This window comes from Streptomyces sp. NPDC050732, assembly GCF_040654255.1.
Classification (GTDB): domain Bacteria; phylum Actinomycetota; class Actinomycetes; order Streptomycetales; family Streptomycetaceae; genus Streptomyces.
Genome location: NZ_JBFAHP010000020.1, coordinates 57,260 through 148,014, shown reverse-complemented (window position 1 = coordinate 148,014; position 90,755 = coordinate 57,260). Strand labels below are relative to the sequence as shown.

Sequence of the window (90,755 nt, the reverse complement as noted above, 5' to 3'; positions counted from 1 at the left end):
TGGCCCCGGCCGGGCCCCCCCCCCCCCCCCCCACCTTTGGGGGGGCCGGGCACCGCGCGCGAGGACGGACCACGACCCGCAGTCGGCGACGGCGAGCAACCCGGCAGACGCATCCCCGAAAAGGACTGAGGCCCGGCTCCCCGTAAGGGAAGCCGGGCCTCAGTCACCGTTCAAGCGAGCGCAGCGGTCAGTGGGAGTGACCGTGACCGTGGCTGTGGCCCGCGTCGGCCTCTTCCTCGGCCGGCTTCTCGACGACCAGGGTCTCGGTCGTGAGGAGCAGGGAGGCGATGGACGCGGCGTTCTCCAGGGCGGAGCGGGTGACCTTGACCGGGTCGATGACGCCGGCCTTGACCAGGTCGCCGTACTCGCCGGTCGCGGCGTTGAAGCCGAAGCCCTTTTCGAGCTCGGCGACCTTCGAGGTGATGACGTAGCCCTCAAGGCCGGCGTTCTCGGCGATCCAGCGCAGCGGCTCGACGGCGGCGCGGCGGACGACGGCGACACCGGTGGCCTCGTCGCCCTCCTTGCCGAGGTTGCCATCGAGGACCTTGACGGCGTGCACCAGGGCGGAGCCACCACCGGAGACGATGCCCTCCTCGACCGCGGCGCGGGTCGCGGAGATGGCGTCCTCCAGACGGTGCTTCTTCTCCTTCAGCTCCACCTCGGTGGCGGCGCCGACCTTGATGACGCACACGCCGCCGGCGAGCTTCGCGAGGCGCTCCTGGAGCTTCTCGCGGTCCCAGTCGGAGTCCGTGGCCTCGATCTCGGCCTTGATCTGGGCGACGCGGGCGTCGGCGTCGGCCTTGTTGCCGCCGCCGTCGACGATCGTGGTGTCGTCCTTGGTGATGGTGACGCGGCGGGCGGTGCCGAGCACGTCCAGGCCGACCTGGTCGAGCTTGAGGCCGACCTCCTCGGCGATGACGGTGGCACCGGTGAGGGTGGCCATGTCGCCGAGCATCGCCTTGCGGCGGTCGCCGAAGCCGGGGGCCTTCACCGCGACGGCGTTGAAGGTGCCGCGGATCTTGTTCACGACCAGGGTCGACAGGGCCTCGCCCTCGACGTCCTCGGCGATGATCAGGAGCGGCTTCGAGGAGTTGGCCTGGATGACCTTCTCAAGCAGCGGCAGGAGGTCCTGGATCGACGAGATCTTGCCCTGGTGGATCAGGATGTACGGGTCGTCGAGGACGGCCTCCATACGCTCCTGGTCGGACACCATGTACGGCGACAGGTAGCCCTTGTCGAAGGCCATGCCCTCGGTGAAGTCGAGCTCCAGGCCGAAGGTGTTGGACTCCTCGACGGTGATGACACCGTCCTTGCCGACCTTGTCCATCGCCTCGGCGATGAGCTCGCCGACCTGCGGGTCCTGGGCCGACAGACCGGCGACGGCCGCGATGTCGGCCTTGTCGTCGATCGGACGGGCGGTGGCGAGGAGCTCCTCGGAGACGGCCGCGACGGCGGCGTCGATGCCCTTCTTCAGGGCGGCCGGGGAGGCGCCGGCGGCGACGTTGCGCAGGCCTTCCTTGACCAGGGCCTGGGCGAGCACGGTGGCGGTGGTGGTGCCGTCACCCGCGATGTCGTTGGTCTTGGTCGCCACCTCCTTCACCAGCTGGGCGCCGAGGTTCTCGTACGGGTCGTCGACCTCTACCTCGCGGGCGATGGTCACGCCGTCGTTGGTGATGGTCGGGGCGCCGAACTTCTTGTCGATGACGACGTTGCGGCCGCGGGGGCCGATCGTCACCTTGACCGTGTCGGCAAGCTTGTTGACGCCGCGCTCAAGGGCGCGACGGGCGTCCTCGTCGAACTTCAGGATCTTCGCCATGGGAGCGATTCAGCCCTCTCGAAAACTCGGTTGTAACGAACTACGCCCCTCGCCGCCCGGCAATCAGCGGGGTGACCAGGGGCGCAGCTCAGAAAGCAAATCTGCTGGGTGAATTACTTCTCGACGATCGCGAGCACGTCGCGGGCCGAGAGGACGAGGTACTCGTCACCGTTGTACTTCACCTCGGTGCCGCCGTACTTGCTGTACAGCACGACATCGCCGACCTTCACGTCGAGCGGCAGGCGCTCGCCGTTCTCGAAGCGGCCCGGGCCCACGGCGAGGACGGCGCCCTCCTGGGGCTTCTCCTTCGCGGTGTCCGGAATGACCAGGCCGGAGGCCGTGGTCTGCTCGGCGTCGAGCGGCTGGACCACAATGCGGTCCTCAAGCGGCTTGATGGCAACCTTGGAGCTGGCGGTCGTCACGATCCGGTCTCCCCCTTCGGAGATCTCACGGGGTTAAGAGTCTGAGGTGTGGCGACCAGGTGGATCCGTCGTCGCGGGTGCCGGACCTGCCCGTCGCTGTTGGCACTCTCCAGTGGGGAGTGCCAGAAGCGAGACTAGGACGCGGGTTAGCACTCGGTCAAGCGGAGTGCCAATCGGCTGCGCCGGGCTTCAGCGGAGTGGGGGTTCGGGCACCCCTTCGGGGCAACGGGTTGCGGTTGTCCGGGGTTCCCCCTCGGCGACACGGGGACGCTTCGATTCCTGTGGACCGGCGACGGGGGCTGTGCCCACCCGTTCCTCCCCCAGTGCCTCAAAGGCCTGGGGGGACCCCCAGCGGAACGCCTGCCCACAGCGGTGGGCGTCCGGCCCTCCCGTGGCCGTGGGCTTGCGCGAGGGGAGCTTTTCCGCTGCCTTTCTGCCCAGGCGTTCGATCGGGTCCACCGATTCCGCGCAGCCCGTGAGCAGTGCGGGCGCGAGTGCTCCGCACAGGAGGGCCCCGGCGAGGAGGCGGCGGCGTGCTCGCGCCCGCGGGGTCACAGGTAGTCCTCCAGCCTGGCCACCGCGTACCCCTTGTTGGTGACGGTCTTCATGACCCGGCGGACCATGTCGGGCATGGTGCCCTTCCAGTCCTCACGGCCCCGGAAATGCGTGAGGATGATGTCGCCGGGGTGCAGGTCCTTGTCCCACTCGCGCCACTCCATGTGGTCGGCGAAGGCCTCCGACGCCCAGAGGGGCACCGCCTTGATGCCGCAGGACTTGGCGGCGCGCAGGGTGTCCACGTTGTAGTTGCCGTACGGCGGGCGGAAGAGTTCGGGGCGTTTGCCGTAGCGCTTCCGGATGGTGTCCTGCATGCCGCAGATCTCGCGGCGCTGCTCCTCGTACGAAAGTCCGGGCATGTAGGGGTGGTTGAGGGTGTGGTTGTTCAGGACGACGCCGCGGGACTGCATCTTCTTGAAGTAGGCGTAGTCCTCCTTGACGAGGTAGTCGCTGAGGAACGCGGTGTACGGGATCCGCAGGTCGCTCATCATCCTCAGCAGCGCGGGGTCCTTCTCGGCGCCGTCGTCGATGGTCAGGAAGACGACCTTCTGCTTGGTGGGGATGGTCGTGAAGACCGGCGGCAGGCTCTTCTGCCCCTCGACCTCGAAGCCCTTGCGGGTGGTGATCCGCGGCTTGGTCCTGGGCGGCGCGGGTGCCGGGAGCGGGGTCTTGGCCAGGCCCCAGCGCTTGGCCGCCGCGGCCCGTGCCAACTGGACGGTGGCGAGTTTCCTGGCGTAGGAGTCGAGGGCGCGGGCGGGCGGGGCCTTGAGCGGCTGCTGGCCGTGGGCGGGTCGCACGCCGTCGGAGCCGTCTCCGGAGACGCAGCCCGAGGCGATCGCCGCGACGGACAGGGCGGCCACCAGGGCACGCGCCTGATTCTTCCGTCTTCTGGCGGATTCTTCCTTTTGTCGTACTAGTTGCATGGCGCCGGATCCTCCCAGCTCACGGCCGTAGCGAGGGTTCGACACCGCCACCGGCCGCGCACCATCCACCGACTGGCCCACAATGGGGCGGGTGAACGACCCGAACACGCCGAGCGGCCACGAGACCGACCTCGGCGACCCCCTCGCCGCCTTCGCCGCCCTGCGCACCGATGAGGGCCTGGCCCTGCTCGACGAGGTGCGGGACGTCGAGCCCGCGCAGGAGCTCGCCGCCGCCACCCGGCTGCGCCGCACGCACCCGGCGCCCCTGGTCTCCGCCGCCATCGCGCAGGCACGGCTGCGCCGCCGGGCCGCGGCGAAGTTCGGCGCCGGGGACGCGGCCCGGATGTTCTTCACGCCGAACGGCGTCGAGCAGTCCACGCGCGCCTCCGTCGCCGCCCACCGCGCCACGAGCTTCCGGGCGCTCGGCGTCCGTTCACTCGCCGATCTCTGCTGCGGCATCGGCGGCGACGCCATCGCCCTCGCGCGGGCCGGGATCTCCGTGCTCGCCGTCGACCGGGACTCTCTGACCTGCGCGGTCGCCCGCGCCAACGCCGAGGCGCTCGGCCTCGCCGACCTCATCGAGGTCCGGGAGGCCGATGTCACCGAGGTGGACACGTCCGCGTACGACGCCGTGTTCGTGGACCCGGCACGGCGGGGCGGGCGCGGCCGGATCTTCGACCCCGAGGCCTACTCCCCGCCCCTGTCCTGGGCGGTCGGCGCCGCGCTCAAGGCGCCGCTCGCCGCGCTGAAGATCGCGCCCGGCATCCCGCACGACGCGATCCCGGCCGAGGCCGGCGCCGAGTGGATCTCGGACGGCGGCGACGTGAAGGAGGCCGTCCTGTGGTTCGGCACGGACACGCCCGCCTCGCACCGCGCGACGCTCCTGCCCGGCGGCGCCTCCCTGTGGAGCTCGCTCGCCGAGATGCTGCCGGACCCGGAGGTGCGCCCCGTCGGGCGTTACCTGTACGAGCCGGACGGCGCCGTCATCCGCGCGCACCTGGTCGCCGAGGTCGCCGCGCGGGTCGAGGGCGGCCTCATCGACGAGACCATCGCGTACGTCACCTCCGACGCCCTGCACGACACCCCGTACGCCACCGCGTACGAGATCACCGACCGGCTGCCCTTCAACGTGAAGAAGCTGAAGGCGCTGCTGCGGGAGCGCGGGGTCGGCATCCTCACCGTCAAGAAGCGCGGCTCAGCCGTCGAGCCGGAGGAACTGCGGCGCAAAGTGAAGCCGCAGGGGAAGAACGCGGCGACGGTCTTCCTGACGCGCGTCGCGGGCGCCCCGACCATGCTGATCGGCCACCCGGTCACCGGGTAACGCCCTAGCAGCCGGCCGCCCGCTCCAGCAGCAGTTCGCGTTCCCGCATGTTCCGTGCCAGTGACGCCGCCCGCTCGAACTCCGCGCGGGCCTCCGCCCTCCGGCCGAGCCGGGCGAGGAGGTCGCCGCGCACGCTGGGCAGCAGGTGGTAGTCGCGCAGCGCGGATTCGGCGGCGAGCGCGTCGACCAGGACCAGGCCGGCCTCCGTGCCCTGGGCCATCGCGACCGCGACCGCCCGGTTCAGTTCGACCACCGGGGACGGGGCGCGGGCGGCGAGCAGGCCGTAGAGGACGGCGATCTGCTGCCAGTCGGTGTCCTCGTACGTGTGCGCGTGCGCGTGGCAGGCGGCGATCGCGGCCTGGAGGGCGTACGGGCCGAGGCCTCCGGCGGGCGAGGCCGCCATGCTCTGCGCCCGGGCGAGCGCCGCGAAACCGCGCCGGATCAGCAGCTGGTTCCAGCGGGTGCGGTTCTGGTCCTTGAGCAGCACGGGCTCGCCCGACGGTCCCGTGCGCGCCGCCGTGCGCGAGGCCTGCAGCTCCAACAGCGCGGCCAGACCGTGGACTTCGGACTCCTCGGGCATCAGGGCGGCGAGCACCCGGGCGAGGCGCAGCGCGTCCTCGCACAGGGCGGGGCGCAGCAGGTCGTCCCCGGCCGTGGCGGCGTACCCCTCGTTGAAGATCAGGTAGATGACTTCGAGGACCGAGCCGAGGCGGGCGTCGCGGTCCGGGCCGCAGGGAACCTCGAAGTCGATGCCGCCGGCGGCGAGGGCGCGCTTGGCGCGCACGATCCGCTGCGCCACGGTCGACTCGGAGGCGAGCACGGCGCGGGCGATCTCCCCGGTGGTCAGGCCGCCGAGGAGGCGCAGCGTGAGCGCCACGCGGGACTCGGCGGAGAGCACCGGGTGGCAGGCCGTGAAGATGAGGCGCAGCAGGTCGTCGTCGATGGCGTCGGGGTCGGGCGGCTCGTCCACGTGGGGCGGGGCGGCCTCCAGGTCGCGGCCGACCTCCGCCAGCTTGCGGGCGTACCGCTCGCGGCGGCGCACCAGGTCGACGGCGCGGTGCTTGGCGGTGGCCATGAGCCAGGCGCCCGGGTTGTCGGGGACGCCCTGCTCGGGCCACTGTTCCAACGCCGCCACCAGGGCGTCCTGCGCCAGCTCCTCGGCGATGCCGACGTCCCGTACGATCCGCGCGACACCGGCGATGACGCGCGGCGACTCCATGCGGAAGACGGTCTCGATGACCTGGCGGGGGTGCTCCGGCGGATGGCTCACGGCCATCCATCAGAGCATCCCCGCACGAGACCCGCAAAGGCGCGCGCCGGTCCGGGCCGGCGGCTCACGGCCGTCGGCCCGCGGCTCTCAGCCCTCGATCTCCCGGACCTCCGCCGTGATCGTCCAGTGGTCCTCGTGGGTCTTGAGGAACCGCTTGGTCCATTCGACCGCCTCGGCCATGTCCTTGGCCTGGCAGACCGAGTAGCCGCCGATGACCTCCTTGGTCTCGGTGAAGGGGCCGTCGGTGGTGGACAGTTCACCCTTGTCCCAGGTCACCCGGGTGCCTTCCGAGGTCGGCCGGAGGCCCGCGGTGTCGAGCATGACCCCGGCCCTGGTGATCTCTTCGAGCAGCGCGCCCATCCGCTCCTGCAGCTCGGGGCTCGGGCCGCCCTCGGGCACGTTGTTCTCGTCGATGCGGATCAGCGTGAGGTAGCGCGGCATGGTGGTCTCCCATCGGGTGGTGGCGGGGCTTCTCCTCGCCTCTCACCCCTGCGTCGAACGGGAGGCGCCCGTTTCGACATCGTCGCCGAGGTTTTTCGGAGTTTCTTCCTGTGCGAGGCTCCCCCGCATGCCCTTCGACCACAACGACCACTACCACCGGCTGCTCCTGCGGCACCTGCCGCCGACGGGGTCGCGGAAGGGCTCGACGGGCGGCCGCACCGCTCTCGACATCGGCTGCGGCACCGGCCGCTTCGCCCGCGCCCTCGCGGCCCGCGGCTACGAGGTCGACGCGCTGGACCCGTCGGCGGAGGTCATCGCCGAGGCGAAGGCCACGGGCGGCGGCCCGCGCTTCCGCCGGGCCGACGTGACGAAGGAGGCCCTCCCCGCAGCCCACTACGACGCCGTCACCTGCCTGGCGAGCCTGCACCACATGCCGTTCGCCACGGTCACGCGCCTGCGCGACGCGCTCGCCCCGGGCGGCACCCTGCTCGTCCTCGGCTGCTACGCCGGGACGACCTGGTGGGACCTCGTGGCGTCCCCCGCCAACGCGGTGGCCCGGGTGACGGTGTACGCGGCCGAACGGCTGCGCGGCGCGTACGAGCCCCCGCTCAGGGCTCCCGTGCGGCAGCCGGACATGCGTCTCCCCGAGATCCGCGCCGAGGCGGCCCGCCTCCTGCCCGGCAGCAGCGTGCGCCGGCTGCTTTTCTGGCGCTACCTGCTGACGTACAGGAGGCCCACGGGGAACTGACTAGGCCCCGTCAGTGCAGACCGACTCGAAGCGCCACCGGTGCACCGCCCGCGTCACCAGGCCTTCGGCGGGCTCCGGCAGTTCGGGCAGGTCCGTGTCGAGCGTGGCGTCCCACCAGGTGATGACGAGCACCCGGTCCTGCGGCGCGCGGAAGGTCTCGCGGCGGAGCGGGGTGCCGTCGAGCTCCTGGGCCCGCGCCCACGCGAGCAGCTCCGCTCCGCGCCCCTCGACGGCCCGGGCCTCCCACATCAGGGCGACGCTCACGAGTACAGGTTCTCCTTGCTCACCTCGTGCACGTGGTCGTGCGAGTGCGTGTGCGTGTGGCCCGGCACGTGCGGCTCGGTCACCGGGAGCGACGAGTCCGCCGAGAGGTCCCAGGCCGAGGCGGCCCGGTTGCGGGCCACCATCTCGGCGCCGAGGGCAGCGACCATCGCGCCGTTGTCCGTGCACAGCTTGGGGCGCGGCACGCGCAGCCGGATCCCGGCCTTCTCGCACCGCTCCTGCGCCAGCGCCCGCAGCCGCGAGTTGGCCGCCACGCCGCCGCCGATCATGAGGTGGTCGACGCCCTCGTCCTTGCAGGCCCGCACGGCCTTGCGGGTCAGCACGTCGACGACGGCCTCCTGGAAGGACGCCGACACGTCCCGCACCGGCACCTCCTCGCCCGCGGCCCGCTTCGCCTCGATCCAGCGGGCGACGGACGTCTTCAGGCCGGAGAAGGAGAAGTCGTAGGCGGGGTCGCGCGGGCCGGTCAGACCGCGCGGGAAGGCGATCGCCTCGGGGTCGCCCTCGCGCGCGTACCGGTCGATGACGGGGCCGCCGGGGAAGCCGAGGTTCAGCACCCGCGCGATCTTGTCGAAGGCCTCGCCCGCCGCGTCGTCGATGGTCGACCCGAGCGGCCGCACGTCCGAGGTGATGTCGGCGGACAGCAGCAGCGACGAGTGGCCGCCGGACACCAGGAGCGCCATGGTGGGCTCGGGCAGCGGCCCGTGCTCCAGCTGGTCGACGCAGATGTGCGAGGCGAGGTGGTTGACGCCGTAGAGCGGCTTGCCGAGGGCGTACGCGTACGCCTTGGCGGCGGAGACGCCGACGAGCAGCGCGCCCGCCAGGCCGGGGCCCGCGGTGACCGCGATGCCGTCGAGGTCCTTCGCGCTCACCCCCGCTTCCTTCAGGGCGCGCTCGATGGTGGGCACCATCGCTTCGAGGTGGGCGCGGGAGGCCACCTCGGGCACGACACCGCCGAAGCGTGCGTGCTCGTCGACGCTGGAGGCGACGGCGTCCGCGAGCAGCGTGGTGCCGCGGACGATGCCGACGCCGGTCTCGTCGCAGGAGGTCTCGATGCCGAGGACGAGGGGTTCGTCGCGCGAGTCAGCCATGAATCTCGGTTCCTTGTACGCCTGATGCGGGGGTGGAGGGATCGGTGCGGCGCATGACCAGGGCGTCCACGTTGCCGGGCTGGTAGTAGCCGCGCCGGAAGCCGATGGGCTCGAAGCCGAAGCGCTCGTACAGCTTCTGCGCCCGGGTGTTGTCGACGCGCACTTCCAGCATCACTTCGGGGCACTCGAAGGCGGTCGCGGCCTGGAGCAGGTCGGTGAGGAGCCGGGCGCCGAGCCCGGTGCCCCAGTGGTCGCGGGCGACGGCGATGGTCTGGACGTCGGCGAGGTCGCCGGAGGCGGCGAGTCCCGCGTACCCGACGAGGCGGTCGCCGGCCACGGCCACCACGTAGCGGCGGGTGGCGAGCGGCCCGCGCGAGTGGGCGAGCTCGGACCAGAACATGCCGCGCGACCAGGCGTCGTCCGGAAAGAGCTCCTTCTCCAGGACGAACACCGCGTCGATGTCCCACCAGCGCATCTCACGCAGCACGGCGGGCTCGGTCACCTGCGTCGCCCGGGTCACTTGGGGGTGACCACCTTGTAGTTCTTGGGCACCTGCGCGTCGGGCCTGCGCAGGTACAGCGGCCGGGGCTCCATGAGCTCCTCGCCCGCCGCGAGCCTCTCGGCGGCCAGCGACGCGAGGGCGCCCGCCGACACGTGCTCGGGGGCGCGCGCGTCGGGGAACGTGTCGGGGTAGAGCAGCGCGCCCGCGCCGACGGCGGGCAGGCCCTCGACCTCGGCGGCGATGTCGGCGGGCCGGTCGACGGCGGCGTCACTCGCACGAGTGCGTACGTCGTCGTAGCGGGCCCAGTAGACCTCCTTGCGCCGGGCGTCGGTGGCCACCACGAAGGGGCCGCCTTCGATCCCGGAGGCGTAGGCGAGGCCGTCCAGCGTGCACACCCCGTGCACGGGGACGCCGAGCGCGAGGCCGAACGTGTCGGCGGTCATCAGGCCGACGCGGAGGCCGGTGTAGGGGCCGGGGCCCACGCCGACGACGATGGCGGTGACGGCGTCGAGCCCCAGGCCTGCGTCGGCGAGCACGCGGTCGACGGCCGGCAGGAGCAGTTCTCCATGGCGCCGGGCGTCGACCTGGCTCGACTCCGCGATGACGGAGGAGCCGTCGTGGAGGGCGACGGTGACGGCGGGCGTTGCGGTATCCAGAGCGAGCAAGAGCACGCGAACAGCCTACGGCTCCGGCGCCCGGCGCACGGCCGACCCGGGATGCGGGGTGCCTGCTGCTACCGTCACTCCGTAGCCGTACGCAGTACGAAGAGGTGGGTGGCGCAAGGTGTCAAGGAGCAGCTCGGGATTCGTGGCCGGGCTCACCGCCGCTGCGCTCGCCGCGGTCGGCTTCCTCGCCTATCAGGCCTCGGCCAGCGCCCCGGACGGCCTGGGGAAGCCCGACGCGTCCCCCTCCGTCTCGGCCTCACGGGCCCCCAAGGACAAGAAGAACCCCGCGGTGCTGCCCCCGCAGTCGGGCACCGGGGAGCGGGTCGTCTACTCCCTGGAGGACGACCGGGTCTGGCTCGTCGAGGCGTCCGGCAAGGTGAAGCTCACCTTCGAGGTGACCCCGGGCACGGTCGACCCGACCCCGGGGACGTACGCCGTCACGTCCCGCACGGGTCGTGTCACCGGTACGGACGGCGCGCCGATCGAGCACGTCGTGATCTTCACGAGCAGCCAGGGCGTCGCGGTCGGCTTCAGCGCGGCCGTCGACGGCTCGACGCCGAAGCCGGACCCGTCGAAGAAGACCGGCGGCATCCGACAGTCGCGTGCGCACGGCAACGCGATGTGGGAGTTCGCGCTGCGCGAGAAGAAGGTCGTCGTCGTTCCCTGATCAGCGGGGCCGACGCCGCCGCTCCACGGGGACGCCCCCGGCGGGTTCCGGGTCGCGCGGCGGCGTGGAGACGGCGCTCGCGGCGGCGCACGACGCGAGCAGGGCACTCATCGAGAAGTTCGAGACGTTCGTCGAGCAGCCCGAGGCGTTCGACGGGTTCACCGCGGCCGACGGTCCCGGCAGCCTCTTCGCGCGCGGCTGAGCGTGTGCGTCATGTTCTGAAGCCGACATGGATGCCTCCTGGGGGCTCCGGGGGCAGACGAAGTTAGGTAGACCTAACCAGCACCGGTATCCATGTGACCACGCCCGACGCACGCAGCGCAACATTTTCCCGACGTCTTGTCGGAACGTTCGGTCGAACGTACGAGAAAGCCCCGGGCGACCGGCCCGGGGCTGAGGGGTTCGTGGGGGGTCAGGCGCTCAGGGACGCCAGGTCCGCGTCCGCCCACCGCTCGCCGAGCCCGGTGAACGTCACCTCGCGCTCGTCGTCCGTCGTGTCGCCCACAGCGCGGTCGATCACGACGTGCAGCCGGTCCTCCGACAGCTCCTCCACCTTGCCGTCGCCCCACTCCACGACGATCACCGATTCGGGCAGGGAGACGTCGAGGTCCAGGTCCTCCATCTCGTCGAGCCCGCCGCCCAGGCGGTACGCGTCGACGTGCACCAGCGCGGGGCCTTCGCCGAGCGGCGGGTGCACGCGGGCGATGACGAAGGTCGGGGAGGTGACGGCGCCGCGCACGCCGAGGCCCTCACCGAGGCCGCGGGTCAGCGTGGTCTTGCCGGCACCGAGCTCGCCGGTGAGCATGACGAGGTCGCCGGGGCGCAGGAGTTTGGCCAGGCGGCGGCCCAACTCGCCCATCTGTTCGGGGGAGTTGACGTCGATCTTGAGGGTGGCGGCGGGGGCCTGGTGGTGCGGTGCTTCCATACCGCCCACGGTAGCGGCTGAAACCCACCACCCTCAGCCGCCGCCGACCGGGCGGTCCCCGGGACCGCCCCGCGCTCAGCCGCCGTCGGCCAGGCCGGCCTCCGGGACCGCCCCCGCCCGCACCAGCAGATCCGCGAGGCGGTCCATGAGCACCTCCGGGTGCTCCAGCATGACCAGGTGCCCGGCGTCCGGGACGAGGACCAGCTCGGCGTCCGGCAGCCGCTGCGCGATCGCCTCGCTGTGCTCGCTCGGCGTGACCAGGTCCTTGTCCCCGGCCAGCACGAGCACCGGCAGCTCGGCGAAGTGCTTGAGCGCCTCCGCCTTGTCGTGCTCGGCGAACGCCGGATAGAACTCCGCGACCACGTCGATCGGCGTCGACTCGATCATCCGCTCCGCGAACCGCGCGATGGCCGGGTCCACGTCCCTGCGCGAGAACGAGTAGCGCTTGATGACGCCCGCGAACAGGTCCGCGGTGGCCCGCCGCCCCCGCTCCACCAGCTCGGCCTGCGAACCCATCGCCCGAAGGAGACCGGGCAGCACCCGCCGCACCGCGTTCATCCCGGCCACCGGAAGCCCGAAGTTCACCTGCCCGAGCTGTCCCGACGACGTACCGACCAGGGCGACGCCCGCCACGCGCTCGCGGATCAGCTCCGGGAACTGGTCGGCGAGGGCCATGGTCGTCATGCCGCCCATGGAGTGCCCGACGAGGACGAGCGGCCCCTCGGGCGCGGCGGCGTCGATGACGGCCTTCAGGTCACGCCCGAGCTGGTCGATGGAGACCGGCACGCCGTGCTCCAGCTGGTCGACGCCGCGCCCCGACCTGGCGTGGCTGCGCTGGTCCCAGTAGACGGCGCGGACGACGCCGCGCAGGGCGGCCCGCTGGAAGTGCCAGGAGTCCTGGTTCAGGCAGTAGCCGTGACTGAAGACGACGGTGACGGGCGCGGGGGCCCGGCGGCCGAAGAGCCTGCGCCGCCGCGGGTCCTCGCCGCCGTCGTCCTCGACCTCCTCGACCTCGTACGAGAGCTCCGTGCCGTCGTCCGCGTACGCCGTGCCGGGCATGCCGCGCAGCGAGCCGTACGGCCCCGCCGCGTCGAGCGCGAGGCGTGCCTTCTTGCGCATGCCGCGGCCGACGGTCAGCCGCTCTATGGCGACACCGGCGGCCGCACCCGCGGCGATCACGCCTATCGCGGCGCCCGCCACCCCGGCCCGGCGCCAGTTACCGGCCGCGGCGGCGACCTCCGTCACCGCTTCCGCCGCGGCCGCCCCCGTGCTGCTCTCGCTCACGTGCCGCTCCTCGTCAGTTCCCGGTGTCGTCAGGCCGCTCGTTCAGGTGGACGCGCGGGACGCGCGATCCGATGCGGGTGACGATCTCGTACGCGATGGTGCCCGCGGCCTGCGCCCAGTCCTCGGCGGTCGGCTCGCCCCGGTCGCCGGGCCCGAACAGCACCGCTTCCGCGCCCACTTCGGGCTCGTCCCCGCCGAGGTCCACCACGAACTGGTCCATCGCGATCCGGCCCGCGGCCGTCCGCAGCTTGCCGTCGACGAGCACCGGGCCCGTGCCGGACGCGTGCCGCGGGATCCCGTCGCCGTACCCCGCGGGGACGAGGCCGAGGGTCGTCTCGCCGGGGGTGACGTAGTGATGGCCGTAGCTCACGCCGTGGCCGGCCGGGGCGTGCTTCACATGGGCGAGCGAGGCGGTGAGCGTCATGACGGGCCGCAGCCCGAAGTCCTCGGGGGCGCCGACCTCGGGGCTCGGCGAGACGCCGTACGTCGCGATGCCGGGCCGTACGAGATCGAAGTGCGACTCCGGAAGCGTCAGCATGCCCGGCGAGTTGGCGATGTGCCGCACCTCGGGCCGTACGCCCATGTCCTCGGCCTGCGCCACCATGTCGCGGAAGACCGTGAGCTGGCCGGCGATCGACGGGTGCCCCGGCTCGTCGGCGCACGCGAAGTGCGACCACAGCCCGGTGACCTTCACCAGCCCCTCGGCCTCGGCGCGCAGGGCCCGGCCGACGAGCTCGGGCCAGTCGGCCGGCATGCAGCCGTTCCGCCCGAGGCCGGTGTCGGCCTTCAGCTGGATACGCGCGGTCCGGCCCGCCGCGCGGGCGGCGGCCGTCACCTCGTCCAGCGCCCACAGGGCGCTCACCGACATGTCCAGATCGGCTTCGACGCCCTCGCGCCAGGGCCCGCCCGGCGTCCACAGCCAGCACATGATCCGCCCCGGCACGCCCGCGGCGCGCAGCGCCAGGGCCTCCTCGGGTGTCGCGGTGCCTATCCAGGTGGCGCCGGCCTGGCGGGCGGCCTTGGCACAGGGCACCATTCCGTGGCCGTACGCGTCGGCCTTCACCACGGCCATGAACGCGGCGCCCGGCGCGTGGGCGCGCAGCGCGCGCACATTGGCGCGGAGGGCGGCGAGGTCGATCTCGGCGCGGACGCGGAAAGGGGCTGTCTCGTTCATCGCGGACAAGTGTCTCAGAGCCCGCGGACAGCCCCCGCTCCCACCGGTTCGGAACGCCCCACAAGCAGCGCGCCCTTCCGCCCTGGACCGACGCGGCTCCCACCCGGGACCCGACGCGGCTACGCCCTCCCGACCTCCCGCCACACGGCGGGGATCGCCTCGGCCACGTCCTGCGCGGCCACGGGAGCGCCGTCCGCCGCGTGCCGCCCGGCGAGCCCGTGCAGATACGCGCCGACGGACCCCGCGTCCCGCGCCTCAAGGCCGGCCGCCAGCAGGGACCCGGCGAGCCCGGACAGCACATCGCCGCTGCCCGCGGTGGCGAGCCAGGCCGTCCCGGTCGGATTGACGCGCACGGCCCCGGTCTCCGAGGCCACCAGGGTCGTGGACCCCTTCAACAACACCGTCGCCCCGTACCGCCGCGCCAGCTCCCGTACGGCGGAGAGCCGCCCCGCCTCGACCTCCTCGCGGGCGACACCGAGCAGGGCGGCGGCCTCCCCCGCGTGCGGGGTGAGCAGCGTGGGAGCACGGCGCTCCCGCACCTCCCGCTCCCCGGCGAGCCGCAGCCCGTCGGCGTCGATCAGCACGGGCACATCGGCGGCGAGCACCTCGCCCAGCCGCTCCCCGTCGTCCCCGAGCCCGGGCCCCACGACCCACGCCTGCACGCGCCCGGCCTTCGACGGCGGCCCGGCGGACACCAGGGTCTCGGGGAACCGCGCGAGGACGGCGTCGGCAGCCGGCCCCACGTACCGCACGGCGCCCGCGCCCCCGCGCAAGGCCCCCGCCACGGCGAGCACCGCGGCGCCCGGATACCGGGCGGACCCGGCGACGACCCCCACGACTCCCCGCCGGTACTTGTCGCTCTCCCCACCGGGCACAGGCAGCAGCCGGGCGACGTCCGCGAACTGCAGAGCCTCCAACTCCGCCTCGTCCGCCCCCAGCCCGAGCCCGATGTCCACGAGCCGCACGGCACCGGCGTACTCCCGCCCGGGATCGACCAACAGCCCCGGCTTGTACGCCCCGAAGGTCACCGTCACATCGGCCCGCACCGCGTCCCCGCGCACCTCGCCGGTATCGGCATCGACCCCACTGGGCAGGTCGACGGCGACGACCAGCGCGTCCCGGGCCGCCGCGACGAGCGCCGCGGCACGCTCCCGGAGCCCTCCCCGCCCCCCGATCCCCACGACCCCATCGACCACGATCTTCGCCCCCCTCACCAGCCCCTCGGCCCGAGGATCATCAGCCCCTACAACGGAGCCACCGGCCCTCCGCAGAGCGGCGAGCCCACCGGCGTGAGCCCGCTCCGGGGCGAGCAGCACGGCACTGACCCCGGCCCCTCGCCGCGCCAGCCGGGCCCCGGCGTACAGGGCATCGCCCCCGTTGTCCCCGCTGCCCACCAGCAGCGTGATTCTCGACCCGTACACCCTGCCGAGCAGCTGCGCGCACTCGGCGGCGAGCCCCGCCGCCGCGCGCTGCATCAGCACACCTTCGGGCCCCCGCGCCATCACGGCACGCTCACCCGCCCGAACCCTCTCCACGCCATACGCACTACGCATCCCCCCAGTCTCCCCCGCCCCCACCCCCTCCTCACCTTTACCGTCCCCCCACCGGGGGGCAGGCCACCACCCCCACCGCTTCGCGACGGATACCTCCCACCCACCCACCCGTTCGCCCCGCACCGTCCTGTGGGGGTAGGGGCCGGGGGGGTGGGGTCACCCCCCGGCGCCCCGCGGGGGGGTAGAGGCGGGGGGTCTGCCCGCGACGCCCCGCGGAGGTAGGGGTGGGCGGGTGCGCCGCCCCTACGACGCCCGCGGGGTAGCGGCGGGGCGGGTGGGGGGTGCCCCCTGCGTCCCGCGGGAGTAAGGGCAGGGCGGGTGGGGGTGCTCCTGCGACGCCCTGCGGGAGCAGGACGAGCGGGCGGGTGGGGTCTGGCCCGCGACGCCCCGCAGGAGCAAGGGAGGGACGGACGGGCTCCGCCCCGCAGGAGCAAGGAAGGGGCGGACAGGGTCTGCCCCTGCGACGTACTGCCGGGCTCGCGCACCGCGCGCCCCGCCGGGCCGCAGCCGCAAGCGCGCCGGAGGGGACGTGGGGGTATGTGCGAACGGAGCACCGAGCACACCATGGCGCCTTTGGACTTGAGGCGCGACGCAGGGATAGCGAGTACGCACATACCCCCGCGGCCCCGCCCCACAGACGAACCCCAGGCGCAGACCCCGACCAACGACGACCCGCAGACGCAAACCCCAGCCCACGACAACCGGCAGGCGCAGACCCCCGCCCACAGCGCCCCGCACGCACAGACCCCCGCCCACGACACCCCGCAGACGCAAACCCCAGCCCACGACACCCGGCAGGCGCAGACCCCCGCCCACAGCGCCCCGCACGCACAGACCCCAGCCCACGACACCCCGCACGTACAGACCCCAGCCCACAGCGCCCCCAGGCGACCCCCCGCCCAAGGCGCCCCCGCCAGCCCTCCTACCCCTCAGCCACCACCACCGCAGAAGCAACCCCCGCATCATGGCTCAGCGACACATGCCAAGCCCGAACCCCCAGCGCAGAAGCCCGCTCAGCCACCGTCCCCCGCACCCGCACCCGCGGCTGCCCACTCTCCTCCACGTACACCTCCGCATCCGTCCACCGAAGCCCCGCCGGCGCCCCCAGCGCCTTGGCCAGCGCCTCCTTCGCCGCGAACCGCGCCGCCAGCGAAGCGATCCCCCGCCGCTCGCCGCCCGGCAGCAGCAACTCACTCTCCAAGAACAGCCGGTCCGCCATCCCGGGCGTCCGCTCCAGCGCCGCCCCGAACCGCTCGATCTCGGCCACGTCGATCCCAACCCCAATAATCACGAGAGCACCCTACGGAAGCCGCCCGAGCCCCGCAGGGTGACGCACCCCACCCCGCACCCGCCGCCCCATCCCGTTCAACCAGCCGTAACAATGGACCGTGATCTCTTCGGTCTCTGTGCCCCCGACGGCACCGCGGAGCGCCCACCGGCCCAAGCCGGAGGCGACTCCCTACCTCGACCTGACCCGCACGGAGTGGAGCGCGCTTCGCGAGAAGACGCCTCTCCCCCTCACCGCGGAGGAGGTGGAACGGCTCCGCGGCCTCGGCGACGTCATCGACCTGGACGAGGTCCGCGACATCTACCTCCCGCTCTCCCGCCTCCTGAACCTCTATGTGGGCGCGACGGACGGCCTGCGCGGCGCCCTCAACACGTTCCTGGGCGAGAAGGGGTCCCAGTCAGGCACCCCCTTCGTCATAGGAGTCGCCGGCTCCGTCGCGGTCGGCAAGTCGACCGTCGCCCGCCTCCTCCAGGCCCTGCTCTCCCGCTGGCCGGAACACCCCCGCGTGGAGCGGGTCACGACCGACGGCTTCCTGCTGCCCACCAAGGAGCTGGAGGCCCGCGGCCTGATGTCCCGCAAGGGCTTCCCGGAGTCGTACGACCGCCGCGCGCTCACCCGTTTCGTCGCGGACATCAAGGCAGGCAAGGACGAGGTGACGGCCCCCGTCTACTCGCACCTGATCTACGACATCGTGCCGGACCGGCGTCTCACGGTCCGCCGCCCGGACATCCTCATCGTCGAGGGCCTGAACGTCCTGCAGCCCGCGCTCCCCGGCAAGGACGGCCGCACCCGCGTGGGCCTCGCGGACTATTTCGACTTCAGCGTGTACGTCGACGCCCGCGCCGACGACATCGAGCGCTGGTACCTGAACCGCTTCAAGAAGCTGCGCCAGACGGCGTTCCAGGACCCGTCCTCGTACTTCCGCAAGTACACCCAGGTGTCGGAGGAGGAGGCGCTCGAATACGCCCGCACGACCTGGCGCACGATCAACAAGCTCAACCTCGTCGAGAACGTCGCCCCGACCCGCAGCCGCGCCACGCTCGTCGTCCGCAAGGGCCCTGACCACAAGGTCCAGCGCCTGAGCCTGCGCAAACTCTGAACAGCCGGGCCCCCGACAGCGATCCCCCGCTAACCTGCGCACATGCTGCACCTGCGCCTGATCACCCCGCCCGACAGCACCGACGCCGTGGTCCACCTGATCGAGCGAACGGTCGGCACCACCCACCTCGCGGTGCTCACGGGCGCCGCCCGCAATCCGGCGGGTGACGTCGTCATGTGCGACGTGGCCCGCGAGGCGGGCGACGAGCTGATCGGCGGCCTGCGCGCGCTCGGCATCGACGAGTCGGGGTCGATCGCCGTGGAGAACATCGACCTGTCGCTCTCCCGGCGCGCGGACAGGGCGGAGGACGACGCGCCGGGCGAGGCGGCCGACGCGGTTCTCTGGGAGCAGCTGGCCGACGCGACCCACGAGGAGTCGACGCTCTCGGCCACGTACGTCACGTTCATCACGCTCGCCACGATGATCGCGGCCTGCGGCGTGGTCCTGGACAACGCGATCCTGATCGTGGGCGCGATGGCGGTGGGCCCGGAGTTCGGTCCCTTGGCCGGTGTCTGCACGGCCGTGGCCCAGCGCACGCCCCGCCTCGCCCTGCGCTCACTGGTCGCCCTGCTGGTGGGCTTCGCGGCGGCGATGGTGGTGACGGTCGGGTTCAGCTACTTCATGGACGCGATGGACCTGTTCACGCACGACGCACTGGAGTCGGAGCGCCCGAACACGAACTTCATCTACCGCCCCGACTGGTTCTCGTTCGTGGTGGCGGTCCTCGCGGGCTCGGCGGGCATGCTCTCGCTCACCTCGGCGAAGTCGGGCGCCCTGGTCGGCGTGGCGATCTCCGTGACGACGGTCCCCGCGGCGGCGAACGCGGCGGTCGCCTTCAGCTACTCGGAGTACAAGCAGGCCTGGGGCTCCACCGAGCAGCTCCTCCTGAACCTGCTCGGCATCGTCCTCGCCGGCACGCTCACGCTGCTGATCCAGAAACTCCTCTGGTCCACACAGCGCGAGCGCACCACACAGCGCGAGCGCACCAAGAACGCGTCCCGCTCCTAGCCCAGCGCCGACTTCACCACATCGGCGAGCCGGCCGGCCACGGACCGGGCCTGCTCGATGTCGGCGGCCTCGACCATGACCCGCACCAGCGGCTCGGTCCCGGAGGGGCGCAGCAGCACGCGTCCCGTGGAGCCCAGCTCACGCTCGGCCTCGGTGACGGCGGCGGAGAGCTCCGCGGAGGTCTGCACGCGCGACTTGTCGACGTCGGGCACGTTGATCAGGACCTGCGGGAGCCGCTCCATGACGCTCGCGAGGTCCGCGAGGGACCGTCCCGTCTCGGCGACCCGGGCGGCGAGCAGCAGCCCGGTCAGCGTGCCGTCGCCGGTCGTGGCGTGGTCCAGGACGATGACGTGCCCGGACTGCTCGCCGCCGAGGGCGAAGCCGTGCTCCTTCATCGCCTCAAGGACGTACCGGTCGCCGACGGCGGTCTGGACGAGGGAGAGCCCCTGGCCCTCCATGGCGAGCTTGAAGCCGAGGTTGGACATGACCGTGGCGACAACGGTGTCGTGGCGCAGCGTGCCGTGCTCCCGCATGGCGAGGGCGAGCACGGCGAGGATCTGGTCGCCGTCGACCTCGGCACCCGTGTGGTCCACGGCGAGGCACCGGTCGGCGTCCCCGTCGTGCGCGACGCCGAAGTCGGCCTTGTGCTCGACGACGGCGGCCTTGAGCAGGTCGAGGTGGGTGGATCCGCACCCGTCGTTGATGTTCAGGCCGTCGGGCTGGGCGCCGATCGTGATGACCTCGGCACCGGCGCGGGCGAAGGCCTCGGGCGAGACGCGGGCGGCGGCGCCGTGCGCCTCGTCGAGGACGATCTTCAGTCCGTCGAGGCGGTTGGGGAGGACGCCGATGAGGTGGGCGACGTACTGGTCGAGTCCCTGGTCGTACGCCTTCACGCGGCCGACGGCCGCGCCGGTGGGCCGCTGCCGGGGGGTGCCGGTGCGGCTCACGAACTGCTGGTCGTACTCGGCCTCGATGCGGTCCTCCAGCTCGTCGGCGAGCTTGTGGCCGCCGCGGGCGAAGAACTTGATGCCGTTGTCGGGCATGGCGTTGTGGCTGGCGGAGAGCATCACGCCGAGGTCGGCGCCCAGCGCACCGGTGAGATGCGCCACCGCGGGGGTGGGCAGCACACCGACGCGCAGGACGTCCACACCCGCGCTCGCGAGGCCCGCGACCACCGCGGCCTCCAGGAACTCCCCGGACGCGCGCGGGTCACGCCCGACCACCGCCACCGGGCGATGGCCTTCAAAGGTGCCCGCCTCGGCCAGTACGTGCGCCGCCGCCACGGAGAGTCCGAGCGCGAGCTCGGCCGTCAGATCCGCGTTGGCGACACCGCGCACGCCGTCCGTGCCGAAGAGTCGTCCCACTGCTGTCCTCCGAACGTTCAAGAAAAACCGCGAACCCCTGGCAAGGGTGTCCCGGATCAGAGAGTCCCAGAGTCAAGAGGGCCCCCAAACCCCAAGGGTTCCTGAATAGACGAACGCCCCGGCAGCACGGTGAGTGCCGCCGGGGCGAACGAGAAGTACGAGCAGGCAGCGATTAGCGCTTGCTGTACTGCGGAGCCTTGCGGGCCTTCTTGAGACCGGCCTTCTTGCGCTCGACCGCACGGTCGTCACGCTTCAGGTAACCGGCCTTCTTGAGGGCGCCACGGTTGTTGTCGACGTCGGCCTCGTTCAGCGCGCGGGCGACACCGAGACGGAGCGCACCGGCCTGACCGGAGACGCCGCCACCCGAGATGCGGGCGATGACGTCGTAGCGGCCGTCGAGTTCGAGCACCTTGAAGGGCTCGTTGACTTCCTGCTGGTGGACCTTGTTCGGGAAGTAGTCCTCAAGCGTGCGCCCGTTGACCTTCCACTTGCCGGTGCCCGGGACGATCCGGACGCGGGCGATGGCGTTCTTGCGACGGCCCAGGCCGGCGGCCGGCTGCGGGTCGCCGAAGCGCGCGGCGTTCGACTCCGAGGTGTACTCGCCCTCGACGGGCGCCTCGGACTCGGTGGTGTACTGCTCTACGTCGACACCCTCGGTCTCTTCGACCGGCTGCTCAACGGTGGTCTCGGCCACGATTCTCCTCAGATTTCTTTTCGTCTTAGGGGGTGGCCGGAACTACTGCGCGACCTGGGTGATCTCGAACGGGACCGGCTGCTGAGCGCCGTGCGGGTGCTGGTCGCCCGCGTAGACCTTCAGCTTCGAGAGCATCTGACGGCCGAGGGTGTTCTTGGGGAGCATGCCCTTGACGGCCTTCTCGACAGCCTTCTCGGGGCTCTTTTCGAGCAGCTCGTCGTAACGGACGGAACGCAGACCACCCGGGTAGCCGGAGTGGCGGTACGCCATCTTCTGGGTCTTCTTGTTGCCGGAGAGGTGCACCTTCTCCGCGTTGATGATGATGACGAAGTCACCGGTGTCAACGTGGGGGGCGTAGATCGGCTTGTGCTTGCCACGCAGGAGGGTGGCAGCGGTGGTCGCCAGACGACCGAGGACGATGTCCCGGGCGTCGATGACGTGCCACTGGCGGGTCACATCGCCGGGCTTGGGGCTGTACGTACGCACTTAGTAGCCTTCGCTTCTTCAGTGGATGGGGTCCAGACACACGGCACCCAGGAAGCGATCATGCAGCTGGGGCTCACAATGCCGGGGACGCTGCCCGTATGCGAGCCACTGGTAACTGCTCCAGGGAACCTACGTAAGGGCCCTTTCGCGTGAGATCGAGGACACCAATACGTATCAATCCCCGAGAGTACCCGGGCTGCCCCGTACCGGTCAAAACGCGGCTCCGGAGACCGACCGCAGCCCGCCTCACCTGCTCCGCGCCGCCTCCCCCGCCACGGCCCACGGACCGCCCGGCAGCGCGGGCTCCCGGTGCTCCCCGAGCTCACCGGCGCGCGCACCCCGCACGCACGCCCACCCGACCGCGCCCGCGAGCAGGCACAACGTCACCGCGTCCTTGAAGGCCCGCCGCGTCCCCGGCTCCAGCCACGGCCACGCGAAGCCCGGCACCTGCGGCACCAGCGCCACCCAGAACCACGGCCCCCGCGCCGCCGCCCCCGGCGCCAGCGCCCCCGCGAGCAGCAGCGGAAGCACGACGAGCAGATAGTGATCGTACGACGGACGGGAGACGAGGAAGGCCGAGAGCATCAGCATCACGGCGCATTCCACCGTCCTCGCAGGCCCCTCGTCCCCCCGCCGCCACCGCTGCCGGGCACACCACACCCCGGCCGCCGCCGCACATACGGCGACCAGCGTGGCGCCCGTCTGTGGCACCCCGACCCGCGCGAGCACCGCGGACGGCGACGCCTCATAGAGACGTACGAAGGTGTCCTCCCCCCGCAGCAGGAAGGGCAGCGTCCGCGTGAAGAACCCGGCGGGGTCCGGCATGACGAGCGCCGCGGCCGCCGACACCAGGGCGGGCACGCCCACCGCGACCCCCAGCGCCCGCCACCTGCGCGCCAGGACGAAGAGCAGCACGACGGGCGCGAGCAGCGGCTTCACGGCGACGGCGGCGCCGACGACGAGCCCGGCCGCGACCCACCGGCCGCGGCACACGAGCAGCAGGGCGAGCGGCAGCGCGGCGGCGGAGCCCACCGTCCAGTTGCCGAGCTGCACGAGGTGCCCGAAGGGCGCGAAGCCGAGCGCGAGCCCGAGCAGGCCGTACGCCGCGAAGCGGCTGCGCCACGGCACCCCGTGGATCCGCAGGGCGCACGCCCACCCGATGACGAGCCCCGCGGTCACGCCCGCGGGCACGAGGAACCGCACGACGTCCACGGGCAGCACGGCCTGCGGCACCGCCGCGAGCACGGCGCCGGGGAGGTAGAGGAAGTGCCGGTCGGCGTAGGGCGACCGGCCGTCCAGCCACGCCTCGGCGGCCCGCACCACGATGTCGTTGTCCATGCCGCCGTCCGGGACCCGCAGTCCCACCCGGATCACCGCGGCGGCCAGCACGACCCCGAGCACGCACCGGACGTGCCACCCGGCCGACCGCAACAACCACCCACTAACCGCCGTATTGCCCGTATTCATACGCCTCAGGCTAGGCCGCGAAGCCCACGCAACCCCCGCTCAACATCCCCTGCGGCACGTCTAAGATGCGCCCCATGAGCTTTGGGCAAGGGGGACCTCAGTGGGGTCCGGGCGGAACGGGTGGACCCGGCGGCGGACCCGCGCCCGACTGGGCGGCGCTCGCCGAGGCCGCCGAGGCGCGCACCCGCCGCCGGAAGTGGCTGATGATCGGCGGCGGCGCGCTCGCCACGGTCGGCATCGCGGCCGCCGTGGCCATCACGGTCGTCTCCGCGAACAGCGACGACACCACTGCCTCGAACAAACCCGCGAGCGAACTGCCGACGGCCGCGGACATCCCCGGCGCGAGCAAGGACCCCGAGCCGTCGTTCGAGGCGACGACCCCGCCGCCCCCGCCGAACCCCAAGGACTTCATCTCCAGCGCCAAGAAGGACAAGGCACCGCTCACCCCGGAGGGCCTCTTCCCCGGCAAGTCCCTGCGGGCGGGCGAGCGCGTCTACAAGAAGGGCCCGACCGACAGCACCGACACGTGCGCGTCCGTCACCCAGCCCGCCCTCGGCGCCCTCCTCACCAAGCACGACTGCACGCGCATGATCCGCGCCAGCTACGTCAGGAACGGCATCGCGGTCACGGTCGGCGTCGCCGTCTTCGACACCGCATCCGACGCGGCGAAGGTCAAGGACCAGGTGAAGAAGGGCCTCGTCACCTCCCTCTCCGGCAAGGGCGTGCCCTCCTTCTGCCGCACGGGCGTGTGCCGCGGCACCTACAACGCCTACGGCCGCTACGCCTACTTCACCACCACGGGCTACACCAGCGGCAAGAACGTGACGACGTCGGACCGCAAGGCCTACGGCGTCGGCGACGACCTGGCCCGCTTCGCCTTCCACCGCATCAACCAGCGGGGCGAGGCCCAGGCGTCGGCCGCGGCCAACGCCCCGCAGTAGGACGGCGGCCGGGAGCCCGGCCGGGGCTCAGCAGCACCCGGCCCCGGGCAGCGTCCGCTTGTTGCGCGCTTCCTTGCTGCGCGCGGCGAGCAGCTCGTCGGCGGGATAGCCGACCTCCTCCAGGGTGAGCCCGTGCGGCCGCACCACGTGCACGGCGGAGTCCCGCACCCCCGCCGCGAGGACCTTCCCCGGCCACTCCACGGGCCGGTGCCCGTCCCCCACGAACAGCATGGCGCCGACGAGGGACCGCACCATGTTGTGGCAGAACGCGTCGGCCCGCACGGTCGCTTCGAGGATCCCGTCGGCCCGCCGCTCCCACCGCAGCTCCTGCAGCGTCCGAATGGTCGTGGCGCCCTCACGCCGCTTGCAGTAGGCGGCGAAGTCGTGCTCACCGATCAGCCGCTCGGCCGCGGCGTTCATGGCGTCGAGGTCCAACTCCCAGTCGTGCCACAGCACATGGGCGCGCAGCAGCGGGTCGACGCCGCCGGGGTGGTCGGTCACGCGGTAGGCGTAGCGCCGCCACACCGCGGAGAACCGCGCGTTGAATCCGGCGGGCGCCTCGGCGACCTTCCACACCCGCACGTCGTGCGGCAGCCGCCCGGCGAGCCTGCGCAGGAGTTTGTCGCTGTGCTCGGCCCACACCGCCTCGGGCAGGTCGACGTGGGCGACCTGCCCCCGCGCGTGCACCCCGCTGTCGGTCCGGCCGGCCACGGTCAGCTCGTACGTCTCCTGGGACCGCGTCACGGTCCGCAGCGCCGCCTCGATCTCCCCCTGGACGGTCCGCTGCCCCTGCCGCTGCTTGGCCCAGCCGGAGAAGTCCTTCCCGTCGTACGAAAGGTCGAGACGCACCCGCACGAAACCGGGCTGTACTTCGTCACTCACTCGTGGTTCCTCTCAGGCAACACAAAAGCGGGCCCACCCCGGCAAGGGGCGGGCCCGCGACGCCCTGAAGGGGCAGAACGCTTACGCGTCCTTCGACTCCTCGGCCGGAGCCTCGGCAGCCTCGTCGGACTTGACCGTGTCGACCTTGGCGTCGGTGGTCTCGGCGTCCTTGGCGGCACGCTTGGTGGCCGCCTCGGCCTCACCGGTGGCCTCCTGGGCCACGGTCAGGGCCTCCACCAGCTCGATGATCGCCATGGGAGCGTTGTCGCCACGACGGTTACCGATCTTGGTGATACGGGTGTAGCCACCCGGGCGGTTCTCGTAGCGCGGGCCGATCTCCGTGAAGAGCGTGTGCACGATGCTCTTGTCGGTGATGACGGACAGCACCTGGCGGCGGTTGTGAAGGTCGCCCTTCTTCGCCTTGGTGACCAGACGCTCCGCGTACGGACGCAGACGACGGGCCTTGGCCTCGGTCGTCGTGATCCGGCCGTGCTCGAAGAGCTGCTTGGCGAGGTTCGCCAGCAGAAGCTTCTCGTGCGCGGCGCTGCCGCCCAGACGGGCACCCTTGGTGGGCTTCGGCATGGTGTTTCTCCTAGTGATCTGCCCCGGCCGTATCAGGTACCGGGGTCAGGACCCCGAGGGCGGACGCCCTCGGGCAGTTCATCAGTACTGCTCGGTCTCGACGAAGCCGGCGTCGGCGTCGTCGTCCGCGCCGAAGGCGTCGGCGGCGGCGGTCGGGTCGAAGCCGGGAGGCGAGTCCTTGAGCGCGAGGCCCATGCCGTTGAGCTTCATCTTGACCTCGTCGATCGACTTCGCACCGAAGTTGCGGATGTCGAGCAGGTCCGCCTCGGAGCGGGCCACGAGCTCGCCCACGGAGTGGATGCCCTCGCGCTTGAGGCAGTTGTACGACCGAACGGTGAGCTCAAGCTCCTCGATCGGCAGCGCCAGGTCGGCGGCCAGGGCGGCGTCCGTCGGGGACGGACCCATGTCGATGCCCTCGGCGTCGATGTTCAGCTCACGGGCAAGCCCGAAGAGCTCAACGAGCGTCTTACCGGCGGAAGCCATGGCGTCACGCGGGCGCATGGCCTGCTTGGTCTCGACGTCGACGATCAGCTTGTCGAAGTCGGTGCGCTGCTCGACACGCGTGGCCTCGACCTTGTACGTGACCTTGAGAACCGGCGAGTAGATGGAGTCGACCGGGATACGACCGATCTCCTGGCCCACCTGCTTGTTCTGGACGGCGGAGACATAGCCGCGACCGCGCTCGACGGTCAGCTCCATCTCCAGCTTGCCCTTGCCGTTGAGCGTGGCGAGGACGAGGTCGGGGTTGTGCACCTCGACACCGGCCGGGGGCGCGATGTCGGCGGCGGTGACCAGACCCGGACCCTGCTTGCGCAGGTACATCACGACGGGCTCGTCGTGCTCCGAGGAGACGACCAGCTGCTTGATGTTGAGGATGAGGTCGGTGACGTCTTCCTTGACACCCGGCACGGTGGTGAACTCGTGCAGGACACCGTCGATACGGATCGACGTGACCGCCGCACCCGGGATCGAGGAGAGAAGGGTCCGGCGAAGCGAGTTGCCGAGGGTGTAACCGAAGCCCGGCTCCAGCGGCTCGATGACGAACCGCGAGCGGAACTCGTCGACGACCTCTTCGGTCAGCGACGGGCGCTGTGCAATAAGCATGAAGGAATCCTTCAGTCAGGGGCACCCACTATTTGATGCCCTGATTCATGACAAGGGTACGGGCGATACGCCTCCGAAGAGCCGTACCGCCCGAACCCTCAGATCAAGCAGCAGCCTGCGTCAGACGCGGCGGCGCTTGGGCGGACGGCAGCCGTTGTGCGGCGTGGGCGTCACGTCCTGGATCGAGCCGACCTCAAGGCCGGTCGCCTGGAGCGAACGGATGGCGGTCTCGCGACCGGAACCCGGGCCCTTGACGAAGACGTCGACCTTGCGCATGCCGTGCTCCTGCGCGCGACGGGCAGCCGACTCGGCGGCCATCTGCGCGGCGAACGGCGTGGACTTGCGCGAGCCCTTGAAACCGACGTGGCCGGCGGAGGCCCACGAGATCACATTGCCGGTCGGGTCCGTGATGGACACGATCGTGTTGTTGAACGTGCTCTTGATGTGAGCGTGCCCGTGGGCAACGTTCTTCTTTTCCTTGCGGCGCACCTTCTTGGCAGCGCCCTGACGACCCTTGGGGGGCATCTATAACTCCTACGGGAGGTGGTCGGTCCTGCAGCGTCAGCTGTCGATAGACCGCTGAGCGAGGACTACTTCTTGCCCGGCTTCTTCTTACCGGCGATGGCGCGACGCGGGCCCTTGCGGGTGCGGGCGTTCGTGCTGGTGCGCTGACCGCGGACGGGCAGGCCACGACGGTGGCGCAGACCCTGGTAGCAGCCGATCTCGACCTTGCGACGGATGTCGGCCTGGATCTCGCGACGCAGGTCACCCTCGGTCTTGATGTTGGCGTCCACGTACTCGCGGATCTTGACGAGGTCTTCCTCGGTCAGGTCGCGAACGCGGGTGTTGCGGTCCACCTCGGTGGCGTCCAGCGTCTGCTGGGCCAGCGTGCGGCCGATGCCGAACACGTAGGTGAGGGCGACCTCGATGCGCTTTTCGCGCGGGAGGTCAACGCCTTCAACGCGTGCCATTCATGGCTCCTGTTGATTCTTCGGAGGTCTTCAGCAGAACCACTCCCAGCGGCCGTATGAGGTACCTACTGGGTCCCCGGCCTCCGACCGGGGGTGTCGCCCTCCATTACCTGAATGGAACTGAAGAGGGACGGGTCCTGCGTATCTACTTACTTGCGTCGCGCGAAAATCTGCGAACTGCAGTCGTGCGTCAGCCCTGGCGCTGCTTGTGGCGCGGGTTGTCGCAGATGATCATGACCCGGCCGTGACGGCGGATCACCCTGCACTTGTCGCAGATCTTCTTGACGCTCGGCTTGACCTTCATTGGGTGAGGTTCTCCGGGTCAGTGCCACCACCCCGCGCGAGCGGGATGCGGGCAAGATCTACTTGTACCGGTAGACGATCCGGCCACGCGTCAGGTCGTACGGAGACAGCTCCACCACGACCCGGTCGTCAGGGAGGATGCGGATGTAGTGCATGCGCATCTTGCCGCTGATGTGTGCCAGGACCTGGTGGCCGTTCTGGAGCTCCACCTTGAACATGGCGTTCGGAAGAGACTCGACGACAGTGCCTTCGATCTCGATGGCACCTTGCTTCTTGGCCACGCTTCGCCCTTCGAATCGACTACCTTGATCGACTACATGCTCCGTATGCAGACACACGGATGCACGAGAGCCGACGCGTCAGTCTACGTCAGTGCACTCGGAAAGACGAATCGAGAAAGTCTGCCCCACACCGTAGATCCTTAAGCAACGAGGAGACCCCCACCCCAGCGATCCGTCCGCCCTGCCACCGGCAGGCGGCACACGCACGCTCCCCCGCCGTGGGCAGCCACGCCGCCCCGCCGTGGGCAGCCGCGCCGCCCCGCTGTGGGCAGGCGTGCCGCCCCGCTGTGGGCAGGCGTGCCGCAAGGCGGCACGGGTGGGCACAGCCCACGGTGCCGGGCCCCGACGCGGGAGGCGTCCGCCCCGGCGCAGCCGACCTCAGCCCAGCGGATCCGGCGCCGCCACGATCCCGTACTCCGCCAGCTTCGCCTTGCCGCAGTCCGGGGCCGTCAGGACCAGCGGGCCCGCCTCCGTGAGGGCCACCGAGTGCTCCCAGTGGGACGACCATGTGCCGTCCGTCGTGATGACGGTCCAGTCGTCCTCCAGGACCTCCGTGCGGGGCGTGCCGAGGGAGACCATGGGCTCGATGGCCAGGCAGAAGCCGGGGACCAGCTTGGGGCCCTTGCCGCGGCGGCGCTCGACGTAGTTCAGGAGGTGGGGGTCCATGTGCATCTCGGTGCCGATACCGTGCCCGCCGTAGTCCTCGACGATCCCGTACTTCCCGCCGCCCGGCTTCGGCTGCCGGCGGATGTACGTCTCGATGGCACGCGAGACGTCGACGAGCCGGTTCCCCTGCTTCATGGCCGCGATACCGGCCCACATCGACTCCTCGGTCACCCGGGAGAGCTCCACCAGCTCCGGAGCGTGACCGGAGCCGACGAAGGCGGTGTACGCCGCGTCACCGTGCCAGCCGTCGATGATCGCGCCGGCGTCGATGGAGATGATGTCGCCGTCCTTCAGGACGGTCTTGTCGTCCGGGATGCCGTGCACGACGACCTCGTTCACGGACGTGCAGATCGTGGCGGGGAAGCCGCCGTACCCGAGGAAGTTCGACTTCGCCCCGTGCTCCGCGATGACCTTGCGGGCGACGTCGTCCAGGTCCTTCGTGGTCGCGCCGGGCACCGCGGCCTCACGGGTCGCGGCGTGGATCGCGGCGACGACAAGGCCCGCCTCACGCATCTTCGCGATCTGCTCGGGGGTCTTGATCTGCACCATGGGGCTTCCGCTCTCCGTCATCCGTCCAACAACCGGCTACGTACGAACCGACTACGTACACAACAGTACGGCCGCGGTCCCCCGAGGGGCACCGCGGCCGAAACAGCGTACTGGTTACTACTGGTCCACTGGCTACTTGTCGCCCTTGAGCGCGTCCATGGCCCGCTCGGTGACCTCGTCCACCTTGCCGAGCGCCGAGATCGTCACGACCAGACCCTGGGTCCGGTAGTAGTCGATGATCGGCTCGGTCTGCGTGTGGTAGACCTCAAGGCGCTTGCGGACGGTGTCCTCGCTGTCGTCCTCGCGCTGGTAGAGCTCGCCGCCGCAGACGTCGCAGACGCCCTCCTGCTTCGGCTTGCTGTACGTCACGTGGAAGACGTGGCTGGAGTCCTTGCGGCAGATGCGCCGGCCCGCGATCCGCTTGACGACCTCGTCCTCCGGGACCTCCAGGTCCAGGACGGCGTCGAGCTTCACGTCATCGGCCTTGAGCGCCACGTCCAGCGCCTCCGCCTGCGACACGTTGCGCGGGAACCCGTCGAGCAGGAAGCCGTTCTCGGCGTCCGGCTGCGCCATCCGGTCCTTCGCCATGCCGATGGTCACCTCGTCGGGCACGAGGTTTCCGGCGTCCATGTACGCCTTCGCCTGCTTGCCCAGATCCGTGCCCTGGCTGATGTTGGCACGGAAGAGGTCGCCCGTGGAGATGTGCGGGATCGACAGGTTCTTGGCGAGGAACGCGGCCTGCGTTCCCTTGCCCGCACCGGGCGGCCCGACGAGGACGATACGCATCAGCGGAGGAACCCTTCGTAATTGCGCTGCTGGAGCTGGCTCTCGATCTGCTTCACGGTTTCCAGACCCACACCCACGATGATGAGGATGCTCGTCCCGCCGAACGGGAAGTTCTGGTTCGCGTTGAAGCCCACCAACGCCATCGTCGGCACAAGAGCGATCAGACCCAGATACAGCGAACCCGGCCAGGTGATCCGGTTGAGTACGTAGCTCAGATACTCAGCGGTCGGACGGCCAGCCCGGATGCCCGGGATGAAGCCACCATACTTCTTCATGTTGTCGGCGACTTCCTCGGGGTTGAAGGAGATCGCGACGTAGAAGAAGGCGAAGAAGACGATCAGGATGAAGTACGTGGCGATGTAAATCGGATGGTCACCCTTGGTCAGGTTCGCGTCGATCCACTGCTTCCATCCCGAGTTGCCGCCCGCGAACTGGGCGACCAGCGCCGGAATGTAGAGCAGCGACGAGGCGAAGATCACAGGGATGATGCCCGCCTGGTTGACCTTCAGCGGGATGTACGTCGACGTACCGCCGTAGGACCTGCGGCCGATCATGCGCTTCGCGTACTGGACGGGGATGCGCCGCTGCGCCTGCTCGACGAAGACCACCAGGCCGACCATGACGAGACCCACCGCGATGACGATGCCGAACTCGATCCAGCCGTCGGCGAGCGAGCCCTGCTCCTTGATGGCCCACAGGGCGGCCGGGAAGGTCGCGGCGATCGAGATGAACATCAGGATCGACATGCCGTTGCCGATGCCGCGGTCGGTGATGAGCTCACCGAGCCACATCACACAGGCCGTACCGGCGGTCATCGTGATGACCATCGTGATCGTGACGAAGATCGACTGGTCGGGGACGATCTCGGTGGCGACCGGGCAGCCCTGGAAGAGGGAGCCGGTGCGGGCGGTGGCCACCAGGCCCGTGCCCTGAAGGATCGCGAGCGCGATGGTCAGATAGCGCGTGTACTGCGTGATCTTCGCCGTGCCGGCCTGGCCCTCCTTCTTGAGGGCCTCAAGGCGCGGGATCACCACGGTCAGCAGCTGCAGAATGATGCTCGCCGTGATGTACGGCATGATGCCGAGCGCAAAGATCGTGATCTGCAGCAGCGCGCCACCGCTCATCATGTTCACGAGACCGAACAGGCCCTGATTCGCATTGGCGTTGTCGATGCAGGCCTGGACGTTCTTGTAGTTGACACCGGGGATCGGCACATGTGTACCCACCCGGTAGATCACGATGATGCCGAGCGTGAAGAGCAGCTTCTTGCGCAGGTCGGGCGTCTTGAACGCCCGGGCGAACGCGGTGAGCACGGTGCCTCCTGCGACCCCCGCGCGCGTGCGCCAGAGGTGGTGGTCTGAGGATCGACGAATACATATCAGTCAAGAAAACCGTGCGGGCAGACCGCACGGAGCTTAGACAGTGCACGCCACCTTACCGGCGACCGTGCCCCCCTTGGAACGACCAACCGGGGATGCCCCTTTTGTGGGGCATCCCCGGCTGGGAATCGCTCATGTCATCGACACGTCCGAATGAATCAGACGAGCTCGGTGACGGTACCGCCCGCGGCGGTGATCTTCTCCTTGGCGGAGCCGGAGACGGCGTCGACCGTCACCTGCAGCGCCACGGTGAGCTCACCCTGGCCGAGCACCTTGACGAGGCTGTTCTTGCGAACGGCACCCTTGGCGACGAGACCCTCGACGGTGACCTCGCCACCCTCCGGGTACAGCGCGCTCAGCTTGTCGAGGTTCACGACCTGGAACTCGGTCTTGAACGGGTTCTTGAAGCCCTTGAGCTTCGGGAGACGCATGTGGAGGGGCATCTGGCCACCCTCGAAGCGCTCCGGAACCTGGTAACGGGCCTTGGTGCCCTTGGTACCACGACCAGCGGTCTTACCCTTGGACGCCTCACCACGACCCACACGGGTCTTGGCGGTCTTGGCGCCCGGGGCGGGCCGGAGGTTGTGGACCTTCAGCGGGTTCTGCTCCGCCATGTCAGTCGACCTCCTCAACCGTCACGAGGTGGCGGACGGTGTGCACCATGCCGCGGAACTCGGGGCGGTCCTCCTTGACGACCTGCGTGTTGATGCCCTTGAGACCAAGGGAACGCAGGGTGTCGCGGTGGTTCTGCTTGCTGCCGATGTACGACTTCGTCTGCGTGATCTTGAGCTGTGCCATTACGCAGCACCAGCCCCGGCACGCGCCCGCAGCAGAGCCGCGGGAGCGACGTCCTCAAGGGGCAGACCACGGCGAGCCGCGATCTCCTCGGGACGCTGCAGACCCTTGAGGGCCGCCACGGTCGCGTGCACGATGTTGATCGCGTTCGACGAACCGAGCGACTTCGACAGGATGTCGTGAACGCCGGCGCACTCAAGCACGGCACGCACCGGGCCACCGGCGATAACACCGGTACCGGGGGAAGCAGGCTTGAGCAGGACGACGCCCGCGGCCTTCTCGCCCGTGATCGGGTGCGGGATGGTGCCCTGGATACGGGGGACCTTGAAGAAGTGCTTCTTGGCCTCCTCAACACCCTTGGCGATGGCGGCCGGCACCTCCTTGGCCTTGCCGTAACCGACACCCACGGTGCCGTCACCGTCGCCCACTACGACGAGCGCAGTGAAGCTGAAGCGACGACCACCCTTCACAACCTTGGCGACGCGGTTGATCGCGACGACGCGCTCAACGTACGCGGTCTTCTCGGCGGCGGCGTTGCCACCGTCGCGACCCTTCCGGTCCCGCCGCTCGCCGCCACCGGCACCGCCACCGCGGCGCTGGGGTCCAGCCATTGGAATTACCTCTCTCTGTTTCCGCTAGCTACGCAGCATCAAAAGTCACTGCGCGAACGGGCAGGACTCAGAACTTGAGTCCGGCTTCGCGGGCGGCGTCCGCCAGGGCGGCGATGCGCCCGGCGTACTGGTTACCACCACGGTCGAACACGACAGTCTCGACACCGGCGGCCTTGGCGCGCTCGGCGACCAGGGCGCCGACCGACTTGGCCTGCGCGGACTTGTCGCCCTCGCCGCCGCGGATCGTGGTGTCCAGGGTCGACGCCGACGCCAGGGTGTGACCCTTGATGTCGTCGATGACCTGGGCCACGATGTGGCGGTTGGAGCGCGTCACGACCAGGCGCGGACGCTCAGCCGTACCCGAGATGTGCTTACGGATGCGGATGTGACGACGCTTGATGGCAGCACGCTTGTAAGCGTCGCCCTTAGCAATCTTGACACCGTATGCCATGGCTTACTTACCCGCCTTTCCGACCTTGCGGCGGATGACTTCGCCTTCGTACTTGACGCCCTTGGCCTTGTACGGGTCGGGCTTGCGCAGCTTGCGGATGTTGGCCGCAACCTCGCCGACCTTCTGCTTGTCGATGCCCTCGACCGAGAACTTGGTCGCCGATTCGACCTTGAAGGAGATGCCCTCGGGCGCCTCGATCAGGATCGGGTGGCTGTAGCCGAGCGAGAACTCCAGGTTGGAGCCCTTCGCCAGGACGCGGTAACCGACACCGCTGATTTCGAGCTTCTTCACGTAACCCTGGGTCACGCCGGTGATCATGTTCGCCACCAGCGTGCGGGACAGGCCGTGGAGGGCCTTGTTCTGACGCTCGTCGTTCGGGCGGGTGACGTTCAGGACGCCGTCCTCACCCTTAGCGATCTCGATCGGCGCGACGATGGTGTGGCTCAGGGTGCCCTTGGGACCCTTGACCGCGACCGTCTGGCCGTCGATGGTGACGTCCACGCCGGCGGGAACCGTGATGGGGAGCTTGCCAATACGCGACATTAGCTATTCCTCCGTTCCCGACTACCAGACGTAGGCGAGGACTTCCCCACCTACGCCCTTCTTGCCTGCCTGCTGTCCGGTCAGGAGACCGTGCGACGTGGAGATGATCGCCACGCCGAGGCCGCCGAGGACCTTCGGCAGGTTGGTGGACTTCGCGTAAACCCGGAGACCGGGCTTGGAGATCCGCTTGATGCCCGCGATGGAGCGCTCACGGTTCGGGCCGAACTTCAGCTCAAGAACGAGGTTCTTGCCAACCTCGGCGTCCTCGACCTTCCAGCCCGTGATGAAGCCCTCCTGCTGGAGGATCTCCGCGATGTGAGACTTGATCTTGCTGTGCGGCATCGCCACGGTGTCGTGGTACGCCGAGTTCGCGTTACGCAGACGAGTCAGCATGTCCGCGATCGGATCAGTCATGGTCATGAATTGGCCTTCGGCCTCTCTCGCCGGGGTTTCCTATCTGCGCCATCCCTCTCCCCACTCAGTGGCAGGACGGGTGCGGTGCGGGGACCTACGGCGTAGTAAGTCGGTCAGGGCGGCAGACGCCCAACCCTCCTAGCCTAAGCCATACGGAGGAGGGCGGCTGCCAACCCTTTACTTACCGAGAGATCCAGGAGTCCTTTAACCCTTGAAAAAGGGGGGACTACCAGGAGCTCTTGGTCACGCCCGGCAGCTCGCCACGGTGAGCCATCTCACGAAGGCACACGCGGCAGAGGCCGAACTTGCGGTAGACGGAGTGCGGACGGCCGCAGCGCTGGCAGCGGGTGTACGCACGCACACCGAACTTGGGCTTACGAGCAGCCTTGGCAATCAGAGCCTTCTTCGCCATCTCGCTTACGCCTCCTTGAACGGGAAGCCGAGGTGACGAAGGAGCGCGCGGCCCTCAGCGTCGTTGGTCGCCGTGGTCACCACGGTGATGTCCATACCCCGGACGCGGTCGATCTTGTCCTGGTCGATCTCGTGGAACATGACCTGCTCCGTGAGACCGAAGGTGTAGTTGCCACGGCCGTCGAACTGCTTGGGGGACAGACCACGGAAGTCGCGGATGCGCGGCAGCGCGAGCGACAGGGTGCGGTCCAGGAACTCCCACATGCGGTCGCCACGGAGCGTGACGTGGCAGCCGATCGGCTGGCCCTCGCGCAGCTTGAACTGCGCGATGGACTTCCGGGCCTTCGTCACGGCCGGCTTCTGGCCGGTGATCGTGGTGAGGTCGCGGATGGCGCCGTCGATCAGCTTCGAATCACGGGCGGCGTCGCCGACACCCATGTTGACCACGATCTTGACCAGGCCGGGGATCTGCATGACGTTCTCGTAAGAGAACTCCTCACGCAGCTTGTCCTTGATCTCGTCGCGGTACTTCGTCTTGAGACGCGGAGTGGTGGTGGTCGTCATCAGATGTCCTCACCCGTCCGCTTGGCAACGCGGATCTTGTTGCCCTCGTCGTCGAAGCGGTAACCGACGCGCGTGACGACCTTGTTGCCGTCCTTCTCCACGACCAGCTGGACGTTGGAGACGTGGACGGGGGCCTCGGTGGTCACGATGCCGCCGGCCTGCGAGCCGCTGGCGGTCGGGCCGGCCTTCGTGTGCTTCTTGACCCGGTTGACACCCTCGACCAGGACGCGCTCGTCGCGCGGGTAAGCGGCAATGACCTTGCCCTGCTTGCCCTTGTCCTTACCGGTGATGACCTGGACCAGGTCGCCCTTCTTGATCTTCATGCTTACAGCACCTCCGGCGCGAGCGAGATGATCTTCATGAACTTCTTCTCGCGCAGCTCACGGCCGACAGGGCCGAAGATACGGGTGCCGCGAGGGTCGCCGTCGTTCTTCAGAATGACGGCGGCGTTCTCGTCGAAGCGGATGTACGAGCCGTCCGGACGGCGGCGCTCCTTGACGGTGCGAACGATGACCGCCTTGACGACGTCACCCTTCTTCACGTTGCCACCGGGGATCGCGTCCTTGACGGTGGCGACGATGACGTCACCGATGCCCGCGTAGCGGCGACCCGAGCCACCGAGAACACGGATGGTGAGAATTTCCTTCGCACCCGTGTTGTCGGCGACGCGCAGTCGCGACTCCTGCTGGATCACGTCTATCTCCTGATTGTCTGCCGGTTCCCCCGGGGCAGTTCAGCGAACTGCCCCGGGAGCCTGGCGGAACGAACTCCGAGGGGGGTGCCCCTCAGAGGGATTACTTGGCCTTCTCGAGGATCTCGACGATGCGCCAGCGCTTGGTGGCGGACAGCGGACGCGTCTCCATCAGGAGGACGCGGTCGCCGACGCCGGCAGCGTTCTGCTCGTCGTGCGCCTTGAGCTTGTTGGTACGGCGGATGACCTTGCCGTACAGCGCGTGCTTGACGCGGTCCTCGACGGCGACGACGACGGTCTTGTCCATCTTGTCGCTGACGACAAGGCCCTCACGGGTCTTGCGGAAGCCGCGCGCGGCCTTCGTCTCTTCAGTCACGTTGCTCTCGCTCATCAGGCGCTCTCCACCGTCTCGATGCCCAGCTCGCGCTCACGCATCAGGGTGTAGATCCGCGCGATGTCCTTACGGACGGCCTTGAGCCGACCGTGGTTCTCGAGCTGACCCGTCGCCGCCTGGAAGCGGAGGTTGAACAGCTCTTCCTTGGCTTCGCGAAGCTTGTTGACAAGCTCCTCGTCGCCCAGCTCGCGCAGCTCGGACGCCTTGGTACCGGCCGACATCACGACTCACCTGCCTCGCGCCGGACGATGCGGCACTTCATCGGAAGCTTGTGAGCAGCGCGGGTGAGCGCCTCACGAGCAATCTTCTCGTTGGGGTACGACAGCTCGAACATGACGCGTCCGGGCTTGACGTTGGCGACCCACCACTCCGGGGAACCCTTACCGGAACCCATGCGGGTCTCGGCAGGCTTCTTGGTGAGGGGGCGGTCCGGGTAGATGTTGATCCAGACCTTGCCGCCACGCTTGATGTGACGCGTCATCGCGATACGAGCTGCCTCGATCTGACGGTTCGTCACGTACGCCGGGGTCAGCGCCTGGATGCCGTACTCGCCGAACGCAACCTGCGTGCCACCCTTGGACATACCGCTGCGCTTCGGGTGGTGCTGCTTGCGGTGCTTGACCCTACGGGGGATCAGCATTTCGGTCAGGCCTCCGTTCCGGTGCTCTCAGCAGCCGGAGCAGCGGCGGGCGCCTCGGCCTTGGGGGCCTCGGCGGCCGGAGCCGACTGCTGCGGCTTGCGACCGCGGCCGCCACGCTCGCCACCACGGCCACCACGGGCCGGGCGGTCGTTGCCACCACGGGCCGGGCGGTTGCCGGCGCGGGCAGCTGCGTTCTCGGCGCGGACCTCGGCGATGTTCTTGACGTCGCCCTTGTAGATCCAGACCTTCACGCCGATACGGCCGAAGGTCGTCTTGGCCTCGAAGAAGCCGTAGTCGACGTTGGCGCGGAGCGTGTGCAGGGGCACGCGGCCCTCGCGGTAGAACTCCGAGCGCGACATCTCGGCGCCGCCGAGACGGCCACCACACTGGATCTTGATGCCCTTGGCGCCCGCCTTCATCGCCGACTGCATGCTCTTACGCATGGCGCGACGGAAGGAGACGCGGGAGGACAGCTGCTCCGCCACGGCCTGGGCCACGAGCTGAGCGTCGACCTCGGGGTTCTTGACCTCAAGGATGTTCAGCTGGACCTGCTTGCCCGTGAGCTTCTCGAGGTCACCGCGGATGCGGTCGGCCTCGGCGCCACGGCGGCCGATGACGATGCCGGGACGGGCGGTGTGGATGTCCACACGCACGCGGTCACGGGTGCGCTCGATCTCCACCTTCGAGATGCCGGCGCGCTCCATGCCGGACGTCATCATCCGACGGATGGCGACGTCTTCCTTGACGTAGTCCTTGTACAGCTTGTCGGCGTACCAACGCGACTTGAAGTCGGTCGTGACACCGAGCCGGAACCCGTGCGGGTTTACCTTCTGGCCCATTACCGGGTTCCTTCCTTGCTGCTGACGACCACGGTGATGTGGCTGGTCCGCTTACGGATCCGGTAGGCACGGCCCTGAGCACGCGGACGGAACCGCTTCAGGGTCGGGCCCTCATCCACGTACGCCTCGCTGATGACCAGCGAAGAGGCGTCGGTGTGGTCGTAGTTGTGCGCGGCGTTGGCAATGGCGCTGTCCAGCACCTTGCCGACCGGCACGCTCGCGGCCTGCGGGGCGAAACGCAGGACCGCCTGAGCCTCCGTGGCATCCATGCCACGGATGAGGTCCACCACGCGGCGGGCCTTCATGGGCGTGACGCGGATGTACCGCGCCTGGGCCCTGGCTTCCATGGTTGTCCCTTCGGTGTTAGTCATAGTCGTTCCACCCCGCGTTAGCGGCGCTTCGACTTCCGGTCGTCCTTGACGTGGCCGCGGAAGGTGCGAGTCGGCGAGAACTCGCCGAGCTTGTGGCCGACCATCGACTCGGTGACGAACACCGGGATGTGGGTCTTGCCGTTGTGCACCGCGATCGTGTGACCCAGCATGCTGGGAATGATCATCGAGCGACGGGACCAGGTCTTGATGACGTTCTTGGTGCCGGCTTCGTTCTGGGCGTCCACCTTCTTTACGAGGTGGTCGTCGACGAAGGGCCCCTTCTTGAGACTGCGCGGCATCTAAACCCGCTCCTAGCGCTTCTTGTTCGACTTGCGGCGGCGGACGATGTACTTGTTGCTCGCCTTGTTGCGATCACGAGTACGACCCTCCTTCTTGCCCCACGGCGAGACCGGGTGACGACCACCGGAGGTCTTGCCTTCACCACCACCGTGCGGGTGGTCGACCGGGTTCATCACGACACCACGCACGGTCGGGCGGACGCCCTTCCAGCGCATGCGGCCGGCCTTGCCCCAGTTGATGTTCGACTGCTCGGCGTTGCCGACCTCGCCGATGGTGGCGCGGCAGCGGACGTCGACCAGACGGATCTCACCGGACGGCATGCGAAGGTGCGCCATGGCGCCTTCCTTCGCGAGCAGCTGCACGGAGGCACCCGCGGAGCGGGCGAACTTCGCGCCGCCGCCGGGCCGCAGCTCGATGGCGTGGATGGTCGTACCGACCGGGATGTTGCGCAGCGCCATGTTGTTGCCGGGCTTGATGTCGGCGCCGGCGCCACTCTCGATCCGGTCACCCTGCTGCGTGCCGCGCGGGGCGAGGATGTAGCGCTTCTCGCCGTCCGCGTAGTGCAGCAGCGCGATGCGCGCGGTGCGGTTGGGGTCGTACTCGATGTGCGCGACCTTGGCCGGCACGCCGTCCTTGTCGTGGCGACGGAAGTCGATCACGCGGTAGGCGCGCTTGTGGCCACCACCCTGGTGGCGAACGGTCACACGACCGGAATTGTTACGGCCACCCTTGCTGTGCAGCGGGCGAACCAGCGACTTCTCCGGCGTGGACCGCGTTACCTCGACGAAGTCGGCTACGGAGGAGCCACGGCGGCCCGGCGTAGTCGGCTTGTACTTGCGGATTCCCATTTCTCAGTCCTCGTCCGATATTCGGACCAGGGCGCTCCGTTAGGAGGCCTGGCCGAAGATGTCGATACGGTCGCCCTCAGCAAGGGTCACGATGGCGCGCTTGGTGTCGGCACGCTTGCCGAAACCGGTGCGCGTACGCTTCCGCTTGCCCTGACGGTTGATCGTGTTGACGCCGGTGACCTTGACCGAGAAGACCGCCTCGACGGCCTGCTTGATCTGGGTCTTGTTGGCGCCCGGAGCCACGATGAACGTGTACTTGCCCTCGTCGAGCAGCGCGTACGACTTCTCGGAGACGACCGGCTTGACGAGGACGTCGCGCGGGTCCGAGAAGGACTTGCTCAGCGGGGTGGGCTCAACGGCGATCTTGCCCTCGGTCGCGATGCGCTTCGCCTTGGCGACGCGCGCGGCCTTGGCGGCCTTCGCGGCCTTGGACGCGATGCTCTGGTGACGGATGGCCATCAGGCTTCGCTCCCTTCGGTGTCAGTGGCCTTCGGGCCGGACACGAAGGACTCGAACGCGGCCTTGGTGAAGACCACGTCGTCCGAGACGAGCACGTCGTACGTGTTCAGCTGGCCCGGCTCCAGGATGTGGACCTGGGGCAGGTTGCGGGCGGAGAGCAGCGACAGCTCGTCCGAGCGCTCGATGACCAGCAGCACGTTCTTGCGCTCGCTGACCTTGCCGAGCAGGCTCTTCGCGGCCTTCGTCGAGATCTCGCCCTCGACCACGCCGGAGACGACGTGGATGCGGGAGTTGCGCGCCCGGTCGGTGAGGGCGTGACGCAGGGCGGCAGCCTTCATCTTCTTGGGGGTGCGCTGGGAGTAGTCACGCGGCACGGGGCCGTGGACGACGCCACCGCCGGCGAACTGCGGCGCACGGGTCGAACCCTGGCGCGCGCGGCCGGTGCCCTTCTGGCGGTAAGGCTTCTTGCCACCACCACGGACTTCACCGCGGGTCTTGGTCTTGTGCGTGCCCTGACGGGCCGCGGCCAGCTGCGCGACGACGACCTGGTGGATCAGCGGAATGCTGATCTTCTCGACGTCGAAGATCTCCGCGGGGAGCTCGACCGTCCCGGTCTTGTCGCCTGCCGGCGAAAGGATGTCAATGGTGCTCATGGGTTACCTCAGGCCCCCTTGGCCGCGGTACGGACCAGGACGAGGCCGCCGTTCGGACCGGGGACCGCGCCCTTGATGAGCAGCAGACCCTTCTCCGCGTCAACGGCGTGGACGGTCAGGTTCTGGGTGGTGACCCGCTCGTTGCCCATGCGACCCGCCATGCGCATGCCCTTGAAGACACGGCCGGGGGTGGCACAGCCACCGATGGAACCGGGCTTGCGGTGCACGCGGTGGGCACCGTGGGAGGCCTTGCCGCCGTGGAAGTTGTGACGCTTCATCACACCGGCGAAGCCCTTGCCCTTGCTCTTGCCGGTGACGTCGACCTTGATACCGGCCTCGAACGTCTCGGCAGTCAGCTCCTGGCCGAGGGTGTACTCGCTGGCACCAGCGGTACGGATCTCGACGAGGTGGCGACGGGGGGTCACGTCGGCCTTGGCGAAGTGGCCCTTGAGGGGCTTGTTCACCTTGCGCGGGTCGATCTCGCCGAAGGCGATCTGGACCGACTCGTAGCCGTCGCTGTCATTCGTACGGACCTGGGTAACGACGCAGGGCCCGGCCTTGACCACGGTCACCGGGACGACACGGTTGTTCTCGTCCCAGACCTGGGTCATGCCGAGCTTCTCGCCCAGGATGCCCTTGATCTGCTTGGTCATCTTCTTCGCGCCCTTCAGAGCTTGATCTCGATGTCAACGCCGGCCGGAAGGTCCAGGCGCATCAGCGAGTCAACGGTCTTGGGGGTCGGGTCGAGGATGTCGATCAGGCGCTTGTGCGTGCGCATCTCGAAGTGCTCGCGCGAGTCCTTGTACTTGTGCGGCGACTTGATGACGCAGTACACGTTCTTCTCAGTGGGCAGCGGCACCGGGCCCGCGACCGACGCACCAGTGCGAGTCACCGTCTCGACGATCTTCTTCGCCGAAGAGTCGATGACCTCGTGGTCGTAGGCCTTGAGCCGGATGCGGATCTTCTGTCCCGCCATGGCTACTTAGTAGTCCTTTGTCTCGAACGCTCTGGCTCCCGATAGGCCCTTTTTTCTACTTCCTCCGACCCACGCGGTCGGGCGTGTCGCAGTCCCGCTCACACAGTTCTCCCGAAGGAGAATCCCTGCTAGGGGCTGCGGCCCTGATGACCGCGGGTCCGGGGGAAGAAACCCACCGGGCGCCTGGCCGAACCACCGCGCTGCACTTCCCGAAAGATTCCCGTACGTCCGCCCCAGCGCTGCCTACAGGCCCTTTCGGGCCCCTCGACAGATGAGGGCGACGAGTACTGTGGGACTCGCTTCCGGTCCTCCCGGCGGGAGGCGCGCAGCATCGGCACTCAACCGAGCAACCAGGACAGTCTGCCATACGGGGCACGCCTGGTGCCAATCGAGCCGAAGAGCGTACCCGGTGAGTGACGGAGATCAAACCCGGGGCGGGGGTCGGCGCGCCGTGCCGCCGACCACCGGAACCCGCTCCCCCGTGCTCCGGTGACACAGGCGCCTCCCCAAGGAACCGGGGAGAGAAAGAACCCCACCAAGCCCCACCGAGCCCCACAGGCCCCGGCGCCAGGCCCCGGTGCCCACCCCGCAGGGTCCCGCCCCGCCTCGCTCACTCCCCCGGGTGAACATCACCGGCTCAGCTGGCTTTCCGGCCCCCCAATGGCCCTACTCTCAGCCCAGCAGACGAGAACAACTCCAGACATGCGACGGCCCCCGCCGGGACGGCAATCCCGAGGCGAGGGCCTGACCACCGAGGAAGAGGCACTTCCCGATGGACACCCAAAACCCTAGCGCGCCCTCGCGCGCCAGGTCCGCCATTGGCGGCGACAAACCCCCCTCAAGGGCGACCGCCCTCCCCCGGGGCCGAGCACACCCCACCGCTCCCCGGCCGCAGGCCTCCGGTATCGCCCACGAGAACACCCGCCACACCTCCCGCTTCACGGTGATCGGCAACCACCTCACGCAGCACCAGGAGCTCTCCCTCCTGGAGATCGGCCTGGCCTGCCACATCCAGTCGCTGCCCGCAGGGGCCCGCGTCGACATCAAATCGCTGGCGGCCCGCTTCCCCGAGGGCTCGACCCGTATCGCCGCCGCCCTGCGCGAGCTGGAGACCCACGGCTACCTGCGCCGCGACCGCGAACGCACCCCCGCGGGCCGCATCGTCACCCGCACGACTTCCTGCAACCAGCCGAGCGCGCCCCGGCGGCACGCCCCGCCGCCGCAGCCGCGCGCCTCTGCCCAGGCCTCCCCGGCTGAGCCCCACCCGCACGCACCGACATCCACGCCACCCCACAGGGCCCGCGCTACGCCACGCGCAAGGACTTCGTCTACGGCGAGGACGTCACCATCGCCGAGTGGACGATCCCGACCGAGTCCCTGCCTCGCTACCAGTAAGCCGCGCGCACGCGAAAGGGCCCGTACGACCGAAGTCGTACGGGCCCTTCCGTTACTGCGTGTACTGCGATGCGCTCAGTTCAGAGCAACCGGGTCTCCCCGATCAACGCGCAAGCGGAAAGCTTACTTGTTGATCTTGGTGACCTGGCCGGCGCCGACGGTCCGGCCACCCTCACGGATGGCGAACTTCAGGCCCTCTTCCATGGCGACGGGCTGGATGAGCTCCACCGACATCTCGGTGTTGTCACCCGGCATGACCATCTCGGTGCCCTCGGGGAGGGTCACAACGCCGGTCACGTCCGTCGTGCGGAAGTAGAACTGCGGGCGGTAGTTGTTGAAGAACGGGGTGTGACGGCCACCCTCGTCCTTCGACAGGATGTAGGCCTGGGCCTCGAACTCGGTGTGCGGCGTGACCGAACCGGGCTTGATGATGACCTGGCCGCGCTCGACGTCCTCGCGCTTGATGCCACGGAGGAGCAGACCGACGTTCTCACCGGCCTGGCCCTCGTCGAGCAGCTTGCGGAACATCTCGATGCCGGTGACCGTGGTGGTGGTCTTCTCGGTCTTGATGCCGATGATGTCGACGGTCTCGTTGACCTTGAGGACACCACGCTCGATGCGGCCGGTGACGACGGTGCCACGACCGGTGATCGTGAAGACGTCCTCGATCGGCATCAGGAACGGCTTGTCGACGTCGCGCTCGGGCTCCGGGATCGACTCGTCGACGGCCTTCATCAGGTCGAGGACGGTCTGGCCCCACTCCTTGTCGCCCTCAAGGGCCTTCAGAGCGGAGACCTTGACGACCGGCAGGTCGTCGCCCGGGAACTCGTACTCGGAGAGGAGCTCACGGACCTCAAGCTCGACGAGCTCCAGGATCTCCTCGTCGTCCACCATGTCGGCCTTGTTCAGGGCGACAACGATGTACGGAACGCCGACCTGGCGGGCCAGGAGCACGTGCTCCTTGGTCTGCGGCATCGGGCCGTCGGTGGCGGCGACCACGAGGATGGCGCCGTCCATCTGCGCGGCACCCGTGATCATGTTCTTGATGTAGTCCGCGTGACCGGGGCAGTCGACGTGGGCGTAGTGACGCGCCTCGGTCTGGTACTCGACGTGCGCGATCGAGATCGTGATACCGCGCTGGCGCTCCTCGGGAGCCTTGTCGATCTGGTCGAAGGCCGAGGCCTCGTTCAGGTCGGGGTACGCGTCGTGCAGCACCTTGGTAATGGCGGCCGTGAGGGTCGTCTTACCGTGGTCAATGTGACCGATGGTGCCGATGTTGACGTGCGGCTTAGTCCGCTCGAACTTCGCCTTCGCCACTGGGTCCTCCTGGGAGTGGTTCTGTACGCCTTGCTTCATCGGCGCCAGGTGATCTTTGCTGGGAAGCCAGCCGCCGGGGTTCTCGCCCTTCGGGGTCGAACCCCGGCGGATGGTGTCAAGCCTAAAGCGTTAACTCGGGTGAGTTACTCGCCCTTGGCCTTCGCGATGATCTCCTCGGCGACGTTCCGCGGAACCTCGGCGTAGGAGTCGAACTGCATTGAGTAGCTTGCGCGACCCGACGTCTTGCTGCGGAGGTCTCCGACGTAGCCGAACATCTCCGAGAGGGGCACGAGGCCCTTCACGACGCGAGCGCCGCTGCGCTCCTCCATGGCCTGGATCTGGCCACGGCGGGAGTTGATGTCACCGATGACATCGCCCATGTAGTCCTCGGGCGTGGTGACCTCGACGGCCATCATCGGCTCGAGCAGCACGGGGCTGGCCTTGCGCGCGGCCTCCTTGAAGGCCTGCGAACCGGCGATCTTGAAGGCGAGCTCGGAGGAGTCGACCTCGTGGTAGGCGCCGTCGATGAGCGTGACGCGAACGCCCGTCATCTCGTAGCCCGCCAGGATGCCGAACTGCATGGCCTCCTGAGCACCCGCGTCCACCGAAGGGATGTACTCCTTGGGGATGCGGCCACCCGTGACCTTGTTCACGAACTCGTACGACGCGTCGCCGCCCTCGATGGGCTCGATCGCGATCTGCACCTTCGCGAACTGACCGGTACCACCGGTCTGCTTCTTGTGGGTGAAGTCGACGCGCTCGACGGCCTTGCGGATCGTCTCGCGGTACGCCACCTGCGGCTTGCCGACGTTCGCCTCGACGCGGAATTCGCGCTTCATGCGGTCGACGAGCACCTCAAGGTGAAGCTCGCCCATACCACCGATGATGGTCTGGCCGGTCTCCTCGTCCGAGTGAACGCGGAAGGAGGGGTCCTCCTCCGAGAGACGCTGGATGGCGACACCCAGCTTCTCCTGGTCACCCTTGGACTTCGGCTCGATGGCGACCTCGATGACCGGCGCCGGGAAGTCCATGGACTCCAGGATCACCGGCTGCTTGTCGTCGGAGAGCGTCTCACCCGTGGTGGTCTGCTTCAGGCCCATGACGGCGACGATGTCACCGGCGCCCACCGACTCGATCTCCTCACGCTTGTTCGCGTGCATGCGGTAGATCTTGCCGATGCGCTCCTTCTTGCCCTTGACGGAGTTCAGCACCGCGGTGCCGGAGTCCAGGCGACCGGAGTAGATCCGGACGAAGGTGAGCTTGCCGAGGTGCGGGTCGCTCGCGATCTTGAACGCGAGGGCCGACAGCGGCTCGTCGTCGGACGGCTTGCGCTTGATGACCTGCTCAGGGTCCTTGACGTCGTGGCCCTCGATGGCCTCGACGTCCAGGGGGGACGGCAGGTAGCGCACGACCGCGTCGAGCAGGGGCTGGACGCCCTTGTTCTTGAACGCGGTACCGCAGAAGACGGGGGTGACGGTGGTGTCGCCGCCCTTGCCGGAGGCGATGGTGATGCGACGGATCGCCGCGTACAGCTGGTCCACCGAAGGCTCCTGGCCTTCGAGGTACAGCTCCATCATCTCTTCGTCGTTCTCCGCGACGGCCTCAAGCAGCTTGCCGCGGTACTCCTCGGCAGCCTCGGTGTGCGTGTCGGGGATGTCGACGATGTCGTAGGCCTCGCCCATCTTGGTCTCGGCGGACCAGACGAAGGCCTTCATGGTGACGAGGTCGACGACGCCCTTGAAGTCAGCCTCTGCACCGATGGGCAGCTGCATGACCAGCGGGGTCGCACCGAGGCGGTCGACGATCATGTCGACGCAGCGGTGGAACTCGGCACCCGTGCGGTCGAGCTTGTTGACGAAGCAGATACGCGGGACGCCGTAGCGGTCCGCCTGACGCCACACGGTCTCGGACTGGGGCTCAACGCCGGCGACGCCGTCGAACACCGTCACGGCACCGTCGAGCACGCGGAGCGAACGCTCCACCTCGACGGTGAAGTCGACGTGGCCCGGGGTGTCGATGATGTTGATGGTGTGATCGACGTCGTTCAGCGGCCAGTGACAGGTGGTGGCAGCAGAGGTGATCGTGATGCCACGCTCCTGCTCCTGCTCCATCCAGTCCATCGTCGCGGCGCCGTCGTGGACCTCACCGATCTTGTACGAGACACCGGTGTAGAACAGGATCCGCTCGGTGGTCGTCGTCTTGCCCGCGTCGATGTGAGCCATGATGCCGATGTTGCGCACCTTGGCCAGGTCAAGTGAAGTGGTAGCCATGTCGGCTCAGTCTTCTCTCGGTCTCGATGTGGGTAGCGACTACCAGCGGTAGTGCGCGAAGGCCTTGTTGGACTCGGCCATCTTGTGGGTGTCCTCGCGCTTCTTCACAGCGGCACCGAGGCCGTTGGAGGCGTCGAGGAGCTCGTTGAGCAGACGCTCGGTCATGGTCTTCTCGCGACGGGCGCGGGAGTAACCGACGAGCCAGCGCAGGGCGAGCGTGTTCGCACGGCCCGGCTTGACCTCGATCGGGACCTGGTAGGTCGCGCCACCGACACGGCGGGACTTGACCTCAAGGGTCGGCTTGATGTTCTCGAGCGCGCGCTTCAGCGTGATGACCGGGTCGTTGCCGGTCTTCTCGCGCAGGCCCTCCATGGCGCCGTACACGATGCGCTCGGCGGTGGAGCGCTTGCCGTTCAGCAGCACCTTGTTGATGAGGGAGGTCACCAGAGGAGAACCGTAGACCGGGTCGATGATGACCGGGCGCTTCGGGGCGGGGCCCTTACGAGGCATTCTTACTTCTCCTTCTTGGCGCCGTAGCGGCTGCGGGCCTGCTTGCGGTTCTTGACACCCTGGGTGTCGAGGGAACCGCGGATGATCTTGTAGCGAACACCAGGCAGGTCCTTCACACGGCCACCACGCACGAGCACGATGGAGTGCTCCTGCAGGTTGTGTCCCTCACCCGGAATGTAGGCCGTAACCTCGATCCCGGAGGTCAGACGCACACGCGCGACCTTACGGAGGGCCGAGTTCGGCTTCTTCGGGGTGGTCGTGAACACACGCGTGCAGACGCCACGGCGCTGGGGCGAACCCTCAAGTGCGGGCGTCTTGTTCTTCTCGACCTTGTCCTGCCGGCCCTTACGGACCAGCTGCTGGATCGTAGGCACTACTTCTCCGGTTTCTGTGTGCCGAATAGTAAAGCTAACCCGGAACGTCGCCGACCCACGCGGTCGGGTGTGTCGAATCCTGCAGACTTCCGCCGCAAGGCGGAAAGGGGCGCAGATTACGGTGGCCTTGTTGACGGACTCGCGATGCGGTTGAAGACACGCGCACGAGCCCAGGCACACCCCAGGCACAAGGTCTGAGCGTACCTACCTCATCGAGTCTGGTCAAAACAAATGCGATGGGGGGCGACACGCCGGGCTTTTCGATTCGTGCGCGACTGCTCCCGGCCAGTGCGGCTGGTTGTCGCCGGTTCCCCGATCGGCCACCTCAAGTACGTTGACTGGTTGCGAAACCGATGGCATCGACGCACGTGAACACGGGGGCAGCGGGATGACCGGCGGGCTGGGGCACGCGTGGAGCGACGACGGCCTCGATGATCGGGTGCCCTTCCTCGCACGGCTGGAGAGGGACGACCGCACCGCGCTGCTGGCCATTGGCCGCCCTCTCCACTATCCCGCCCGTGCGGTCATCATGCGCCAGGACGAGCCCTCCACCCACGTGCTGCTGCTCCTCCAGGGCTGGACCAAGGTCACCGCCACCGCGGCCAACGGCTACGAGGCCCTCCTCGCCCTGCGAGGCCCCGGCGACATCATCGGTGAGGGTGCCGCCCTGAGCGGCCGCGGCCGCTCGGCCACCGTGACCGCGCTGGAGCAGGTCGAAGCGGTCGCCATCGAGCAGGGCCGCTTCACCGGGTTCCTCGCGGGGAGCCCACAGGTGGCCCTCAAGCTGCTGGGCCTGGCCACGGACAGGCAGCGCTCGACCGACCGCCGCCGACTGGAGTGGGCGGCTCTCTCGGTGCGCGAGCGGCTCGCCGTCCTGCTGCTCGACCTCGTACGTACTCACGGCATCCGGACGGAGGAGGGAATCGAACTCACCGTGCCCCTCAGCCAGCAGGAGTTTGCCGGCTCGGTCGGGGCCTCGCGTGAGGCAGTCGCCCGCCTGCTGAGGGAGTTGCGCGACCGCCACGTCGTCATCACGAGCCGTCGCCGCATCATCGTCGTCCGTCCCGACATCCTGCGCCGCATCGTCGGTAGCGACTGCCGCAGCGCCGAGTGAGCGTCACGTAGCGGACGGTCGATCTGTGCACGCGGTCACAGAACGGATGCGTCATCGGCCCTCCGTTGTCCCGCCCCTGGCGCGCCATCGTGCTGCTCGACGGAACCGATCCGGCGAGAGGCAGACATGAACGAGCCCGTGAACCGCACCATCCTGCTCTTCGACATCGAGCAGTTCGGCAAACGCGACGACGTGGAGCAGGCCTTCCTGCGACGCCTGCTGTACGACGTCGCGGACCAGACCCTCGTGGCGGCAGGCGTCAGTGAGACGGCGCGGCTCCGTGCGGACCGGGGTGACTCCGTGATGGAGCTCATCGACGCCCGTGTCCCTGTCTCGGCGGTACTGAAGACGCTGCTGGCCGAGACCCCGGCACTGCTGCACAACAAGAACCGGCTGATCTCGAACAGTGCCCAGATGCGCCTGCGCATCGTGCTGTCCACCGGGTACGTCGCCGTGGACGACCTCAACGGCTGGGTCGGCTCGGACCTCAACCACGCCTGCCGGCTGCTGGACGCGGCCCCGCTCCGTGAGGCTCTGCGGGGGCGCAAGGACCACAGCGTGCTGTGCGTGTCCGACGGCGTGTACCAGGGAGTGGTGCGGCACGGGCCCCTGGGAGTGCGGCCCGAGGAGTTCCACCGGATCACGGTCGAGGCGAAGGAAGGGCCCACGGTCGCCTGGCTGCACGGTGAGACCGGGGCGGCCCCGGCGTCGCCTCCCCCATCCGAGGAAGCAGCCGTGAACGGGTCCTCTCAGGAGGCGCGGTACGGCACCACGAACGTCGGACGTGATCAGTACGGGGTCAGCGGCGGCCATGTGCAGGGCGACATCCACTACCGCTTCAGCCCGGGGGACGACCGATGAGCCGTGAGGAAGCGCCCGGCCCCGTCACCACGGACCATGCGGCCGCCGACGATGGCGAGCAGAATCGGGGCCAGGAGGAGACGCCCGACGCACAGGAACAACGTCAGAACGCGTGGGCCGCTCGACGGGACCTCATCGAACACAGCCCTTCCTTCGCCTCCAGCCTGGTGGGGCGGGACCAGTACGGGGTCAGCGGCGGTCATGTGCAGGGCAATGTCGTCTACCAGTTCGGGGTGACGGGCGGCAGCACCGACGGAACCGCCTCCGGGCCCATCCCCCAGGCCGAGGTCGACGAACTGGAAGCCGTCTTCCAGGGCTGTGCGAGTTTCGAGGAGGCACTCACCCGACTGCGGGCGGAACGCGTCATCGTCCTCTCCGGAGGACACGCATCGGGCCGCCGGTGCGCCGCCATGATGCTGCTCTCGCGGCTGGGCATCGGTCGACTGCGCCACCTGGAGCCCCGCACCTCCCCCGCCTCGCTGCATCTCCAGCTCGACGGCGCGGTCGGCTACGTCATGTGTGACCTGGTGACCAGCCGTAGCAGGCCTCTGCGCAGACTCCATCTGCTGAGTCTGCGCGAACACCTCGAGCGCACCGGTGGGCACCTGGTGATCACCGTCGAGCCGTCGGCCGCTCTCGGCGACGTGCCCTCCGTGCGCTGGGAGCCCCCTTCCACGAAATCCATGCTGCGCTCACACGTCACACGACTCGCCGGCGCCGACGCCTGGGCGCGGCTGCAGGCCCTCGCCCCCGTCAACGAATTCCTCGCCCGGGAGCGCCAGCCGGGCGAGACCGCCCAGTTCTCGCAGCGGCTCGCGGCCCTGGATCGCGGCGAAATCAGCGAGGACGAGCTCGCCGCCTACGGGGAGGCCGCGGTCGTCGCACAGGTCAACCGTTGGCTCACCGAGGAGAAGCCGGACCTCCTTGACAAGGCGTTCCTCATCTCGCTGGCTGCCTTCGACGGAGCCCCGTACGCGGTCACCGCCGAGCTCGGGGACAAGCTCTTCGCCTTGTTGCAGAAGATCCAGGAACCCAATCAGCTCCCCTGCGTCCCCGTCTTCGGCAGCTCGCGAAGCGACCGCCTGCTGCTCGCTCGCGCCAACGGTTACATGGACACCGAAGTCACCGAGTGGGGTGCTGTCACTCAGTTCGTCGCCGCCTTCAAGGACGACAGCACCGCACGCGTCCTGCTCCGCGAGGTATGGACCCTGCATCCCTCGGCCCGCCCCGCGCTGGTCGGCTGGATCAAGGAACTGGCCAAGGACGGCCGCCCCCTCGTACGCACCCGCGCCGCCGCTGCCACCGCGCTGCTGGCCACCGCGGACCTGCCCTCGGCCTTGGCCCTGCTCATCGAGCCCTGGGCCGACGCAAAGAACTCCAACGCCTGGCTGACGGCGGCCAACGCCCTCACCCTTTCGGTCCTGCTGCACGTACCCACCGTGCCGGCGATCCTGCACGGCTGGTGCACCGGCGACCAGGCGAGCCGTCGCTGGACAGCTCTCAGGGCCTACGGCCTGCTGGGCCCCGTCCACCACCAGGAGGCGCTGCGGGCGCTGCTCGACGCGGCACAGCAGAGCTGGGCCGACGAGGAACAGGAGGACGAGGAGGAGGCACAGCTCGCCGACGCCCTGGAGTTGCTGCTCCTCGCCGTACAAGGCCCAGTACTCGACGCCTTGGCCCAGCGGACCGTCGACGGTCACGCGGTGCGCGCACACGCGTTGCTCGCGTTCGTGCACGCCTGTGAGCAATGGGACGACGACACCGGACGACCACTGGTCCTCGACTGGTACGCGAGGGCCACGACGGACGGCTCCAAGGAGGACGAGCATCTCGCCACGTTGTGGCGCACCGCGCTCAACGAGCGTGCACGCACCTCCCAGGCACTGGACGTCCTGCGCTCCTGGGTGTGCGAGGCCGACACGGACCCGTCGTCGGAGAGCGCACTGGCCGCACTCCTCCCCGCCCTCGCGACCACCGCCACCGACCGTCGGCGCATCAGCCATCTGCTGCGCACGGTGCACAACGCCGACGGCAGCGTGCCGCAGGTGGCCGAGCGGCTGCTGGCAGCGGTCTCCACACACCCACAGATCAGCGAGTAAGGAAGCCGGTCATGGAAGACACCCGACCACACCCCGACGAGCCCGAACGGCCCGAGCAGCCCCGCTCCGACGAGCCGGACTGGATCGAACAATCCCCGTCGCCGACGGCTCGGGGCCAGACCCCCGACCCCGTGCTCAGGGTGTGGCAACTGCCCCGCTTCCAACTCGGCGGACGGCGCTTCTCAGGACGCATCGACCACGCGCTGGTGTTCGTGACCCGGAAGGGCAAGTACGAGACCTTCATGCCTCCGAAGCGCCCGGTCAGCACCAGAAGGTACGTGGCGCTGTACGAAGTGGACACGGACCCGCATTCCTTCGCCCTGCGGCTCGAACTGCCCAGCACGGTGGACAGCTTCGAGTTCGAGGCAGCCGTCGATGTCACGTGGCGCGTCACCCGCCCGGACAGCTTCGTGGCCAGCCAGGAGCGTGACGTGCCGGCCCTCCTCACCCGAAGGCTGTTGCCGCTGTTGCGTGCGGCGGGACGTGATCACACCATCAACGCGAGTGCGGACGCCGAGTCGGCCGTACAACAGGCGGTGGACGCGGCTGGAGCCATCGGTGAGGCCGAGGGCCTGCAGGTCTCCTGTTCCGTACGCGTACGACGTGACGCCGCCGAACGGGTGCTGCAGGAGCGGCTGCGGACCGCGCGCCACGAGGTGATGGCCGCCCGGCCGGAGTACGAGGCAGCCGCAGCACGCGATCAGCACAATCGGCGGCTCATGGCCGACCAGGTCACGTTCTACACCGAGCTCCTGGCCAAGGGGGGAACCGCTGCCCTGGCGCTGCACCTGGCCGAGCACCGCGACGACACCCGCCTCGTCCTTGAGCACCTCCGTGCCGACCAGTCGGAGCTGGCACAGAGCCAACTCCAGTTGATCAAACAGGTACTGGAGAGCAAGGAGCTGGAAAGCTACGAGCTGGAGGTACCGCACCAACTGATCGCGCAGCGCATGGCAGCCATCCTGGAGCCGACCGACACCCCGCAGCGCGGCGCCCCCTCGTCGACGCCGCAACTGTCGGAGCGCCCGGAACTGCCGGAGCAGCCGACATGACCACGGCGGCTGCGGCCGTACAAGGTCCTGACTTCAGTGCGGGCGCTCAGCTCTTGGCCGACCTCCGCAACGAGATCACCCGCGCGGACACCAAAGCGACCGTGCTCGCCGGTGTCCTGAGCATGTCGGCCGGGTTACTGGGCGGGCTGCTGACAAGCAGCCGGTGGAACCCCACCGTCCTCACCGGCCACGCGGGAGCCTTGTGGTGGACGGGGCTGCTCGCCCATGCCATCGCGCAGCTCGCGTTGCTGCTCGCCGTGATGCCCCGCTACCGCAGGAGCCGGTGGCGGCCCGGCGTACCCCTGACCTACTTCGGCGACATACACCGCGCCTCTCGGTCCGGCCGACTTGGCACGGCCCTCACCGACACCGGGCAGGCCACCGCCGACGGCCTGCTCACCGCCCTGGCCGAGACCAGCCGCATCGTGGTCCACAAGCACCTGTGGATACGTGCGGGCCTCATCGCCTTCGGTTGTGCCTCGCTGCTCCTGCCCGGAGCTCTTCTCGTCAACTGATCTTCGCCCCTGGAAGGAGCGCTCATGTCCCCACCCCACGAACCCGAGAGGCCCGACCCGGACGAGTTGGCGTTCCGAAAGGGGCGAATACACATCGCGGCCCGCCAGCGTCACGCGGACGCCTTCGCTGTGGGCAGGGTGCTCCTCCACCTCCCCGAGGTGCTCATCAGCACAGCTTTGATCTTCACTCTGTCGTACGTCCTCGACGCCCTCATCCGCGTCCCCTGGTGGCTCCCTCTCTCCTGCTGGGGACTGAGCGGAGCCCTGGTCTTCCACCGCCCGAGCGAGCGCGCCATGGCCCGCTGGTTCTTCGGTCTCCGCCATCCCACTCCGGAGGAGCAGCGGCAGCTGTCACCGATCTGGCGTGAGGTGACGGCTCGGGCCGGGGTGAACGGCGACGCCTACCAGTTGTGGGTCGAGGAGAGCGACGACATCAACGCCATGGCAGCCGCAGGGCACATAGTCGGAGTCACCAGCCACTCGCTGAGGACACTGCCCTCGGGACAGCTCGGGAGCGTACTGGCTCATGAACTCGGGCACCACACGCGCGGGCACGCGTGGGCCTCGCTGCTCACCTACTGGTACGCCCTGCCCGCACGACTCGCCTGGTGGCTGCTGCGCCTGCTGTTCTCCCATGCCGACCGGCTCTCCACCATGGCCAAGGCGATAGTGGTCGCTCTGCTGTGTGCCATCGTGCTCGCCGCCGCAACCGCCACCTACGGTCTGGTGTTCCTCCCTCTCGCCACTCCCTACTTGTTGGCGGCCGTCGCCCGCCGGGCAGAGCTCCGCGCCGATCGGCACGCCGCCGCGCTCGGCTTCGCTCAGCAGCTCATGACGGTGCTTCGCAAAGAGCACGACAGCCAGGAGTCCGAGCGTGCCGCAGCGGCGGCACTGGGCTCACCGCTCCAGGCACCAAGCCTGGCGACCCGGCTGCTCGCCTCGCATCCCGATCTGCACACCCGGCTCTACCACCTCCAGGCCACTCTGGACGCGCGCCGCTGAACGCCGAAGGGCGGCCACCCCGTACGAAACGGAGTGGCCGCCCTTCAACAGACGTAGGCCTTACTGGTTGTACGGCCCGTAGTCGTAGTCCTCCAGCGGCACGGCCTGGCCCGAACCCGTCCCGAAGGGCGAGTAGTCGATGTCGTCGTAGCCGACGGCCGAGTACATCGCGGCCTTGGCCTCTTCGGTGGGCTCGACCCGGATGTTGCGGTAGCGGGAAAGACCCGTACCGGCCGGGATGAGCTTACCGATGATGACGTTCTCCTTGAGGCCGATGAGGCTGTCGGACTTGGCGTTGATCGCCGCGTCCGTCAGGACTCGGGTCGTCTCCTGGAAGGAGGCGGCCGACAGCCAGGATTCCGTCGCCAGCGAGGCCTTGGTGATACCCATCAGCTGCGGACGGCCGGAGGCGGGGTGACCGCCCTCGGTGACCACACGACGGTTCTCGGTCTCGAACTTCGAGCGCTCGACGAGCTCGCCCGGCAGCAGCTCCGCGTCGCCGGACTCGATGATCGTCACGCGGCGCAGCATCTGCCGGATGATGATCTCGATGTGCTTGTCGTGGATCGACACGCCCTGGCTGTTGTAGACCTTCTGGACTTCGCCGACCAGGTGGACCTGGACCGCGCGCTGACCGAGGATCCGCAGCACGTCGTGCGGGTTGGTGGCACCGAAGGTGAGCTTCTGGCCCACCTCGACGTGGTCACCCTCGCGGACCAGGACCTTGGCGCGCTTCGAGATCGGGAACGCCGTCTCGTCGCTGCCGTCGTCCGGGGTGACGACGATCTTCTTCGTCTTCTCGGTCTCCTCGATGCGGACACGGCCCGCGGCCTCGGAGATCGGGGCGACACCCTTCGGCGTACGAGCCTCGAAGAGCTCGACGACACGGGGCAGACCCTGGGTGATGTCGTCACCGGCCACACCACCGGTGTGGAAGGTACGCATGGTGAGCTGCGTACCCGGCTCACCGATGGACTGGGCGGCGATGATGCCGACCGCCTCACCGATGTCGACCAGCTTGCCGGTGGCGAGCGAACGGCCGTAGCAGAAGGCACAGGTGCCGACCGCCGACTCACAGGTCAGGACCGAGCGGGTCTTGACCTCCTCGACGCCGTTGGCGACCAGGGCGTCGATGAGGACGTCACCGAGGTCGACGTTGGCCGGCGCGATGACCTTGCCGTCGATGACGACGTCCTCGGCCAGCATGCGGGCGTACACCGAGGTCTCGACGTTCTCCGTCTTGCGGAGCACACCGTCCTCGCCCTTGACCGCGATCTTCAGCTTCAGACCGCGCTCGGTGCCACAGTCCTCCTCGCGAATGATGACGTCCTGCGAGACGTCGACCAGACGACGGGTGAGGTAACCGGAGTCGGCGGTACGGAGAGCCGTGTCCGCCAGACCCTTACGGGCACCGTGGGTGGAGATGAAGTACTCAAGAACGGTCAGGCCCTCACGGAACGAGGCCTTGATCGGACGCGGGATCGTCTCGTTCTTCGCGTTCGACACCAGACCACGCATACCGGCGATCTGACGCATCTGCATCATGTTTCCTCGGGCACCCGAGTCAACCATCATGAAGATGGGGTTCGTCTTCGGGAAGTTCGCGTTCATCGCCTCGGCAACCTCGTTGGTCGCCTTGGTCCAGATCGCGATGAGCTCCTGCGTGCGCTCGTCCTTGGTGATCAGACCGCGCTCGTACTGCTTCTGGACCTTCTCGTCCTGCGCCTCGTAGCCCGCGACGATCTCCTTCTTGGCCGCGGGGACCACGACGTCGGAGATGGCCACGGTGACGCCGGAACGAGTCGCCCAGTAGAAGCCCGCTGCCTTCAGGTTGTCGAGCGTCGCCGCCACGATGACCTTGGGGTAGCGCTCGGCGAGGTCGTTGACGATCTCGGAGAGCTGCTTCTTGCCGACGGAGTAGTCGACGAAGGGGTAGTCCTCGGGCAGCAGCTCGTTGAAGAGTGCGCGGCCCAGGGACGTACGCAGCCGGAAGCTGTCGCCCTGCTGGTAGGCACGCTCGCCCTCGAAGTCCTCACCCTCGGCGCTGACCGGCGGGGTCCAGCCGCGCGGCGGGATGGTGCCCACCGGGAAGCGGATGTCGACGGTCGACTGCAGCGCGAGCTCACCGGCGTCGAACGCCATGATCGCCTCGGCCGTGGAGCCGAACGCGCGGCCCTCGCCCTTGGTGTCACGCAGCTCACCGTCGGTGGTCAGGAAGAACAGACCGAGCACCATGTCCTGGGTCGGCATGGTGACGGGACGACCGTCGGCCGGCTTCAGGATGTTGTTCGAGGACAGCATCAGGATGCGGGCCTCGGCCTGCGCCTCCGCGGAGAGCGGCAGGTGGACGGCCATCTGGTCACCGTCGAAGTCCGCGTTGAACGCGGTGCAGACGAGCGGGTGGATCTGGATGGCCTTGCCCTCGACCAGCTGCGGCTCGAAGGCCTGGATGCCGAGGCGGTGCAGCGTGGGCGCACGGTTCAGCAGAACCGGGTGCTCGGCGATGACCTCTTCGAGGACGTCGTACACGACCGTGCGGCCGCGCTCGACCATCCGCTTGGCGCTCTTGATGTTCTGCGCGTGGTTCAGGTCGACCAGGCGCTTCATCACGAACGGCTTGAAGAGCTCCAGCGCCATGGCCTTGGGCAGACCACACTGGTGCAGCTTCAGCTGCGGACCGACGACGATCACGGAACGCGCGGAGTAGTCCACACGCTTGCCGAGCAGGTTCTGACGGAATCGACCCTGCTTGCCCTTCAGCATGTCGCTGAGGGACTTCAGCGGACGGTTGCCGGGGCCCGTCACCGGGCGACCACGACGGCCGTTGTCGAAGAGGGCGTCGACCGCCTCCTGGAGCATGCGCTTCTCGTTGTTCACGATGATCTCGGGCGCACCGAGATCGAGAAGGCGCTTCAGGCGGTTGTTGCGGTTGATCACGCGGCGGTACAGGTCGTTCAGGTCGGAGGTCGCGAAGCGGCCACCGTCCAGCTGCACCATCGGACGCAGGTCCGGCGGGATGACCGGCACGCAGTCGAGCACCATGCCCTTGGGGCTGTTGCTGGTCTGCAGGAACGCGGAGACGACCTTGAGGCGCTTGAGCGCACGGGTCTTCTTCTGGCCCTTGCCGGTACGGATGATCTCGCGGAGGCGCTCGGCCTCCTCGTCGAGGTCGAAGGACTCCAGGCGCTTCTGCAGGGCAGCGGCACCCATGGAGCCGTCGAAGTACGTGCCGAAGCGGTCACGCAGCTCGCGGTAGAGCAGTTCGTCGCCCTCCAGGTCCTGGACCTTGAGGTTCTTGAACCGGTTCCACACCTCGTCGAGACGGTCGATCTCGCGCTGCGCACGGTCGCGCAGCTGCTTCATCTCACGCTCGGCGCCCTCGCGCACCTTGCGGCGCACGTCGGCCTTGGCACCCTCGGCCTCAAGCTCGGCCAGGTCGGTCTCAAGCTTCTTGGCGCGGGCCTCCAGGTCGGAGTCGCGACGGTTCTCGATCTGCTGACGCTCTACGGAGACGTGCGCCTCCAGGGACGGCAGGTCGCGCGTACGGCGCTCCTCGTCCACGAACGTGATCATGTACGCCGCGAAGTAGATGACCTTCTCAAGGTCCTTCGGGGCGAGGTCGAGGAGGTAGCCCAGGCGCGACGGGACGCCCTTGAAGTACCAGATGTGCGTGACGGGCGCGGCCAGCTCAATGTGGCCCATCCGCTCACGGCGCACCTTGGCGCGAGTGACCTCGACGCCGCAGCGCTCACAGATGATGCCCTTGAAGCGGACACGCTTGTACTTACCGCAGTAGCACTCCCAGTCCCGGGTCGGACCGAAGATCTTCTCGCAGAAGAGTCCGTCCTTCTCGGGCTTGAGGGTGCGGTAGTTGATGGTCTCCGGCTTCTTGACCTCGCCGTGGGACCACTGTCGGATGTCGTCCGCGGTGGCAAGGCCGATCCGCAGCTCGTCGAAGAAGTTGACGTCGAGCACTTTGTCGTCAATCCCTCTTTCGGGGTCGAGTCTCAATCATGGTCTGTACGGGTCCGGGGCAGGGCCGGGGCCTCACGAGGAGGCCCCGGCCAGACCCGTCAGACCTCTTCGACGCTGCTCGGCTCGCGCCGGGACAGGTCGATGCCGAGCTCCTCCGCCGCGCGGAAGACGTCCTCGTCGGTGTCGCGCATCTCGATGGACATGCCGTCCGAGGACAGCACCTCCACGTTGAGGCAGAGCGACTGCATTTCCTTGATGAGCACCTTGAAGGACTCGGGAATGCCGGGCTCGGGGATGTTCTCGCCCTTGACGATGGCCTCGTAGACCTTCACGCGGCCGGTCACGTCGTCGGACTTGATCGTCAGCAGCTCCTGGAGGGCGTAAGCGGCGCCGTATGCCTCCAGCGCCCACACCTCCATCTCACCGAAGCGCTGGCCACCGAACTGAGCCTTACCACCCAGCGGCTGCTGGGTGATCATCGAGTACGGGCCGGTCGAACGCGCGTGCAGCTTGTCGTCGACCAGGTGGTGCAGCTTGAGGATGTACATGTACCCGACCGAGATCGGGTCCGGGAACGGCTCACCGGAGCGGCCGTCGAACAGCTGCGCCTTGCCGGACGGGAGCACCATGCGCTCGCCGTCGCGGTTCGGGATGGTGTGCTGCAGCAGACCGGCGAGCTCGTCCTCACGCGCACCGTCGAAGACGGGGGTGGCGACGTTCGTACCGGGCTCGACCTTGTCGGCGCCGATGGCCTGCAGGCGCTGCGCCCACTCGTCCGCGAGACCGGAGACGTCCCAGCCGCGGCTGGCGAGCCAGCCGAGGTGGATCTCCAGGACCTGTCCCGGGTTCATTCGGGACGGCACACCCAGCGGGTTGAGGATGATGTCGACCGGGGTGCCGTCCTCCAGGAACGGCATGTCCTCGATCGGCAGGATCTTCGAGATGACGCCCTTGTTGCCGTGGCGGCCTGCGAGCTTGTCACCGTCCGTGATCTTGCGCTTCTGCGCCACGTAGACACGAACCAGCTGGTTCACGCCCGGCGGCAGCTCGTCGCCCTCTTCACGGTCGAAGACGCGGACGCCGATGACCTTGCCGATCTCGCCGTGCGGCACCTTCAGGGAGGTGTCACGGACCTCGCGCGCCTTCTCACCGAAGATCGCGCGGAGCAGGCGCTCCTCGGGCGTCAGCTCGGTCTCACCCTTGGGCGTGACCTTGCCGACGAGGATGTCGCCGGCGACGACCTCGGCACCGATACGGATGATGCCGCGCTCGTCGAGGTCGGCGAGGACCTCCTCGGAGACGTTCGGGATGTCCCGGGTGATCTCCTCCGGGCCGAGCTTGGTGTCACGGGCGTCGACCTCGTGCTCCTCGATGTGGATCGAGGAGAGGACGTCGTCCTGCACGAGGCGCTGCGACAGGATGATCGCGTCCTCGTAGTTGTGACCCTCCCACGGCATGAACGCGACGAGCAGGTTCTTGCCGAGGGCCATCTCGCCCTCTTCGGTCGCGGGGCCGTCGGCCAGGACCTGGCCCTCGATCACGCGGGCGCCCTCGTCGACGACAACCTTCTGGTTGACGGAGGTGCCCTGGTTCGACCGGGAGAACTTGGCGATGCGGTACGTGGTGTACGTGCCGTCGTCGTTGGTGACCGTGACGTAGTCCGCGGAGACCTCCTGGACCACACCCGCCTTCTCGGCCTTGATCACGTCACCGGCGTCGACCGCGCAGCGGTACTCCATGCCGGTGCCGACGAGGGGGGCCTCGGCGGTGATCAGCGGCACGGCCTGACGCATCATGTTCGCGCCCATGAGGGCACGGTTGGCGTCGTCGTGCTCAAGGAACGGGATCATCGCGGTCGCGACCGACACCATCTGGCGCGGCGAGACGTCCATGTAGTCGACGTCCGTGCCGGGCACGTAGTCGATCTCTCCGCCACGGCGGCGGATCAGGACGCGGGCCTCGGCGAAGTGGAGGTCGTCCGTCAGCGGCGCGTTGGCCTGCGCGATGACGAAGCGGTCCTCCTCGTCGGCCGTGAGGTAGTCGACGTCGTCGGTGACCTGGCCCTCGACGACCTTGCGGTACGGCGTCTCGACGAAGCCGAACGCGTTCACACGGCCGTAGGAGGCCAGCGAACCGATCAGACCAATGTTGGGACCCTCAGGCGTCTCAATGGGGCACATGCGGCCGTAGTGAGACGGGTGCACGTCACGGACCTCGAAGCCGGCCCGCTCACGGGAGAGACCACCCGGGCCGAGCGCCGACAGACGGCGCTTGTGGGTGAGACCCGACAGCGGGTTGTTCTGGTCCATGAACTGCGACAGCTGCGAGGTGCCGAAGAATTCCTTGATCGACGCCACGACCGGGCGGATGTTGATCAGGGTCTGCGGCGTGATCGCCTCGACGTCCTGGGTCGTCATGCGCTCGCGGACGACGCGCTCCATACGAGCCAGACCCGTGCGGACCTGGTTCTGGATGAGCTCGCCGACGTTGCGCAGACGACGGTTGCCGAAGTGGTCGATGTCGTCGGTCTCGACGACGATCGACGTGCCGCTGTCGCCAACGGTCTCGGTCTCACCGGCGTGCAGCTTCACCAGGTACTTGATCGAGGCGATGATGTCCTCGACCGTGAGGATGCCCGCGTCGAGCGGAGCGTCCGCACCCAGCTTCTTGTTGACCTTGTAGCGGCCGACCTTCGCGAGGTCGTAGCGCTTGGGGTTGAAGTAGAGGTTCTCAAGCAGGGTCTGAGCGGCCTCACGGGTCGGCGGCTCGCCCGGACGGAGCTTGCGGTAGATGTCGAGCAGCGCGTCGTCCTGGCCCTGGGTGTGGTCCTTCTCCAGGGTGGCGCGCATGGACTCGTACTCGCCGAACTCCTCAAGGATCTGCTCGGTCGTCCAACCGAGAGCCTTGAGCAGAACGGTGACCGACTGCTTGCGCTTGCGGTCGATGCGCACACCGACCATGTCGCGCTTGTCGATCTCCATCTCCAGCCAGGCACCCCGGGACGGGATGATCTTGGCGGAGAAGATGTCCTTGTCGGACGTCTTGTCGATCGAGGAATCGAAGTAGACACCCGGCGAACGGACCAGCTGCGACACGACGACACGCTCGGTGCCGTTGATGACGAAGGTGCCCTTGTTGGTCATGAGCGGGAAGTCGCCCATGAAGACCGTCTGGGACTTGATCTCGCCGGTCTCGTTGTTGGTGAACTCGGCCGTGACGAAGAGCGGGGCGGCGAACGTGAAGTCGCGCTCCTTGCACTCGTCGATCGAGTTCTTGGGGGGCTCGAAGCGGTGGTCGCGGAACGTCAGGGACATCGACCCGGAGAAGTCCTCGATCGGGGAGATCTCCTCGAAGATCTCCTCCAGACCGGACTTGGTGGGGACGTCCTGTCCGCTTTCCAGAGCCGCCTCGACACGAGCCTTCCACGCGTCATTGCCGAGCAGCCAGTCAAAGCTCTCGGTCTGCAGCGCAAGAAGGTTCGGAACCTCGAGGGGCTCCTTGATCTTTGCAAAGGAGATGCGCAGCGGGGCGGTGCTGGCGCCGTTGTTCGTATTCGCGGTCGAGGCAGTGCGCGAGGCGGCCAAGAGGGGGTCCTTCCGAGGGCTCGGACTCACTACGCGCGTACCGGTCCCAGGCTGGACACAGAGACAGACCTTCCTGATCTGGCTGTTTGGCCAGGTCAGAGAAGATTCAATCCACGGTGCTCAAGCATGGGCATGCCCCTGGTGACGGGCAGGAGGCAGCTAACAGGCAGCGCAAAGGGTCAGTGTAGCCAGTTGGCCCACTGATGTCCAGTGCGGGTTCTGGGAGACCCTCGTTGTTCTCAACCCCTGCTGCAAGCCACGCCCTCGATGCACATCGATACTGCCCTCTTTGCCGCCGATCCATGCCTCGGATCCGGATCGTTGTGACGACGCGTCCTGAGAATTGCGCGCTGCGTGCGGTTCGTCAAGGCCCCCCTGCCCAGACGTCGCCCTGGGACACTCACCGTCACGGGCTGTCCCGAGGCACAACGAAGATCACCATACTCGCCGGGACCGACATCGCAAGGCGCCCTCACACGCGTGCCCGGGAACGCCGAAAGGCGACCACCCACATGGGTGATCGCCTTAGGCGTCCCGCGCGTTACAGCGTTTCCGCCGTACGTGCGGTGAAGAGAGTCAGACGACTCGTGAGGTCACTTGACCTCGACGGAGGCGCCGGCGCCCTTGAGGGCCTCGGCGGCCTTCTCAGCGGCGTCCTTGGCGACCTTCTCGAGGACCGGCTTCGGGGTGCCGTCGACGAGGTCCTTGGCCTCCTTGAGACCCAGCGAGGTCAGCTCACGCACGACCTTGATGACCTGGATCTTCTTCTCGCCGGCGCCGGTGAGGATGACGTCGAACTCGTCCTGCTCGGCCTCGGCCTCGGCCGGAGCGGCAGCGCCACCCTGGACGGCAACGGCGGCCGGAGCGGCGGCGGTGACGTCGAACTTCTCCTCGAAGGCCTTCACGAACTCGGAGAGCTCGATGAGGGTCATGCCTTCGAACTGCTCAAGCAGGTCGTCCTGGGACAGCTTCGCCATGATGGCGTCCTTCCACTAATTCGGCTGGTGCCGTGTGTACATGGAGGCGGGCGTACGTTGGGCCCGCTGTGACCGTCGCCTCAGGCGGCGGTCAGTGTGCGAGCCGAATTACTCGGCACCGCCCTGCTCGGCCTTCTTGGCACGAAGCGCCTCCGCGGTGCGGACGAACTTCGAGGGAAGCGCCTGGAAGAGCGCGGCAGCCTGGGACTGCTTGCCCTTCATGGCGCCCGCCAGCTTGGCGAGCAGAACCTCGCGGGACTCGAGGTCCGCGAGCTTCTTGAACTCATCGGCGGACAGCGCCTTGCCATCAAGGACACCGCCCTTGATGACGAGGTTCGGGTTGTCCTTGGCGAAGTCACGAAGACCCTTCGCCGACTCCACCGGGTCACCGGTGACGAAGGCAACCGCCGTCGGACCCGTGAACAGGTCGTCGAGCGTGTTGATCCCGGCCTCGTTGGCCGCGATCTTGGTCAGCGTGTTCTTCACCACGGCGTACTCGGAGTTTTCACCGAGAGAACGGCGCAGCTGCTTGAGCTGGGCCACGGTGAGACCCCGGTACTCGGTCAGCACGGCGGCGTTCGAGCTGCGGAACTTGTCCGTGAGCTCGGCTACCGCGGCAGCCTTGTCGGGCGTCGGCATAGAGCGTCGGCCTCCTTCCGGGTGATGAGGACCGCTCAGAAGGGGCCGACAAAACGAAACGCCCCGGCGCAGGCGCACGGGGCGTGAGCTCGACCGGATCACATACGATCCAGGAGCACATCCACAGTCACCTGCGCGGGTCGTCCGCCGTTTCAGCGGATCCTTCGGCCGCCGCACCCTCTTGCGAGAACACGGCAACGACCAGCGGTCTTTGGCTTCTGTGGAAGAGTACGCGAACGGGTCCGCGTCAGGCAAATCCGGCGGCAGCCGTCAGCCCTGGAGGCCCTTCATCTCCTTGGAGAGGTCCATGACCTGCGCCTTCGGCGGGGCCTCGACGTTCACCGGCTTGTTGTAGTCGAGGAAGGTGATGGTCATGTCGAGGCGGCCCTTGTCACCCTTGCCGCGGGCGCGGAACTGCTTGGTGTGGTCCTCGCCGTCGACCCACATGTCCATCGTGAGCTTCTCGACGCCCATGTCCTCGTACTGCTTGATGCTCTTCTCGCGGCGCTTCTTGGTGGCCGCGTCCTCGTCCGCGACGAGCTTGCGCATCTGGTCCAGCGTGACCGTGCCCGTGTAGTGGGTCGTCTCCACGCCGCCGACGGACTCGCTGCCGACCTTCTTCAGGTCCTTGGAGCCGGTCAGGAGCGTGGACTGGTCGGCCGGGTTGTTGTCGGCCTGCGCCGAGGCGGAGGTGGCGGCGGACTTGCCGCCCGCCTTCTCCATGGCCTTGGCGTCGAACTTGATCCAGCTCTTGCCGTCCATCTCCTTCGCGGCCGCCTTGCCGCCGCCGAGGTAGATCCCGCCGTCGACGTAGCGCAGTTCCATCTTCTCCGGGCCCTGGTCGGGCGCCGACATCTTCATCTGCATGGCGAGCGGCTTGGTGCTCATCGCCGCGTCGGCCTGGACCCGCCCGTCGCCCGGGACGGTGCCCTTCATCCGGAACGTGAACGAGGTGAGGTCCTCGGTCTTGTCCGCGGCCTTCTTCACGGCCGCCGCGGGCGCCATGTCCTCCCCCGCCTTGTCGGACTTCTCCGACCCGCAGCCGACCGCGCCGCCGGCGAGCAGCACGGCCGCCAGCGCGGCACCCGCGGTTCTCTTGCGACCCATACGTACGGAAATACTCATGACCCCACCCCTAGGAACACATGATCGACTTATGCGCTGATTGCAGAGAGTACCCGAGGGGTGGGGGCCGGAGCTCACGGGTTATGCCGCGGGCTGCCTGTTCAGCAGGTCCTTGAAGCTCATGGTGTCCGAGGCGGGGGGCTTCTCGACGGAGAGCGGGGTGCCGTAGTCGCTGTAGTAGGCCGTCTGCTCGAAGGGGCCGTTCTTCGTGTCGGCCTTCTCGACCTTCTTGACCAGCAGGTCGTCCTCGTTGACCCAGATGTCGATAGTCTCGGTGCTGATGCCGGCCTGCTCGAACTGCTTCTCCAGCTCGGACAGCTGGTCCTTGTCCAGGTCCGCGCTCCTGGCGGTGAAGTCCGCCATGTCGACCTTGCCGGAGTAGTGGGTCGTCTGCGTGCCGCGGACCTTCTCCTCGCCGACGCGCTTCACGTCACCGGAGGCCAGCAGCATCTTCACCGACTGGTTCGGCGTGCTGTTCTGCATCTGGTCCTGGAAGGCCTGGCCGGCGGCGCCGCTCATCTCGGCGAGCGTGTCGTAGTCGTACTCCAGCCAGTGCTTGCCGCCGCCCGCCTGGGCCGCGAACTTGTCGCCCATGTTCGCGTAGAAGCCGTTCTTCAGATAGCGGTAGTCGAGCTTCGTCTGGCCCAGCTGCCGCATCTGCTGGGCCTGCGAGCCGCCCGTGAAGGTCACCGTCACATTGCCCGTGATCCCGTCGGACCAGCCCATGACGCCCTTCATGTCCATGGACGTGAGCGTGCCCATGGTGGTCGAGCCGTCGATCCGGGCGGTGTCCGCCTTGTCGGTCGACTTCTCGACCGTGCGCAGGGCGGCTATCGGGCTCAGATTGATGCCGCCCTTGTCGCCGCCGTCGGCCTTGTCCGAGGAGTCCCCCGAGCCGCAGGCCGAGAGACCCGTCAGCGCGGCGACCACCGCGATCGACAGACCGGTCCGGCGCATGATCGTGCTGTTCATGTTGTCCCACCCCTTGGCGTTCATGGTGTGCACGCTAACGCAGGCCTCTGACAGACGTATCCGAAAGGCCCGTACACAAACAGGACGGGCCCCGCACCTCGAAAGGTTGCGGGGCCCGTCCACAGAACGCGTACGCGACGCGGCTGCCGTCAGTTTCAGACGGCGGCCGGGTCCTCCTCGGTGAGGAGGTTGCGGGTGCGGTTCGAGTCGAGCGGAATGCCGGGGCCCATCGTGGTGGTGATGGCGGCCTTCTTGATGTAGCGACCCTTGGCGGCCGACGGCTTCAGACGGAGGATCTCCTCCAGGGCCGCGGCGTAGTTCTCCACCAGCTTGGTGTCGTCGAAGGACACCTTGCCGATGATGAAGTGCAGGTTCGAGTGCTTGTCGACGCGGAACTCGATCTTGCCGCCCTTGATGTCGTTGACAGCCTTCACGACGTCGGGGGTCACGGTGCCGGTCTTCGGGTTCGGCATCAGACCACGCGGACCGAGCACGCGGCCGAGGCGGCCGACCTTGCCCATGAGGTCCGGGGTGGCGACGACGGCGTCGAAGTCCAGGCGGCCCTTCGCGACCTCGTCGATCAGCTCGTCGGAGCCGACGATGTCGGCCCCAGCGGCTTCCGCGGCCGCAGCACGGTCACCGGTCGCGAAGACCAGGACCCGGGCGGTCTTGCCGGTGCCGTGCGGGAGGTTCACGGTGCCACGGACCATCTGGTCGGCCTTGCGCGGGTCGACGCCCAGACGCATGGCGACCTCGACGGTGCCGTCGAACTTGGTCGCGGAGGTCTCCTTGGCGAGACGGACGGCCTCGAGCGGGGCGTACAGCTTCTCCCGGTCGATCTTGGCGTCCGCAGCGCGGAGAGTCTTGCTGCGCTTCACTTCTGCTCCTGGTGTGTTCAGGTATGGAGTCGTGGTGCGGGCCAGCGCTTGGCCCTACCACTGGAGAAAGGTCAGACGGGGGGAGGAGTCTCAGCCCTCGACCGTGATGCCCATGGAACGGGCGGTGCCGGCGATGATCTTCGACGCGGCGTCCAGGTCGTTGGCGTTGAGGTCTTCCATCTTGGTCTGCGCGATCTCACGGATCTGCGCCTCGGTGACCTTGGCGACCTTGGTCTTGTGGGGCTCGCCGGAGCCCTTCTCGACACCAGCGGCCTTGAGGATCATCTTGGCAGCCGGCGGCGTCTTGGTGATGAAGGTGAAGGAGCGGTCTTCGTAGACCGTGATCTCCACCGGGATCACCCAGCCACGCTGCGACTCGGTCGCGGCGTTGTAGGCCTTGCAGAACTCCATGATGTTGACGCCGTGCTGGCCCAGCGCGGGGCCGACCGGCGGGGCCGGGTTGGCGGCACCAGCCTGGATCTGGAGCTTGATAAGCCCCGTGACCTTCTTCTTCTTGGGAGGCATAGCTCTCTCCGGGTCCTAGTGAGAGTTTTCAGCCGGCCATCCGGTCATCCGGATGGAGGCATACCGCACAACGATAACGGGTATAGTCGCGCGGCTAAAAACCGAGCAGGTCAGACCGGCTTTGGCAGCCCGTCTGACCTGGTCGGAGGTGTGTGTTCCAGAGGAAGCTCAGGAAGCCGCGAAGGCTAGTTCTTCTGGATCTGGTCGAAGCTGAGCTCGACCGGAGTCTCGCGGCCGAAGATCTCGACGAGGCCCTTGACCTTCTTCGAGTCGGCGTTGATCTCGTTGATCGTGGCCTGCAGCGTCGCGAACGGGCCGTCGGTGACGGTGACCGAGTCGCCCACCTCGAAGTCCAGGACCTGGACCTCGACCTTGCGGGCCGGAGCCGGCTTGCCCTCGGCCTCGGCGGCCTCGCGGGCGGCCTTCTCCTCGGCCTCCGGGGCGAGCATCTTGACGATCTCGTCCAGGGTCAGCGGGTACGGGTCGTAGGCGTTGCCCACGAAGCCGGTGACACCGGGGGTGTTGCGGACGACGCCCCACGACTCGTTCGTCAGGTCCATGCGCACCAGCACGTAGCCGGGGAGCTTGTTCTGGCGGATCGTCTTGCGCTCGCCGTTCTTGATCTGGGCGACCTCTTCCTGCGGCACCTCGGCCTGGAAGATGAAGTCCTCGACGTTGAGCGAGACGGCGCGCTGTTCGAGGTTGGTCTTCACGCGGTTCTCGTAACCGGCGTACGTGTGGATGACGTACCACTCGCCGGGGAGGGTGCGGAGCTCCTCGCGGAGGGCGACGATCGGGTCGACCGGCTCGGCCTCCTCCTCGGGCGCCTCGTCCTCGTCGATCTCGGCGTCGGCGGCAGCGGCTTCGTCCTCGTCGGACTCGGCTACGGCCTCGGCGTCGCCCTCCAGGTGGATGGCGGCCTCTTCGGCGGGCTCGCCCGCGGCGGCGTCGGCAGCGTCGGCCTGGTCCGGGTCCTCGGCGTCCGCCGCCTCGACGATGTCGAGCTGGTCCTCCACGGACTCCGCGTTCTCTCCGCGAGGCTCAACGGCATCGTTCAGGTTCGGGTCAGACACGGTGGCTGCTTCTTCCTGGATACAGAGGGGTGGAACGCGCGAAATGGGCGCCACGAACAGCGCCCTTCGCTCTCGGCTCAGCCGAAGATGTACTTGACAGCGTGGCTGAAGCCATAGTCAATCACGGTCACAAGGCCGATCATGATGACGACGAAGACAATCACCACTGTGGTGTAGGTCGTGAGCTGACTGCGAGTCGGCCAGACGACCTTGCGGAGCTCCGCGACGATCTGGCGGTAGAAGAGCGCGAGACGCCCGAAGGGGCCCTTCTTGCCGCGCTTGCCGCCCTTGCGGGACTTCTTACTCGACTCCGGCGCCTCGTCCTGGGCATCAGGCATGTCGATGGAGCCCACGGCGTCCGTCACTCGTCCTCACCTGATTCCGGGTCGTGGCCGTGCCGCGCCCGGTTGAGCCGCACGGCGGTGCAATGCAGTACGTACATGCGCACACATCCTGGCGAAGGAGTGTGTAGCAGGGCCGGAGGGACTTGAACCCCCAACCGCTGGTTTTGGAGACCAGTGCTCTACCAATTGAGCTACGACCCTTTGATTTCCCCCAACCTACCGCATCCGCCCAAGTGCACGGAGTGCGTCGAGAGGCAGCGGCCGGTGAGGGCCAACGAGCAGTGAGTGTACGTGCTCAGCGGCGCCCCGTCGAACAGAATGGGATCCGGTGCTCTTGGAAACCCGCGCGCCGGGCCCGTTCGGGGTCTGGAACGATGGGGTGATGAGCGCTGCAACTTCTCCGACCGAGCGCCGGGTGTCCGCGCGCATCGGCGCGATCTCCGAGTCCGCCACCCTCGCTGTCGACGCCAAGGCCAAGGCCCTCAAGGCCGCGGGCCGTCCAGTGATCGGCTTCGGTGCCGGCGAGCCCGACTTCCCGACGCCGGACTACATCGTCGAAGCCGCCGTCGAGGCCTGCAAGAACCCGAAGTTCCACCGCTACACGCCGGCCGGGGGCCTCCCCGAGCTCAAGGCCGCGATCGCGACGAAGACCCTGCGCGATTCGGGGTACGAGGTCGACGCTTCGCAGATCCTGGTGACCAACGGCGGCAAGCAGGCCATCTACGAGGCGTTCGCCGCGATCCTCGACCCGGGCGACGAGGTCATCGTCCCTGCGCCCTACTGGACGACGTACCCGGAGTCGATCCGTCTCGCCGGCGGTGTGCCGGTCCCGGTCGTCGCCGACGAGACCACCGGCTACCGCGTCTCCGTGGAGCAGCTGGAGGCCGCGCGCACGGAGCGCACGAAGGTCGTCCTCTTCGTGTCGCCGTCGAACCCCACGGGTGCCGTCTACAGCGAGGCCGACGCCGAGGCGATCGGCCGCTGGGCCGTCGAGCACGGCCTGTGGGTCATGACCGACGAGATCTACGAACACCTCGTCTACGGAGACGCGAAGTTCACCTCGCTCCCCGCGATCCTCCCCGAGCTGCGCGACAAGTGCATCGTGGTCAACGGCGTCGCCAAGACGTACGCGATGACCGGCTGGCGAGTGGGCTGGATCATCGGCCCGAAGGACGTCGTGAAGGCCGCGACGAACCTGCAGTCGCACGCCACGTCCAACGTGTCGAACGTCGCGCAGGCCGCCGCCCTCGCGGCCGTCTCCGGTGACCTGGTCGCCGTCGAGAAGATGCGCGAGGCCTTCGACCGGCGCCGCAGGACCATCGTGCGGATGCTCAACGACATCCAGGGCGTCGTCTGCCCCGAGCCCGAGGGCGCCTTCTACGCCTACCCGTCGGTGAAGGGCCTCATCGGCAAGGAGATCCGCGGCAAGCGCCCGCAGGACTCCGTGGAGCTGGCCGCGCTCATCCTGGAGGAGGCCGAGGTCGCGGTCGTGCCGGGCGAGGCCTTCGGGACGCCGGGTTACCTGCGTCTTTCGTACGCGCTCGGCGACGAGGACCTCGTCGAGGGCGTCTCGCGGATCCAGAAGCTGCTCGCCGAGGCCCGCGACTGACGTCCCGGTAAGTTTTCGCGCTCCACGCGCGCGTACGGGCCGTCTCCCCTCTTCGGGGAGACGGCCCGTTTCTTCGTTCGGGAGAGGGCCCGAAGGGGGAAAGCCGCTACCGGGACGCCAGGGGCGTACGGCAAGATCCTCCAATGGAGCGTGTACGAGACGTAAGAGAGCTTCCCAAGGCCCATCTGCACCTGCACTTCACCGGGTCGATGCGGCCCGCCACCCTGCTGGAGCTCGCCGACAAGTACGGCGTGCGGCTCCCGGAGGCGCTGACCGGCGCCGAGCCGCCGAAGCTGCGCGCCACGGACGAGCGCGGGTGGTTCCGCTTCCAGCGGCTCTATGACGCCGCGCGTTCCTGTCTGCGCGAGCCGGAGGACATCCGGCGCCTGGTGCGCGAGGCCGCGGAGGAGGATCTGCGGGACGGGTCGGGGTGGCTGGAGATCCAGGTCGACCCGACGTCGTACGCGCCGCGGCTCGGTGGTCTGATCCCGGCCCTGGAAATCATTCTGGACGCGGTCGAGAGCGCCTCTCGGGAGACGGGCCTCGGCATGCGCGTCCTGGTCGCCGCGAACCGCATGAAGCACCCGCTGGACGCCCGCACGCTGGCGCGGCTCGCCGTGCGGTACGCGGACCGGGGCATCGTCGGCTTCGGGCTCTCCAACGACGAGCGGCGGGGCATGGCGCGGGACTTCGACAGGGCCTTCGCGATCGCGCGGGACGGCGGTCTCCTGGCGGCGCCGCACGGCGGTGAGCTGACGGGGCCGGCGTCGGTGCGGGACTGCCTGGACGACCTGGACGCGACGCGGATCGGGCACGGGGTGCGGGCCGCCGAGGACCCGCGGCTCCTGAAGCGGCTCGCGGACCGGGGCGTGACGTGCGAGGTGTGCCCGGCGTCCAATGTGGCCCTGGGGGTCTACGAGAAGCCGGAGGACGTTCCTCTGCGCACGCTGTTCGAGGCCGGGGTGCCGATAGCGCTCGGCGCCGACGACCCGCTGCTCTTCGGGTCACGGCTGGCCGCGCAGTACGAGATCGCGCGGCGGGACCACGGGTTCTCCGACGCCGAACTGGCCGAGCTGGCACGGCAGTCGGTCCGCGGCTCGGCCGCGCCCGCCGACGTACAGGACAAGCTGCTGGCCGGGATCGACGACTGGCTGACCGCCCCTACAGGCTGACGCCCACCGTCACCGGTTCGTTGACCAGCGTGACCCCGAAGGCGTCGTGCACCCCGGCGACGACTTCGCGGGCCAGGGCGAGGAGGTCCTCGGTGGTCGCGCCGCCGCGGTTGGTGAGGGCGAGGGTGTGCTTGGTGGAGATCCGGGCGCGGCCCTCTCCGTAGCCCTTGGTGAAGCCGGCCTTGTCGATGAGCCAGGCGGCGGAGGTCTTCACGCGGCCGTCGCCCGTCGGGAAGGCGGGCGGGGTGATGTCCGGGCCGAGGCGTTCCGTCACGCGCGCGTGGAAGGCGGCGAACTCCTCCTCGGTGAGGATCGGGTTGGTGAAGAAGGAGCCTGCCGACCAGCTGTCGTGGTCCTCGGGGGCGAGAACCATGCCCTTGCCCGCGCGGAGCTTCAGGACGGTCTCCCTGGCCACCGCGGCGGGGACCCGGTCGCCCGCCTCGACACCGAGGGTGCGCGCCGTCTCCGGGTACTTGATGGGGGCGCTCATCCCCTGCGCGTCCTCAAGCTCGAAGCGGACCCGCAGCACCACGAACCGGTCGGAGTCGGCCTTGAAACGACTGTGACGGTACGAGAAGTCGCACTCGGCGTTCGTCATCACGACCGTTTCCTGTGTCTTCCGGTCGTACGCGATCACTTCGGTGATGGTGGACGAGACTTCCTGGCCGTACGCCCCCACGTTCTGGATCGGGGTCGCGCCCGCGGAGCCGGGGATCCCTGCGAGGCACTCGATGCCCGCGAGACCGGCCTCGACGGTGCGCGCGACGGCGTCGGTCCAGATCTCGCCTGCCGCCAGCTCCAGCTTCGTACCGTCGAGTGCGAAGCCCCGGGTGGCGATGCGGAGGGCGGTGCCGTCGAAGCCCTTGTCGCCGATGACGAGGTTCGAGCCGCCGCCGATCAGCAGCAGCGGCGTTCCGGAGTCGTCGGCCTCCCGGACGGCGGCGATCACCTCGGCGTCGGTCGTCGCGGTGATCAGACGGGTCGCGGGACCGCCGAGCCGGAAGGTGGTCAGCGGGGCGAGCGGGGCATCGTGGAGTTCCTGCACGTGCTCAAGAGTACGAGAACGGCCCCGCCGGTCAGGGCGGGGCCGTTCTCGCAAGCCAGGAGGAGAAGCGTCAGGCGACGACGAGGTCGCCCTTCTTCGGCTCCTTCGACGTCTCCGGAGCGGACGTGTCGGTCCTCCCGCGGGAGGGGATGAACAGCGCGGCCACCGCCGCGAGGGCCACCACCGCGGCGCCGACCCAGAGCGCGGGCTCCAGGCCGTCCACGAAGTCCTGGCTGGAGCCGTAGCCGCCCTGTGCCGAGAAGATCGAGGACATCACGGCGATGCCGAGGGCGCCGCCGACCTCGCGCAGCGCGTTGTTGGCCCCGGAGGCGATGCCCTGCTCCTGCGGGCGGACGCTGGACATGACCAGGTTGGAGGCCGGGGCGAAGTACAGGGACATGCCGATGCCGCTGATGATCAGCGCCGGCAGCTGGGCACTGTACGTGGCGTCGGTCGCCACCACGGTGGCGTACCAGGCCAGTCCCACGGCCTGGAGGAAGAGCCCGGCGGCGACGACCGGGCGGCCGCCCATCCGGTCGGAGAGGTAGCCGGCGAGCGGCGAGACGAGCATCGGCATGCCGGTCCAGGGCAGCATCCGCAGCCCGGCCTCGGTCGGCGAGTAGCCGAGGACGTTCTGCATGTACTGGCTGAGCAGGAAGATCGAGCCGAACATCCCGAGAAACATCAGCAGGCTCGCGGCGTTGATCCCGGAGAACGCACGACTACGGAAGAGGCGCATCGGCAGCATCGGCGCCTTGTTGTTGATCCCGTGGTGGACGAAGCCGCCGAGCAGCGCGATCCCCACCCCGAGGCTGACCAGGACGGTGGCACTGGACCAGCCGTCGATGGGGCCGCGCACCAGGGCGTACACGATTCCGAAGAGTCCACCGCTGGCGAGCAGGGTGCCCGCGATGTCGAGACGGGCGCCGCGGGCGTACGACTCGGCGAGGCGGAGGCGGGCGAGGGGCAGCAGGACCAGGCCGAGCGGGACGTTCAGCCAGAAGATCCACTGCCAGGAGACGTGCTCGGTGAGGCTGCCGCCGATCAGCGGGCCACCGGCGACCGCGAGGCCGTTGACGGCGCCCCAGATGCCGTACGCCATCCCGCGCTTGGCCGGCGGTACGGCCGCCGTCAGCAGGGTCAGCGTGAGCGGCATCATGATCGCGGCGCCGACGCCCTGCACCGCGCGGGCGGCGATCAGCGCGTCGAGACCCGGCGCGAGCGCCGCGGCGGCGGAGGCACCGGTGAAGACCGAGAGGCCGACCATGAAGAGCCTGCGGCGGCCGAACCGGTCGCCCAGGGCCGCGCCGAACATCAGCAGCACGGCGAAGGTGAGGGTGTAGGCGCTCACCGTCCATTCGAGGTCGTGCAGCGCTCCCCCGAGGTCCTCGCGGATGGACGGCAGAGCGGTGGTGACGACGAGATTGTCGAGTGCCGCCATGAATCCGGCGACGCTGGTGATGACGAGGGCCCAGACCGCTCCCCCGCGCTCCGCTGTCGTCTGCTGTGACATTGCTTTCCCCCTGCGGTTAGTTATTGATGACTAACTTTCATGGTCACAGAAAAGTGCACGTCTTCGGCCCGCCCCGGCTCACGCCTTGGGCTGCGCCGAGTCGTAGAAGCCGGCCCACACGCGGTGATCGGGCGTGAATCCCATCGACACTAGGACGTTGATCAGCATCCCGTACGCCAGGAACTGCGTCGCCTCGTCGACGTCCGCGCCCAGCGCGAGGCGGACCGTGTCGTACATCTCCATCCAGGCGGCCCGCAGCGCGTCACCGAACTCGCGGTCGCCGGACGCCTCCGCGGAGGCCACGGCGACGTACATCTGCATCTGCATGAGGAGCTTGTCCGGGTCGTCGGCGATGAGCGCCTGATAGGCCTCACCCATGGCGTGCAGGGCCTCCTCCCCCTCAAGCCCCTCGGACGCCTTCCGGAAGACCTCGGTGACCTCCTGGCAGCAGCGCCCGGAAGCGGCGAGAAAGATGGCCTGCTTCCCCGGAAAGAGCCGGAAGAGATACGGCTGCGACACACCCACCCGCTTGGCGATCACCTCGGTGGACGTGCCGTTGTAACCCCCGCGGGCGAACTCGACCATCGCCGCGCGGACGACGCTTTCGCGCCGCTCTTCTGCACTCATCCTGACCATGCGAGTAAGTTAGTGGCCAATCACTAAGCGGTCAAGGCCGTGTGGATGGCTCCATGCGTACGTGTAAGGGGTACCCGCAATGGCAGGGCGCCCCTTACGAACGTCTACGTAGAGCCTCAACGGCCGTCAGGCCAACTGCACGACCGCTCGTGACATGCCGAGAACCTTCTGGTCGCCACTCTTCGCGAGAAGGTCGACCCGCACGCGGTTGTCGTCCAGCTTGGCCGCGACCTTCGCGCTGACGTCGATCGTGGCCCCCTTGTCGTCGTTCGGGACGACGACGGGCTTGGTGAAGCGGACGCCGTACTCGACGACCGCCCCGGGGTCGCCCAGCCAGTCGGTGACGACGCGGATCGCCTCGGCCATGGTGAACATGCCGTGGGCGATGACGTCGGGGAGGCCGACCTCGACCGCGAACTTCTCGTTCCAGTGGATCGGGTTGAAGTCGCCCGAGGCGCCCGCGTACCGCACGAGTGTGGCGCGGGTCACCGGGAAGGACTGGGCCGGCAGCTCCGTGCCGACCTCGACGTCGTCGTAGGAAATCTTCGCCGTCATCGCCTCACGCCTCCTCTGCCGGGGACTCCGCCGCACGCGCGACGAGCTTGATCCAGGCGGTCACGACATGCTCGCCCGCCTCGTCGTGGACCTCGCCGCGGATGTCCAGGATGTCGTTGCCCGCGAGCGACTTGATGCCCTCGATGGTCGAACTGACCGTGAGCCGGTCGCCCGCGCGCACCGGGCGGCTGTAGGCGAACTTCTGATCGCCGTGCACCACGCGGCTGTAATCGAGACCCAGCTGCGGGTCCTCGATGACCTGACCCGCCGCCTTGAAAGTGATCGCAAACACAAAAGTGGGCGGAGCGATCACATCGGGGTGACCGAGCGCTTTGGCTGTCTCCGTGTCCGTGTAGGCGGGATTGGCGTCTCCCACCGCTTCGGCGAACTCACGGATCTTCTCCCGGCCGACCTCATAAGGATCAGTGGGGGGATAGGACCGCCCCACGAAGGACTGGTCGAGCGCCATGGGCTCGGCACCTCCTGCGGTTGGTTTAGTAAACGACGCGAGGCCGCCCCCGAACAACGGGGACGGCCTCGTGTACGAGCCTGTGTGTTAGCGCGTTTCGCGGTGCGCAGTGTGCGTGTTGCAGCGCGGGCAGTGCTTCTTCATCTCAAGACGGTCCGGGTCGTTACGCCGGTTCTTCTTGGTGATGTAGTTCCGCTCCTTGCACTCCACGCAGGCCAGCGTGATCTTCGGGCGGACGTCGGTGGCAGCCACGTGAGTGCTCCTTGACGGACGGATGGACGGATGAACGCATACAAGAGTAGCCGATCGAAGGACCGACCCCACAATCGGCTACCAGGAGTAGCGGTGACCGGACTTGAACCGGTGACACAGCGATTATGAGCCGCTTGCTCTACCGACTGAGCTACACCGCTGCGATGCCGTGATCTCCTCGCCCGAAAGCGAGGATCACTCGACATCAGAGCCCCAATGCGGAATCGAACCGCAGACCTTCTCCTTACCATGGAGACGCTCTACCGACTGAGCTATTGGGGCGAGCGATGAAGACATTACACGGTTGGTCGCCGATCGCCCAAATCCGTTTCGCCGGGGCTGCCCCAGGACCTCGGCGGGCCCGTCTCAGGCGTCTGTGAACGCCCCGTCCGCCTCCTCGAACCACACCGGTACGACTATTCCGCTCCTCCTCGAAGCAAGCCTTTCGCCGTCCTAGGCTCGACGCGCGCTGCGTGATCTTGACGCTTCGAAAACGACTGCAGCCGCCCCCCGAGCCCCAGGAGTGCGATGCCCGACAGCCAGCCGCAGCAGCCCCACTCCTCGGGTGCCCCCGGACCGTCCGGTTCCGGCCCCGCGGACGATCCCGGGGCCCTGCTGCTCTGCGGTGCCCGGCTCACCGACGGCCGGACCGTCGACGTCCGGCTCGGCGGCGGGCGCATCGAGGCGGTCGGCACGGCCGGCAGCCTGACCTCGCACGCCGCGCGCGTGGACCTCGACGGCTACCTCCTGCTGCCGGCGCCCGCCGAGCCGCACGCGCACGGCGACACGGCGCTGTCGGCGGACGCGGTGGGACCGGTCTCGTACGACGTCCCCGACGTGCAGCGCAGGGCCACCGAGGCGGCCCTGCTGCAGCTCGGGCACGGCGCCACGGCGGTGCGTTCGCACGTGCGGATCGGTGACGTGCAGGGGCTCGGCCCGATGGAGGCGGTGCTGCAGGCGCGGCGCTCGCTCCGGGGTCTGGTCGACATGACGACCGTCGCGGTGCCGCGGCTGCTGACCGGCGTCGCCGGCGCCGACGGGCTCGCGATGCTGCGGGACGCGGTGAAAATGGGCGCCTCCGTAGTGGGCGGTTGTCCTGATCTCGACCCGGACCCGACGGGTTACACGGAGGCGGTCCTGGAGATCGCAGCGGAGCACGGGTGCCCCGTCGACCTGCACACGGACGGTGCCGATCCGGCCCGGCTCGGGCGGCTCGCGGCGATGGCGGCCGGGGTGCGGGCCGGGGTCACGGTCGGGCCGTGCGGCGGTCTCGGACGGCTGCCGACGGACGTGGCCTCGCGCACCGCGGAGCAGCTCGCGGCGGCCGGGGTGACGGTGGTGTGCCTGCCCCAGGGCGGGTGCGGGAGCGCGGAACGGCGCAGGGCGGCTCCCGTGCGGCTGTTGCGCGCGGCCGGGGTGCGGGTCGCCGCGGGCAGCGGGGCCCTGCGGGACGTGTCGAACCCGGTGGGGCGCGGGGATCCGCTGGAGGCCGCGTACCTACTGGCCACGGGGTTCAGATTGCGGCCCGAGGACGCCTACGGAGCGGTGAGCGCGGCGGCGCGGGCGGCCATGGGGCTGCCCGAGGTGCGGGTGGAGGCGGGCTTCCCCGCCGAACTGCTCGCCGTGCGCGGCGACCGGCTCGCGGGCGCGCTGTCGCTCGCGTACAGCCGGATCGTGGTGCACGGAGGACGCGTCGTGGCGCGGACGAGTGCGGTGCGCGAGTACTGCGACTCCGCCGTGGCGGTGGCGCTGGACCTGCCGCGGCAGGGGCGGTCGACGGGGGCGGCGCCCGGACGCCCGAAGGGCGACGAGCCGTCCTCCTGAGGGCTCCTCCTGAGGGCTGGACGGCCTCCACACGTGTGGGTGAGGAGCTGCCCGGCCCTCCACGCGCGCGTGGCCTCACCGCCGCACTACCGGACCCCCACGCGCGCGTTGAGCGCTCGCGTCCGCCCTGCCGTACGGTCGGGAGTATGCGCATTGTCATCGCTGGGGGTCATGGTCAGATCGCGCTGCGGCTGGAGCGTCTGCTCGCCGCGCGTGGTGACGAAGTCGCCGGGGTCGTCCGCAACCCCGATCACGAGGCGGATCTGCGCGCAGCGGGTGCCGAACCGGTGTTGTGCGACCTGGAGTCGGCGTCGGTCGACGAGGTGGCCGAGCGGCTGCGCGGCGCGGACGCGGCGGTCTTCGCGGCGGGCGCGGGGCCGGGCAGCGGCGTCGACCGCAAGGACACCGTGGACCGTGGCGCGGCCGTGCTCTTCGCGGACGCGGCGGAGCGGGCCGGGGTGCGGCGCCACATCGTCGTGTCGTCGATGGGTGCCGATCCCGCGCACCAGGGCGACGAGGTCTTCGACGCCTATCTGCGGGCCAAGGGCGAGGCTGACGCGAACGTACGCGCGCGTGCCGCCCTGGACTGGACGATCCTGCGTCCCGGGATGCTGACGGACGACGCGGGCACCGGTCTCGTACGCCTGGAGGCGTCGACCGGGCGCGGGCCGGTGCCGCGGGACGACGTCGCCGCGGTGCTCGCGGAGCTCCTGGAGACACCGGCGACGGCCGGGCTGACGCTGGAGCTGGTCGGCGGGTCCGTGCCGGTGTCGGTGGCGGTCAAGTCGGTCGCGGGCAACTGAGGTCCGTGGGCGACTGAGGTCCATGGGCGACTGAGGTCCATGGGCGGGGGCGTCCCGCCCGTCCCCGCCCGGTCCGACCATCCGGCCGAGAACGGCTTCTGAGGCCCGCTCAGAACAGCGGGAGCTGTCCGGGGTGGTCCGGGACCACATAGCCGTCCAGAGCCGCCTGTGCGGCCCCCAGCGGGGCCTGCCTGCGGGAGCCGGGACAGGAGATCAGGTCACCGGTGCCGCGCGGGCCCGGCGGATCGTGACGGGCGAACCGGCCGCCGACGACAGCGATCTCGCGGCGGCACTCCGGGCAGTTTCTGCGACGGGACGACATGTGATCAGTGTGCCCGGCCCACCTGGGTGCCCCGAAAGTCATGGCGCTCTGAAAGTCCGGATGCACCGAAAGTACGTACGGATGCCCCGCCCTTCGGCGTTCCCGCAGGTCAAGAGGTAGTACCTCAACTGGGGGACCTAATCGGGAAGTTGGCTGTTTGCTCCTGGGTTCGGCCCTATCCTGCCGCGAAGACGATCGGCGGTTCGGGCCGCGCGGAATGCCTCGGAGGCTGGGCTGATGGAACCCGCCGTGATCGGAGCGCGGCTCGCGTCGAGCATCGTGGTCCCGCTGATCAGGAAGCTGTTCGTGTCCGAAGGATCTGGCGCCGATCTGGTCGACAGACCCGTCCGGGTGTCGCGGATCGTTTCGTTCCGCGGCGAGAAGCGGACGCTCTCCGACAAGGATCTGCACAAGATCGCCGAGGAGCTGGTCAAGCGAGCCGCCCACTCGACCGGCGTGGAAGAGCTGCTGCCCTCCTTCGAGAAACAGGCCGTCATCCACGCCGTAGCCGACTCCCTGCGCACCCTCGGCACACTCGACATGGACGATGTGCAGGCCGTGCGGCTCGGCCATCTGGAGCTCTCCCGGCACCTGCGCGCCCAGAACAGGACGGCGACGCTCGGCCTGTCCCACGACGCGGTCACGCTGCACGCCGGCGTGCTGGACACGGCGTGCCTGCACATCCTGAACTTCTTCACCCAGCGGTCCACTTTCGTGCCCCGCACCCTGCTCGAACAGAGCCGCGGCATCGAGGAGTTGACCCGCAAGATCGACTCCCTGATCACCCGGTCGCCCTCCCCGGCGGACGGCCCGTTCGAGGAGCGGTACGCGCACTACATCGCGACCAAGCACGGCAAGCTGAGCATCTTCGGCCTCGACCTGTCCGGAGCTCCGGAGAGCTGGCGGCTCGACGTGGCGTATCTCAGGCTGGACGCGGCCGCCGACGCGTCCAGCGCCACTCCCAGTGTGGTCTCGGCCGACCACGTCCTGGCGGGCCGCAACCGCGTACTCCTACGGGGTGTGGCCGGCTCCGGAAAGACCACTCTCATCCAGTGGCTGGCGGTGACCACGGCGAAGAAGTCGCTGGACGAGCAGTTGCTCTATCTCTACGGAGTCGTGCCGTTCGTCCTCCCCCTGCGCACGCTGACCCGCGGTGGCGCCCCTCTGCCCGCTCCCGACGGGTTCCTGGCGGCGGTGGACTGCCCGATCGCCGGCAGCCAGCCGCACGGATGGATCGACCGGGTGCTGCAGGCGGGCCGCGGGCTCATCCTGATCGACGGCATCGACGAGGTACCAGAGGACGACCGCAGCGACGCCCGTCGCTGGCTCCGGGAGCTCCTCAGCGCCTATCCCGACAACCGCTGGCTCGTCACCTCCCGGCCCTCGGCCGTACGGGAACGCTGGCTGACCGACGACGACTTCGCCGAGCTCGACCTGGCCCCCATGAACCGGGCCAACATCGCGGAGTTCATCCAGCGGTGGCACAAGGCGGCCGGCATCAGCGATCAGTACGCCACCGAGCTCCTGCGCGCGGTCCGCGCCCAGGAGGACCTGAGCAGGCTCGCGATCAATCCGCTGATGTGCGGCCTGATCTGCGCTCTGCACCAGGACCGCCGCGGCTTCCTGCCCGAGGGCCGCAAGGAGATCTACGACGCGGCCCTGTCCATGCTGCTCTTCCGGCGCGACCGTGAGCGTGGTGTCCACAAATCCGGGCCCCTCCACATCAGCGAGGCCGAGCACATCCAGCTCATCCAGAAACTGGCCTACTGGATGATCCGCAACGGCCGCTCCGAGATGAACCGCACCGACGCGGTGGAGCTCCTGGGCCACGTCCTGCCGGCCATGCCGAAGGTCGCCGAACAGGGCACTCCGGAGGAGGTCTACCGGCATCTGCTCGTCCGCAGCGGTCTGCTCCGGGAACCGAGTGCGGACTCCATGGATTTCGTGCACCGGACCTTCCAGGACTATCTCGGGGCGAAGGCGGCGGTCGAAGGGCTCGACTTCGACTTCCTCATCGCCAACGCACACCTGGACCAGTGGGAGGACGTCATCCGCATGGCCGTCGCCCATGCACGGCCCACCGAGCGGACGTACCTCCTCACCGGCCTCATCAGGCGCCGGGACACCTCGCGCCAGGGCATGGACCGGCTCCACCTCCTCGCGGCCGCCTGCCTGGAGCACGCGACCGAGCTCGCCCCTGCGGTGCGGGCCGAGGTGCAGGAGCGGGCCGCGGCCCTCATCCCACCGCGCTCGCCGAACCAGGCGCGCGCCCTGGCAGCCATCGGCCCCGTAGTCATCGAACTGCTGTCCGGCCCCCGAGAACTGCCCACGCGCCCGAACGCCCCGGGCCCGTTCGCCACGGAAGAGCAGAAGGCGACGGCCGCCGCGGCGGAAGCCGCCTACCGAGCCGCGGCGGACGAGGCGTACTTCACCGTGCTGACCGCCACACCCATCGCCACATATGCCGCGATCGAGGTGCTCGCCCTGTACCGCAACCACCCCGACCTGCGGGTACGCAACGAACTCGCCCAGGCGTGGGGGCGGTACGACACCGAGCTGTACGGCCAGGAGGTGGTCGCGCACCTCGCTGAGGACGGCCTCTACTTCCCCGTGTCGAACCTGAACGAACTGCGTGCGCTGCGCAGCTTCGGCGGCCGCTCCCGCGTCAGGATCATGGGCGAGTTCACCGTCGACGAGTTCGTCGCCACGTGCCCGGGGCAGCGCCTCACCCATCTGTGGGTCGAGGCGGACATGGGGCCGGCCTGGGACTGGCTGGGCCTCTTCCCCAAGCTGTGCGAGCTCACGATCGAGACACTCCAGCCGAGCATCGACCTCAGCACCCTGGAGAGGGTGCGTTCCCTGCTCACCGTGCGTGTCCCCGAGGAGACCACCCTGGTCGGCGCCCGCCTGCTGCCGGAGTCCACGAAGGTCGTACGGGGGCGTCTCAGCACGGTCTGAACGGTCACACCACCGCACACGACCTCACACGAAGAAACCCCCTCCGGTCCGCGTTTCCGCAGATCGGAGGGGGTTTACCTTCATGTGGCGGCGCCAGGATTCGAACCTGGGAAGGCTGAGCCGGCAGATTTACAGTCTGCTCCCTTTGGCCGCTCGGGCACACCGCCGGGTTTGTCGCCAAGCTCCGCTTTCGCGTCGCTCCGTGGCAACGACGTAAACGATACCTGATGCACAGGGGTGCTTCGCCACCCGATTGAGCGGCACCCCGCGCGGGGGCGGTGGCTAGGCTTTGCGGATGCGGCCAGCGTCAGTCGGCCGTGTAACCGCTGAGTACGCATACCCCGATACAAGGAGCCACAGGACATGGCCGACTCCAGTTTCGACATCGTCTCGAAGGTCGAGCGGCAAGAGGTCGACAACGCCCTCAACCAGGCCGCCAAGGAGATCTCGCAGCGTTACGACTTCAAGGGCACGGGCGCCTCGATCTCGTGGTCCGGCGAGAAGATCCTGATGGAGGCGAGCGGCGAGGAGCGGGTCAAGGCGATCCTCGATGTCTTCCAGTCCAAGCTGGTCAAGCGCGGCATCTCGCTGAAGGCGCTGGAGGTGGGCGAGCCGCAGCTGTCCGGCAAGGAGTACAAGATCTTCGCCTCCATCGAAGAAGGCATCTCCCAGGAGAACGCGAAGAAGGTCGCCAAGATCATCCGCGACGAGGGCCCCAAGGGCGTCAAGGCGCAGGTCCAGGGCGACGAGCTGCGGGTCAGCTCGAAGAGCCGGGACGACCTGCAGGCCGTGCAGGCGCTGCTCAAGGGGCAGGACTTCGATTTCGCGCTGCAGTTCGTGAACTACCGGTAGTCACGTCGGTAGTACTGCCGGTCTTATTGCTGGTGGTCCGCTGTCGTACGCGCGACGGCATGAACGACGGAGGGCGGGCGCCCCGGGTGGGGCGCCCGCCCTTGCTGCTGGCCGCAGTTCGGGGGACGGCGTCTCAGCGCCGTGAGTGGCCGAAGAGGATGCGGTACGCGACCAGCAGGACCAGCGAGCCGCCGATGGCCGCCGCCCAGGTGGCGCCGTCGTAGAAGTCGTCGGCGATGGGGTGGTCGAGGTAGCGGGCGGAGATCCAGCCGCCGATGAAGGCGCCGGCGATGCCGATGACGGTCGTGCCGATGAAGCCGCCCGGGTCGCGACCGGGCAGCAGCAGTTTGGCGACGGCTCCGGCCAGCAGTCCCAGAACGATCCAGCTGATGATGCCCATGCGGTGACCCGGCCTTTCTCACGCGGTGTGCTTTCTCGCGCGGTGAGCTTTTGTGCGCTGTTGTCCTGAAGGACGTCTCTACGGAGAGTCGCGGTTGCGGTGATCCGTAGGGTGCGGCGTATGACACAGCAGCCTGAGCTCCGGCGGACGCTCGGCGTCTTCGACGCGGTGGTGATCGGCCTCGGGTCGATGATCGGGGCAGGGATCTTCGCGGCCCTCGGGCCTGCGGCGGGAGCCGCCGGGTCGGGGCTTCTGATCGGCCTCGGCATCGCCGGCGCGGTGGCGTACTGCAACGCCATGTCGTCGGCGCGGCTCGCCGCCCGCTACCCCGCGTCGGGTGGGACCTACGTCTACGGGCGGGAGCGGCTCGGAGCGTTCTGGGGCTACTTGGCGGGCTGGGCGTTCGTCGTCGGCAAGACCGCGTCGTGTGCGGCGATGGCGCTCACCGTGGGGGCGTACCTCTGGCCGGGGCAGGCGCACGCGGTGGCCGTCGGAGCCGTCGTGCTGCTGACCGCCGTCAACTATGTGGGTGTGCAGAAGTCGGCGTGGCTCACGCGCGGGATCGTCGCTGTGGTGCTCGCCGTGCTGGCGGCCGTCGTGGCCGCTTGCGCGGGATCGGGGGCGTCCGACGCGGGGCGCCTCGCCGTGGGGCTCTCTGCCGGGTTCGGCGGAGTGCTGCAGGCAGCCGGGCTGCTGTTCTTCGCCTTCGCCGGGTACGCGCGGATCGCGACGCTCGGCGAGGAGGTACGGAACCCCGCGCGGACCATTCCGCGGGCGATCCCGCTGGCCCTGGGCATCACGCTGTGCGTGTACGCGGCCGTGGCGGTGGCCGCGCTGACCGTACTGGGTTCCGACGGGCTCGCCGGTGCGTCGGCGCCGCTGGTGGAGGCGGTGCGTGCGGCGGGGGCGCCGGGGCTCGTGCCGGTGGTGCGGGCGGGCGCGGCGGTGGCGGCGCTCGGCTCGCTGCTCGCGCTGGTCCTCGGCGTGTCGCGGACCACGCTGGCCATGGCGCGGGACGGGCACCTGCCGAGGGCCCTCGCGGCCGTGCACCCGCGCTTCCGGGTGCCGCACCGCGCGGAGCTCGCCGTCGGGGCCGTGGTCGCGGTGGTGGCGGCGACGGCGGATGTGCGTGGGGCGATCGGCTTCTCCTCCTTCGGAGTGCTCGTGTACTACGGGGTGGCCAACGCGTCGGCTTGGACGCTGAGTTCGGAACCGACAGCGCGTGTCGTGCCGCTGGTGGGCGGGATCGGCTGCGTCACGCTGGCGTTCGCCCTGCCGGTGTCCTCGGTGGCGGCCGGGATGCTGGTGCTGGCGGTGGGGGTCGTCGCCTACGGACTGCGGGGGCAAGTGCGGGGCGGAGGCGGTGGCGGGAGCAGGGGCCGGAGCGGGCGGCGGACGCTCTGACATCTGACGGGGTGCCGTGGGAAGGGTCCCCTACGTGTGCGTGCAGGCGTCCTGCTACGCGTGCGTGCGGGCGTCCTGCCAGGCCGGCAGGTCCAGGTCGTCGTTGTCCTCCTCGTACCATCCCGTGCCGTCGAGCCAGGCGGTGAGCCACGTCGCGAGGTCCGGGGAGTCGACGAACCAGGCGTGCCGCGGGTCGCCGCCGTTGGGCTCGAAGAGCAGGACCTGCGCGTCGTCGGTGTGGCAGTCCACGCACGCGTACATCGCGCAGCCCCAGTGGGATATCGGCAGGACGCCTTCGGGCCAGCCCCACTCGGAGTCGCGCATCGTGAAGTACTCCTCGACGACGGCCGGCTCGCCTCCTGACGACTTGCCTTCGAGCAGGGGCAACAAGCCGTACTCCGGGCCCCAACCGCCGTCGCCTATGCGGGTGTAGAGCGCGGCGAGCAGGGGCGGCAGGGTGAAGCCCAGGGAGGCCTCCGCCCGGGCCAGGGTCGCCGCGTCCACGGGGGTGGGGAGGGAGTCCCAGCCCCAGGGACGGGTGGCGCGCGCCTCGGTGGCGACACGGGCCAGCAACTGCTCGCTGTTGTTCATGAGTTCATGGTGGACCACGGCACTGACAATCGGGCCCGGCCCGCTCCTCGGGTGCCAGGCCTTCGGGCCAGGACGGCGTGAGGTCAGGACGGCTTCAGGCCAGGACGACTTCGATGTCCATCCGCGTGAGGAGGGCGAGCAGTTCCTCGAAGGAGGGCGGGGCGCCGTGTGTGCGGGGTGTGACGCCCAGGCAGCTCCGGGCGGTGTGCGGGTCGTGCCAGACGAGGGTGAGGGGCGGCGGCGTCCCGAGGTCCCCGCGGAGGCAGTCGTGGAGCGTGTCCGCGCTCCGTCCGACGTATCCTCCGGGGCCGTTCACCGCCTCGCCGAGCGCGCAGTAGAAGGCTGGTTCGTCGGTGATGTGGCGGCCGTCGAGGTGGTACGTGGCGCCGGGCTCCGCGTCCGGCCCGCCGCGCCGTCCTTTGCGCTCGCGGGCGACGGACAGCCAGTGGGACCGGCCGTCGGCGTCGATGCCGTGGGCTGCCCAGAGGTTGGACCGTGCGGGGCGGCCGGCCCACCAGGCGTCCCACACTTCTCCGGCGGAGCGCGGCGGCCGTACGGTCCACGGGTCCAGGGCGAGGTCGACCAGGCCCCGGCCGCGCGCGGACGGGATCCAGGCGACGACCTCACCCTCCACGGCGTGCTGGAGGGGCCGGCCCTGTCGGCAGAGGCGCAGGACCCTGCCGTGGCCGAGTTCGCCCTTGCCGGACTCCAGCGCGTCTTTCAGAGCACCGCGCGGTGCGCAGCCGAGCAGTCGTACGGGTGGTTCCGCCAGCGCGTCCGGTGGGGCTTCACGCCCTTCGGGGATGCTGGGCCCGTCCGGCAGCTGATCGGCGAAGAGGTGCTCCGCGTCCGCGCAGAGCGCCCAGATCTCGTCGTACGGAAGGGCTTCGGGGTCGTACGCGGCGAGGGCGTACCTCGGCTGCCGCACCGGAGTGCACCCGCTTCAGGAGCGCGCGGCGAACGGCTGGTCGGTACGGACGATGTCGCGGCCGAGCGGCAGCAACGAGACCGGGATCAGCTTGAAGTTGGCGACGCCCAGGGGGATGCCGATGATCGTGACGCACAGGAGGATGCCGGTGAAGATGTGGCCGAGGGCGAGCCACCAGCCCGCGAGGAGCAGCCACAGCACGTTGCCCACGCAGGAGGGTGCGCCCGCGTCGCGGCGCTCGACCGTGGTGTAGCCGAAGGGCCACAGGGCATAGCGGCCGATGCGGAAGCTGGCCAGGCCGAAGGGGATGCCGATGATCGTGACGCAGAGGATCGCGCCCGCGACCAAGTAGGCCAGGAACATCCAGAAGCCGCAGAGGACGAGCCATATGACGTTCAGGATTGTCTTCACTGGTGGCGACCTGCCATCTGCTCTAGTCGGGCGATGCGCTCCGCCATCGGCGGGTGTGTGGAGAACATCTTGGACATGCCCTGCCCCGGGCGGAAGGGGTTCGCGATCATCATGTGACTCGCCGTCTCCAGGCGGGGCTCGGGAGGCAGGGGCAACTGCTTCGTCCCCGCGTCGAGTTTACGGAGTGCGCTCGCGAGGGCGAGGGGGTCGCCGGTGAGCTGGGCGCCGGAGGCGTCCGCCTCGTACTCCCTGGAGCGGCTGATCGCGAGCTGGATGACGGAGGCCGCCAGCGGGCCGAGCAGCACGATCAGGAGCATGCCGAAGATGCCGGGGCCTTCGTTGTCGTTCGACCGGCCGACGGGGATCAGCCAGGCGAAGTTGACCAGGAACATGATCACCGAGGCGAGGGCGCCCGCGACCGACGAGATGAGGATGTCGCGGTTGTAGACGTGGCTGAGCTCGTGGCCGATGACGCCGCGCAGTTCGCGCTCGTCGAGGAGGCGGAGGATGCCGTCGGTGCAGCACACCGCGGCGTTCCGGGGGTTGCGGCCCGTCGCGAACGCGTTCGGCGCCTCGGTGGGCGAGATGTACAGGCGGGGCATGGGCTGGCGGGCCTGGGTGGAGAGCTCGCGGACCATGCGGTACAGCTCGGGGGCCTCGAACTCGCTCACCGGGCGGGCGCGCATGGCGCGCAGGGCGAGCTTGTCGCTGTTCCAGTACGCGTACGCGTTGGTGCCGAGCGCCACGAAGAGCGCGACGATCAGGCCCGTACGCCCGAAGAAACTGCCGATGACAAGGATGAGCGCGGACAGTCCCCCGAGGAGTACGGCGGTCTTCAACCCGTTGTGCCGGCGGTGCACGGTACGCCCTCCTGGTGGTGCGTGGGGGAACCCTCTGCTGACTGGTGCTTCCACTGTTCAGTGGACCCTCCCGTACTGGTCAACGCCAGGCGGGGAGCACTAGTTCCCTTGTGCACGCATGAGCGGTGTAGGCCGCGCGGGTGACGGCCCGCGGGGACCGCGTCAGAAGAGGCCGGTGTCGGAGAACCTCAGGACGAGCTGGGGCGCTCCGGAGAGCGCGATGCCGAGGACCGCCGTCAGTGCGATGGCCGCGGTGAGCGGGGCGGGTACGCGGTGCTTGACCGGCTCCCCCTCCGGGGCGCGGAACAGGAGCGCCGTCCACTGAAGGTAGTAGAAGAGCGCGATCACCACGTTCACGGCCATGACCACGGCGAGCCAGCCGAGGCCCGCGTCGACGGCGGCCGAGAAGACGGTGACCTTCGCGAAGAGGCCGATGATGCCCGGCGGCAGTCCCGCCAGGCAGAGCAGGAAGAAGCCGAGGACGAGGGCGGCGAGGGGGCTGCGCGCGTACAGGCCGCGGTAGTCGCTGACGCGGTTCAGGCGCTGCGTACGGCCGACGAGGGCGGCCACGGCGAAGGCGCCGAGGTTCACGGCGGCGTACATCAGGGCGTACGCGACGGTCGAGCCGATGGCCTTCTCGGCGGCGGCCTCGTTGTCGGCGTACCCGGCGGCGGCGATGGGGACCAGGAGGTATCCGGCCTGGCCGACCGAGGACCAGGCGAGGAGGCGGACCGCGCTGTACGCGCGCGTGGACCGCTGGCGCAGGGCCGCCACGTTGCCGGCGGTCATGGTGAGCGCGGCGAGGACGGCGAGTGCGGGGCCCCAGACGTCCGCGTACGACGGGAAGGCGACGACGGTGACGAGGATGAGGCCGGTGAAGCCGACGGCCTTTCCGACGACGGAGAGGTAGGCGGCGACGGGCAGGGGCGCGCCTACGTAGGTGTCCGGTACCCAGAAGTGGAAGGGCACGGCGGCCACCTTGAAGGCGAAGCCGACGAGGGTGAGCGCGACGCCGGTCTGGGCGAGCGTGTGGAGCTGCCCGTCGACTTCTTGGAGCTTGGTGGCGACCTCCGTGAGGTGCAGGGTGCCGGTCGTCGCGTACACGAAGCTGACGCCCATGAGGCTCACCGCGGTCGCGGTGACCGAGGAGAGGAAGAACTTCAGGGCCGCTTCGGAGGAGCGCTTGTCTCCGTGCCGGAGGCCGACGAGGGCGAATGCCGGCAGGGACGCGACTTCGAGGGCGACGATGAGCGTCGCGAGGTCGCGCGATGCGGGCAGCAGGGCGGCGCCCGCCGCGGAGGAGAGCAGCAGGAACCAGAACTCCCCTGCGGGGAGTTCGTCGCCGGAGTCCTTGAGGGTGCTCATGGAGAGCAGGGCGGCGAGCAGGGCGCCGCCGAGGACGAGGAGCTGGATGACGAGGGTGAAGCGGTCGGCGGTGTAGCTGCACGCGTGCGTGCCCCCGCCGGTCAGGCAGAAGGTGGAGCGGTCGTCGTCCATGAGGGGCAGCAGGGAGAGCGCGGCCGCGGCCAGGCCCGCCACGGAGATCCAGCCGAGGAGCGCCTTCTTGCCGTCCTTCACGAAGAGGTCGGCCACGAGCACGACGAGGCCGACGACCGCGGCGATGGTCGGCGGCGCGATCGCGAGCCAGTCGACGGACTGGACGAGGCTGGCGGCGCTTTCGGCGGCCACGGTCACGACTTGCCTCCAGTGAGGAGCTTCTGCACGGCCGGGTCGGTCAGGCCGAGGAGAGCCGCGGGCCAGAGTCCGGCGAGGACGGTGAGGGCGACGAGCGGGGTCCAGGCGGCGAATTCGTAACCGTGGACATCGGCGAGGGCCTTGGGGGCGGGCTCGTCGGCCGTGGCGGTCCGCGGCATTGGGCCCATGCAGACACGGCGTACGACGATGAGCATGTACGCGGCCGTGAGCAGGGTGCCGAAGGCGGCGATGGCCATGAAGGTGAGGAAGGCGGGGCGGCTCAGGTCGGCGGCGGGCTCGAACGCGCCGAACAGCGCGAGCATCTCGCCCCAGAACCCGGCGAGTCCCGGCAGTCCGAGGGAGGCGACGGCGCCGAAGGCGAGGAGGCCGCCGAGGCGGGGCGCCCTGCCGTAGAGCGCGGCGCCGGACTCCTGCGCGAGGGAGTCGAGGTCGGTGGTGCCGGTGCGGTCCTTCAGCGCGCCGACGAGGAAGAAGAGCAGGCCGGTGATGAGGCCGTGGGCGATGTTGGCGAACAGGGCGCCGTTCACGCCGGTCGGGCTCATGGTGGAGATGCCGAGCAGGACGAAGCCCATGTGGCCGACGGACGAGTACGCGATGAGGCGCTTGAGGTCGCCCTTCGCGCCCTGCTTGGCGAGCGCGAGGCAGGCCAGGGATCCGTAGATGATCCCGACGACCGCGAAGGCCGCGAGGTACGGCGCGAACTCCCGCATCCCGTCGGGGGCGATGGGCAGGACGATCCGGACGAACCCGTACGTACCCATCTTCAGCAGCACGCCGGCCAACAGGACCGAGCCGACGGTCGGCGCGGCGGTGTGGGCGTCGGGCAGCCAGCTGTGCAACGGCCACATCGGCGTCTTGACCGCGAGCCCGATCCCGATCGCCAGAACGGCGATGACCTGCACGGATGTGGTCAGGCCCCGGCCGTTGTCAGTGGCGAGTGCCACCATGTCGAATGTGCCGGACTTGAGCCCGATGAGGAGCAGGCCCAGCAGCATGACGACGGATCCGAGCAGGGTGTACAGGATGAACTTCCAGGCGGCCCGCGTGCGCTGCTCACCGCCCCAGCGGGCGATGAGGAAGTACATCGGGATGAGCACCATCTCGAACGCCAGGAAGAACAGCAGCAGGTCAAGGACGGCGAAGGTCGCGAGGGTGCCGGATTCGAGCATGAGGATCAGCGCGACGAATGCCTTGGGAGACGGGCCCGCAGGCAGCTTGAAGTAGGAGTAGAGCGCGCAGAGGAAGGTCAGCAGCGCGGTCAGGACCAGGAGGGGGAGCGAGATGCCGTCGATGCCGAGGTGGATGCGCACGTCGAGTGCGGGGATCCAGCTGATATCGGTCGTGGCCTGCATCTTCGACGGCTGGTCGTGGTCGAAGCCGAGCGCGAGGACGATCGCGGCGACGAGGATCACGCCGGTCACGGTCACGCCGTGGCGCAGCACGGCCTGGTCGGGCGACTTTCCCTTCAGCCCGGGCGGGGCCGGCAAGAGGGCGGCCACGGCGCCGATGAGCGGGCCGACGACGATCAACGCCAGAAGAAACTGCATCACGGACTCACTGATACCGATCACGGCTGCTCACGCTCCGGCGGTGGCGACGAGGACGGCGGCGACGGCCAGGACGACCGTGCCTGCGAGCAGCGCGCTCAGATAGGTCTGCACGTTGCCGGTCTGCGCGCGACGGACGGCCGCGCCGAGCCAGCGGGGTGCGGCGCCCGCGCCGCGCACGTACGTCTCGACGACCTCGCGGTCGAGGAAGCGGACGAGTCCCGCTGCGGCCCGGACGGGGCGCACGAACAGGGCGGTGTAGACGGCGTCGAGGTGGAAGCCGGCGGCGGCGTGCCGGTGCAGCGGTCCGAGCAGCAGGCGGCCGGGGTCGGCCGGGTCCGGCGCCGAGGCCACGTCTCCGTACGCGGGGGTGTGGCTGGCGATGGCCTCCGCCTCCACCAGGCCGCCGTCGCCGTCCGGGCTCGCGGCGACCGCGCCCATCGGGACGCGGGCGCCGAGCGCCGTGGTGTGCCGCCACGCGCCGTAGGTGACCAGGCCGCCGACGAGTGCGAGACCCGTGCCCAGGACGGAGGTGGTGAGCGTCGGGGCGAGCGAGTGGCCGTCGAACCAGTCCGGCAGGACGCCGGCGGTCAGACCGAAGACGAGGGAGGGGACCGCGAGCACCCAGAGCACGGCGGTCATGGCGACGGGCTGCTTCCCGTGGTCGGGGGCCTGTGCTCCCCTGCCGTTGAAGGCGAGCAGCCAGAGCCGCGTCGCGTACGCGGCGGTGAGGAGGGCGGTGAGCAGGCCGGCGACGAGGACGATCCAGCCCGCCGCGGTGGGCGCTGAAGCAGCGTGGCCGGTGGCCGTGTGCTCGGCGGCGCCGAGCACGGCCTCC

The 90,755-nt window shown here is 69.1% G+C and carries 98 protein-coding genes, 4 tRNA genes and 2 pseudogenes (1 of these 104 cut by a window edge); 22 read left to right on the top strand and 82 right to left on the bottom strand.

Features of this window, described 5'->3' with window-relative positions; genetic code table 11:
* Positions 1–187: 187 nt before the first annotated feature.
* The 3 genes from groL to AB0H82_RS20165 form a co-directional block, all read right to left on the bottom strand.
* Positions 188–1,816 (bottom strand): chaperonin GroEL, encoded by a 1,629-nt coding sequence (gene groL, locus AB0H82_RS20175; protein ID WP_362994488.1) that lies wholly within the window; start codon positions 1,814–1,816, stop codon positions 188–190.
* Between the two features lie 113 nt (positions 1,817–1,929).
* Positions 1,930–2,238 carry a co-chaperone GroES gene (groES, locus tag AB0H82_RS20170; RefSeq protein WP_006347174.1) on the bottom strand — a complete coding sequence of 103 codons (309 nt, stop codon included), beginning with the start codon at positions 2,236–2,238 and terminating at the stop codon, positions 1,930–1,932.
* A 551-nt stretch (positions 2,239–2,789) separates the two neighbouring features.
* On the bottom strand, positions 2,790–3,716 hold the full coding sequence (locus AB0H82_RS20165; protein ID WP_362994485.1) for a polysaccharide deacetylase family protein: 927 nt from the start codon (positions 3,714–3,716) through the stop codon (positions 2,790–2,792).
* A gap of 82 nt (positions 3,717–3,798) precedes the next feature.
* Here AB0H82_RS20165 and AB0H82_RS20160 point away from each other — a divergent pair, with 82 nt between their 5' ends.
* Positions 3,799–5,037 (top strand): methyltransferase domain-containing protein, encoded by a 1,239-nt coding sequence (locus tag AB0H82_RS20160; protein ID WP_362994483.1) that lies wholly within the window; start codon positions 3,799–3,801, stop codon positions 5,035–5,037.
* A gap of 4 nt (positions 5,038–5,041) precedes the next feature.
* Here AB0H82_RS20160 and AB0H82_RS20155 read toward each other — a convergent pair whose 3' ends face one another.
* Positions 5,042–6,313 carry a sigma-70 family RNA polymerase sigma factor gene (locus AB0H82_RS20155; protein ID WP_362994481.1) on the bottom strand — a complete coding sequence of 424 codons (1,272 nt, stop codon included), beginning with the start codon at positions 6,311–6,313 and terminating at the stop codon, positions 5,042–5,044.
* 81 nt (positions 6,314–6,394) lie between these two features.
* Complete coding sequence (locus AB0H82_RS20150) at positions 6,395–6,748, bottom strand: YciI family protein (RefSeq protein WP_362994479.1); 354 nt, start codon at positions 6,746–6,748, stop codon at positions 6,395–6,397.
* A gap of 127 nt (positions 6,749–6,875) precedes the next feature.
* Between AB0H82_RS20150 and AB0H82_RS20145 the strand changes: the two genes are divergently transcribed.
* On the top strand, positions 6,876–7,496 hold the full coding sequence (locus AB0H82_RS20145; protein ID WP_362994477.1) for a class I SAM-dependent methyltransferase: 621 nt from the start codon (positions 6,876–6,878) through the stop codon (positions 7,494–7,496).
* Here AB0H82_RS20145 and AB0H82_RS20140 read toward each other — a convergent pair whose 3' ends face one another.
* From AB0H82_RS20140 to tsaB, 4 genes are read right to left on the bottom strand one after another with little or no spacing between them, the layout of a single operon-like run.
* Positions 7,497–7,760: a hypothetical protein gene (locus AB0H82_RS20140; protein WP_362994475.1), complete on the bottom strand. Its 264-nt coding sequence runs from the start codon at positions 7,758–7,760 to the stop codon at positions 7,497–7,499.
* Complete coding sequence (gene tsaD, locus AB0H82_RS20135) at positions 7,757–8,869, bottom strand: tRNA (adenosine(37)-N6)-threonylcarbamoyltransferase complex transferase subunit TsaD (protein ID WP_362994473.1); 1,113 nt, start codon at positions 8,867–8,869, stop codon at positions 7,757–7,759. Before tsaD ends, AB0H82_RS20140 begins: the two co-directional genes overlap by 4 nt.
* Complete coding sequence (gene rimI, locus AB0H82_RS20130) at positions 8,862–9,344, bottom strand: ribosomal protein S18-alanine N-acetyltransferase (protein ID WP_362994501.1); 483 nt, start codon at positions 9,342–9,344, stop codon at positions 8,862–8,864. The genes tsaD and rimI overlap by 8 nt, the downstream gene beginning before the upstream one ends.
* A gap of 41 nt (positions 9,345–9,385) precedes the next feature.
* Positions 9,386–10,042: a tRNA (adenosine(37)-N6)-threonylcarbamoyltransferase complex dimerization subunit type 1 TsaB gene (gene tsaB / locus AB0H82_RS20125; protein ID WP_362994471.1), complete on the bottom strand. Its 657-nt coding sequence runs from the start codon at positions 10,040–10,042 to the stop codon at positions 9,386–9,388.
* A 112-nt stretch (positions 10,043–10,154) separates the two neighbouring features.
* Between tsaB and AB0H82_RS20120 the strand changes: the two genes are divergently transcribed.
* Positions 10,155–10,703, top strand: coding sequence for a hypothetical protein (locus AB0H82_RS20120; RefSeq protein ID WP_362994469.1), 549 nt, complete (start codon positions 10,155–10,157; stop codon positions 10,701–10,703).
* Positions 10,704–10,767: 64 nt separating this feature from the next.
* Positions 10,768–10,905 (top strand): hypothetical protein, encoded by a 138-nt coding sequence (locus tag AB0H82_RS20115; RefSeq protein WP_362994467.1) that lies wholly within the window; start codon positions 10,768–10,770, stop codon positions 10,903–10,905.
* Positions 10,906–11,115: 210 nt separating this feature from the next.
* On the opposite strand, the gene tsaE is transcribed toward AB0H82_RS20115, so the two are convergent.
* From tsaE to AB0H82_RS20090, 5 genes are all read right to left on the bottom strand, one after another.
* On the bottom strand, positions 11,116–11,628 hold the full coding sequence (tsaE, locus tag AB0H82_RS20110; RefSeq protein ID WP_362994465.1) for a tRNA (adenosine(37)-N6)-threonylcarbamoyltransferase complex ATPase subunit type 1 TsaE: 513 nt from the start codon (positions 11,626–11,628) through the stop codon (positions 11,116–11,118).
* A gap of 75 nt (positions 11,629–11,703) precedes the next feature.
* Positions 11,704–12,912, bottom strand: a complete 1,209-nt coding sequence (locus AB0H82_RS20105; protein WP_362994463.1) for an alpha/beta hydrolase — start codon at positions 12,910–12,912, stop codon at positions 11,704–11,706.
* 13 nt (positions 12,913–12,925) lie between these two features.
* Positions 12,926–14,086, bottom strand: a complete 1,161-nt coding sequence (gene alr, locus AB0H82_RS20100) for an alanine racemase (protein WP_362994461.1) — start codon at positions 14,084–14,086, stop codon at positions 12,926–12,928.
* Positions 14,087–14,205: 119 nt separating this feature from the next.
* Positions 14,206–15,639: an NAD(P)H-hydrate dehydratase gene (locus AB0H82_RS20095; protein ID WP_362994459.1), complete on the bottom strand. Its 1,434-nt coding sequence runs from the start codon at positions 15,637–15,639 to the stop codon at positions 14,206–14,208.
* Between the two features lie 922 nt (positions 15,640–16,561).
* Positions 16,562–16,930, bottom strand: coding sequence for a holo-ACP synthase (locus AB0H82_RS20090; RefSeq protein WP_362994457.1), 369 nt, complete (start codon positions 16,928–16,930; stop codon positions 16,562–16,564).
* A gap of 115 nt (positions 16,931–17,045) precedes the next feature.
* On the opposite strand from AB0H82_RS20090, the gene coaA reads away from it, so the two are divergent.
* A complete protein-coding gene (gene coaA / locus AB0H82_RS20085) occupies positions 17,046–18,026 on the top strand; it encodes a type I pantothenate kinase (protein ID WP_362994499.1) in 981 nt (326 codons plus the stop codon).
* 42 nt (positions 18,027–18,068) lie between these two features.
* Positions 18,069–19,034 (top strand): DUF389 domain-containing protein, encoded by a 966-nt coding sequence (locus AB0H82_RS20080; protein ID WP_362994455.1) that lies wholly within the window; start codon positions 18,069–18,071, stop codon positions 19,032–19,034.
* Here the strand turns inward: AB0H82_RS20080 and glmM are convergent.
* The 4 genes from glmM to AB0H82_RS20060 form a co-directional block, all read right to left on the bottom strand.
* Positions 19,031–20,398: a phosphoglucosamine mutase gene (glmM, locus tag AB0H82_RS20075; RefSeq protein ID WP_362994453.1), complete on the bottom strand. Its 1,368-nt coding sequence runs from the start codon at positions 20,396–20,398 to the stop codon at positions 19,031–19,033. The two genes, AB0H82_RS20080 and glmM, sit on opposite strands and share 4 nt — an antisense overlap.
* Positions 20,399–20,570: 172 nt before the next feature.
* The gene (gene rpsI / locus AB0H82_RS20070; RefSeq protein ID WP_362994451.1) at positions 20,571–21,092 is read right to left on the bottom strand and encodes a 30S ribosomal protein S9; all 522 of its coding nucleotides are present in this window, start codon (positions 21,090–21,092) and stop codon (positions 20,571–20,573) included.
* Between the two features lie 42 nt (positions 21,093–21,134).
* Complete coding sequence (gene rplM / locus AB0H82_RS20065) at positions 21,135–21,578, bottom strand: 50S ribosomal protein L13 (RefSeq protein ID WP_030782512.1); 444 nt, start codon at positions 21,576–21,578, stop codon at positions 21,135–21,137.
* A 246-nt stretch (positions 21,579–21,824) separates the two neighbouring features.
* Entirely contained in the window at positions 21,825–23,045 is a 1,221-nt protein-coding gene (locus tag AB0H82_RS20060; protein ID WP_362994449.1) for a glycosyltransferase family 87 protein, read from the bottom strand.
* A gap of 74 nt (positions 23,046–23,119) precedes the next feature.
* Between AB0H82_RS20060 and AB0H82_RS20055 the strand changes: the two genes are divergently transcribed.
* On the top strand, positions 23,120–23,986 hold the full coding sequence (locus AB0H82_RS20055; protein ID WP_362994447.1) for a hypothetical protein: 867 nt from the start codon (positions 23,120–23,122) through the stop codon (positions 23,984–23,986).
* A 27-nt stretch (positions 23,987–24,013) separates the two neighbouring features.
* Here the strand turns inward: AB0H82_RS20055 and truA are convergent, their stop codons facing one another.
* The 31 genes from truA to rpsJ form a co-directional block, all read right to left on the bottom strand.
* Positions 24,014–24,868: a tRNA pseudouridine(38-40) synthase TruA gene (gene truA, locus AB0H82_RS20050; RefSeq protein ID WP_362994445.1), complete on the bottom strand. Its 855-nt coding sequence runs from the start codon at positions 24,866–24,868 to the stop codon at positions 24,014–24,016.
* 81 nt (positions 24,869–24,949) lie between these two features.
* Positions 24,950–25,450 (bottom strand): 50S ribosomal protein L17, encoded by a 501-nt coding sequence (gene rplQ / locus AB0H82_RS20045; RefSeq protein ID WP_362994443.1) that lies wholly within the window; start codon positions 25,448–25,450, stop codon positions 24,950–24,952.
* A gap of 81 nt (positions 25,451–25,531) precedes the next feature.
* Positions 25,532–26,554, bottom strand: coding sequence for a DNA-directed RNA polymerase subunit alpha (locus tag AB0H82_RS20040; protein ID WP_016645160.1), 1,023 nt, complete (start codon positions 26,552–26,554; stop codon positions 25,532–25,534).
* 120 nt (positions 26,555–26,674) lie between these two features.
* The gene (gene rpsK, locus AB0H82_RS20035; RefSeq protein WP_003948617.1) at positions 26,675–27,079 is read right to left on the bottom strand and encodes a 30S ribosomal protein S11; all 405 of its coding nucleotides are present in this window, start codon (positions 27,077–27,079) and stop codon (positions 26,675–26,677) included.
* 65 nt (positions 27,080–27,144) lie between these two features.
* The gene (gene rpsM, locus AB0H82_RS20030; protein ID WP_030782528.1) at positions 27,145–27,525 is read right to left on the bottom strand and encodes a 30S ribosomal protein S13; all 381 of its coding nucleotides are present in this window, start codon (positions 27,523–27,525) and stop codon (positions 27,145–27,147) included.
* A 190-nt stretch (positions 27,526–27,715) separates the two neighbouring features.
* Positions 27,716–27,829, bottom strand: coding sequence for a 50S ribosomal protein L36 (gene rpmJ / locus AB0H82_RS20025; RefSeq protein WP_003948619.1), 114 nt, complete (start codon positions 27,827–27,829; stop codon positions 27,716–27,718).
* Between the two features lie 58 nt (positions 27,830–27,887).
* Positions 27,888–28,109: a translation initiation factor IF-1 gene (gene infA / locus AB0H82_RS20020; RefSeq protein WP_003948620.1), complete on the bottom strand. Its 222-nt coding sequence runs from the start codon at positions 28,107–28,109 to the stop codon at positions 27,888–27,890.
* A gap of 378 nt (positions 28,110–28,487) precedes the next feature.
* Positions 28,488–29,324 carry a type I methionyl aminopeptidase gene (map, locus tag AB0H82_RS20015; protein ID WP_362994439.1) on the bottom strand — a complete coding sequence of 279 codons (837 nt, stop codon included), beginning with the start codon at positions 29,322–29,324 and terminating at the stop codon, positions 28,488–28,490.
* Positions 29,325–29,456: 132 nt separating this feature from the next.
* Positions 29,457–30,110 carry an adenylate kinase gene (locus AB0H82_RS20010; protein ID WP_150171094.1) on the bottom strand — a complete coding sequence of 218 codons (654 nt, stop codon included), beginning with the start codon at positions 30,108–30,110 and terminating at the stop codon, positions 29,457–29,459.
* Positions 30,110–31,423 (bottom strand): preprotein translocase subunit SecY, encoded by a 1,314-nt coding sequence (gene secY / locus AB0H82_RS20005; RefSeq protein ID WP_362994437.1) that lies wholly within the window; start codon positions 31,421–31,423, stop codon positions 30,110–30,112. The genes AB0H82_RS20010 and secY overlap by 1 nt, the downstream gene beginning before the upstream one ends.
* A gap of 224 nt (positions 31,424–31,647) precedes the next feature.
* The gene (rplO, locus tag AB0H82_RS20000) at positions 31,648–32,103 is read right to left on the bottom strand and encodes a 50S ribosomal protein L15 (RefSeq protein WP_062775150.1); all 456 of its coding nucleotides are present in this window, start codon (positions 32,101–32,103) and stop codon (positions 31,648–31,650) included.
* A 1-nt stretch (position 32,104) separates the two neighbouring features.
* Positions 32,105–32,287, bottom strand: coding sequence for a 50S ribosomal protein L30 (rpmD, locus tag AB0H82_RS19995; protein ID WP_005481207.1), 183 nt, complete (start codon positions 32,285–32,287; stop codon positions 32,105–32,107).
* Positions 32,287–32,895, bottom strand: a complete 609-nt coding sequence (rpsE, locus tag AB0H82_RS19990; RefSeq protein ID WP_127912612.1) for a 30S ribosomal protein S5 — start codon at positions 32,893–32,895, stop codon at positions 32,287–32,289. Before rpsE ends, rpmD begins: the two co-directional genes overlap by 1 nt.
* Positions 32,896–32,962: 67 nt before the next feature.
* Positions 32,963–33,346, bottom strand: a complete 384-nt coding sequence (rplR, locus tag AB0H82_RS19985) for a 50S ribosomal protein L18 (RefSeq protein ID WP_030782545.1) — start codon at positions 33,344–33,346, stop codon at positions 32,963–32,965.
* 3 nt (positions 33,347–33,349) lie between these two features.
* The gene (gene rplF, locus AB0H82_RS19980; RefSeq protein ID WP_055527119.1) at positions 33,350–33,889 is read right to left on the bottom strand and encodes a 50S ribosomal protein L6; all 540 of its coding nucleotides are present in this window, start codon (positions 33,887–33,889) and stop codon (positions 33,350–33,352) included.
* Positions 33,890–33,910: 21 nt separating this feature from the next.
* A complete protein-coding gene (rpsH, locus tag AB0H82_RS19975) occupies positions 33,911–34,309 on the bottom strand; it encodes a 30S ribosomal protein S8 (RefSeq protein WP_018528360.1) in 399 nt (132 codons plus the stop codon).
* Between the two features lie 220 nt (positions 34,310–34,529).
* Positions 34,530–34,715 (bottom strand): type Z 30S ribosomal protein S14, encoded by a 186-nt coding sequence (locus AB0H82_RS19970; RefSeq protein ID WP_003956452.1) that lies wholly within the window; start codon positions 34,713–34,715, stop codon positions 34,530–34,532.
* Between the two features lie 5 nt (positions 34,716–34,720).
* Entirely contained in the window at positions 34,721–35,278 is a 558-nt protein-coding gene (rplE, locus tag AB0H82_RS19965; RefSeq protein WP_362994433.1) for a 50S ribosomal protein L5, read from the bottom strand.
* Entirely contained in the window at positions 35,278–35,601 is a 324-nt protein-coding gene (gene rplX, locus AB0H82_RS19960; RefSeq protein WP_016645174.1) for a 50S ribosomal protein L24, read from the bottom strand. The genes rplE and rplX overlap by 1 nt, the downstream gene beginning before the upstream one ends.
* Positions 35,602–35,603: 2 nt before the next feature.
* On the bottom strand, positions 35,604–35,972 hold the full coding sequence (rplN, locus tag AB0H82_RS19955) for a 50S ribosomal protein L14 (protein ID WP_003974257.1): 369 nt from the start codon (positions 35,970–35,972) through the stop codon (positions 35,604–35,606).
* Between the two features lie 100 nt (positions 35,973–36,072).
* Positions 36,073–36,360 (bottom strand): 30S ribosomal protein S17, encoded by a 288-nt coding sequence (gene rpsQ / locus AB0H82_RS19950; protein ID WP_164321735.1) that lies wholly within the window; start codon positions 36,358–36,360, stop codon positions 36,073–36,075.
* A complete protein-coding gene (gene rpmC, locus AB0H82_RS19945; RefSeq protein ID WP_127912615.1) occupies positions 36,360–36,584 on the bottom strand; it encodes a 50S ribosomal protein L29 in 225 nt (74 codons plus the stop codon). Before rpmC ends, rpsQ begins: the two co-directional genes overlap by 1 nt.
* On the bottom strand, positions 36,584–37,003 hold the full coding sequence (gene rplP, locus AB0H82_RS19940; protein ID WP_055698227.1) for a 50S ribosomal protein L16: 420 nt from the start codon (positions 37,001–37,003) through the stop codon (positions 36,584–36,586). The genes rpmC and rplP overlap by 1 nt, the downstream gene beginning before the upstream one ends.
* A 5-nt stretch (positions 37,004–37,008) precedes the next feature.
* Positions 37,009–37,842, bottom strand: a complete 834-nt coding sequence (gene rpsC / locus AB0H82_RS19935; RefSeq protein WP_055564829.1) for a 30S ribosomal protein S3 — start codon at positions 37,840–37,842, stop codon at positions 37,009–37,011.
* The gene (gene rplV / locus AB0H82_RS19930; RefSeq protein ID WP_004571827.1) at positions 37,842–38,189 is read right to left on the bottom strand and encodes a 50S ribosomal protein L22; all 348 of its coding nucleotides are present in this window, start codon (positions 38,187–38,189) and stop codon (positions 37,842–37,844) included. The genes rpsC and rplV overlap by 1 nt, the downstream gene beginning before the upstream one ends.
* A 41-nt stretch (positions 38,190–38,230) precedes the next feature.
* On the bottom strand, positions 38,231–38,512 hold the full coding sequence (gene rpsS / locus AB0H82_RS19925; protein ID WP_030782571.1) for a 30S ribosomal protein S19: 282 nt from the start codon (positions 38,510–38,512) through the stop codon (positions 38,231–38,233).
* Positions 38,513–38,524: 12 nt separating this feature from the next.
* Positions 38,525–39,361, bottom strand: a complete 837-nt coding sequence (rplB, locus tag AB0H82_RS19920) for a 50S ribosomal protein L2 (RefSeq protein ID WP_268772968.1) — start codon at positions 39,359–39,361, stop codon at positions 38,525–38,527.
* A gap of 39 nt (positions 39,362–39,400) precedes the next feature.
* Positions 39,401–39,820, bottom strand: coding sequence for a 50S ribosomal protein L23 (rplW, locus tag AB0H82_RS19915; RefSeq protein ID WP_055564827.1), 420 nt, complete (start codon positions 39,818–39,820; stop codon positions 39,401–39,403).
* Positions 39,820–40,473, bottom strand: a complete 654-nt coding sequence (gene rplD / locus AB0H82_RS19910) for a 50S ribosomal protein L4 (RefSeq protein WP_150171088.1) — start codon at positions 40,471–40,473, stop codon at positions 39,820–39,822. Before rplD ends, rplW begins: the two co-directional genes overlap by 1 nt.
* An 8-nt stretch (positions 40,474–40,481) precedes the next feature.
* On the bottom strand, positions 40,482–41,126 hold the full coding sequence (gene rplC, locus AB0H82_RS19905) for a 50S ribosomal protein L3 (RefSeq protein ID WP_030782583.1): 645 nt from the start codon (positions 41,124–41,126) through the stop codon (positions 40,482–40,484).
* A 14-nt stretch (positions 41,127–41,140) separates the two neighbouring features.
* On the bottom strand, positions 41,141–41,449 hold the full coding sequence (rpsJ, locus tag AB0H82_RS19900; RefSeq protein ID WP_003948644.1) for a 30S ribosomal protein S10: 309 nt from the start codon (positions 41,447–41,449) through the stop codon (positions 41,141–41,143).
* A 772-nt stretch (positions 41,450–42,221) separates the two neighbouring features.
* On the opposite strand from rpsJ, the pseudogene AB0H82_RS19895 reads away from it, so the two are divergent.
* Both AB0H82_RS19895 and AB0H82_RS19890 read left to right on the top strand, forming a co-directional pair.
* A pseudogene (locus tag AB0H82_RS19895) lies at positions 42,222–42,647 on the top strand (helix-turn-helix domain-containing protein); the annotation flags it as partial.
* 74 nt (positions 42,648–42,721) lie between these two features.
* Positions 42,722–42,844: pseudogene (locus AB0H82_RS19890) on the top strand (Uma2 family endonuclease); the annotation flags it as partial.
* A 123-nt stretch (positions 42,845–42,967) separates the two neighbouring features.
* Here the strand turns inward: AB0H82_RS19890 and tuf are convergent.
* From tuf to rpsL, 4 genes are all read right to left on the bottom strand, one after another.
* Positions 42,968–44,161 carry an elongation factor Tu gene (gene tuf, locus AB0H82_RS19885; RefSeq protein WP_362994426.1) on the bottom strand — a complete coding sequence of 398 codons (1,194 nt, stop codon included), beginning with the start codon at positions 44,159–44,161 and terminating at the stop codon, positions 42,968–42,970.
* Between the two features lie 143 nt (positions 44,162–44,304).
* Entirely contained in the window at positions 44,305–46,431 is a 2,127-nt protein-coding gene (fusA, locus tag AB0H82_RS19880) for an elongation factor G (protein ID WP_362994424.1), read from the bottom strand.
* A gap of 39 nt (positions 46,432–46,470) precedes the next feature.
* Positions 46,471–46,941, bottom strand: a complete 471-nt coding sequence (gene rpsG, locus AB0H82_RS19875; RefSeq protein WP_003974303.1) for a 30S ribosomal protein S7 — start codon at positions 46,939–46,941, stop codon at positions 46,471–46,473.
* A 2-nt stretch (positions 46,942–46,943) separates the two neighbouring features.
* Positions 46,944–47,315 (bottom strand): 30S ribosomal protein S12, encoded by a 372-nt coding sequence (gene rpsL / locus AB0H82_RS19870; protein ID WP_003948652.1) that lies wholly within the window; start codon positions 47,313–47,315, stop codon positions 46,944–46,946.
* Between the two features lie 388 nt (positions 47,316–47,703).
* Here rpsL and AB0H82_RS19865 point away from each other — a divergent pair, with 388 nt between their 5' ends.
* The 6 genes from AB0H82_RS19865 (at position 47,704) to AB0H82_RS19840 (ending at position 53,958) form a co-directional block, all read left to right on the top strand.
* Positions 47,704–48,429, top strand: coding sequence for a Crp/Fnr family transcriptional regulator (locus AB0H82_RS19865; RefSeq protein ID WP_362994421.1), 726 nt, complete (start codon positions 47,704–47,706; stop codon positions 48,427–48,429).
* Positions 48,430–48,555: 126 nt separating this feature from the next.
* Positions 48,556–49,290 (top strand): hypothetical protein, encoded by a 735-nt coding sequence (locus AB0H82_RS19860; RefSeq protein ID WP_362994420.1) that lies wholly within the window; start codon positions 48,556–48,558, stop codon positions 49,288–49,290.
* On the top strand, positions 49,287–51,389 hold the full coding sequence (locus AB0H82_RS19855) for a hypothetical protein (RefSeq protein WP_362994418.1): 2,103 nt from the start codon (positions 49,287–49,289) through the stop codon (positions 51,387–51,389). The genes AB0H82_RS19860 and AB0H82_RS19855 overlap by 4 nt, the downstream gene beginning before the upstream one ends.
* Positions 51,390–51,400: 11 nt before the next feature.
* A complete protein-coding gene (locus tag AB0H82_RS19850) occupies positions 51,401–52,441 on the top strand; it encodes a hypothetical protein (RefSeq protein WP_362994416.1) in 1,041 nt (346 codons plus the stop codon).
* On the top strand, positions 52,438–52,956 hold the full coding sequence (locus AB0H82_RS19845) for a Pycsar system effector family protein (RefSeq protein ID WP_362994414.1): 519 nt from the start codon (positions 52,438–52,440) through the stop codon (positions 52,954–52,956). Before AB0H82_RS19850 ends, AB0H82_RS19845 begins: the two co-directional genes overlap by 4 nt.
* A 24-nt stretch (positions 52,957–52,980) precedes the next feature.
* Positions 52,981–53,958 carry a M48 family metalloprotease gene (locus tag AB0H82_RS19840; protein WP_362994412.1) on the top strand — a complete coding sequence of 326 codons (978 nt, stop codon included), beginning with the start codon at positions 52,981–52,983 and terminating at the stop codon, positions 53,956–53,958.
* Positions 53,959–54,018: 60 nt separating this feature from the next.
* Here the strand turns inward: AB0H82_RS19840 and AB0H82_RS19835 are convergent, their stop codons facing one another.
* From AB0H82_RS19835 to AB0H82_RS19785, 11 genes are all read right to left on the bottom strand, one after another.
* On the bottom strand, positions 54,019–57,933 hold the full coding sequence (locus tag AB0H82_RS19835) for a DNA-directed RNA polymerase subunit beta' (protein WP_362994410.1): 3,915 nt from the start codon (positions 57,931–57,933) through the stop codon (positions 54,019–54,021).
* Positions 57,934–58,031: 98 nt separating this feature from the next.
* On the bottom strand, positions 58,032–61,517 hold the full coding sequence (gene rpoB / locus AB0H82_RS19830; protein WP_362994408.1) for a DNA-directed RNA polymerase subunit beta: 3,486 nt from the start codon (positions 61,515–61,517) through the stop codon (positions 58,032–58,034).
* Positions 61,518–62,110: 593 nt separating this feature from the next.
* Positions 62,111–62,494: a 50S ribosomal protein L7/L12 gene (gene rplL, locus AB0H82_RS19825; RefSeq protein WP_362994406.1), complete on the bottom strand. Its 384-nt coding sequence runs from the start codon at positions 62,492–62,494 to the stop codon at positions 62,111–62,113.
* A gap of 108 nt (positions 62,495–62,602) precedes the next feature.
* Positions 62,603–63,133: a 50S ribosomal protein L10 gene (rplJ, locus tag AB0H82_RS19820; RefSeq protein WP_150216777.1), complete on the bottom strand. Its 531-nt coding sequence runs from the start codon at positions 63,131–63,133 to the stop codon at positions 62,603–62,605.
* Positions 63,134–63,403: 270 nt separating this feature from the next.
* Positions 63,404–64,240 (bottom strand): LppX_LprAFG lipoprotein, encoded by an 837-nt coding sequence (locus AB0H82_RS19815; RefSeq protein ID WP_362994403.1) that lies wholly within the window; start codon positions 64,238–64,240, stop codon positions 63,404–63,406.
* A 99-nt stretch (positions 64,241–64,339) separates the two neighbouring features.
* Complete coding sequence (locus AB0H82_RS19810; protein ID WP_362994401.1) at positions 64,340–65,254, bottom strand: hypothetical protein; 915 nt, start codon at positions 65,252–65,254, stop codon at positions 64,340–64,342.
* A gap of 131 nt (positions 65,255–65,385) precedes the next feature.
* Positions 65,386–66,108, bottom strand: a complete 723-nt coding sequence (rplA, locus tag AB0H82_RS19805) for a 50S ribosomal protein L1 (protein WP_362994399.1) — start codon at positions 66,106–66,108, stop codon at positions 65,386–65,388.
* Positions 66,109–66,198: 90 nt separating this feature from the next.
* Complete coding sequence (gene rplK, locus AB0H82_RS19800; RefSeq protein ID WP_030782612.1) at positions 66,199–66,633, bottom strand: 50S ribosomal protein L11; 435 nt, start codon at positions 66,631–66,633, stop codon at positions 66,199–66,201.
* Positions 66,634–66,818: 185 nt separating this feature from the next.
* Positions 66,819–67,706 (bottom strand): transcription termination/antitermination protein NusG, encoded by an 888-nt coding sequence (gene nusG, locus AB0H82_RS19795; protein ID WP_362994396.1) that lies wholly within the window; start codon positions 67,704–67,706, stop codon positions 66,819–66,821.
* Between the two features lie 77 nt (positions 67,707–67,783).
* Positions 67,784–68,071, bottom strand: coding sequence for a preprotein translocase subunit SecE (secE, locus tag AB0H82_RS19790; protein ID WP_362994394.1), 288 nt, complete (start codon positions 68,069–68,071; stop codon positions 67,784–67,786).
* A gap of 107 nt (positions 68,072–68,178) precedes the next feature.
* Positions 68,179–68,251 (bottom strand) — tRNA-Trp (locus tag AB0H82_RS19785).
* A 181-nt stretch (positions 68,252–68,432) separates the two neighbouring features.
* On the opposite strand from AB0H82_RS19785, the gene AB0H82_RS19780 reads away from it, so the two are divergent.
* Both AB0H82_RS19780 and AB0H82_RS19775 read left to right on the top strand, forming a co-directional pair.
* Positions 68,433–69,659: a pyridoxal phosphate-dependent aminotransferase gene (locus AB0H82_RS19780; protein ID WP_362994392.1), complete on the top strand. Its 1,227-nt coding sequence runs from the start codon at positions 68,433–68,435 to the stop codon at positions 69,657–69,659.
* A gap of 143 nt (positions 69,660–69,802) precedes the next feature.
* Positions 69,803–70,831, top strand: coding sequence for an adenosine deaminase (locus AB0H82_RS19775; RefSeq protein ID WP_362994390.1), 1,029 nt, complete (start codon positions 69,803–69,805; stop codon positions 70,829–70,831).
* Here AB0H82_RS19775 and AB0H82_RS19770 read toward each other — a convergent pair.
* The 8 genes from AB0H82_RS19770 to AB0H82_RS19735 form a co-directional block, all read right to left on the bottom strand.
* Positions 70,821–71,930, bottom strand: a complete 1,110-nt coding sequence (locus AB0H82_RS19770) for a UDP-N-acetylmuramate dehydrogenase (RefSeq protein WP_362994388.1) — start codon at positions 71,928–71,930, stop codon at positions 70,821–70,823. The two genes, AB0H82_RS19775 and AB0H82_RS19770, sit on opposite strands and share 11 nt — an antisense overlap.
* 16 nt (positions 71,931–71,946) lie before the next feature.
* Positions 71,947–73,389, bottom strand: a complete 1,443-nt coding sequence (locus AB0H82_RS19765; protein WP_362994386.1) for an MFS transporter — start codon at positions 73,387–73,389, stop codon at positions 71,947–71,949.
* Between the two features lie 78 nt (positions 73,390–73,467).
* Positions 73,468–74,025, bottom strand: coding sequence for a TetR/AcrR family transcriptional regulator (locus AB0H82_RS19760; RefSeq protein WP_362994384.1), 558 nt, complete (start codon positions 74,023–74,025; stop codon positions 73,468–73,470).
* A 126-nt stretch (positions 74,026–74,151) separates the two neighbouring features.
* Positions 74,152–74,580: a MaoC family dehydratase gene (locus AB0H82_RS19755; protein WP_362994382.1), complete on the bottom strand. Its 429-nt coding sequence runs from the start codon at positions 74,578–74,580 to the stop codon at positions 74,152–74,154.
* 4 nt (positions 74,581–74,584) lie between these two features.
* Positions 74,585–75,049: a MaoC family dehydratase N-terminal domain-containing protein gene (locus AB0H82_RS19750; RefSeq protein WP_362994380.1), complete on the bottom strand. Its 465-nt coding sequence runs from the start codon at positions 75,047–75,049 to the stop codon at positions 74,585–74,587.
* A gap of 87 nt (positions 75,050–75,136) precedes the next feature.
* Positions 75,137–75,301, bottom strand: coding sequence for a 50S ribosomal protein L33 (rpmG, locus tag AB0H82_RS19745; RefSeq protein WP_362994378.1), 165 nt, complete (start codon positions 75,299–75,301; stop codon positions 75,137–75,139).
* A gap of 88 nt (positions 75,302–75,389) precedes the next feature.
* Positions 75,390–75,462, bottom strand: a tRNA-Met gene (locus AB0H82_RS19740).
* Between the two features lie 48 nt (positions 75,463–75,510).
* Positions 75,511–75,583: transfer RNA gene (locus AB0H82_RS19735), tRNA-Thr, on the bottom strand.
* Between the two features lie 246 nt (positions 75,584–75,829).
* On the opposite strand from AB0H82_RS19735, the gene AB0H82_RS19730 reads away from it, so the two are divergent.
* Both AB0H82_RS19730 and AB0H82_RS19725 read left to right on the top strand, forming a co-directional pair.
* The gene (locus AB0H82_RS19730) at positions 75,830–77,125 is read left to right on the top strand and encodes an amidohydrolase family protein (RefSeq protein WP_362994376.1); all 1,296 of its coding nucleotides are present in this window, start codon (positions 75,830–75,832) and stop codon (positions 77,123–77,125) included.
* A gap of 146 nt (positions 77,126–77,271) precedes the next feature.
* A complete protein-coding gene (locus AB0H82_RS19725; protein WP_362994374.1) occupies positions 77,272–77,928 on the top strand; it encodes an SDR family oxidoreductase in 657 nt (218 codons plus the stop codon).
* Between the two features lie 109 nt (positions 77,929–78,037).
* Here AB0H82_RS19725 and AB0H82_RS19720 read toward each other — a convergent pair whose 3' ends face one another.
* Entirely contained in the window at positions 78,038–78,250 is a 213-nt protein-coding gene (locus tag AB0H82_RS19720) for a hypothetical protein (protein ID WP_362994372.1), read from the bottom strand.
* Between the two features lie 237 nt (positions 78,251–78,487).
* On the opposite strand from AB0H82_RS19720, the gene AB0H82_RS19715 reads away from it, so the two are divergent.
* Positions 78,488–81,208, top strand: coding sequence for an NACHT domain-containing protein (locus tag AB0H82_RS19715; RefSeq protein WP_362994370.1), 2,721 nt, complete (start codon positions 78,488–78,490; stop codon positions 81,206–81,208).
* 85 nt (positions 81,209–81,293) lie between these two features.
* On the opposite strand, the gene AB0H82_RS19710 is transcribed toward AB0H82_RS19715, so the two are convergent.
* A tRNA-Tyr gene (locus AB0H82_RS19710) sits at positions 81,294–81,375 on the bottom strand.
* Positions 81,376–81,571: 196 nt separating this feature from the next.
* On the opposite strand from AB0H82_RS19710, the gene AB0H82_RS19705 reads away from it, so the two are divergent.
* Positions 81,572–82,060, top strand: coding sequence for a YajQ family cyclic di-GMP-binding protein (locus tag AB0H82_RS19705; protein WP_362994368.1), 489 nt, complete (start codon positions 81,572–81,574; stop codon positions 82,058–82,060).
* 133 nt (positions 82,061–82,193) lie between these two features.
* On the opposite strand, the gene AB0H82_RS19700 is transcribed toward AB0H82_RS19705, so the two are convergent.
* A complete protein-coding gene (locus tag AB0H82_RS19700) occupies positions 82,194–82,460 on the bottom strand; it encodes a GlsB/YeaQ/YmgE family stress response membrane protein (protein WP_362994366.1) in 267 nt (88 codons plus the stop codon).
* Positions 82,461–82,580: 120 nt separating this feature from the next.
* Between AB0H82_RS19700 and AB0H82_RS19695 the strand changes: the two genes are divergently transcribed.
* On the top strand, positions 82,581–83,864 hold the full coding sequence (locus tag AB0H82_RS19695) for an amino acid permease (protein WP_362994364.1): 1,284 nt from the start codon (positions 82,581–82,583) through the stop codon (positions 83,862–83,864).
* 54 nt (positions 83,865–83,918) lie between these two features.
* On the opposite strand, the gene AB0H82_RS19690 is transcribed toward AB0H82_RS19695, so the two are convergent.
* The 7 genes from AB0H82_RS19690 to AB0H82_RS19660 form a co-directional block, all read right to left on the bottom strand.
* On the bottom strand, positions 83,919–84,455 hold the full coding sequence (locus AB0H82_RS19690; protein WP_362994362.1) for an SMI1/KNR4 family protein: 537 nt from the start codon (positions 84,453–84,455) through the stop codon (positions 83,919–83,921).
* 94 nt (positions 84,456–84,549) lie between these two features.
* Entirely contained in the window at positions 84,550–85,383 is an 834-nt protein-coding gene (locus AB0H82_RS19685) for a barstar family protein (protein ID WP_362994360.1), read from the bottom strand.
* Positions 85,384–85,398: 15 nt separating this feature from the next.
* Positions 85,399–85,794, bottom strand: coding sequence for a YccF domain-containing protein (locus AB0H82_RS19680; protein WP_362994358.1), 396 nt, complete (start codon positions 85,792–85,794; stop codon positions 85,399–85,401).
* Complete coding sequence (gene htpX, locus AB0H82_RS19675; RefSeq protein ID WP_362994356.1) at positions 85,791–86,654, bottom strand: zinc metalloprotease HtpX; 864 nt, start codon at positions 86,652–86,654, stop codon at positions 85,791–85,793. The genes AB0H82_RS19680 and htpX overlap by 4 nt, the downstream gene beginning before the upstream one ends.
* A gap of 162 nt (positions 86,655–86,816) precedes the next feature.
* Positions 86,817–88,349, bottom strand: a complete 1,533-nt coding sequence (locus AB0H82_RS19670) for an NADH-quinone oxidoreductase subunit N (protein ID WP_362994354.1) — start codon at positions 88,347–88,349, stop codon at positions 86,817–86,819.
* Entirely contained in the window at positions 88,346–89,941 is a 1,596-nt protein-coding gene (locus AB0H82_RS19665; protein WP_362994352.1) for an NADH-quinone oxidoreductase subunit M, read from the bottom strand. The genes AB0H82_RS19670 and AB0H82_RS19665 overlap by 4 nt, the downstream gene beginning before the upstream one ends.
* 6 nt (positions 89,942–89,947) lie before the next feature.
* A protein-coding gene (locus tag AB0H82_RS19660) for an NADH-quinone oxidoreductase subunit L (protein WP_362994350.1) crosses the window boundary here: on the bottom strand, positions 89,948–90,755 show its 3' portion. 1,202 nt of this gene lie beyond the right edge of the window; only the last 808 of its 2,010 coding nucleotides appear in the window; its start codon lies beyond the right edge, outside the window — the gene reads right to left on this strand; it ends in the stop codon at positions 89,948–89,950.

What these genes read in the sequence shown, in the direction of transcription:
- groL (WP_362994488.1), bottom strand. Translation starts at nt 1,816, where the DNA reads ATGGCGAAGATCCTGAAGTTCGACGAGGACGCCCGTCGCGCCCTTGAG.
- AB0H82_RS20165 (WP_362994485.1), bottom strand. Translation starts at nt 3,716, where the DNA reads ATGCAACTAGTACGACAAAAGGAAGAATCCGCCAGAAGACGGAAGAAT.
- AB0H82_RS20160 (WP_362994483.1), top strand. Translation starts at nt 3,799, where the DNA reads ATGGGGCGGGTGAACGACCCGAACACGCCGAGCGGCCACGAGACCGAC.
- AB0H82_RS20155 (WP_362994481.1), bottom strand. Translation starts at nt 6,313, where the DNA reads ATGGCCGTGAGCCATCCGCCGGAGCACCCCCGCCAGGTCATCGAGACC.
- AB0H82_RS20150 (WP_362994479.1), bottom strand. Translation starts at nt 6,748, where the DNA reads ATGCCGCGCTACCTCACGCTGATCCGCATCGACGAGAACAACGTGCCC.
- AB0H82_RS20145 (WP_362994477.1), top strand. Translation starts at nt 6,876, where the DNA reads ATGCCCTTCGACCACAACGACCACTACCACCGGCTGCTCCTGCGGCAC.
- tsaD (WP_362994473.1), bottom strand. Translation starts at nt 8,869, where the DNA reads ATGGCTGACTCGCGCGACGAACCCCTCGTCCTCGGCATCGAGACCTCC.
- rimI (WP_362994501.1), bottom strand. Translation starts at nt 9,344, where the DNA reads ATGCGCTGGTGGGACATCGACGCGGTGTTCGTCCTGGAGAAGGAGCTC.
- tsaE (WP_362994465.1), bottom strand. Translation starts at nt 11,628, where the DNA reads ATGGAAGCACCGCACCACCAGGCCCCCGCCGCCACCCTCAAGATCGAC.
- alr (WP_362994461.1), bottom strand. Translation starts at nt 14,086, where the DNA reads ATGAACGAGACAGCCCCTTTCCGCGTCCGCGCCGAGATCGACCTCGCC.
- AB0H82_RS20095 (WP_362994459.1), bottom strand. Translation starts at nt 15,639, where the DNA reads ATGCGTAGTGCGTATGGCGTGGAGAGGGTTCGGGCGGGTGAGCGTGCC.
- AB0H82_RS20080 (WP_362994455.1), top strand. Translation starts at nt 18,069, where the DNA reads ATGCTGCACCTGCGCCTGATCACCCCGCCCGACAGCACCGACGCCGTG.
- AB0H82_RS20060 (WP_362994449.1), bottom strand. Translation starts at nt 23,045, where the DNA reads ATGAATACGGGCAATACGGCGGTTAGTGGGTGGTTGTTGCGGTCGGCC.
- AB0H82_RS20055 (WP_362994447.1), top strand. Translation starts at nt 23,120, where the DNA reads ATGAGCTTTGGGCAAGGGGGACCTCAGTGGGGTCCGGGCGGAACGGGT.
- rplQ (WP_362994443.1), bottom strand. Translation starts at nt 25,450, where the DNA reads ATGCCGAAGCCCACCAAGGGTGCCCGTCTGGGCGGCAGCGCCGCGCAC.
- AB0H82_RS20040 (WP_016645160.1), bottom strand. Translation starts at nt 26,554, where the DNA reads ATGCTTATTGCACAGCGCCCGTCGCTGACCGAAGAGGTCGTCGACGAG.
- rpsK (WP_003948617.1), bottom strand. Translation starts at nt 27,079, where the DNA reads ATGCCCCCCAAGGGTCGTCAGGGCGCTGCCAAGAAGGTGCGCCGCAAG.
- rpsM (WP_030782528.1), bottom strand. Translation starts at nt 27,525, where the DNA reads ATGGCACGCGTTGAAGGCGTTGACCTCCCGCGCGAAAAGCGCATCGAG.
- rpmJ (WP_003948619.1), bottom strand. Translation starts at nt 27,829, where the DNA reads ATGAAGGTCAAGCCGAGCGTCAAGAAGATCTGCGACAAGTGCAGGGTG.
- map (WP_362994439.1), bottom strand. Translation starts at nt 29,324, where the DNA reads ATGGTGCAGATCAAGACCCCCGAGCAGATCGCGAAGATGCGTGAGGCG.
- AB0H82_RS20010 (WP_150171094.1), bottom strand. Translation starts at nt 30,110, where the DNA reads ATGCGTATCGTCCTCGTCGGGCCGCCCGGTGCGGGCAAGGGAACGCAG.
- rplO (WP_062775150.1), bottom strand. Translation starts at nt 32,103, where the DNA reads ATGGCGGAGCAGAACCCGCTGAAGGTCCACAACCTCCGGCCCGCCCCG.
- rpmD (WP_005481207.1), bottom strand. Translation starts at nt 32,287, where the DNA reads ATGGCACAGCTCAAGATCACGCAGACGAAGTCGTACATCGGCAGCAAG.
- rpsE (WP_127912612.1), bottom strand. Translation starts at nt 32,895, where the DNA reads ATGGCTGGACCCCAGCGCCGCGGTGGCGGTGCCGGTGGCGGCGAGCGG.
- rplR (WP_030782545.1), bottom strand. Translation starts at nt 33,346, where the DNA reads ATGGCATACGGTGTCAAGATTGCTAAGGGCGACGCTTACAAGCGTGCT.
- rplF (WP_055527119.1), bottom strand. Translation starts at nt 33,889, where the DNA reads ATGTCGCGTATTGGCAAGCTCCCCATCACGGTTCCCGCCGGCGTGGAC.
- rpsH (WP_018528360.1), bottom strand. Translation starts at nt 34,309, where the DNA reads ATGACCATGACTGATCCGATCGCGGACATGCTGACTCGTCTGCGTAAC.
- AB0H82_RS19970 (WP_003956452.1), bottom strand. Translation starts at nt 34,715, where the DNA reads ATGGCGAAGAAGGCTCTGATTGCCAAGGCTGCTCGTAAGCCCAAGTTC.
- rplE (WP_362994433.1), bottom strand. Translation starts at nt 35,278, where the DNA reads ATGACGACCACCACCACTCCGCGTCTCAAGACGAAGTACCGCGACGAG.
- rplX (WP_016645174.1), bottom strand. Translation starts at nt 35,601, where the DNA reads ATGAAGATCAAGAAGGGCGACCTGGTCCAGGTCATCACCGGTAAGGAC.
- rpsQ (WP_164321735.1), bottom strand. Translation starts at nt 36,360, where the DNA reads ATGAGCGAGAGCAACGTGACTGAAGAGACGAAGGCCGCGCGCGGCTTC.
- rpmC (WP_127912615.1), bottom strand. Translation starts at nt 36,584, where the DNA reads ATGTCGGCCGGTACCAAGGCGTCCGAGCTGCGCGAGCTGGGCGACGAG.
- rplP (WP_055698227.1), bottom strand. Translation starts at nt 37,003, where the DNA reads ATGCTGATCCCCCGTAGGGTCAAGCACCGCAAGCAGCACCACCCGAAG.
- rpsC (WP_055564829.1), bottom strand. Translation starts at nt 37,842, where the DNA reads ATGGGCCAGAAGGTAAACCCGCACGGGTTCCGGCTCGGTGTCACGACC.
- rplV (WP_004571827.1), bottom strand. Translation starts at nt 38,189, where the DNA reads ATGGAAGCCAGGGCCCAGGCGCGGTACATCCGCGTCACGCCCATGAAG.
- rpsS (WP_030782571.1), bottom strand. Translation starts at nt 38,512, where the DNA reads ATGCCGCGCAGTCTCAAGAAGGGGCCCTTCGTCGACGACCACCTCGTA.
- rplB (WP_268772968.1), bottom strand. Translation starts at nt 39,361, where the DNA reads ATGGGAATCCGCAAGTACAAGCCGACTACGCCGGGCCGCCGTGGCTCC.
- rplW (WP_055564827.1), bottom strand. Translation starts at nt 39,820, where the DNA reads ATGGCCATCCGTCACCAGAGCATCGCGTCCAAGGCCGCGAAGGCCGCC.
- rplD (WP_150171088.1), bottom strand. Translation starts at nt 40,473, where the DNA reads ATGAGCACCATTGACATCCTTTCGCCGGCAGGCGACAAGACCGGGACG.
- rplC (WP_030782583.1), bottom strand. Translation starts at nt 41,126, where the DNA reads ATGACCAAGCAGATCAAGGGCATCCTGGGCGAGAAGCTCGGCATGACC.
- rpsJ (WP_003948644.1), bottom strand. Translation starts at nt 41,449, where the DNA reads ATGGCGGGACAGAAGATCCGCATCCGGCTCAAGGCCTACGACCACGAG.
- fusA (WP_362994424.1), bottom strand. Translation starts at nt 46,431, where the DNA reads ATGGCTACCACTTCACTTGACCTGGCCAAGGTGCGCAACATCGGCATC.
- rpsG (WP_003974303.1), bottom strand. Translation starts at nt 46,941, where the DNA reads ATGCCTCGTAAGGGCCCCGCCCCGAAGCGCCCGGTCATCATCGACCCG.
- AB0H82_RS19865 (WP_362994421.1), top strand. Translation starts at nt 47,704, where the DNA reads ATGACCGGCGGGCTGGGGCACGCGTGGAGCGACGACGGCCTCGATGAT.
- AB0H82_RS19860 (WP_362994420.1), top strand. Translation starts at nt 48,556, where the DNA reads ATGAACGAGCCCGTGAACCGCACCATCCTGCTCTTCGACATCGAGCAG.
- AB0H82_RS19855 (WP_362994418.1), top strand. Translation starts at nt 49,287, where the DNA reads ATGAGCCGTGAGGAAGCGCCCGGCCCCGTCACCACGGACCATGCGGCC.
- AB0H82_RS19850 (WP_362994416.1), top strand. Translation starts at nt 51,401, where the DNA reads ATGGAAGACACCCGACCACACCCCGACGAGCCCGAACGGCCCGAGCAG.
- AB0H82_RS19845 (WP_362994414.1), top strand. Translation starts at nt 52,438, where the DNA reads ATGACCACGGCGGCTGCGGCCGTACAAGGTCCTGACTTCAGTGCGGGC.
- AB0H82_RS19840 (WP_362994412.1), top strand. Translation starts at nt 52,981, where the DNA reads ATGTCCCCACCCCACGAACCCGAGAGGCCCGACCCGGACGAGTTGGCG.
- rplL (WP_362994406.1), bottom strand. Translation starts at nt 62,494, where the DNA reads ATGGCGAAGCTGTCCCAGGACGACCTGCTTGAGCAGTTCGAAGGCATG.
- rplJ (WP_150216777.1), bottom strand. Translation starts at nt 63,133, where the DNA reads ATGCCGACGCCCGACAAGGCTGCCGCGGTAGCCGAGCTCACGGACAAG.
- AB0H82_RS19815 (WP_362994403.1), bottom strand. Translation starts at nt 64,240, where the DNA reads ATGGGTCGCAAGAGAACCGCGGGTGCCGCGCTGGCGGCCGTGCTGCTC.
- AB0H82_RS19810 (WP_362994401.1), bottom strand. Translation starts at nt 65,254, where the DNA reads ATGAACGCCAAGGGGTGGGACAACATGAACAGCACGATCATGCGCCGG.
- rplK (WP_030782612.1), bottom strand. Translation starts at nt 66,633, where the DNA reads ATGCCTCCCAAGAAGAAGAAGGTCACGGGGCTTATCAAGCTCCAGATC.
- AB0H82_RS19780 (WP_362994392.1), top strand. Translation starts at nt 68,433, where the DNA reads ATGAGCGCTGCAACTTCTCCGACCGAGCGCCGGGTGTCCGCGCGCATC.
- AB0H82_RS19775 (WP_362994390.1), top strand. Translation starts at nt 69,803, where the DNA reads ATGGAGCGTGTACGAGACGTAAGAGAGCTTCCCAAGGCCCATCTGCAC.
- AB0H82_RS19765 (WP_362994386.1), bottom strand. Translation starts at nt 73,389, where the DNA reads ATGTCACAGCAGACGACAGCGGAGCGCGGGGGAGCGGTCTGGGCCCTC.
- AB0H82_RS19760 (WP_362994384.1), bottom strand. Translation starts at nt 74,025, where the DNA reads ATGGTCAGGATGAGTGCAGAAGAGCGGCGCGAAAGCGTCGTCCGCGCG.
- AB0H82_RS19755 (WP_362994382.1), bottom strand. Translation starts at nt 74,580, where the DNA reads ATGACGGCGAAGATTTCCTACGACGACGTCGAGGTCGGCACGGAGCTG.
- AB0H82_RS19750 (WP_362994380.1), bottom strand. Translation starts at nt 75,049, where the DNA reads ATGGCGCTCGACCAGTCCTTCGTGGGGCGGTCCTATCCCCCCACTGAT.
- AB0H82_RS19730 (WP_362994376.1), top strand. Translation starts at nt 75,830, where the DNA reads ATGCCCGACAGCCAGCCGCAGCAGCCCCACTCCTCGGGTGCCCCCGGA.
- AB0H82_RS19725 (WP_362994374.1), top strand. Translation starts at nt 77,272, where the DNA reads ATGCGCATTGTCATCGCTGGGGGTCATGGTCAGATCGCGCTGCGGCTG.
- AB0H82_RS19720 (WP_362994372.1), bottom strand. Translation starts at nt 78,250, where the DNA reads ATGTCGTCCCGTCGCAGAAACTGCCCGGAGTGCCGCCGCGAGATCGCT.
- AB0H82_RS19715 (WP_362994370.1), top strand. Translation starts at nt 78,488, where the DNA reads ATGGAACCCGCCGTGATCGGAGCGCGGCTCGCGTCGAGCATCGTGGTC.
- AB0H82_RS19705 (WP_362994368.1), top strand. Translation starts at nt 81,572, where the DNA reads ATGGCCGACTCCAGTTTCGACATCGTCTCGAAGGTCGAGCGGCAAGAG.
- AB0H82_RS19700 (WP_362994366.1), bottom strand. Translation starts at nt 82,460, where the DNA reads ATGGGCATCATCAGCTGGATCGTTCTGGGACTGCTGGCCGGAGCCGTC.
- AB0H82_RS19695 (WP_362994364.1), top strand. Translation starts at nt 82,581, where the DNA reads ATGACACAGCAGCCTGAGCTCCGGCGGACGCTCGGCGTCTTCGACGCG.
- AB0H82_RS19690 (WP_362994362.1), bottom strand. Translation starts at nt 84,455, where the DNA reads ATGAACAACAGCGAGCAGTTGCTGGCCCGTGTCGCCACCGAGGCGCGC.